The sequence below is a fragment of the Parafrankia colletiae genome, assembly GCF_001854655.1.
Classification (GTDB): Bacteria; Actinomycetota; Actinomycetes; order Frankiales; family Frankiaceae; genus Parafrankia; species Parafrankia colletiae.
This window is the reverse complement of the sequence record NZ_MBLM01000112.1, coordinates 1-102,290: the sequence shown is the minus strand read 5'-3', so window position 1 is coordinate 102,290 and position 102,290 is coordinate 1. Positions and strand designations below refer to the sequence as shown.

Genomic DNA, 102,290 nt, shown 5'->3' with positions numbered 1-102,290 from the left:
ACCGGCACCGCCGAAGCGGCTCTCGATCTCGCAGCCGGTCTCTACCTACCCGACGCCACCGATCACCGACGAACTAACACCGAAGACCACTAGCATCCGGGTGAGCTCGTGAGACCGCTCGAGGGCGCGACTCATAGCATTGACGAGACGGCTTTCAGAGGCCGGGTTTTCCGGCGTGCTGACGAAATCCGCCAACCGTAAGGCGATCCTCGGCTCGGCTCGGAGAATCGACTCCACGGCGATCACCGAATGAGTGAGTCGGTACCGGAGATGATTGGTCTGGCGATTCCCATCCCCGATGACCACACCGCGGGATCCCCGGACCCGGACCCGGACCGCGCACGCGCGTACCCGCGCCCGTCCGGAAAGGGCCGTCCGGCTGTCGGCGAAGACGACCCGACCTCGCCGGTTTGCTGGGGGAGCGGCAACCGCCCGGCGAAACTGCTCCCGACGTAACCAGCTGGTCGGCTGCTCCAGCAGCGCCTCGAACCGGCGGGTGAAAGTGGCGCCGCGGACCGCCGGGTCGAATGACACGGTCGGATGATCAACGTGGTAGTAGCAATAATTCTTCTGGACGTTGCGCTCGCCGACCATGACGCCGTCGGCCTGTACCTCTACCGACAGGTCGACCTCATCGTGCCGCCCGGTCGTCAGGACGCGGAGGTCGTCAGCGGCTCCGCTGTGCGCGATCTTGATCAGTTCGTCGTCCCGGTCGGTATCCACCGTCGCCCCCGCCGTCCGCCTGGTTGCCACTATTTCATCTCAACGGCCTCGGCGCGGCGGATTGGCGTTGAGAATGAATGGAACGGGCCGCGCGCGGCGCGGGCAACTCTAGGACCCAGAGGGCGGGCAGATGATCGAGCGGCTCACGGACGGCGAGGTCCAGGCGTTGGCGGATGCCTTCACGACTCCCCTCTCGGCACGCCAGGTCCTGGATGCCGCGGGTCTTACCGTCGCGCGGCAGCCCAGTTGGGGCGACACGACACCTCTACAGTTCTGGCGCGAGATCAACTCGAAGCTCGGCGCCGGGATCCTGCTGGACGGCCGCCGCCGGGTGCTCGCCGCGGCGGCGGCCGAGCTCCCCGCGAATCCGGTCTTCGCCCGGCCGAATGCGGATGGTCCCGCTGATGCGTGTGCGCCAGGCGGCCAGGACCGGCCTCGTCGCCCGGCCGGCGAGACTCGGACCGGTGCGCCCGGTTCGCCGACGTACTCGGTCAGCGTCACAGACTCGACCGGCGTCATGGTTGGGACCGGTCACACCCAGACTCTGAACTTCGGTCTGATGCCGGACGATACGGACCGTCTCTGACGACGACGCGGGGCGGTCGTCAATCCCATGGATTCTCGTCGGTGCGGCGGCCGGCACTGTTGTGGATCAGCGTAGGGCTGCGGTGATGTCGCGGTGGGCCCGGGCCAGGGCCTCCTCCGGGGTGACCTCCCCGCCCAAGGCGAGGTTGACATGCGTGTAGACCGCGCGGCTGATCTGCTGGTATCGAGGGGTGCTGGCCGGGCGGGCGACGGATCGGGCGTCGCGGGTGACCGCCAGTACCGGACTGTCGTTGACGAGTGTCCGGTCGGCGAGCACCGAGCGGTTCGCTGGCATCTGGCCGTAGCGTGACAGCGTTCGCTGCGCCGGCACGCTGGTCATCCACTCGATGAAGGTGCGGACCGCGGCGATCTTGCTGGTGTGCGGATTGACGAACATGCTCCAGCCGCCGACCGCGGAGAACCCGGGCGCCGGCGCACCGGCGAAGGTCGGCAAGGATGTCGCCGCGTAGCCTTCCGGATTGGTGCCGATGGCCGTGTCGGCGGTGTTCCACCCCCGCATGAACGCCACCTTGCCGTCGTTGAAGAGCTTCGTGGCCAGCGGTTCCCGCAACATCGTCAGATCGGGGTGGGTGATTCCCCGCTCCACGAGCCCGCGCATGAGACGCAGCGCCCGCACACAGGCCGGACTGTCGATTGTCGACCGGGTGCCGGTCTCGTCGAGCGTCCGGCCGCCGGCGCTCGCGGCGAACTCCGTCCACACACAGGTCAGTCCCTCGTAGGCGGCACCCTGCCAGGCGAGCCGGTACTCCGTGCGGCCGACATCCCGCAGCATGGTGGCGGTCTCCTCGAGTTCCTCCCAGGTGGTGGGTGGCCTGCGGCCGACCTGCGCGAGCAGGTCCGGCCGGTAGTAGAGAACTCCGCGGTTGGCGAAGTAGGGCGCCGCGTAGATGCGTCCGCGGTAGGTGGACGCGGCGAGTGCCACCGGATCGAAACGGTCCCAGAAATTCTGGTCGAACTCGTCGTCGAGCGGCATGGCGAGTTGTTCCGCGGCGAACTCGGCGGGCCAGATCACGTCGCCGAGGTACACGTCCGGTTCTCCGGTGCCGGCACGTACCGCCTGGATCAGCGCCTGCCGTGTCGCGTCGGTGCTGAACGGCACCAGGCGCAGGTCCACGGTGATGTCGGGATGAGCCTTCTGAAAGGCGCTGATGAGCACCTGGCGTGAATCGGTCAGGTTCTGGTCGTTCGAGTTGGCCGCCCACCGGATACGGCGGCGGTCCGGATCATCCACGGGGTCGTCGCCGTCGCCGAGCACCTGGGAGAGTGCCAGGCCGCCCGGGATGCCGACCACGACGGCCACGGCCGCCGCTCGTATCGCCCGGCGACGGTTCAGCCCTGTCCGCTCGTCTCCACCGTCGCCCGCGCGATCCGTGGGATCCGTGGGATCCGTGGGATCCGCGCCGGGGGGCGGTACCGGGGAGGCGCTCATCGGCAGGTCCGCCGGTAGTCGTCGCCGGGCATGTACCGCGACCATTCCTCTTCGCTCAGGGCCGGGGCGACCGCGCAGATCTCGTTGGCGACCCGGTCCGGGTCGGTCAGCCAGGTCACCAGGTTCCCGTCGTGGTCCGTCGTGATCAGCGTCGAGCCGTCCGCGCTGAAGACGACCGCGCTGGCGTCCCGCCCGGTCAGCAGGGCGTACAGATCACCGGTGCGGGTGTCCCAGACCCGGACGGACCCGTCCGTGTACGCGCCGGCGAGCAGGGTGGCGTCGGGGCTGAAGGCGACGGAGACCACCGCCTGGTCCGTGCCTGTCAGCGTTCTGCCCGTGCCCTCCTGGCGGTAGGGCTGGCCCGGGGCCGGCCGGCTCACCGTCCACAGCCGGACCGTCCCGTCATCCGACCCGCCTGCCAGCATGGTTCCGTCGGTGCTGATCGCCAGCGACTTCATCGGGCCAGGGCCACGCAGGTCGACCCGCTCCGGATCCGACGTGCCGAGGTCCCACAGGCCGACCCAGCCGTCGTCGCTCGCGCTGGCGACGGTGCGCCCGTCGGGCATGAACCGGACCGCGTTGACCACGTTCTCGTGCCGGTACAGGGGTGGGCCCAGCTGCCCGGTGTCCGCGTTCCCGAGGCGAACCGTGTTGTCGGTTCCGCCAATGACGACGCGCTGCTCCTGCGGATGGAAGTCCACCGCGTTGACGACGGACACGTCCGCGTCGCGGTCGCTGCGCGGCATGTCGTCGGTCAGCTCCGTCGGCGGGGTCCGCCCAGTCGGATCGAAGATCCCCGTTGCTGCCCCCCGCGAAGCCGCGAGCCGTGACCCGTCGCTGTTGAAGGCCAGCGCGTTCGCGGCCCACGGGCCCTCCGCGGTGGTGACGTCGGCCGGGTCAGCGGGCGGCTCGATCGAGGAGAGGTACACCGGTGGGTCGGTCCCCCACAGTTCGATCGTGCGATCCGTCCCGGCGGTCGCGACGGTGGGAGAACCGGCGTCCACCGACCCCGTCCGGGGAGCTGCCATGCGGCGGGTCAGGGCGACCGATCCGACGGCCGGCGGCCGGTCCCGCGGTGCCGGCCGGGAGAGGTGCCACAGACCGGTCACCCCGTCGGCGCCGGAGCCGCTCAACGTGTGAGCGTCGGGACTGAAGGCCAGGCTCAGGACGGCCTCCGATGGCCCGGACAGGGCCGTCAGAACGGTCCGGGAAGCGACGTCCCAGATCCGGACCGAGCTGTCGTCGTCGCCGCTGGCCAGCACCTCCCCGCCCGGCGAGAACGCGACCGCGCCGACGGCGCCGGTGTGCCCGGGGAACGTCGCGAAGAGGGCCGGCCGCCCGGGATCGGACATCCGCCACACGCGCACCGTCCGGTCGTCGCTGCCGACCGCGAGCAGGTCCTCGACCGGTGAGAACGTCACCGCGCGGGCGGTGGCGGCGTGCCCCGGCAGCACGGAGAGCGGGGCCCGCGGCGAGCGTGTGCCCGGCGCGGTCGCCGGCCGCGCGGTCGCGGCGGGCCCAGGAGTCGCGGCGGTCCCCGGGGGCCCCGTGGGCCCAGCGGTGACGGCGGGGGGTCCGGCGGCGAGAAGAGTCCGCGTGTCGAAGATCGAGACTGTCGCGTCCGTGCCGGCTGCCGCGAGCAGTGCCCCGGTCCGGTTGAAGGCCACGGTGCCCACCGGGCCGGGACCGACCCTGGCCAGGCCCACCTCGTGCAGATCCGTCGTGGCCAGCAGGTACACGTTCCCGTTGGCGGACGCGACGGCCAGCACCTCCGCGTCCGGATGGAACGCGACCTCGTTCGCGGCCTCGCCGGTGGGGCGGTTCCGCTGGAGCAGCCGCTGGCTCTCGACGTCCCAGAGACTGACCGTGCCGTCCTGCTCTCCGGCAGCGAGCAGCCTGCCGTCGGCGCTGAACGTGATCGAGTAGACCGGCGATCCGTGCTCCAGGGTCATCAGCGGCGGACGCCGTGTCGACGTCGTGCTCCACACCCGCACCACACCGGTGTGCTCGGCGGTCGCCATCCGATGGGTGCGCAGGGGTGCGTAGGCGACCGCGTGCACAGGTCCGCCGGCGCGGGGGAGCGTGTCGGCGTAGTAGGACGCCTGAACGCTGAGCAGATTGCCGCGGGCCTGCACGGTCGGCGCGATCCGGTAGGCCTCGATGCTCAGCAGCAGAGACACCCGCGGATCACTCTGGCGCAGCGCGACCGCCTCCTGGATGAGCCCCCGGCTGACCGCCAGCCGCCGCTCACGCAGCGCCGAGCGGCTCATCGCCGTGGCGACCGTGGCGCCGATGAGGGCCGCGACCAGCAGCAGGGCCAGAACACTGATGGCGCGGGCCCGCAGGCGGCGGTCCCGGCGGACGCTCGCGCGCAGGAACTCGACTGCGTCCGCGCTCAGATCCGAGGTGGCCGCCACGGGCTGGTTCACCCGCCGCTGCCCACCGCCGTGGGACGGCCCCCGACCCCGCACGAGAATCCGCCTCCTCGCCGGCGTCCGGCCCGTCGGTTCGTCAGAGGCGCTGTCGGCGGGATCCGGCGGGGGACTGGCTGCCAGGAAGGCCCGCAGCTGCGGGCGGGTCCACAGCAGCGACGCGGGCCGCCCCGCCTCCCGCCAGTGCGTCGCGTCGCGTTCGATCTCGTGCCGTTGGCGCAGCGTCGCAGCCTCGGCAGCGATGCGCTCCGCCAGCGGAGGCCAGGCCGTCAGAAACGCCTCATGGGCGACACTGAGCACAGTCCGGTCGCCCACGACCTGGGTCGTCACCAGGCGCTGCACGACGAACGGCTCGAGATGGGTCCGCTGGACCGGGGTAAGCGTGGCCCGGTCGACCCCGACCCGGATCGACTGGCCGCGGTTGTCGATGCTCACCAGCCGCAGCAGGGTGGTGAGCACCTGCTCCTCGGTCGTGACCGCCGGCCGGGCGGCCTGGGCCAGCGCCAGGTCCGCCTGGTGGATGATCGTCCCGCGGACCCCGCCGAGCTGGTGGTACGCACCGGTGGTGATCCGGCCGCCGCGCTCCAGATCCGTGGCGAGCTTCCAGAGGGTGAAGGCCAGCAGCGGCAGCGCCGTGCCGATCGCGGTGTCGGTGACCATGCGGGCCAGCAGGTCGTTGTCGAAATGCAGGCCGGCCTCCCGCGCTGGCTCCTCGATCACCATCCGCAGCGCGTCGCGGGACAGCGGCTCCAAGAAATGCCAGGTCACCGGAACGTCCCGTAAGGCCGCGTCGGCTCGGAGCAGGCCCTCGTACTCGGACCGGAAGGTGCCGACGATCTGCAGGCGTCGGCTGGAGGCACCCCCCACCAGATCCGCAAACCGGGCCCGCCGCCCGGCCGAGGTCGTGACCAGCAGTTCCTCGAACTGGTCGATGACCAGGAGCAGATGCTCGCAGGGTGGCCGCGCGGCGAGAATCTCGTCGACCAGGCCGAGGAACGAACGCCGGTCGCCCAGCCGCGCGCCGATATCCTCCCGCCGCCACCCGAGGCCGAGCCGGTTCGACGCAAGGAGAAAAGCATTCGCCAACGCACCGACCGGGTCTTCCCCCGGAGTCAGCACGGGCAATGCCCGCCAACCCTGACGATCCAGGACCGTGGGCCGGATTCCGGCTTTGAGCAGGGACGACTTTCCCACTCCCGACGGCCCCGAGATGAGCAGAATCCCACCGTCCGGAACCTTGTCGTCCCCGTCGATCGCCGCGGTAATCCTGGCGAGTACCTGCTGCGTGTCCCCGTCGCGGCCGAAGAAGACCGACCGCCGGTCATCCGTGAACGCCTCCAGGCCCGGATACGGGTTCCGGCCCTCGGCCCAGCCACGGCCACTTCCCAGATCGACCCGGACCAGTTCGTCGAGCACCGCCTGCGCGGCCCGATCCGGATCCGCGACGTAGTCGAGATAGTGCAGAGAACTCAGCAGCGGGAGTGCGACGCCCTGTTCCGCGAGCAGCGGCAGCAGAACCGCGCTGCGCGAGCGGGCGACGGCGAGCTCCGCGAGGCACCAGCTTGACACCACATAGCGGGAAGTGACCACCGCCACGAGGGCGTCGGCCGCCCGCAGTTCCCGGTACAGGCGCTGTTCCCAGTCCTCACCGATCCGCACTCCCCGGTCCGGATCGGTGTCGAGGAACACGTGATGCCCGGCCTCGGTTATCCGTTCGCGTAACAGCCCGCCGACGGCTGCGTCCCCACGCGCGTAACTGATGAACACTCTCGCCATCAGGCCCCCTCGGCCGGGGCTGTGGCCCCCGGCCTCAGGGAACGGTAGCGCGATCACGGAGCAACCAGAACACCGGGAGGCGGTCCGGCCAGACCGGAAAGACAGGGAGAATCAGGATGACAACGCCGTGCTCATCCAGCCGCCTCGTCACGTGACCACCGACCGGGGCCGAGCAGCCCCGCTCACCGAAACCGCCCACCGACACAGCTGCGGAGTCGGTGGGCGGCGGGGTACGCCGGGGCGGGGCGGGCTCCGCACAGTGGCCCCAGGCCTCCGCGAGCACCCCGGCCGCGGATGACCCACTTCAGTCCGGACTTCGGTATCAGGCCGACGCAATGCGGTATCAGGCCGACGCAATGTCGCTCCGCCGCGCTCGCCATCTTGTGCGACGGCGCGATGCACCCCGTGATCCCAGATGTCAGAACTGGACGTCCGGGGCGTCGGGGAGGCCGAGGGCGGCCAGGAACGTGAAAAGCGCCTCTTCGGCGAAATCGGAGGCGGTGTCCAGGGCGGCGGCCACGGCCGCGGGGTCGGGGATGAGGCCGGCTTCGATCGCCCACGCGACGGCGGAGGGGGCGGATCGGGCCCCGGGCGGACCAGCGGTCGCGTAGAGGTGGTCGAGAGCGAGCCGCTCGCGTCGCCTGTAGTCAGCCGTGCTCTCGGTGTGCCGGATGCCGTTCTCGTCCCAGTGCTGGCGCGGCCCGTCCTCGGGCAGGAGACGCCAGGTGATGTTGTCTGCCATGATCCAGCCACCCCAGCGGCCGGTGCGGGGGCTGTGGCCGAGGAGCTGCGCGCCCTCGCTGTGTTTGATGACGGCGACCAGCACAGGGTGCCCGGACTGCTTGGTCAGCCCTTGGAGCAGGCCGTCCCAGGCGCGGGGGAGATCTGGCGAGTTCCAGCCGTCGGGGCCGTGCTCGATCTGGACGACCTGCCATCCGCCCGTCCCGTGCCAGTGCCAGCTCGCCTTCGCTGCCGACGGTCGCAGCGCGGGGAGCTCGGTCAGCGGCCGGCCCGCACGCCCCACGACGTAGGTGCCCCAGAAACCCACATTCCCTCCAGGTCGGCGCCGGTGCTTCAGACCGGCCTACCGCCACTGATCGTAGGCAGCGGAGATCATGAAACGGCCCCGGGACGTGTGGTCTCTTGCTGGGCGTCAAAAGGGGCTGTGGTGCTCGCGGTGATGCCGGCCAACCGGGTGCGGGGCCGGAAGAAGCGGGATGCGCCCGCCGCCGATGCCGAGCTGCGGCATGTCGCGACGGCTGGGTCACTCGACCGCCGAGGCACGGCGGAGCTACTCCACCCTGCGATGCGCCGGCCGCCCGCGGTCACACCCCGATGGTTCTGCCGGTGCCGCAGTACTCCGTCATGTCCTGCGAGGGGCATGCCCTGCGGGCGGATTCGATAGTCTGTTCAGGTTATGACGCACGCCCTTGTGGTAGACGCCACCTCGGTCGGGCGGCCCAGGATGGCGGCATACCCGGCCTGGCTGGCGGCTGATCGGTGAGTGTCGAGGTCGACTGTTGATGAGTGACGCTGCGCAGGCTCGACCAGAGGTCGCACCGAGTCCGCCGGAGGCGGGACGGGCCCGCCGCGCCGATGCCGCGCGCAACGAGCGGCGACTGCTCGAGGTGGCGGTCGCGACGTTCGAGAGCGAAGGCGTCGACGTGCCTCCGGAGAACATCGCCAAACTGGCCGGGGTCGGCGTCGGCACGTTGTATCGGCACTTCCCCACCCGTCGCGCCCTGCTGGCCGCCGTTGTCGCGGAACGGTTCGCCGAGCTCGCGGTACATGCCGACGAGCTGCTCGCGGAGCCGGGCGCGGAGCCCGGCGGCGCCGTGCGTGGCTGGCTGCTGGAGCTGGTCGCCGCAGTGGGCAGGTTCAGGGGCCTCGCCGCGCAGTCTGCCGGGATCATGGCCCACGAGGAGCGGGTGGCGGCTCCCTGTGCAGCCATGCACGAGTCCTTCGGCCGGCTGGTCTACCGCGCGAAGCGGGCGGGTGTCCTGCGGCACGACGTGTCGATCGAGGATCTGCTGTTGCTGTCGTGCTCCGTCGCGTGGGCGRCCGAGCAGGTCCAGGGCGGCGGTGCGTACGCCGAACGGTTGCTTGTCCTGGCTTTGGAAGGCGTTGAAAAGGCAAAGCGATAGCCTGTTCCGTATGCAGCTCGCCCCCCGTGCACTCTCCTCCACCGACGTCGAGGCCATCAGGCAGACGATCGCGCTCGCGAACCACATCGTCGACAACATGCGGGGCGACCTGTTCGGCAGGGTCTTCACGGCCGATCTGCAGTTCGTGATCACGACCGACGGTGGCGACCAGGTGCTCACGCTGGACGAGTTCCACCAGCAGCTGCGCCAGCTTCCCACCGATTATCCGCGTCCCGACCACCACACCCAGGACCTCGTCCTGTTCGAGAACGCGGACGGGTCGGTGCGGGCCCGTAGCCGCTACCTCGCGGTGCGGCCGGATGCGACGGTCACCTCCGGTGACTGCCTCGACATCCTGGTCTGCACGGAGGAGGGCTGGCGGCTGCGGTACCGCCGGCTGGTCAAGCGGATCCCGCAGCCTGAGGGCGGCCCCTACCCGGCGTCGCTGTCGGATGACTGGTGGCCCGCCACCATCTGACTGGGCCAGTACTGCCTGGATGGGCTCTGGGCTGGGTCTGGGAGGCTGCCGTCCCGCCGTCCCGGACCTGGTCCCTTTCCTGCTTGTGGTCCCGGCCGCTGCCCTGGGTGCTGTCCGGCCGACGTGACAGGAGTTGCCTGAAAGCGGTCCCCGCTGTTTGTTGGCCGGGCGGGTGGACGCTGCGGCTGTCGGCCCGGGACGGTGCCCGGGCGCGGGTGGTTCGCCCCCCGGACGCTGTGGGTGTGGGTGTGGGTGTGTGGTGGTGATGGCTGCCGGCGCGGGGCTCCATCGTCTCTTGCGGGCCTCGGGACGTCCTCAGGTCGCTGACCTGCGGTTCTCCTGTCCCCGTAGGAGGCGGAGAGTTCCGGAAGCCGCCTAAAGGGTCAGCAGTGTCAAGTCGGATCGCACACCACGCGGGTCGATGCGTTCCGTGGCAGCCGATTCCGTCGTTTCTTCGGTGGTCACAACCGGCCGGTACGCGCGATCACCTGGCTGGCGAAGTCGAGCATCTGGTCAAGGCTGGTGAACACCGCGAAGGCATCGAAGAACGCCTCATCAACACCGGACTCGGCGTACCGCTGCAACTTGTCCGCGAGCGAGCCGACGGACGTGCCCGGTTCGAGGTTGATCCGCATGGCCGTCTTCAGCGCGTCGGGATCGCGGCCGGCGTCCTGCGCCGCTCGGCGCGCGATCGACCACAGGCGGTCGGCGCCCTCGTCCCGACCGTTGATCGACGCGGCGGCCGGCAGCCCGTCGAACCCGAGCCAGCCGACCCCGCTGCGGCCGACCCGGCGCATCGCGGCCTCGCTGGCACCGCCGATCCAGATGGGTGGCCCGCCCGCCTGGACCGGACGCAGGTCGGCGTGGACCGGTGGCAAGGTGAGGAACTCGCTGTCCCAGGACACGGGATTGGTCGTCCACCACGCGTGCAGGAACGCCAGCATGTCATCGAGCATCCTGCCGCGCCGGTGCCAGTCCGCGTTGCGGGCGATGTCGTACTCCTGCTTCATCCACCCCAGCCCCACACCAACGCCAAGGCGGCCGTCGCTGAGCACGTCGAGCGTGGTCAGCAGCCGGGCCAGGTGCGGCGACTGGTAGTAGAACGTGCTGAGCGTGCTGGCGTTCAGGCGCATCCGGCTGGTCGCCGCCGCGGCGACGGTCCAACAGCAGCACCGGATCGAGGGAGCGGGTCATCTGCGGCCCGTGGGCCAGATAGCTGCTGTCCACATCAACCGGCGTGACCAGGYGATCGCCGACCCACAGGGTGTCGTAGCCAAGGTCCTCGAGTCCGCGGCAGAACGCGCTCAGGCCGGGGGCGCCGCTGACGGCGGGCCCGACAATGGGAATCACGAAACCGAGCTTCATCGCGAGATTCTCCTCGGGCAGGATCGTTCGCCAACATTGATATCCGACATCGGCGAGTCGGTGATCCGTCAACCATTGTCAGGGCGCACGGCGCCCTGTTCGCCGACTGCTCGGCCCCGACTGCTCGGCCCCGGGGGCTCAGCCGGTGAATTCGTTGACGCCGAGGGCGAAGTCCCAGTGGCCAACCCCGTTGCCGGCGAGGCCCACCGTGACCACGCCCACTCCTTCCAGCCAGTGCGCCATTTTCAGGCCGCCGACGTCCAGCGGGCGCAGCCCGAGGCTCTCGATGAATGCCGCCACGCCCGCCTTGGCCTGCGCATTGTCGCCAGCGATGAAGACGTTGGGCCGGCCCTTCTCCAGGACATTACGGAAGATGGTGTTGAATGCCTTCACCACGCTGGCGCTGGCCGGGGCCACCTTGGCGACTTCCTGCGCGATCGAGGTCTCCTCGCTGTGGGCCAGTCCGTCGAACGTGGCGTTGAAGGGGTTGCTGATGTCGACGATGACCTTGCCCGCGAGGGCGTCTCCGTACTCGGCGACGACCGGAACGACACCGTCGTACAACAGGGCCGTGATGATGATGTCCCCGGCCGGGACGGCGCCCCACCTGCCCGTCGTCGCGCCGCCGCCCAGAGCCTTGGCCAGGTCATCGGCCTTGGACTGATCGCGTCCCATGACCTCGACGGTGTTGCCGCCCGCCACCGCGAGCGTGCCGATGGTACGGGCCATGTTCCCCGTACCGATGAGGGTGATGCTGCTCATGAGGTGTGCTCTCTTCCTTTTCTCGAGGTGTCGCTCTGTCTCGTTCGCGCCGGGTCAGGGGCAGGGCGTCGGTCGCGACGTTTCTGGGCCGTGTATGAGACCCGGTCGGCGCGCCGACCCGCAGGTCCGGGTCGGCGTGCCAGATCATCAGGGCAATGAACTCCCGAACTGAGAACTGATCTCGTTCACGGCTTGTGGTCGGCCATCCCGACGATGCGGTCCAGCAGGGACGCGTCCGGCGGGACGGGCACCGCCGCACCCCAGGAGGCCCGGCGCTGGGGTCCTGCCACGCCGTGGCCAGCGCGCGCACGTGCTGGCCGATCAGCTCGCGGGACGAGTCGCCCGGCTCCTCGGCGGCCTCGCGGCGAGCCAGTGCGCCGAGCCGAATGGCCGAGGTTTTCACATGGCCGAGCAGATCGGCGACGGTGAAGTCGTCGCACGGGGTGGCGCCGGCCAGTCGGTCGGTAGACACCGACCGGTGTCCACGAATCATCGACAGCACGCGAATCCGGCGCCCGCGCAACACTTCGGCGTGTTGCGGATGTCCGCGTTCGAGATCAGTTCGTTGTGGCGACTGGGTTGTTGTGGGGTGTGCCCGCGGAATTCCTGGTGTGTGGTTCAGATGGCTGTGGTGCCGCCGTCGGTGACCAGTTCCAGGCCGTTGACGTAGCTGGAGTCGTCGGAGGCGAGGAACAGGGCGACGGTGGCGATTTCTTCGGGGCGGCCCATCTTTCCGCGGGGGATGAGGGACTCGAATGCGGCCTTGGTTGCCTCGTCGAACAGTTCTTCCTGTTTGGCGGTGGCGACCTGGCCGGGGGTCAGGACGTTGACCCGGATCTTGCGGTCGCGCAGTTCGTTGAGCCAGACGCGGGCCCAGGCCTGCTGGACGGCTTTGCTTCCCGCGTAGAGGCTCCAGCCGGGGAAGGCGCCGAGGGAGGCGTTGGATCCGGTCATGAAGATCGAGCCGTTGTCGTTGATCAGCGGCAGTGCCTTCTGTACGGTGAACAGGGTGCCGCGCGCGTTGAGCCAGAAGGCGCGGTGGAACTGTTCCTCGGTGATCTCGCCGAGGACGGCGGATTCGCCCATCCCGGCGCTGGCCCACAGCACGTCGATCGAGCCCTTTTCCCGCTTGACGGTGTCGTACAAGCGGTCCAGGTCGTCCAGTTCGGCCGCGTCACCCTGGACGGCGGTGACGTTGCGGCCGATCAGCTTGACGGCGTCGTCCAGTGCTTCCTGCCGCCGGGCCTGGATGAAGACGTGCGCTCCTTCCTCGACGAACAGCTTGGCGCCGGCCAGTGCCATGCCGGTGGATCCGCCGGTGATCACCGCTACCTTGCCGTCGAGCTTTCCCACGATCGCTCCGTTGAATTGATGGGTATCCGAAACAGCTCGGTTCTTATATACACCAGACTGTGTACGTAACGTACCCGATGGCTGGTCGGAGCGCAAGCTACATACACCGGTCGGTACCGACCTCGCCGTGGGACGCCCGGTGCGCCATGGCGCACCGACGATCATCGGGACCGCTCTCGCCGTGCGAAATCTCCGTCATCGCGATGGGCGCACGGTCCAGGAATATGTACACCGTACTGTATGCTTAACGTAACGGATGATCAGCCCGAACGCAAGCTATGTAGACCGGTCTGTACCGAACGGTCTATGCTGGAGGCATGACGGAGTTGGAGAAAGGCCCCCTGGGCCGGCGCCGCGGCAGGGGTGCACGCGAGCGCATCCTCAGCGCGTCACAGCAGCTGTTCCGCGATCAGGGCATCAACCGCACCGGCATGGACCAACTCTGCGCCGTGGCCCAGGTGTCCAAGCGCACGGCCTACCAGCACTTCACCAGCAAGGACGAACTCGTCGCCGAATACCTGCGCCGATTCGATCCCGACGTCATGCCCGGAGTGTTCGACCGCACCGACCTCACACCCCGCGAACGACTCCTCGCCGCCTTCGAGATACCCGCCTCCACGCCCCTGTGCCCCTACCTCGCGGCGGCCGTCGAACTCCACGACCCCCAACACCCCGCATCCCAGTACGCACGCGACTACAAGACCACCATCGCCGCGCGGCTCACCGAAACCGCCCGCGAAGCCGGCGCCACCAACCCCGAACAACTCGGCGAACAACTGGCACTGCTCATCGACGGCGCCTCGGCCCGCACCCGAGTCCTCAACAGCGAATCCTTCCCCACCGCCGCCGCCATCGCCGCCGTCCTCATCGACAACGCCATCCCCGCGTCATCTCCTCGGCAGCCCAGCGATGACCGCGGAACTACCGGGTCTGCTCCCGTTCCGGTGGGAGGCCAATGACGGCCCGATCACGCCTCGTCGGCCGGAAGACGACGTCGAGTTCGGCGCGGCCGGAGCGGTAGCTGCCGGGACTCGGGCTGGAGAGCGGGTCGCGAGATCTGGCCGCGGCCATCCGTACGTGTCGTCGAACTGTGTCAGATTGCGGAGGGCGGGCCGACCGTCGAACCCTGACGGCCGGGCTCCGGGTTGACGGCCACCGACCGTCTGACAGCGGGCCGGTCACCCCGAGGCTGGCCGGCGTCAGGGACCCGCCGGCGGGTCCCTGACGCCCGGAGTGCTGCTGACGTCAGGGAGCTGCCGCCAGCAGCGCCAGAGCTTCCTCGCGGGACGGGCCCATCGTGACCGCGCCCGCCTGGGTCTGCGCCCGCGCGGCCTCCGCCTTGGCCCGCACCACCGGGTCGTCGAACAGGGTCTCCACCGGTTCGAGCAGGGCCATCCTGCGCATGAGCGCACGGAGCAGGTCGGGATCCTTCGTCGCCGCGGGGATCAGGCCGCGGGTGATGAGGTCCTCCTCCTCGGCCGCGTCGACGTCGGCGTCGGGCACGGTCTCGCCGCGCCACCGGTAGGACCGCAGCCGGTCCATCGTCGAGGCGGACCGGTACAGCGACGCCGCCTCGGCTTCGACGCTGTCGTAGTAGGCCGCGGTCAGGGCCGGGATGTCTTCGCCGCGGCGGGCGAGCGTGTCGGCGGCCGCGGCGGCGTGGGTCAGCGCGATCGACGCGCCCCAGCCGAAGAACGGGTTCGTCGTGCACAGGGCGTCGCCCAGGACGAGCAGCCCCGCCGTCAGCGGGACGCCGTCGACCACGAAGTGCCGGCGCTGGTTGGTGAGTCCGGCCATCACCTGGACGTCCTGGACGGGAACGCCTCCCGTGACGGGATCAACCCAGCCGGCGATGGCCGGCACGGCGCCCGCGAGCCGCTCCCAGGCCCAGTTGTGCCGAAGGACCTTGAACTCCTTGTCCCAGGGCGGGCCGCCGATCGCGACGCCGTAGGTGCCGTGGTCGCCCGGAAACGTCCAGCAGATCACGTAGCCGAGGTCGGCTCGGGGAAAGCCGCTCGTCACCGGCCCGTCGCCGGTCGCGCGCAGGTAGCGGGAGTAGTAGGTGAACTCGCACGCCTGGCGGTCCGCCGGCACGTCGACGCCGGCGCTCGCGAGCCACCCGGTGACCGGGGACCGGCGGCCACCGCAGTCCAGGACGATGTCGGCGGCCAGCGTCGCGCCACCGGTCAGCCGCACGCCTTCGACCCGCGGGCGGCCCTCGCTCGACAGCAGCAGTCCCTCGGCCCGCGCCGGAGTGACCAGCCGGATGCGGGAATCGGCCTCGACACTGCGGCGCAGCGCGAGTTCGAACGCCGGCCGCCGGGAGAGAACCGCGGTGAACGCGGCGTCCTCGGGACGTTGCGCCTCCGCGGGCAGGAACGACGTCAGCGCGTTGAACATCTCGATGCCGTCGGCCTTCAGGTGCGCGAGAACCTGGGGTGCGCGGGCTTCCAGAATTCCGCGCGAGCGCGCCGAGAAACTGTGCGCGAACCTCCACTGCGGGACGGAGCGTCGTTCCCAGGCGGTGAACGCCTCGTCGCCGTCACCGATCCCGGGCATCACGTCCTGCTCCACGACGGTGACCTCGTGCCCGCCGTCGGCGAGGAACAGTGCCGCACCCAGCCCGGCGACGCCGGCGCCGATCACGGCAACCCGGCGGCCGCTCACGTCCACACCCCTCCGGGGGTGAGCCGCTCGCGCAGGTGGTAGACGAGGTCGTCGGGATGGTTGCGGCTCTGGCTGTCCGGGTGGAACGAGGCGCTCGCCGGGGRGGGCGCGGCCGGCTCGTACCGTTCGAAACCGCTGTGCAGGATCACCCGGTGGGCGATCTTCCAGCTGCCCCGGCGCTCGAAGCGGTCGAGCCAGCGAATGCCGCGCCAGTGGGTGACCTCACCCTCCGGCGTGGCGAAGACGTTGAGGGCGAGAGCGTGCGACTCGGCGAACGCGACATCCCCCTCCAGCTCGATCAGGGTGCTGGGCGCGGTGAGGAACTTCGCCGTGAGCGGGGATTTCCGCGCGAGCTCGACGATCAGCTCCGCCAGCTCGCGTGCGTTGGAGTACGGCGGGGACGGTGCCCCGATGTGATGCTCGTAGATGACGTCGTCGTGAAAGACGGTCGCCAGGGTCTCGGCGTCGAGACGTTCGATGCCGCGTGCGTAGCGCAGGACGACCTCCCGGATGTCCTGCTTGTCGAGCAGCTCCCGCAGCCGGTCCTCCGTGGACGGTGCATGCGTCGACGGTGCCAGCGTTGACGGTGACTCGTTGCCCGTCGGTYCGGCGGCCGGCGATCCAACCGTCATGTTTCCTCCACTCCGAGGTGTTTCAGTAGATCTCGGCGCAGCGCCTCGTAGGGAGTGCTGCCGCGGTGGCTCCTGCCGGCCTCCGAGGTGTCGACCTCGTACGTGAACGCACCGCCGTCCATCACGAGGACGCGGTGCCCGAGCAGGATCGCCTCGTCGACGTCATGCGTCACCAGGACGGCGGCGGCACCGTGGCGCTCGGCCAGATCCCGGATCAGGCCCTGCATCGTGATGCGCGTGAGGGCGTCGAGCGACGCGAAGGGCTCGTCGAGCAGGAGCAGCTGCGGCTCGCGTACCAGCGCCCGCGCCAGCGCCACCCGTTGCGCCTGGCCACCGGAGAGGCTCTTGGGCCAGGCGTCGGCGTGTGTGTCGAGCCCGACCTCGGCCAGCGCCGCCTGCGCGCGGGCCGCCGACTCACGGTTGTTCGGCAGACCGTAGCGGACGTTGAAACCGACGCGTTTCCATGGCAGCAGACGTGGCTCCTGGAAGACCACGGCCACCCGGTCGGGGACGTCGACCACGCCGACGTCGGCCTTGTCCAGACCGGCCAGCGTGCGCAGCAGCGTGGTCTTTCCGCAGCCGCTGCGGCCCAGCAGACACACGAACTCGCCGTCGGCGACGGTGAGGTCGAGATTGTCGAGAACGACAGTGGAGCCGTAGGAACGCCGCAGCCCGGACACCCGGACCGCGGGCGCGGGCGCAGGCGCGGGCGTGGGTGCGACTGTCGTCTTGGACAGGGATGTCGGCTCGGACGTGGACGGCGGCGTGAGCTCGGGCGTGGTCATCGTGCCTCCACCCCCGAGCGCCAGCCGAGGAGTACCCGTTCGAGCACCCGCACGATGACGTCCGACACGACACCGAGCACGCCGTAGAGCAGCACGCAGGTGAAGATGATGTCGGTCTGCAGATACTGCTGGGCGCTGCTGAGCAGGTACCCGATGCCGTTCCGGGAGTTGATGGTCTCAGCGATCACCAGCGCCAGCACGGAATAGGCGAGCGCGAAGCGCAGCCCCACCAGTGCCGACGGCAGGGCACCCGGCAGYAGCACATGGCGCATCGCCGTCAGCGATCCCACTTCCATCGAGTCGGACATCTCGAGCAGCTTGCGGTCGACGCCCCGTACCCCGCTGTAGACATTGAGGTACATGGGAAAGAAGCAGGCGCTGGCGATGAGCACGATCCTGGGCGTCTCCCCGATACCGAACCAGACAATGAAGAGGCCCGTCAGTGCGAACACCGGGACAGTACGCACGATCTGGATCGTGAGGTCGACCGACTCCTCCGCGAGCCGCCACAACCCTGCCGCCAGGCCGACCAGCAGCCCCAGGCCGGCGCCCAGGGCCAACCCGGCGAGCGCACGCAGGAGCGAGACTCCGACATTGTCCTGCAGCGTCCCGTCGCGGGTCAGCTCGACGAAGGTGTCAGCGATCCGTTCCGGCGAGGAGTAGAGCCGTTCGTCGATCACGTCGGTGCTGGCCAGCACCTGCCAGAGCACCAGCAGCAGAACCGGGACGCAGGCCCGGCGCAGGGTTGTGGCAATTCTCATCGGGCCCGGCTCAGCCGTTGTCGATACGTGCGTTGTACCTGTCGGTGACGTAGGTCGAGAAATCCTTCTTGCTCGGCTTGATGTTGCCGAGCTCCACCTCGAGGTCGTAGGTCTGCGTGAGCCCGTCGATGACATCCTTGCTGATGGGAACACCCTTGATCTGCCCGACGGCGTAGAGCGCCTTGAGGATCGGGGCGGGAGCACCCACCAGCTTGGACTGGGCCTCGGCGAGCTGGTCGACGTTGTTCTGGCCCCACTCGTAGCCGGCCTCGGCCCGGTGGAGGAAGTCGACGATCGCGGCCTCCCGGGCCGGGTCGCCCAGCGCCGCGGTCGACCCCGCCCAGAGGTTGTTCCCGCGCCACGGACCGGAGCTGCCGTCGACGACGAAGCGCGCCGCGCCACTGCTGACGAAGGAGTACACCGGTGCGCTGCACCCAGCCCAGGCGTCGACCTGACCGCTGCGGTAGGCGGCCACCACGTCCCCGACGGTGGCGAAGTTCACGACCTCGGCGTCGTCGAAGTAGTTGAGCCCCTCCTTCTCGAAGGCGTTGATCGCCACGATCTCCGAGCCGGCGCTCTTGAGGTTGGCGATCTTCTTGCCGACCAGGTCGCGGACGGTGCGGATCGGGGAGTCCTTCGGGACGACGATGCCGCACCAGGCCCGCGGGATCTCGACCGCGCGGATGGCGGTGATCGGCAGGTCGGCGGCGGCGAAGGCCGAGAACCCCACGTCCCCGGCGAGGACGAGGTCGGCCTTGCCGGAGGCGAGCGTGGCCGACGTCTCCGCGGCACTCGCCACCGTGATGTAGTTGATCTTATACGGAGTGTCTGCCACGCCTGCCGGTTCGAGCTCTGCTTCCGAGAGGCGCAGAGGATCAATCACATTGAGCGTCACTTTGCTCAGATCCACCGCCCCTCCGGCTGCCGGTGCCGGTGCCGGCGAGGCGTCGGCGTCACTTCCCCCCGACCCACATGCGACTGTCAGCAGCGTCACCAGCCCCAGCCCGATCGCTGCCCGCGTCGCCCATTTCGTGCGTCCCATTTCCGACGTCCCCGCCCAACTGTTTCGGATTTCCTGGTATCTCGACCGACTAGGTGGACTCCAGACGGCATCGCGGACTATATGAGAGTCGATTCCGTTTCGGCAACACTGTGGCCAGGCGTCATGATTCCTGTGCGGACGGTTGGCGCCCGGTCGGGAAATGTCCCTGTTTCGCCCGCCCTTCAGTGCGCCGGCCACGGGCCACTCAGGAGACCAGGCCGCTCAGGACACCGGGCCGCTCAGGACACCGGGCCGCCGTCCCCGGCGCCGAACCAGGCGGCGAGCGCGGCGGACAGGCCCTTCACGTCCGTTGGCTCCCCGGGGCCGGCGGCGTCGACCCAGGCGACGTGCCCGTCCGGTCGCACCAGCACCGCCCGGGCGGCCGGCGCGGCGGCCGGCGCGGTGACGACGTCGACGCGGGCCTTCCAGTCGACTGCCACCGACAGGTCGGCCGCGCCGCCGGACCGGTCCAGCAGGGCGCCCCGGCCCGCCCGCAACGGCGCCGCGACGGCGGCCAGGTCGTCCACCCGGCCGCCGAGCAGGGCCGGATCCGCAGCCTCCCCGAACGCCTCCAGCCGGTAGCGGACGTCGGTGATGGGCCGGACGAGCCGGCGCACCACCTCCGGGATGTCGGTGAGCTCCCCGAACAGGGACCGCAGCGGGCGGACAGTCTCGTACGGGTGCAGAAGCGTGAGCTGCGCGAGCATGACCTCGGCCGCGCGCGCACCGACCGGGCGGCGCTCCTGGTCATAGCTGTCGAGGAGGTCCGGCGGCGCCCACCCGGACAGCTGGGCGGCCAGCTTCCAGCCGAGGTTCACCGCGTCGTTCAGACCGGTGTTGAGCCCGTGGCCGACCGCGTGGAAGTGGACGTGGGCGGCGTCGCCGGCGAGGAACACCCGGCCGTTGCGGTAGGCCGACGGGATCCGCGTGACGTTGCCGTAGCGGGCGAGCCAGCGCGGCCGGCCCTGCTCGATGTCCGCGCCGGTCACCCGGCGGACGCTCGCGCGCACCTCGTCGAAGGTGACCGGCTCGTCGTGCCCCGGCATCGGCCGGTCGAACTCGGTGGTCATCACGACGTGGAAAGCGGCGTCCGGGAGCGCGCCGAACATCCCGCCCGGCCCGGTCGTCCCGCTGGGCGGCCCCTGGAAGTCCTCGACGTGGGCGACGGTGCCGTACCAGGACGGGCCCACCGCGGGGGCCTCGAACCCGGAGAGCTCGCGGACGGTGCTGTTCTGGCCGTCGGCCCCGACCAGGTAGGCGCCGCGGATCTCGGTTCCGCCCCCGCCCCCGGCATCCTCGCCGGCCGGCGACCCGGACGCCGACGACCCGGGGGAGTACGGCCGGACGCTGACCGTAACCCCGTCCGCGTCCTGGGCGACCCCGACGACCTCGGTGCCGGTGCGCAGGTCGGCGCCGAGCGYGACCGCCCTGTCGGCGAGCAGCTGCTCGACCCGGCTCTGCGGCACGATCAGCCAGTACTCGCTCGGGTCGGCGAGGGTGAGGTCCAGCGGGAAGTGCGCGAAGTGCACGAAGGGCCAGCGGGGCAGCTCGCCGAGCTCGTCGAGCAGGCCGCGCTGGGCGAGCAGGTCGACCGAGCGGCCATGCAGCAGCCGGGAGAAGGACTCGGTGTCCCGCTCGGGCCGTCGCTCCAGCACGACCGTGGGCACGCCGGCCAGGCGCAGCTCGATGGCGAGCAGGAGACCGACCGGTCCGCCGCCGGCAATGATGACCGTCTGTGTCATGGTGGTTCTGGCTCCTCAGTACGTCGATTCCTCGGTGGCGCAACGGTCGTGTGGCGCAGTGCGCAGTGCTCAGGGCTCAGTGCTCAGCTGCCCCGCGCCGCGCACCCTCAGGCAGTGGCCGGGATGGTCGGGGCGGCCAGGAACCGGGCGAGCGAGGTCGGGGTCGGGTAGTCGAAGATCGCGGTCGGGGGTAGCGCGAGGCCGGCGAGATCCTGGAAGCGCTGGTTGAGCTCCAGCGCCGTCATCGAGGTGAAGCCGATCGCGAGGAACTCGGCGTCGGCTTCGACGTCCTCCGCGGCGGCGAACCCCAGCAGCGCCGCGGCCTGGTCGCGGACCAGGTCGAGCAGCACCCGCTCCCGCTCCGGGCCGGTGCTCGTCGCCAGCCGGGCCGTCCACTCCCGGGCCGGCGCCCTCCCGCCACCGCCACCGCCACCGCCGCCGTCGACGTCCTCGGACCAGGCGCCGCGGGCTGCCGGGATCTCGCGGAACAGTCCGACCGGCCGGGGCCGCGCGGCGTGCAGCGCGGCCCAGTCGACGTCGGCGAGGACCAGCCGCCCGCGGTCGGGCGCCGGTACCCCGGACCGGTCGTCGAGGACCTCCGCCAGCGCCTCACCCAGCACGTCGAGCGCGAGGTCGACGGGGACCGGCCGCAGCCCGCGCGTGCCGGCGGGGGCGGCCGGGGCCGCCGCGTCGCCGTCCCGCCAGGGCCCCCAGGCGACGGACGCCCACGGGAGCCCGTCGGCCCGAGCACCCGCGACGAACGCATCCGCCCACGCCTCGAACTCCGCGTGCTCGGGCGGCCCGTCGAGGTCGACCACGGCGGAGGTCGGCGTGAGCACCAGTACCGCCGGCGATGTCGCACCGACGGTGGCGCTGCCGGCGGTGGCCTCGCGCAGCGCGCGCAACGACGCGGTGGCCGCCTCGGCGGGCAGGTCGGGCAGTGCGTGCACGACCGCGACCAGCGGGTAACCGGCCGGGGTCGCGGCGACCAGCGCGGCGAGCGCCTTCGTGTCCCCGGGCTCCCAGTCGACCACCGCGGTGCGGGAGCCGGCAGCGGCGAGCTCCACGAGCAGCACGTCCTCCGGGCTGCCCGGGCTGACCGGGGCACCCGTCGGTTCCCGGGTGAGCACCAGCCGCTGGGCGCCGCCGCGGGCGAGCCGGCGCGCCGCGTGCGCGCCGAGGCCGGTTGTTCCACCGATCACCAGGACGGTGCCCGGCGGCAGCCCGTCATCGCGCCGCCGTCCGTTCGACGCGCCGGCCGGCCGCGCGACTGCGGGCGGCGCTGGCACCGGCCGCAGCCGGCGGGCGAACAGGCCCTCCGCCCGCAGGGCGACCTGCTCCTCGGCGCCGTCGGCCAGCGCCCGGACCAGCTGACGCACCCCTGCGATGCCACCGCTGGTGGCCCCGTCCACGCCGGTCCCGCCGGCGGCGGGCAGGTCGGCGGCGGGCAGGTCGGCGGCGGGCAGGTCGGCCAGACCACCCGGACGGGCCGGCCGGTCGGCCGTGAGCCGGGCCACCAGGCCCCAGACCCGGGCCTGGGACGGATCCGGCGGCGGGTCGGCCGCGGCCGCGGCGACGGCGCCCCGCGTCACCGTCCACACCGGGACGTCGGGCCAGGCCTCGCCGAGGGGATCGAGGATTGCGGCGGCGACGGGCGGATGCCCTGCCGCGCCGCCCGGCCCGGGCAGGGCGCGCAGGTCCAGCACGCCCGCCGGCGGGAGCGGGTCGCCCGTGCCGTCGTCGCCCGTGCCGTCGTCGACCGTCGCGCCGTGCCGGCGCAGTTCGGCGTCGATCGCGGCGAGCAGGGGCTCGCCGGCCTGGTCCGGGCGGGTCAGCAGCACCCAGCGGCCGTCGAGCCGGCCAGCGGCGGCGGTGTCACCCACCCGGTTCCACGCCAGCCGGTACCGCCACTGCGCGGAGCGGCGCCAGGCCGCCAGCGACGGCAGCACGGAACGCAGCGGGGCGTCCGGATCGACCCGCAGTGTCGCGGCGAGCGCGGCCGTGTCCGCTGCGTCGACGAGGTCCCAGAACCGGCGTTCGCCCGGCCGTGCCGGTTCGCCGGCCCGGCCTGTCTCACCTGGGTCGGCGGCCCGTCCGGTCAGGGGGACGTCCAGCCAGAAGCGGCGGCGGTCGAAGGCGTAGGTAGGCAGAGTCACCCGGCGCGGGGCGTGGCGGGCGTACAGCGGAGCGAAGTCCACCGCGTGGCCGTGCGCCTGCAGCGTTCCGAGCGCGAGCAGCAGCGCCTCGTCGTCGCCGCGGTCCGGGCGCGCGGTTGCCACGACGGTCCGCCTCGCGCCCCCGCGGCCCGACGACGCACCCCCGTCCGGCGCCGGGCCCGAGTCGGACGGCCCTGCGGCGAGGACACGTTCGGTCAGGGTGGTGAGGGTGGCGTCCGGGCCGATCTCGACGAACGTGTCGACGCCGAGGTCCGCGAGCGCCGCGACGCCGTCCGCGAACCGGACGGTGGCCCGCAGGTGACGGGTCCAGTACTCGGGTGTGGTGATCTCGTCCGGGCTGGCTGGCCGGCCGGTGACGTTGGAGATGATCCCGATGGTCGGTGGACGGAAGGTGACCGTCGCCGCCACCTCGCGGAAGGCGGGCAGCAGCGCGTCGGTGTGCGGGGAGTGGAACGCCCCGGAGACGGTGAGGCGGCGGACACGGCCGCCGCGGTCGCGCCAGCTCTCCTCCACCTCCGCCAGCGCCGCCGGATCGCCGGAGACCACCAGCGAGCGGGGAGCGTTGACGGCCGCGACCGAGAGCCGGTCGGCGCGGTCGACGAGCAGGTCGGCGATCTCCTCCTCGGTGGCGTCGAAGCCGCTCATCGCCCCCGGCGGCAGGTTGGCCATCAGCCGCGCCCGGGCGGCGACGAGCACCGCCGCGTCCGCCAGCGTGAGGACGCCGGCGACGTGCGCGGCGACCAGCTCGCCGACCGAGTGGCCCGCCACCTGGGCGGGATGGACACCGAAGCTCTCCACCAGCCGGAACAGCGCCACCTCGTGGGCGAACAGCGCCGGCTGGGTGTAGCGGGTCTGGTGGATCAGCGCGGCGGTCTCCGGATCGCTGCGCGGATCGGCGTGCACGACGTCGCGCAGAGGGCGGTCGAGATGCGGGTCGAGAGCGGCGAGGACCTCGTCGAAGGCGTCGGCGTAGACCGGGTGGCGCTCATACAGCGCCAGGCCCATACCCGGCCGCTGGCTGCCCTGGCCGGTGAACAGGAACGCCGTCGGCCCGGTGGGCCTGCGCCGCCCGCGGGCCACGGAGACGTCCGGGCTGCCGGTCTCCAGCGCCCGCAGGCCGCGCAGCAGCCCGGCCCGGTCGGCGGCGACCAGAACAGCGCGTTCGTCGAACCGCGTCCGCAAGGTGGCCAGAGAGTGGGCGACGTCGACGGCACGCAGGCCGGGGTCGTCGACAAGGTGGGCGCGCAGCCGGGCGGCCTGCCCGGCCAGCGCCGCCCCGGTCCGCGCGGACAGCGTCCACGGCAGCAGCCCGGAGGCCCACCCGTCGGCGTCGCCCGCGGGCCCGGTCGGCGAGCCGGGCGCGGCCTCACCGGGCGCGGCCTCGGGAGCGCCGGCTGCTGGCTCGCCGACCGTGGGGTCGACGGCCTGCTCCAGGATGACGTGGGCGTTGGTGCCGCTGATCCCGAACGACGAGACGGCGGCGCGGCGCGGGCGGTCGACGTCCGGCCAGGGCTGTGGGTCGGTGAGCAGGCTGACCGCGCCCGCCGACCAGTCCACGTGGGAGCTGGGCTGGTCGACGTGCAGCGTCGCCGGCAGCCGGCCCTGCCGGATGGCCTGGACCATCTTGATGATGCCGGCGACACCCGCCGCGGCCTGGGTGTGCCCGATGTTCGACTTGATCGACCCGATGTGCAGCGGGCGGTCGGCCGGGCGGTCCTGGCCGTAGGTGGCGAGCACGGCCTGCGCCTCGATCGGGTCGCCGAGTGTCGTGCCGGTGCCATGCGCCTCCAGGGCGTCCACCTCGGCGCCGGACAGCCGGGCGGCGGCCAGGGCGTCGCGGATGAGCCGTTCCTGCGACGGCCCGTTGGGCGCGGTGAGGCCGTTGCTCGCCCCGTCCGAGTTCACCGCCGTTCCCCGGACGACCGCGAGCACCGGGCGCCCGGCGCGTTGCGCGTCGGAGAGCCGTTCCAACAGCAGGAGCCCGGCGCCCTCGCCCCAGCCGGTGCCGTCGGCGGCGTCCGCGAAGGCCTTGCAGCGCCCGTCCGGCGCGAGCCCACGCTGCCGGCTGAACTCGATGAACACCGACGGGGTCGCCATCAGCGTCACCCCGCCGGCGAGCGCCAGCGAGCACTCACCGGCCCGCAGCGCCTGCGCGGCCAGGTGCACGGCGACCAGCGACGAGGAGCAGGCGGTGTCGATGGTGAGGGTCGGCCCCTCCAGGCCGAAGGTGTAGGCCACCCGCCCGGAGGCGACGCTGCCGGCGCTGCCGCTGCCGATCTGCCCCTCCAGCTCGGCCGGCGGGTGCCCGAACAGGCGGGCACCGTAGTCGGCGTACATGACACCGGCGAACACGCCGGTCCGGCTGCCGCGCAGCGACTCCGGTGCGATACCGGCGCGCTCGAACGCCTCCCACGCCGTCTCCAGGAGGAGCCGCTGCTGCGGGTCGACGGCGAGTGCGTCCCGCGGGGAGATGCCGAAGAAGGCGGGGTCGAAGTGGTCGGCGTCGGCGACGAACCCGCCGGCGCGGGTGTAGAAGGTGCCGACCCGGTCCGGGTCGGGGTCATAGAGCGAGGTGAGGTCCCAGCCACGGTCGGCGGGGATCTCACCGATCGCGTCGACGCCGTCGTCGACCAGCCGCCACAGCTGCTCCGGGGTGGTGACGCCGCCGGGGTAGCGGCAGGCCATGCCGACGATGGCGATCGGCTCGGTCGCCCGGGCCTCCAGGTCGCGGACCCGCCGGCGGGTCCGCTCCAGTTCGGCGGTCACCCGCTTCAGGTACTCGACGAGCTTGTCCTCGCTCACCATCGGAGATCTGCTCCCGGGGTCGGTACTGGCAGGGGTGGTCGGGCCCGCGCAGACACGGGCACTGCGGCGGTCAGAGGCGCTGCGGCGGTCAGAGGCGCTGCGGCGGTCAGAGGCGCTGCGGCAGTCAGGGTCGTCGGCGTCAAAGGACGCCCAGCTCGTTGTCGATCAGGTCGAGGATCTCGTCGGCGGTCGCCGTGCTGATCCGGTCGGCGTCGTCTGCCGGTGCACCGGCGTCGCCGGACGGATCAGCGGCCGGCAGGGAGCCCGGGCGCTCGCCGGCCTCCAGCGACCACAGCAGCGCCCGCAGCCGGCTGGTCGCCTTCGCCCGCACGTCCCCCTCGCCGGCGAGGGAGGCGAGGGTGGCGGAGAGTCGGTCGAGCTCGTCGAGCACCGACCCGCCGTCGCCGGCGCCCGCCGCGTCCGGGCGCAGGCGGTCCAGCAGGAAGGCGGCGAGCGCGCGGGCCGTCGGGTAGTCGAAGACCAGCGTGGCGGGCAGCCTGGCCCCGGTCGCCTGGCTCAGCCGGTTGCGCAGCTCCACCCCGGTGAGCGAGTCGAAGCCCAGCTCCTTGAAGGACGTCTCCTCGTCCACGGCGTCCGGGTCCGGGTGGCCGAGCACGGTCGCCACCGTCGCCCGCACCAGGGCGGTCACCGCGGCCGATGCCTCGGCCGCCGGCAGCCGGGCCAGCCGCTCGGCCCAGCCGCCATCGGTCGCGGCCCCGCCTGCAGCCGCCCCGGCCCCGCCGGCGGCCGGGGCGGCCCGCCGCGGCCGCAGCAGCGCCCGCAGCAGGGCGGGCACCTCGTTGCCGGCCCCCGCGGTACCGGCCGTGGCGGCACGCAGGGCCGCGGTGTCCAGCGGCGCGGCGACCAGCGACGGCCGGTCCACGGCCAGTGTGGTGTCCAGCAGGGCCAGGCCGTGCTCGTTGCTCAGCGGCCTGATCCCGGTGCGCCGGATCCGGGCCAGCTCGGCGTCGCCGAGGTGGCCGGTCATCCCGCTCGCCTCTCCCCACAGCCCCCAGGCCAGGGACGATGCCGGCCGGCCGGCGGCCCGGCGCTGGTGGGCGAGCGCGTCGACGAAGGTGTTCCCGGCGGCGTAGCTGGCCTGTCCGGGGGTGCCGATGGTGCCGCTGGTCGAGGAGAAAAGGACGAAGGCGGCGAGCTCCGGCGCCTCCAGCGTGGCGAGGTGCAGGTTCCAGGCCGCGTCGATCTTCGGCCGCAGCACCGCGTCCAGCCGCGCGGGTGTCAGCGCGCTGAGGATGCCGTCGTCGAGCACACCCGCGGTGTGCACGACGGCGGTCAGCGGCTCCTGCTCCGTCGTGGCGGCGGCGATCAGCGCCCGGGTGGTGGCCAGGTCGGTCAGGTCGTCGGCGACCACGTCGACGTGCGCACCGAGCCCGGTCAGCTCGGCCACCAGCTCCGCCGCACCCGGGGCCGCGGGGCCGCGCCGGCTGACGAGCACCAGCCGCCGAGCCCCGTGCGCGACCACCAGATGCCGGGCGACGAGCGCGCCCAGCGTGCCGGTGCCCCCCGAGATCAGCACCGTCCCGGCGGCAAGACGCCGTGGCGGGCTGCCTGCCGCCGGCTCCGCTGTTCCGGCACCGGTGGGCGAATCAGCCGGGGTGTGGACGAGACGTGGCGCCAGCGCGGTGCCGGCGCGCAGGGCGACCTGCGTCTCGCCGTCCGCCAGCGCCGCGGCGACGGCCGCCGCGAGCACGGATCCGTCCACACCGGCCCCGTCCGGCGCGGCGGGGTCGACGTCGAGGAGCAGGAACCGGTCCGGGTTCTCGGTCTGGGCGCTGCGCAGCAGGCCCCACAGCGGGGCGCCGACCAGGTCGGTGAGGGTGTGGTCGCCGGCCGCCGGCACCGCACCTGCTGTCACGACGACCAGGCGGCTGGCCGGCGCACCGTCGTCGCCGTCGCCGTCGCCGTCGCCGTCGTCGTCGTCGGTGGCGGCGTTGCAGGCGCCGACGCCCCCGGCGTCACGGGTCGGTTCGGAGCTGTCGGAGAGCCAGTCCTGTAGCAGCGCGAGTGTCCGCTCGGTGGCGGCCTTCGCCCGCACCGCCAGCTCGGCGCCCGCCTCCTGGCCGGCGGAGCCGGCATCGCCATCCCGGCTCGGCGGGGACACCGCCGGGGTGACGAGAACGATGTCGGGGGCTGGTGCGGCGGACGTCCGGAGCGCTCCGAGGTCGGCTGCGGCTTCGGCGGAAAGGCCGGCCCGGGTGAGCGCGCCGAGCAGGTCCAAGGGGTCGGGGCCGAGCACGGCCCACCGCCGCGGGACGGCGCCGGTGGCCGCGGGCACCGCCGGTCGCGGCGTCCATTCGACGTGGTGCAGCGCGTCGTGGAAGCGGCGGGCACCGAGGCGGGACGTCTCGATCGGGCGCAGGGCCAGTGAACCGACCGTGACCAGCGGGGCGCCGGTCGGGTCGGCGATCTCCACCCGTACCGCGTCCGGGCTGTCCGGGACGGGGGAGACGCGGACACGGGCCGCGGAGCCACCGGTCCGGTGCAGCGTCACCTCACTCCAGGCGAACGGCAGCCGCACAGCACCGTCACCGCCGCTGTCGCCGTGACCGTGGCCGCTGGCGGTGCCGTCCGCGGATCCGGCCGGGCCGCCGCCGGCCAGGGCGAGGGCGTGCAGCGCGGCGTCGAACGGCGCCGGGTGCAGGCCGTACCGGGAACCGTCCGCCGTGGCACCGTCCCCGTCCACCGCCTGCGGGACCAGCTCGGCCCACACGGCGTCGCCGTCGGTCCAGGCGGCACGCAGGCCCTGGAACGCGGGGCCGTAGTCATAGCCGCGGTCGGCCATGCCGTCGTAGAAGGCCGAGACCTCGATGGCCTCCGCGCCCGGCGGCGGCCACGCCCCGGCGAGGCCGGCGCCCGCCGCCCGTGCGGAGCCGTCGGCGGCCTGGTCGGTGAGCGTGGCGCTGGCGTGCAGCGCCCACTCCGTGTCGTCGTCCTCGGCGGTCGGCGCCGCCGGGCGGGAGTACACCGACAGTGTGCTGCCGCCCGTACCGCCGTCGGTGACCACGACCTGGATGTCGACGGCGCCGCCGTCAGGCAGCACGAGCGGTTCGCGCAGGGTCAGATCGTCGACCACCGGCCGGCCGACCTGTCCGCCGGCGTGCAGTGCGAGATCCACGAACGCGGTGCCCGGCAGCAGGACTGCGCCGGCGACCCGGTGGTCGGCGACCCACGGGTGCGACCGGGCCGAGATCCGTCCGGTGAACAGTGTCACCGTGCCGCCCGCCACCGGTGTGGCCGCGCCGAGCAGCGGGTGCCCGGCCTCGGCGAGGCCCGCCGCCTCGACCCCTGCCCGGGCGTCCGCGGACTCGAGCCAGTAGCGGTCGCGCTGGAACGGGTAGCTCGGCAGCCCGATGAGGCGGCCCGGGGCCTGGAGCGCCGCGTCCCAGCGCACCGGCCGGCCGGCCACGTGCAGCTCGGCGAGGCTGGCCAGGAAGCGGTCGAGATCGCCCTCGTCGCGGCGCAGGGTGCCGGTGACCAGCACCGGCCCGGTGCCGGGGGCCTGCCTCCGGGCCGGCTCGCCGCCGGCCGGCAGGTCTTCGCCCGGCAGGACGCCGGGAGCGCTGTCGGCCGGGAAAAGGTCGGCCGAGGGGATGTCGTCGGGGCGGGTGCTGTCGCCGAGAGCGGTGCCGTGGGCGTCGGCGGCGTGGGCGTCGGCGGTCTCGGAGATCGGCACGGTGAGCACCGGATGCGGGCTGACCTCGACGAAGGTGTCGTGGCCGGCGTCCAGCAGCGCCGTCACCGCGTCCGCGAGGCGGACGGTGCCGCGCAGGTTGGCGTACCAGTATTCGGCGTCCAGCCCGGTCGTGTCGTACCACCCGGCGGTGACGGTGGAGAAGAACGGCACGGCCGCGGCGCGGGGCGTGATCGGGCCGAGCAGGTCGAGCAGTCGGTCCCGCAGCGGTTCGATCTGCGCGGAGTGGGAGGCGTAGTCGACCGGGATCACCCGTGCCCGCACCCCCTCGTCCTGGTAGCGACGGACCAGCTCGTGCAGGGCCGCCGCGTCGCCCGCGACCACCGTCGACGCCGGCCCGTTCACCGCCGCCACCGACAGCGCACCGGCCCTGCCGTCGGTGCCGTCGAGGCGGGCCCGCACCGCGTCGGCCGGCAGCGGCACGCTGGCCATGCCGCCCTGCCCGGCGATGTCGCGGATCGCCTGGCTGCGCAGTGCGACCACCCGGGCGCCGTCATCGAGGCTCAGTGCGCCCGCCACACAGGCGGCCGCGATCTCGCCCTGGGAGTGGCCGATGACCGCGTCCGGCTCGACGCCGTGCGACCGCCACAGCGCGGCGAGCGAGACCATCACCGCCCACAGCGCCGGCTGGACGACGTCCACCCGGTCGAGGTCCGTCCGGTCGCGCAGGACCTGACGCAGCGACCAGTCGACGTGGGGGGCGAGGGCGTCCTCGCAGGCGGCGAGGTGCTCGGCGAAGACCGGGGACCGTTCGAGCAGCGGTACCGCCATGCCGGCCCACTGCGACCCCTGGCCGGGAAAGACGAAGACGGTCCGGCCCGGCTCCGCTGCCTGCCCGCGCACCAGCGTCGGATGCGGCTGGTCGGCGGCCAGCGCGGCGAGCCCGGCGAGCGGGCCGGCCGGGCTCGCCGCGCCGGAGTCGGAGCTGGAGCCGGAGTCGCCGCCGGGAGGGCCGATGACGACCGCCCGGTGCTCGAAGGAGGCCCGTCCGGTGGCGAGCGTGCGCGCGACGTCCGCCGCCGCGGGAGCGGTGCTGGTCAGGTGGGCATGGAGGCGGCGGGCGGCGGCCCGCAGCGCGTCCGGAGTGCGGGCCGAGAGCACCCACGGCAGAGGGTCCGGCGCCGGGTGTGACGCCGTGTCGGACGCTGTGTCGCCGGGCTCCGTGTCACCGGGTGCCGCGCTGGCGGGCGCTGGGCGGGCAGCGGGCGCGACGGCGGGTGCGGCTTCCAGGATGACGTGAGCGTTGGTGCCGCTCATCCCGAACGACGACACCGCGGCACGGCGCGCCCGGCCGGCGTCCGACCAGCCGACTGCCTCGGTGAGCAGCCGCACCGTGCCCGCCGACCAGTCGACGTGCGGGGTCGGGGCGTCCACGTGCAGCGTGGCGGGCAGCAGGCCGTGGCGCAGCGCCTGCACCATCTTGATGACGCCGCCGACGCCGGCGGCGGCCTGGGTGTGCCCGATGTTCGACTTGATGGACCCGAGGTACAGCGGCCGGTCGGCCGGTCGGTCCCGGCCGTAGGTCGCGACGATCGCCTGGGCCTCGATCGGGTCGCCGAGCGTCGTCCCGGTGCCGTGTGCCTCGACCGCGTCGACGTCGCCGGCGCGCAGGCCGGCGTCCGCGAGCGCGGCCTCGATGACGCGGCGCTGGGCCGGGCCGCTCGGCGCGGTCAGCCCGTTGCTCGCGCCGTCCTGGTTGACGGCGCTGCCGCTGATCACGGCGAGGACCGGGTAGCCGGAACGGCGCGCGTCGTCGAGCCGGGCCAGTGCCAGAACGCCGACGCCCTCGGCGAAGCCGGTGCCGTCCGCCGCCGCCGCGAACGCGCGGCACCGGCCGTCCGGGGACAGCCCACGCTGCCGGCTGAACTCGGTGAACAGGCTCGGCGTCGCCATCACGGTGGCCCCGCCGGACAGCGCCAGGTCGACCTCGCCGCGGCGCAGCGCCTGCACGGCGAGGTGCAGTGCCACCAGCGACGACGAGCAGGCGGTGTCGATGCTGACCGCCGGGCCCTGAAGGCCGAGCAGGTAGGAGATGYGGCCGGAGGCGACCGAGGGGGAGTTCCCGGAGGCCAGGTAGCCCTCGACGCCGGGTGGGGCGGTGCGCAGCCGGGAGGCGTACTCCTGCGCGAGCACACCGACGTACACGCCGGTGCGGCTGCCGTGCAGCGACGTCGGGTCGATGCCGGCCTGCTCGAACGCCTCCCAGGCGGTCTCCAGCAGCAGGCGCTGCTGCGGGTCGGCGGCCAGTGCCTCCCGCGGGTTGATCCCGAAGAACGCCGCGTCGAAGTCACCGGCCCGCTCCAGGAACCCGCCGTGCCGGGCGTAGGTGGTGCCGTCGCGGGTGAGGTCGGGGTCGTAGAGCGCGTCCAGGTCCCAGCCTCGGTCGGCGGGAAACTCGCTGATCGCGTCGGTGCCGGAGACGACGAGGCGCCACAGCTCGTCCGGGTCGCTCACCCCGCCCGGGTAGCGGCAGGCCATGCCGAGCACGGCGATCGGTTCGGAGTGGCCGTCGGGCCGGGCGCTCGCGCGGGCGCGGTCCACCCCCGCCAGGCCGGCGAGGCCGTCTGCGGCCGCGGTGTCGCCTGGCTGCCCGGCGACGAGGGCGAGGAGCTCGGCGCGCAGATGGGCGGCGAGGGCGGCCGGGGTGGGGTGGTCGAACACGAGGGTGGACGGCAGCTGCAGGCCGGTGGCCGTCGCGAGGCGGCCGCGCACCTCCACGGCGGTCAGCGAGTCCAGGCCGAGGTCGCGGAAGCTGCGCTCCGGCGGGACGGCCGCGACGTCGTCGTGCCCGAGCGCGGCGGCCACCTGCGAACGGACCAGGTCACGCAGCGTCCGCTCGCCCTCGGCGGCGGCCTGGCCGGCCAGCGCCGCGGCGAGAGCCGCCGCGGCGCCACCCGCTGCCGGGCCACCCGCCGCGGGATCGGTACCGTCGCTCCGGGCCGGCTCGCCCGCGCCCGGCGTGGCCCGCGTCTGCGGGATCTCGTCCAGCAGCGGGCTTGGCCGTCCCGACAGGTCGCTGGCGGCGAGCCGGGACCAGTCCACGTCCGCCACCAGCAGGTTCGTTTCGCCGTCGCCGACCGCCCGGCCCAGCGCCCGCAGGGCCAGGCGGGGGCGCATCGCACGGACCCCGTGGTACCGCAGGTTCTCCTCGACGCCGACCAGGTCGATCATCCCGCCGTCCGCCCAGGCACCCCAGGCGATGGACGTGGCCGTCCGCCCGGCTGTGCGGCGGCGGCGGGCCAGCGCGTCCAGATGGGCGTTGCCGGCGGCATAGGCGGCCTGGCCGGTGCTGCCCCGCACGGCCGCGGTGGACGAGAACAGGACGAAGGCGTCCAGGTCGGTGTCGGCCAGCAGATCGTCCAGGAGCTCCGCACCGGAGATCTTGCCGGTGACCACCCGGGCGTGCTCGGCGAGGGTGACCTCGGCGGCCGGCGCGTAGTCCTGGGCCAGGCCGGCGGTGTGCACGACGGCGGTCAGTGGTGCCGGGTCGGCCGCGAGTCCCTCCAGGAGGGTCGAGACCGCGCTGCGCTCGGCGATGTCGACGGCAGTGACGGTCACGCGGGCGCCGAGCGCCGTGAGTTCGGCGACGAGCTCGCGGGTGCCGGGTGCGTCCGGGCCACGCCGGCTGGCCAGGACGAGGTGCTCGGCGCCCTGTTCGGCGAGCCAGCGGGAGACGTGCCGCCCGATGCCGCCGGTGCCGCCGGTGACCAGCACGGTGCCGCGCGGCTGCCAGCTACCGCCCGGGCCCGGGCCCGGGGCCGGGGCTGTGGCTGTGGCTGCGCGGACCAGCCGACGCGCGAACAGTCCGCCCGCACGGAGTGCGACCTGATCCTCGTGCCGGACCTGATCCTCGTGCCCGATCTGGCCCTCGCGTGTGGTGGGCCCGGCGGCCGCGGTCTGTCCGCTGGCCGCGGATCCACCGGTGAGCAGCGCCGCGAGAGCCGCTGCGGCCGCCCCGCCACCGGCCCCGGCGTCCGGCCCGCTCGCGGGCAGGTCGACCAGGCCGCCCCACAGCCAGGGGCGCTCCAGGCCGATGACCTGACCGAGCCCCCACAGATGACCCGCGGCCGGCGACGGCGCGTCGTCGTCCGGCGCGCCGGTGTCCGCGGCCCCGCGGGTCACCGCCCACAGCCGGGGCGTGCCGGCCGGCCCGGCCCCGTTCCCGTCCCCGGCGGCTGGTACGGCGTCGACCAGGCCCTGGAACAGTGCGAGCGTGGCGGCGACCCCGACCGGCACCGCGGTCTCGACCGGGTGGGGGTCGGTGGCGAGCCCGAGCAGTGAGAGCACCCCGGACCGGCCCGCGCCGCCGCCGTCCGACGCCGGCCCGGAGACCTCCGGCGTGGCTGCCGGCAGATGGGCACGCAGCTGGTCGGCGAACCAGCCGCGGTCCGCCTGAACCGGGTCTGCGAGCACGGTGATGACGTCGTGACGACTGGCGAGGGCCGACCGGGCGAGGGTGACCGCCTCGTCGTCCGCGTGGCCTGTCGGCACCACCACCAGCCAGGTGCCGTCGCGCGTGCCGTCCGTGGGTGAGGCCTCCTCCGCCGGGGCCTCCTCCGCCGGCGGGAGCTCGACCCGACGCCAGACGACGCGGTAGCGCCAGCCGTCCACGGTGTCGTCGGCGCCCACGCTCCTGCCGTGCCCGGCGGCATGGTGCCCGCCCAGCCAGAAGGTCCGGCGCTGGAAGGGGTAGGTGGGCAGCTCGGCCAACAGTTCCGCCCGGGCCTCGGGGGGAAGCGGCGCCCACAGCCCGTCCCAGCCGACCGCGTGCCCATGGACGTGCAGCTGGGCGAGCGCGGCCAGCAACGCCTCCGTCTCGGCCCGGTCCCGGCGCAGGGCGGGGACGGCGATCGCCGCTCGTGTCGCACCGTCACTGTCAGCGACGGAGTCGGCATCGGTATCGGCGTCGGTATCGGCGTCGAGGGCGGCCAGCGTGGCGTGGGCGAGGGCGGCGAGGGTGGTGTCCGGCCCGATCTCCAGGAACGTGTCGACCCCGAGACTGCGCAGGGTCTGCACGCCCTGGTGGAAGCGGACGGTGCCGCGGATGTGCCGCACCCAGTACCCCGGGCTGGTGATGTCGTCGGGGTCGGCCGGGGCGCCGGTGAGGTTCGAGACGAGGGGGATRGTCGGCCGGGCGTAGMGCAGCGTGGCGGCGACGGCGGCGAAGTCGTCGAGGATGTCGTCCATCCGCGGGGAGTGGAAGGCGTGGCTGACGGTGAGCCGGCGGGTGCGTATCCCGCGTGCCGCGGCCTCCTGCTCGATCCGGTCGATCCGGGCGGCCGACCCGGACAGGACGGTGGCCTCCGGGGTGTTGGTCGCCGCGACGGAGACCTCGTCCTCGTGCCCGGTGAGCAGCTCGCGGGCCTGCTCCTCGGTGGTGCGCAGGGAGAGCATGGCGCCGTCGGTGGGGAGTTTCTGCATGAGGGTGGCGCGGGCGGTGACGAGTCGGGCGGCGTCGTCGAGGGTGAGGACGCCGGCGAGGTGGGCGGCGGTGAGTTCGCCGAGGGAGTGGCCGGTGAGGTGGTCGGGGTGGATGCCGAGGGAGGTGACGAGGCGGTACAGCGCCACTTCCAGGGCGAACAAGGCGGGCTGGGTGTAGCGGGTCTGGTGGACGAGGGCGGCGAGGTCGGGGTGGGTGTCGGGGTCGGCGGTGAGGACGTCGCGCAGGCTGGGCGGGCTGTCAGCGTCCTGGCGCGCGGAGGTGGGGCTCGCGGCGGTCACGGCGGTCGCGGCGGTCGCGGCGGTCGCGGGGGTGAGGTGGGTGTCGAGGGCGGTGATCGTCTCGTCGTAGGCGGTGGCGAAGGTGGGGAAGGCGGCGGCGAGTTCACGGCCCATGCCGGGGCGCTGGCTGCCCTGCCCGCTGAACAGGAAGGCCAGCCGGCCCGGGCGGCCCGCGGTGCCGGTCACCGTGCCCGCGCCGGGTGTGCCGCCGGCCAGGGCACGCAGCCGGTCGATGACCTCGCCGTGCCCGGCGCCGACGACGACCGCCCGGTGCTCGAGGCGCGCCCGTCCGGTCGCCAACGTCGCCGCCACGGCGTCCAGTTCCGCGTCGGGATGCTCGCTCAGGTAGGTCGCGAGGCCGGTGGCCTGCGCGGCCCGTGCCGCCGGTGACCGCGCGGACAACAGGAACGCGGGTGCCAGCGCGCCAGGGGCCGGCGCACCGGCCGTCTGCTCCGTCTGCTCCGCCGGACCGGTCTGCCCGGTCGGCTCGTCGGCGTCGGCGCGGCTCGGAGCCTCCTCCAGGATCACGTGGGCGTTCGTGCCGCTGATGCCGAAAGCGGAGACACCGGCCCGGCGCGGCCGGTCGAGCTCCGGCCAGGGGCGTGCCTCGGTCAGCAGCCGGACGGCGCCGGCGGTCCAGTCCACATGCGACGTGGGCGCGTCGACGTGCAGTGTTGCCGGCAGCTCGCCGTGCCGCAGGGCCTCGATCATCTTGATCACACCCGCGATGCCGGCGGCAGCCTGGGTGTGCCCGATGTTCGACTTGACCGCGCCCAGGTAGAGCGGCCGGTCCGCGGGGCGCGCCGCGCCGTAGGTGGCGAGCAGGGCGTCCGCCTCGATCGGGTCGCCGAGCCGGGTGCCGGTGCCGTGCGCCTCCACGACGTCCACGTCGGCGGCGGAGAGCCGGGCGTCGGCGAGCGCGGCTCGGATGACGCCCTGCTGGGCGACGCCGTTGGGAGCGGTGAGCCCGTTGCTCGCCCCGTCCGAGTTGATCGCCGACCCGCGCAGGACGGCCAGCACCGGATGGTCGTTCGCGAGCGCGTCGGAGAGCCGTTCCAGGACCACCAGCCCCACGCCCTCGGCGAAGTTGGTGCCGTCGGCCGCCGCCGCGAACGCCTTCGCCCGGCCGTCCGGGGCGAGCCCGCGCTGCCGGCTGAACTCGATCAGCGCGTCCGGGGTGGCCATCACCGTCACGCCGCCGGCCAGCGCGAGCGCGCACTCGCCGCGGCGCAGTGCGTTCGCGGCCAGGTGCAGCGCCACCAGTGACGACGAGCAGGCGGTGTCCAGCGTGATCGCCGGTCCCTGCAGACCGAGGCTGTAGGCGACCCGGCCGGAGGCGACGGACGTCGTCGTGCCGGTGAGCAGGTAGCCCTCGAGGCCGTCCGCGTCGGCGAACGACCGGGGGTGGTAGCCCTGCGAGATCACCCCGGCGAAGACTCCGGTGCTGCTGCCGCGCAGCGACGTCGGGTCGAGCCCGGCGCGTTCGAGCGCCTCCCACGCGGTCTCCAGCAGCAGCCGCTGCTGCGGGTCGGTCGCGAGCGCCTCACGCGGCGGGACGGAGAAGAAGTCGGCGTCGAAGTCGCCGGCGTCGTACAGGAACGCCCCCTGACGGGCGTAGCAGGTGCCGATCGTGTCCGGGTCGGGATCGTAGAGGCCTTCCAGGTCCCAGCCGCGGTCGGTCGGGAAGTCGGCGACCGCGTCGGTTCCGGTCCGGACCAGCTCCCACAGGTCGGCCGCCGACCGGACGTCACCCGGGTAGCGGCAGGCCGCCGAGACGATCGCGATCGGCTCCCGGACCCGCGCCTCGGCCTCCGACAGCCGGCGACGGGTGTGGCGCAGGTCGGTGGTCGCCCGGAGGAGATAGTCACGGAGCTTGTCCTCGTTGGACATCAGCTGCCCACCTCTGTCGCTCGTCGTCGGATGTCGCTCGTCGTCGGATGTGGCTCGGTTCACCGGCCGACCCCGTCCTCGTCCAGTTCTCGGTCGAGCACGGCGAACAGCTCGTCGTCGCTCGTCACGTCGAAGGCGTCGGCGGGTTCCGGACGCCCGTCCGGCCGGCCTCGCTGACCCTCGCGGCGTTCGGTCCAGCTCCACAGCAGGGCCTGCAGCCGGTCGACGGCCGCGTGCGCGGTGGGATCGTCGGTGGGCAGCGCGGCGAGCACCCGCTCCAGCTCGTCGACCCGCCGCTGCACCGGGACCGCGGCCAGGGCGCCGCCGCCGTCCGCGTCGCCGGGCCCACCGGCCTCCGCCCCGGTCGGGAAGGCGATCTCGGTGCGCAGGCGTTCCACCACGGCGAGCGGGGTCGGGTGGTCGAAGACGAGCACCGTCGGCAGGCGCAGGCCGGTCGCGGCGTTCAGCCGGTTGCGGACCTCCACCGCGGTGAGCGAGTCGAGCCCCAGGTCCTTGAACGGGACGTCCGCGTCGAGCTGGGCCGGGTCGGCATGCCCCAGGGACGCCGCGACCGCTGCCCGGACCACGTCGAGCAGAACCGAGTCGCGGTCGGCGGGTGTCGGGGCCGCTGCCAGCCGGGCCCGCAGTCGTGCCGGGGCGTCGTCGGCCGGCCCGCCGGTCCCGGTGCTGTCCGGGCTGTCCGCGGGGCCGGTCCCGCCCGGGCGATCGGCGCCGAGCGCGGCGCGGACGTCCTCGATCGCGCTGAGCAGTGGGCTCGGCCGGCGGGCGGTGAACGCCGGCGCGAACCGGCTCCAGTCCATGTCGGTGACGCTGAGCGTGGTCTCGTCCGCCGCGATCGCGGCGGCGAGGGCGCGCAGTGCCAACCGTGGTGCCATCAGCCGCAGCCCGCGTCGCTGGAGGTTGTCCGCCGCCTCCGGCCGGGCGAGCATGCCGCCGTCGGCCCAGGCCCCCCAGGCCACCGACAGCGCCGGGCGGCCCTGCCCACGCAGCCGGTGGGCAAGCAGGTCGAGGTGGGCGTTCCCGGCGGCATAGGCCCCCTGCCCGCCGGAACCCCACACACCGGCGTTCGACGAGAACAGGACGAACGCCTCGACGGGGTGGTCGGCGACGGCCGCGGCGATCAGTTCCGCGCCGGTGGTCTTCGCCGCGACGACCTCGGCGTAGTCGGCCACCGTCATCGTCGCCACCGGGGCGGCCTCCTGGGCCAGCCCGGCGGCGTGGAAGACGGCCGTCAGCGGCGGGCCGGCCGCGTCGAGCGCGGTGCGCAGGACGTCCACCGACGCCGGGTCGGCCGTGTCGGCGGCCAGCACCGTCACGGCCACTTTGGAGGCCGCGGCGGTGCTGGTGTCGACCGGCTCGCCGTCGGCAGCCTCGGTGGCCGCGGCCGTGACGTCCCGGGCGGTGAGCTCGGCGACCAGCTCGGCGGCGCCCGGGGCGGCGGCACCGCGGCGGCTCGTCAGGATCAGGTGCTCGGCGCCGTTGTCGGCGAGCCAGCGGGCCAGGTGGGCGCCGATGCCCCCGGTCCCGCCGGTGACGAGCACGGTGCCGTGCGGGCGCCAGCTACCGGCGGCGGCCGGCAGGTGACCGGCCCGCACCAGCCGGCGGGCGAACCCGCCCGCGGAGCGCAGCGCCACCTGGTCTTCGGCCTCCTCTCCGGCCTCGGCGAGGTCGTCGGCGTCGGCGGCACGCCTGGTGCTGCCGGCCAGCAGCCGGGCGAACAGCTCGGCCGGCTCGGAGGCAACGGGTCCGGCTCGCTCCAGGTCGTCCGCGGCGTCCCCGGCGGTCTCGGCGGTCTCGGCGGTCTCGGCGGCGAGACGGGGCAGGTCGATCAGACCGGCCCAGAGCTCCGGATGCTCCAGCGCGACGGTGCGGCCGAGCCCCCACAGCTGCGCCTGCTCCGGCGACGACGTCGGGTCGTCCGGCTGGCCGGTGCGCACCGCGCCGCTGGTGACCGCCCACAGCCGTGCACCGAGCGGGCGGTCCGCCAGCGCCCGGACAAGTTCGAGGGTGCCGGCGATGCCCGCGGGCACCGCCGGGTGCGCGGGGTGGTGGCCGGGTGCGAGACCCAGCAGCGAGATCACTCCGCGTGGGTCCTCTGCCTCGCCAGCTTCGAGCCGGTCGGCGAACCAGGCCGCGTCGCCGTCGCCGGCCGACAGGTCGACGGGCAGCAGGTGGGTCTGACCGCCGTGCACCGCGAGGGCCGCGGTGACGAACCGGGCGTGCGGTCCGTCCGCGAGCGCCGTCGGTGCGACCAACAGCCAGGAGCCGGTCAGGTCGACCGGTCGCGCCGCGGCCGGCGGCGCCGGTGGGCGGGGCGTCGGCCCGGCGAGCAGGCGCCACACCTCGCGGTAGCGCCACCGGTCGAGCGGGTCGCCGCCGGCGGTGACGGGTCGGTCGAGCCAGAAGCGCCGTCGTTCGAACGGGTAGGTGGGCAGCTCCACGGTCACGGGACGCGGTGCCGTGCCGGGACGCGCCGCCACCCAGGCGACCGCGACGCCGTGGGTGTGCAGCTCCGCCGCGCTGGCCAGGAACCGGGGCCACCCACCGTCGTCCCGACGCAGCGTCCCGACTGCCACCGCGCTGCCCGGCCCGGCGTCACCGCGTCCCGTGCCGGCGGCGGCCGGGCGGCCGGCTTCGGCTTCGGCCTCGATCGTCTCGGTGATGCCGACCRTCACCACCGGGTGCGGGCTGACCTCCAGGAACACCTGATGGCCGGCGCGCAGCAGCCCCTGCACGGTCCTGTGGAAGCGGACCGGCTCGCGGATGTTGCGGTACCAGTAGTCGGCGTCCAGCTCGGTGGTGTCGACCGGCCCGGCGGTGACGGTCGAGTGGAACGGCACCGACGCCGGCTGTGGGGTGGTGCCGCCGGCCGCTGCCCGCAACTCGTCCGCGATCGCCTCGACCTGCGGCGAGTGCGACGCGTAGTCGACCGGGACACGCCTGCTCCGGATGCCGTCCCGAGTGAGATCGGCGGCCAGCGCGTCGAGCGCCGCCGTGGTCCCCGAGACGACTGTGGACGTCGGGCTGTTGACCGCCGCCACGTGCGCCGCGTCGCCGTACGGTGCCAGGCGCTCGCCGGTCTGTTCGGCGGGCAGGGCGACCGAGAGCATCCCGCCCTGCCCGGCCAGGCTGGTGAGTGCCCGGGCCCGCAGGGCGCTCAGACGCGCGGCGTCGGCGAGGCTCAGCGCCCCCGCGACATGGGCCGCGGCGATCTCTCCCTGGCTGTGGCCGAGCACCGCGTCCGGTTCGACGCCGAGGTGCCGCCACAGCCCGGCAAGTGCGACCATGACCGCGAACAGCGCCGGCTGGACGACCTCCACCCGCTCCAACGTGGCCCCATCCGCCGTTCCCGCGGCCTCCCCGGAACCGGTGAGCAGGGCGAACAGGTCGACGTCAAGGTGTGGACGCAGCGCATCGGTGGCGGCGCGCAGGTGCTCGGCGAAGACCGGGCTGGTCGCGGCCAGCTCGCGGGCCATGCCCGGCCACTGCGCGCCCTGCCCGGGGAACACCAGGACGACTCGCGGGCGGGCGGTGCCGACCCCGCTCTGCGGCCCGCGGACCAGGCCTTCGGCGTCCTCGTCGGCGGCCAGCGCGCGCAGCGCCGCCAGCCGGGCGTCCGGCCCGGTAACGGTGGCCGCACCCGTGGCGGTGACCGCGGCCCGGTGGGCGAAGACGGCCCTGCCGGTGGCGAGAACCTGGCCGACGGCGTCCGGGTCGGTGGCGCCCGCGTCGAGCGCGGTGACGAGGCGGGCCGCCTGTGCGCGCAGCGCCGGCCGCGACCGGGCCGACAGCAGCCACGGCAGGCTCGGCGGCTTCGGCGTGCCGGGCCGGTCGGCGACAGCCTGTTCCCCGGGCAGCTCCGGTACGGCCGGCGCCAGCTCCTCGCCCGGCTGGTCGGGGGCCTGTTCGAGGATGACGTGGGCGTTGGTGCCGCTGATGCCGAAGGAGGAGATGGCGGCGCGGCGGGGGCGGTCGACGTCGGGCCAGGGTGTGGGTTCGGTGAGGAGTTGGACGTGGCCGGTGGTCCAGTCGACGTGGTGGCTGGGCTGGTCGACGTGCAGGGTGGCGGGCAGGATGCCGTGCTGGATGGCCTGGGCCATTTTGATGATGCCGGCGGCGCCGGCGGCGGCCTGGGTGTGGCCGATGTTCGATTTGACGGAGCCGAGGTAGAGGGGGCGGTCCTCGGGTCGGTTCTGGCCGTAGGTGGCGAGGAGTGCCTGGGCCTCGATGGGATCACCGAGTGTGGTGCCGGTGCCGTGCGCCTCCACCGCGTCGACGTCCACCACCGACAGTCGGGCGTCCGCCAGCGCGGCCCGGATGACCCGCTGCTGGGCCGGTCCGTTCGGCGCGGTGAGCTGGCTGGAGGCACCGTCCTGGTTGACCGCGGAGCCCCGTACCACGGCGAGCACCCGGTGGCCGTTCGCCTGGGCGTCGGAGAGTTTCTCCAGGAGCAGCAGGCCGGCGCCCTCACCCCAGCCGGTGCCGTCGGCGGCGTCGGCGAAGGCCTTGCAGCGGCCGTCGGGTGACAGCCCGCGCTGCCGGCTGAACTCCACGAAGGTGCCCGGCGTCGCCATCACCGTCACCCCGCCGGCCAGCGCCAGCGTGCACTCACCGCGGCGCAGGGCCTGGGCGGCGAGGTGCACGGCGACCAGCGACGACGAGCAGGCGGTGTCCACGGTGACGGCGGGGCCCTCGAGGCCGAACGTGTACGCCACCCGGCCCGAGGCGACACTGCCCGCGCTGCCGGCGCCCAGGTAGGGCTCGAACTCCGGCGGGATGCCGCCGAGCAGCCGTCCCGCGTAGTCGTCGTACATGACGCCGGCGAACACGCCGGTGCGGCTGCCGCGCAGCGACGTCGGGTCGAGCCCGGCCCGTTCGAAGGCCTCCCAGGCGATCTCCAGCAGGAGTCGCTGCTGCGGGTCGACGGCCAGCGCCTCCCGCGGGCTGATCCCGAAGAACGCCGGGTCGAACGCGGCGGCGTCGTAGAGGAAGCCGCCGTCGCGGGCGTAGGAGGTGCCCGCGTGCTCCGGGTCCGGGTGGTAGAGCGTGTCGACATCCCACCCGCGGTCGGCCGGGAACGGGCCGATGGCGTCCGTCCCTTCGGCTACCAGCCGCCACAGGTCGGCCGGGGACTCCGCCCCGCCCGGATACCGGCAGGCCATCCCGACGATGGCGATCGGTTCGAGCGCGGCGGACTCCACCTCGCGCAGCCGCGCGCGTGTCTGCGCCAGCTCGGCGACCACGCGGGTCAGGTAGTCCCGCAGCTTGTCCTCGTCCGCCATGACAGCGTTGCTCCCTTGGAAGGTGACCCGGGCTGGTCAGGCGATCCCGAGATCGTTGTCGATCAGGTTGAAGAGGTCGTCGTTGCTTGCCGCGCGCAGCTCCGCCACGCTCAGCGCGGCGTCGGCCCCGTCGCCGCCACGAGCCCGGTCCGACCCGGCGGCGTCGGCCGCGGTCACCGTGCCCAGCAGCACGGTGAGGCGTGCGGTGATGTCCCGGCGCCACTGGTCGTCGGGTGCGCGGCCGGCCAGCGTCGCCTCCAGCCGGTCCAGGTCGGCGAGCGAGGTGAGCCCGCCGCCGGAGCCGCCCGCGGCCGGCGCGGTCTGCGCCCACAGGTGCTCGACGAGCGCCCGTGGGGTCGGGTAGTCGAAGATCAGCGTTGCCGGTAGCCGTAGCCCGGTGCCGGCGTCGAGCCGGTTGCGCAGCTCGACGGCGGTGAGCGAGTCGAACCCGAGCTCGGAGAAACCCCGGTCGACCTCGACGGCGAGGTGCTCGGCGTGCCCGAGCACGCCCGCGACAGCCTGGCGCACCAGCACCTCCAGCCGGGCGCGACGCTCGTCGTCGGTCAGGCCGGCCAGCGGGGCGTCGGCGGTGGAACCGGCCGTGCCCGCCGCCGGGGCCGCACCCCGCCTGCGCGCCGGTACCCGGACGAGGCCGCGCAGCAGCGCGGGCAGCGCCGCCGTGCCCTCGGGCGCCTGCTGGTACAGCCCGCGCAGCGTGGCCAGGTCGAGCCGAGCCGGCACCACGGCCGGCGTGTCGAGCGTGAGCGCGACGTCCAGCAGGGCCAGCCCCTGCTCCGGGGCGAGGGCGGCGAGCCCGGTGCGGGCTATCCGGGACCGTTCGGCCGCGGTGAGAGTCGTGTCCATGCCGTCGCCGGTGGCCCACAGACCCCAGGCCAGGCTGGTGGCGGGACGTCCGGCCGCGCGGCGGTGGTGCGCCAGGGCGTCGAGGTAGGCGTTGGCGGCGGCGTAGTTCGCCTGACCGGCGGTGCCGACGGTGCCGGCCAGCGACGAGTACAGGACGAACGCGGCCAGTGGCTGCTCTCGGGTGGCCTGGTGCAGGTTCCAGGCGGTGTCGATCTTCGCCTTCAGGACGGTGTCGAGCTGGTCCGGGGTCAGGGCGGCCAGCGTGGCGTCCTGCAGCACACCCGCCGTGTGGACGACGGCGGTCAGCGGACGCTCGGCCGGAACGGCGTCGACGAGGGCTCGGGTGGCGACGGGGTCGGTCAGATCAGTGGCGGCGACGTGTGGCTCGGCGCCGAGGCCGGTGAGCTCGGCGATGAGCTCGGCGGCCCCGGGGGCGGCGGCCCCGCGTCGGCTGACCAGCAGCACATGGCGGACGCCGTGGTGGGTGACGAGGTGGCGGGCGGCCAGGGCGCCGAGGGTGCCGGTGCCGCCGGTGACGAGCACCGTCCCCGCGGGGTCCACCGTGCCGGTCGGGTCGGCTGGGCATGTCCCGGCGAGATCACCGGTCGCGCTGGTGGGAGCCGGACCGTCCGCCACGGGCACCCGGGCCAGCCTCGGCACGAGAACCGCGCCATCACGGACAGCGAGCGCGGGCTCGTCGGCGGCCAGAGCCCACCTGACGGCGGCGGCGACGGCGCGCCGTGAGGCGTCCTCGCCGTCGACATCCACCAGCAGGAACCTGCCGGGGTACTCCGCCTGCGCCGAGCGGACCAGCCCCCACAGCGCAGCGTGCGTGAGGTCGACGCCCCCGCCCGCCGGAGCGCCGGCCGGGACGTCCACCGGGACGCCGGTCGAGGCGTCCGCCGGGGCCTCGGTGGCGACCGCGCCGCGGGTGAGCAGGACCAGCCGCGTGGAGGCGAGGCGCTCGTCCTCCAGCCACGCGGTAAGCAGAACCAGAGCGCGGGCGGTCGCCTGCCGTGCGTCCGCCGGGCCGGGGTCGGCCGGCTGGCCGGTGAACGCGGTCAGCACCACCCCGGGTGCCTGCCCGGCGGCACCGAGCGCGGGCAGGTCGGCGTACCGGACGACCTCGGCGCCGGCGGCGCGCACCGCGGCGATCTCGCCCGGCGCGTCCTCGAACGGGGCGTCGCCCGGCCCGACCCAGCCCCATCGCCCGTCGGCCGGGCCTGCCGCGGGGCTGGTCGCCGCGGCCGGCGCCGGCTCCCAGCGCACCTGGTAGAGGTCCTCGTGATGGCGGCGCGCGGCGCCGCCGACCTGCTCGGGGCTGATCGGGCGCAGCCGCAGCGCCTCGACCGCGGCGACGGGCACACCCGCGCCGTCGTACAGCCGGAGCGCCACCGTGACCGTGCCCCCGTCGGCGCCGTCCGCGGCCGCGGCCGCGGCGGTGTCCGGCCGCGGGGTCACCCGGACGCGCAGGACGCCCGATGCCGCCCCGCCCGTCCCGAGCCCCGACACCCCGCCCGTGGCGAGGATCCGCACGCCCTCCCAGGCGAACGGCAGGAAGATCCCGCCGGCACCGGCACCGGCACCTGGCAGCAGGCTGATCGCGTGCAGCGCCGCGTCGAGCAGCGCCGGGTGCAGGACGTGCCCCGAAGCGCCCGGGGCCGTTGCGTCTGTGGTGTACCCGGCCTGCTCGGCTGCCTCGGGAGCCACCTCGGCGACGATGTCGTCGCCGTCCCGCCAGGCGGCCCGCAGGCCCTGGAAGGCCGGGCCGTACTCGTACCCGGCCTCGGCCAGCCGGTCGTAGTGACCGCTGACGTCGATCGCCTCGGCACCGGCCGGCGGCCACGGCCCATGAGCCGGGTCCACGCCGTCCACGCCGTCCACGCCGTCCACGCCGTCGGCGCCGTCTGGACCGGCGGTGATGACGGTGCCGGTGGCGTGCCGGACCCAGCCCGGGTCCTCGCCGGGCTCCGCACCGTCCGGCGCCGTGTGGACGGTGAGCGGCCGGCGGCCGGCCTCGTCCTGTCCGCCCAGGGTCACCTGGATCGTCCGTGTGCCCGGGTGGTGGATGGTGACCGGGGCCGCGAGGGTCAGCTCCGCCAGGACGGAGCCACCCACGTGCGCCGCGGCGTGCAGCGCGAGGTCGACGAGCGCGGCACCGGGCAGCAGGATCGTGCCGGCGATCGCGTGGTCGGCCAGCCACGGTGTCTCGTCGACGGACAGGCGGCCGGTGAAGACGCTCGCGCCGGTCTCGGCGACGTCCACCGTCGCCGCCAGCAGGGGGTGCGCCCCCGGGAGCAGCCCGAGGCCGGTGGCGTCCGTGTCCGCGGCCGGCGGCCCGATCCAGAAGCGCCGGCGCTGGAAGGGGTAGGTCGGCAGGTCGACCGGCCGGTCCGCCGCCTCGGCCACCGGTGGCGTCAGCGCCCGCCAGTCGACCGGATGGCCCTCGACGTGGACCTCGGCGAGCGCGGTGAGCAGGGCAAGCTGCTCGCTGCGGCCCCGGCGCAGCGCCGCGGCCACCCGGGACCGGCGCTCGGCGCCGTCGAGGATCTCCTCGGTGAGGGTCGCGAGTGTCGCGTCCGGCCCGATTTCCAGGAACGTGTCGACGCCGAGGGTGTGGAGGGTCTGGATGCCCTGGTGGAAGCGGACGGTGCCGCGCAGGTGTCGGACCCAGTAGTCGGGGGTGGTGATGTCTGTGGGGTCGGCGAGGGCGCCGGTGAGGTTGGAGACGACGGGGATTTTCGGGGTCTCGTACTGGATGGTCCTGGCGATGGTGGCGAAGTCGTCGAGGAGTGCGTCGGTGTGGGGGGAGTGGAAGGCGCCGGAGACGGTGAGCCGGCGGGTGCGGATGCCCGCCTCGCGGGCGGCCTGCTCGATCTGGTCGATGGCGGCGGCGGAGCCGGACAGGACGGTTGCCCGTGAGCTGTTGGTCGCGGCGACGGAGACCTCGTCCTCGTGCCCGGCGAGGAGCTCCCGGGCCTGTTCCTCGGTGGTGCGCAGGGAGAGCATGGCGCCGTCGGTGGGGAGTTTCTGCATGAGGCTGGCGCGGGCGGTGACGAGTCGGGCGGCGTCGTCGAGGGTGAGGACGCCGGCGAGGTGGGCGGCGGTGAGTTCGCCGAGGGAGTGGCCGGTGAGGTGGTGGGGGTGGACGCCGAGGGAGGTGAGGAGGTGGTGGAGGGCGACTTCGAAGGCGAAGAGGGCGGGTTGGGTGTAGCGGGTCTGGTGGATGAGGGTGGCGAGGTCGGGGTGGGTGTCGGGGCTGGCGGTGAGGACGTCGCGCAGGCTGGGTGGGGTGTCGGTGGCCTGGGGGGTTGTGGTGGGGGTGAGGTGGGTGTCGAGGGCGGTGATCGTCTCGTCGTAGGCGGTGGCGAAGGTGGGGAAGGCGGCGGCGAGTTCACGGCCCATGCCGGGGCGCTGGCTGCCCTGACCGCTGAACAGGAACGCCACCTTTCCCGGAACCGCCCCGGCGGCGTCGGCTCGTTCGCCGACGAGACCGGGCGCCGGCGCGCCCGCGGCGAGCGCCGCCAGGCCGCCGACCAGCTCGTCCCGGTCAGCGCCGACCACCACCGCCCGGTGGTCGAACAGGGCGCGGGCGTGGGTGAGGGCATGAGCGACAGCCGCCGCGGGCGGCCCGTCCACGCCGGCGAGCCGCTGGTGCAGCCGGGCGGCCAGCGCCCGCAGTGCTGCCGGGGTGCGCGCGGAGAGGATCCACGGCGGCGGCACCTCGACCTGCGGCGCGGGGCCAGGAACCTCCGCGCCCGCCGAGGCCGTACCCGCCGCGTCGGCACCTGACGGGTCGGCGCCCGGCTCGGCGTCCGTGCGCGCGGCCGGTGTCGTCCTCGGCTGGTCGGGGGCTTGTTCGAGGATGACGTGGGCGTTGGTGCCGCTGATGCCGAAGGAGGAGATGGCGGCGCGGCGGGGGCGGTCGACGTCGGGCCAGGGTGTGGGTTCGGTGAGGAGTTGGACGTGGCCGGTGGTCCAGTCGACGTGGTGGCTGGGCTGGTCGATGTGCAGGGTGGCGGGCAGGATGCCGTGCTGGATGGCCTGGGCCATTTTGATGATGCCGGCGGCGCCGGCGGCGGCCTGGGTGTGGCCGATGTTCGATTTGACGGAGCCGAGGTAGAGGGGGCGGTCTTCGGGTCGGTTCTGGCCGTAGGTGGCGAGGAGTGCCTGGGCCTCGATGGGATCACCGAGGGTGGTGCCGGTGCCGTGGGCCTCGACGGCGTCGACGTCGGCGGGGTTCAGCCGGGCGTTGGTGAGGGCGGTGCGGATGACGCGTTGCTGGGAGGGCCCGTTGGGGGCGGTGAGGCCGTTGGAGGCACCGTCCTGGTTGACGGCGGAACCGCGGATCACGGCGAGGATCTGGTGGCCGTTGGTGCGGGCGTCGGAGAGTTTCTCCAGGAGCAGCAGGCCGGCGCCTTCGCCCCAGCCGGTGCCGTCGGCGGCGTCGGCGAAGGCCTTGCAGCGGCCGTCGGGCGACAGGCCCCGCTGCCGGCTGAACTCGACGAACACGGCGGGGCTGGCCATGACGGTCACGCCGCCGGCGAGGGCGAGGGTGCACTCGCCGCTGCGCAGGGCCTGGGCGGCGAGGTGCACGGCGACCAGCGACGACGAGCAGGCGGTGTCCACGGTGACGGCGGGGCCCTCGAGGCCGAACGTGTACGCCACCCGGCCCGAGGCGACACTGCCCGCGCTGCCGTTGCCGAGGTACGGCTCGAACTCGGCGGGCACCCGGTTGATCAGCCGAGCGGCGTAGTCGCTGTACATGACGCCGGCGAACACCCCGGTGCGGCTGCCGCGCAGCGATGTCGGGTCGAGCCCGGCCCGTTCGAAGGCCTCCCAGGCGACCTCCAGCAGCAGCCGCTGCTGCGGGTCGGTGGCGGCCGCCTCGCGCGGCGAGATCCCGAAGAACTCGGCGTCGAAGTCGGGCGCGTGGTGCAGGAACCCGCCGTGGCGGGCGTACGACTTCCCGGCAGCCTCCGGGTCCGGGTCGTACAGCCGGTCGACGTTCCAGCCGCGGTCGGTGGGGAAGTCGCTGACGGCGTCGACGCCGCCGGCGACCAGCTGCCACAGCTCCTCCGGGGTGGTGACGTCGCCGGGGTAGCGGCAGGCCATCGCCACGATCGCGATCGGCTCGTCGACGTCGCCGGCCGGCCGGGTGGACGCCGGCGGCGCGTCGGCGTCCTGACCGGGCGCCCCGGCCGGCCCGGCGAGCCGGAGCAGCTCGTCGCGCAGGAACGCGGCCAGCGCCGCGGGGGTGGGGTGGTCGAAGACGAGGGTGGCCGGCAGCCGCAGGCCGGTGCGGGCGCCGAGCTGGTTGCGCAGCTCCACGGAGGCCAGTGAGTCGAACCCGCTCGCCGAGAAGGCCCGGTCAGCCTGCACCGCGCTCGGATCCGGGTGGCCGAGCACCGTGGCGACCGTCGTCCGGACCAGGTCGAGGACGGGTGCCGTGCGCTCCTGCGCCGGCAGCGCGAGCAGCCGCCGGACGAGCTCGTTCGCCGGTCCGTCATCCACCGCGGCCCGCCGGCGCCGCACCGGCGCGGGCGCGATACCCCGCAGCACCGGAACCGGCACCGGCGGCGCCGCTGTGCCGGTCGTCGCCCCGCCGCGCAGCGCGGCCAGGTCGAAGCGGGCGGGTACGAGGAGCGGTTCCGCCCGGGTGAGCGCGGCGTCGAGCAGTGCCAGCCCCAGCGGCGCCGTCAGCGGGAGCAGCCCCGCGCGGCGGATGCGGGTGCGGTCGGTGGCCGTCAGCTCGGCGGTGATGGTGCTGGTGGCCTCCCACAGTCCCCAGGCGAGGCTGGTCGCGGGGCGGCCGAGGGCGTGGCGGTGGTGGGCGAGGGCGTCCAGGTAGGTGTTGGCGGCGGCGTAGTTGGCCTGACCGGGTGTGCCGACGGTGCCGGCCAGGGACGAGTAGAGGACGAAGGCGGCGAGCGGCTGGTCGAGGGTGGCCTGGTGCAGGTTCCAGCTGGTGTCGATCTTGGATGTCAGGACGGTGTCGAGCTGGTCCGCGGTGAGGTTGGCCAGGGTGGCGTCGTGCAGGACGCCGGCGGTGTGCAGGACGGCTGTGAGCGGCCGGTGGGTCGGAATGGTGTCGATGAGTGCCGCGGCCGCGGCCGCGTCGGTCAGGTCGGCCGCCACGATCTGGACGTCGGCGCCGAGCGCGGTGAGGTCGGTGGCGAGGCCGCCCGCGCCGGGGGCGTCGGGGCCGCGGCGGCTGACCAGGAGCAGGTGGCGGATGCCGTGGTGGGTGACGAGGTGGCGGGCGGCGAGGGCGCCGAGGGTGCCGGTGYCGCCGGTGACGAGCACCGTCCCCGCCGGGTCCAGGTGGCGTCCGGGCCGCTCGCCGGCGGGCGCCCGGACCAGTCGGGGCACCAGGACGGCGCCGTCGCGGACCGCGAACTGGTTCTCGCCAGCGGTGACGGCAGCGCCGGTGATCCGCCGCAGCGCGTCGCCCAGCTCCGGGTGGTCCCGCTCCGCGTCATCTTCCGGGGCGGCCTCATCCGAGGTGTTCACCAGGGCCGCGCGCGCTGGCAGGTCGAGCAGCACGAACCGGCCCGGGTACTCGCTCTGGGCGGTGCGCACCAGCCCCCAGCTCGGTGCCTGTGCCGGATCGGCGAGGTCCCCCGCGGCCGCCGCGAGAGCGCCCTCGGTGACGACCAGGACGCGTGTCCCGTCCGGGTCGTCCTCGGCGGCGAGAACGTCCTGGAGCGCCGCCAGCGTCTCCGCGACGCCCGCGCGCACGGCAGCCGGTTCGAGACCGGCGGTCGCCCGCCCGGCGGGCGTCTCGGGATCGGCACCGAACGCCGGGGACGGGCCGATCCCGCCGTGGGCACCTGCGTCGAGGCCGATACCGGCCAGCAGCCCGGCGAGGCGCGTGCTCTGCCGGCCGATGACCAGCCAGCGTCCGGTGCCTGCGTCACTGCCAGCCGCACCGACCCCGGCAGCGGTGGGGCCGTCGGCGGTGAGCTCGTCCCATCGCAGGGTGAACAGCGTCTCCGCGGTGGACGTCGACGAGTCGGCCGCCGCGAGGGCGTCCGGGTGGACCGTCCGTACGGCCAGCGCCCGGACGGAGACGACCGGTGCGCCGGTGCCGTCCGCGACGAGCAGGCTCACCGCGCCACGGCCGGCGTCCGCCGGCGCGGGCGAGAGCCGCACGCGCAGCGCCCGCGGCCCGGGCCCGTGCAGCGTGACCCCGCTCCAGGAGAACGGCAGCCGGAGGCCGTCCGCGGCCTGGGAGGGTTGTCCGGCGCCCGCCGGGCGGTCGACGTCCGGCCGGGATGCCAGCGGGTGCAGCGCCGCGTCGAGCAGCGCGGGATGGACACCGAACGACCCGGCGTCGGCCGGCTCCCCGTCCGGCAGGACGACCTCGGTGAACGTCTCGGCTCCGCGGCGCCAGGCGGCCCGCAGGCCCTGGAAGGCCGGGCCGTAGTCGAGCCCCGTGCCGGCCAGCGCGTCGTACAGGCCGTCCAGGTCCACCGGCTCGGCGGCGGCCGGCGGCCAGCTGCCCGCGAGCTCCGCGAAGCCCGGGTCGAGGGCACCCGCGCCGCCGTCCGTCACCTGGTCGTGCCCCCCGGACTCGGCCGCGGTGAGGACGGCGGTGGCGTGCAGGCGCCACCCCGGCCGGTCGGTCCCGTCCCCGCCGGCGGCACCGGCACCGGCACCGGCACCGGCCGCCGGGCGGCTGTGCACGGTGAGCGCCCGCGCCCCCGCCGGGTCGGCGCCGCCGATCTCGATCTGGACGTCCAGGGTGCCCTCGCCGTGCAGCGCCAGCGGCTCGCGCAGCGTCAGCTCCTCCACCCGAGGGGTGTCCGTATGGCCGGCGGCGTGCAGGACGAGGTCGAGCAGGCCGGTGCCCGGCATCAGCACCCTGCCGGCGACGACGTGGTCGGCCAGCCAGGGGTGGGCGGCCGTGGACAGCCGGCCGGTGAGGACCACCCGGTCGCCGTCCGCGAGCGGTACCACCGCGCCGAGCAGCGGGTGCGCCACCGGCGTGAGCCCGAGCTCGGACGCCCCCGCCGCGGCGCCGGCACCGGCGGGCAGCCAGTAGGTCCGGCGCTGGAACGGGTAGGTCGGCAGGGCGGCGGCGACCCTGGCGGCCTCGCGAGCGGTGGGTCCGGTGCGTCCGGTGCCCGGGTCGGGCAGTACGGCGCGCCAGTCCACGGCGTGGCCGTGCACGTGGAGCGCGGCCAGCGCGGCCAGCAGTGTCTCGGCACCGTCGCGGCCGCGGCGCAGCGCCGGCACGGCGAGGGGCGCGGYGGCCGCGACAGGCTCCGTGTCCCCGCCCCCGGCACCATCCGGGCGACCCTGCGCGCTCGCCGCGTCGTCGGCGAGGCTGGCCTGGGCGAGTCCGGTGAGGGTGCTGTCCGGCCCCAGCTCCAGCCAGGTCGTGACACCGAGGTCGCGCAGCGCGCGGACGCCCTGGTGGAAGCGGACGGCGTCGCGGACATGCCGGACCCAGTACCCGGGTGTGCTGATCTCGGCCGGGTCGGCCGGAGCGCCGGTCAGGTTCGAGATGACCGGGATGGCCGGCTCGGCGTAGCTCAGGGTGGCGGCGAACGCGGCGAAGTCGTCGAGCATGCCGTCCATGTGCGGTGAGTGGAAGGCGTGGCTGACCGTCAGCTCGCGGGTGCGCCGCCCCTGCTCGGCGAGCCGGGCGGCGACCCGCCGGGTGGCCTCCGCGTCCCCGGAGATCACGGTGGCGGACGGGCCGTTGACCGCCGCGACGCCCACGTCCGCGCCGGGGGCGAGGTCGGCGAGAACCGCCAGCACCTCGGGCTCCGGTGCGGCTACGGAGATCATCGCTCCGCCGGCCGGGAGGTCCTGCATCAGGCGGGCGCGGGCGGCGACCAGCCGGGCCGCGTCGTCGAGGGTGAGCACTCCGGCGACATGCGCCGCGGTCAGCTCGCCGATCGAGTGGCCGATCAGATGGTCCGCGACGATCCCGGCGGAGCGCACCAGCTCGTGCAGCGCCACCTCGAAGGCGAACAGGCCGGTCTGCGCGAAGACGGTCTGGTGGATCAGGGCGGCCGTCTCCGGCTCGGCCTGCGGGTCGGCATGCAGGACGTCCCGCAGCGCCGGCCAGACCGCGCCGGCCGCCGCGCCGGTCCCGCCTGGCGGGGCTGACGGGGTGCCTGGCGGAGTACTCCGTGCGGGGATGGCCGCGAGCGCGTCGTCGAGACGCGCGGTGACCGTGTCCAGCGCCGTCGCGAACCGGGGATACGCCGCGTACAGCTCGCGGATCATCCCCGGCCGCTGGCTGCCCTGGCCGGTGAACAGGAACGCCGTCCGGCCGGTGCCGGCGGCGGGGACGGTTCCGCGTGCCAGCGCTGTGTCCGTGTCTCCCCGGGCCAGCGCGTCCAGCGCGCGCCGCAGGGTGGTCTCGTCCGAGCCGAGGAGCACCGCCCGCTCCTCGAGGGTGGCCCGGGCGGTCGCCAGCGCAGATCCGATGGCCGTCAGGTCGACGCCGCCACGGCCGTCGAGGAAGGCCTGGAGGCGACGCGCCTGCTCTGCGAGCGCCTGCGCCGAGCGTGCCGACAGCAGCCACGCGAGCGGCCCGCCGGTCACGCCGGCTGCCGGCGGTGCCGCGGGGTCGGATCGCTCCGCGGCGCGGGGCTCGACGGCGGCCGGCATCGGCGCCCCGGCCGCCGCCGGCTCCTCGCCCGGCTGGTCGGGGGCCTGTTCGAGGATGACGTGGGCGTTGGTGCCGCTGATGCCGAAGGAGGAGACGGCAGCGCGGCGGGCTCGGTGGACGTCGGGCCAGGGTGTGGTTCCGGTGAGGAGCTGGACGTGGCCGCTGGTCCAGTCGACGTGGTGGCTGGGCTGGTCGACGTGCAGGGTTGCCGGCAGGACGCCGTGGTGCAGCGCGCCGATCATCTTGATGAGGCCGGCGGCGCCGGCGGCGGCCTGGGTGTGGCCGATGTTCGACTTGACGGAGCCCAGGTAGAGCGGCCGGTCGTCCGGTCGGTTCTGGCCGTAGGTCCGCAGCAGTGCCTGGGCCTCGATGGGGTCGCCGAGGGTGGTGCCGGTGCCGTGGGCCTCCACGGCATCCACGTCGGACGGGCTCAGCCCGGCGTTGGTGAGGGCGGTGCGGATCAGGCGCTGCTGGGAGGGGCCGTTGGGCGCGGTGAGGCCGTTGGAGGCGCCGTCCTGGTTGACGGCGGAGCCGCGCACCACCGCGAGGATCTGGTGGCCGTTCGCGCGGGCGTCGGAGAGTTTCTCCAGGAGCAGCAGGCCGGCGCCCTCACCCCAGCCGGTGCCGTCGGCGGCGTCGGCGAAGGCCTTGCAGCGGCCGTCGGGCGACAGACCCCGCTGCCGGCTGAACTCCGTGAAGATCCCCGGACTGCCGATCACGGTGACGCCGCCGGCCAGCGCCAGTGTGCACTCGCCGTTGCGCAGGGYCTGGGCGGCGAGGTGCACGGCGACCAGCGACGACGAGCAGGCGGTGTCGATCGTGACCGCCGGGCCCTCCAGCCCGAACGTGTAGGAGACCCGGCCCGAGGCGACGCTCGTCGTGCTGCCGGCGAGGAAGTAGCCCTCGTAGCCGGCGGGCATGGCGAGAGCGCGCGGGCCGTAGTCCTGCGAGATGACGCCGGCGAACACGCCGGTGCGGCTGCCGCGCAGCGACGTCGGGTCGATCCCGGCGCGTTCGAAGGTCTCCCAGGCGACCTCCAGCAGCAGCCGCTGCTGCGGGTCGGTGGCGGCCGCCTCGCGCGGCGAGATGCCGAAGAACTCGGCGTCGAAGTCACCGGCGTCGTGCAGGAACCCGCCCTCCCGGGCGTAGGTCCGCAGCGGCAGGCCGGGCTCCGGGTCGTACAGGCCGTCGAGGTCCCAGCCGCGGTTGGTCGGGAACCCGGTGATCGCGTCCCGGCCGGAGACCAGCAGGTCCCACAGGTCCTCGGGCGAAGCCACCCCGCCCGGGAACCGGCAGCCGATGGCGACGACGGCGATCGGCTCGTCCGCGTCGCCGGCGGCACGGGACGTCGTCCGTGCCCCGGCGGCCGCTCCCGGCTCCGACCCGGCCCGGCTGGCCAGTCCGTCCAGCTCGGACCGCAGGAAACCGGCGAGGGCGGCGGGAGTCGGGTAGTCGAAGACCAGGGTCGCCGGCAGTGCCAGCGAGGTCTGCGCACCGAGCCGGTTGCGCAGCTCCACCGCGGCGAGCGAGTCGAACCCGAGACTGCTGAACGCCCGGTCCGGCGCGACCGCGTCCCCGCTCGCGTGGTTGAGGATCGCCGCGACCGCGACCCGGACCAGATCGAGCAGGATGCGGTCGCGCTCCGCGTCGTTCGCCGCGGCGAGCCGGCGGGCCAGTGCGCCGTCCCGGCGGCGGGAGCCGCGGCGCGCGGCGGCGGCCGGGACGAGGGAGCGCAGGATCGCCGGGAACGGCTCGCCCGACGCCTCGCCGCCGCGGGCCCGGGCGGCCAGCGCCGGCAGGTCGAGCCCGGCCGGGACAAGTGTGGCGTGGCCGCTGGCGAGCGCGGCGTCGAGGAGCGCCAGGCCCTCGTCGACACTGATCGGCACCACGCCGTAGCGGCTGATCCTCGACCGGTCCACCGTGCTCAGCGCGGCGTCCATCCCGTCGCCGGTGTCCCACAGGCCCCAGGCGAGGCTGGTGGCGGGGCGGCCGAGGGCGTGGCGGTGGTGGGCGAGCGCGTCGAGGTAGGTGTTGGCGGCGGCGTAGTTGGCCTGGCCGGCGGTGCCGAGCGTCCCGGCGAGGGACGAGTACAGGACGAACGCGGCCAGCGGCTGGTCGAGGGTGGCCTGGTGCAGGTTCCAGGCCGCGTCGATCTTCGGCTGGAGGACGGTGTGCAGCTGGGCCGGTGTCAGGGCCACCAGCGTGGCGTCGTCCAGCACGCCCGCGGTGTGGACGACCGCGGTGAGCGGGTGCGCGGCGGGAACGTCCGCGACCAGCTGCCGGGCGGCGTCCTGGTCGGTGAGGTCCGCGGCGATGATCCGGACGTCGGCGCCCAGCGCGGTGAGCTCTGCGGCGAGGTCGTCCGCACCGGGCGCGGCCGGGCCGCGGCGGCTGACGAGCACGAGGCGGCGGGCCCCGTGGTGGGTGACGAGGTGGCGGGCCGTGAGGGCGCCGAGGGTGCCGGTGCCGCCGGTGATCAGCACCGTCCCCGCCGGGTCCAGCCCGGCTCCGGCCGGATCGCTCGGCACCGGGCCGGCCGCGGCCGTGACCGTGACCAGCCGGGGCACGAGCACGCCGCCGCCGCGGATCGCGAGCTGCGGCTCGCCCGCGCCGAGCCCGTGTGCCAGGGCTGCGTACACGGAGTCGTCGGAGATGGCGGCTTCCGCTGCGGCGTCGTCCGCGGCCGTCGGTGAGCCGTCCAGGTCCAGCAGGACGAACCGGCCGGGATGTTCCGCCTGCGCCGAGCGGACCAGCCCCCACAGCGGCGCGTGTGTCAGATCGGCCCCGGCAGCCGGAACGGCGCCAGGCGCGGCCTGGCGGGTGACGACGACCAGCCGAGCGGCGGTGAGCCGCTCGTCGGCCAGCCACTCCTGCACCAGCTCCAGCGCGCGCTCGGCCGCCAGGCGCGCCGCCTGCGGGCCGTCGTCGGCCGCGTCGTCGGCAGGGCCGTCGACGAAGCCGGCGACCACCTGGCCGGGTGCCGCCGCGCCATCCGTGAGCGCCTCCCGCAGCGCGGCGAGGTCCCGGTAGCCGGTGACGGGGTGGCGCCAGGCACCCGCGCCGGCGGTCAGCCCCAGCACGTCGGCGCCGAGCACCGCCCACGGCCCGGTCTCGGTGGACGTCCGCTCCGCCTCGCCCGGGGTGGGCAGGGAGACCCAGTCCGTCCGGAACAGCGGGCGGCTGCCGGCCGCGGGGGCCCGCAGCGCGTCCGCGGCGAACGGCGCGACCGTCAGCCTGTCGGCTGCGGCGACCGGCGAGCCGGCGGCGTCCTGGATCGTCAGCGCGTAGCTCCGCGCGCCGATGGCAGACGCAGGGGTCGTCGTGGTGGTCGTCGTGGTGGACGTCGTGGAGCCGGTGGGCGCCGCGTCCGCCGGGGTCCCGGCCTCGTCGGAGTCCTCAAGGCGGCGCAGCCGGACCCGCAGGGTGTCCGCTCCGGACGCGACCAGGCGCACGCCGGTCAGCGCCACGAGATCACCCGCCCGGTCGAGGCCGGTCAGCAGTGGGTGGAGCACGGTGTCCAGCAGCGTGGGGTGCAGGCCGTACCCGGCCGTCGGATCACCGTCGGGAGCATCGGTCTCCGTCTCCTGGACGGTGCCGATCTCCGCGTACCAGGTGTCCGCGTTCGCCCACGCCGCCCGCAGGCCGCCGAACGAGGCCCCCAGGCCGTAGCCGAGGGCGGCGAGCCGCTCGTACAGCTCGTCCACGTCGACGGCGGCAGCGTCGGACGGCGGCCAGACCAGCGCGTCGCCGGCCTCCCCGGTGGTGTCGCCGGCCGCGGAGACGGTGACCGCCGTCGCGTGGGTCCGCCAGCCCGGCGTGGCGATGTCCTCGCTCCCCTCCGGGGTCGCCGGGCGGCTGTGCAGGCGGACCACGCGCCGGCCGGACTCGTCCGGATGGGCGAGGCTCACCTGAAGGTCCACCGACCCGTCGGGCGGCAGCACGAGCGGCGCCTCGGCGGCGAACGACTCCAGCCGGGCCGCGGCGGCGGTGCCGGCGCCCGTGACGTGCAGGGCCAGGTCGACCAGGGCCGCCGCCGGCACCGTGACGACCCCGCCCACCACGTGGTCGGCGAGCCAGGGCTGCTCGCCGGCGGAGAGCCGGCCGGTGAACAGGACACCGTCGGTGTCGGCGAGCGTCGTGGTCGCGCCGAGCAGCGGATGGCCGGCGGCCCGCAGGCCGAGCCGGGCCACGTCGCCGCCGTCCGCCGGAGCGTCCAGCCAGTAGCGGCGGTGCTGGAAGGCGTAGGTCGGCAGCTCGAACTCGGCCCCGGCGCGGCCGGCGAACAACGGTGTCAGATCCACCCGGTCGCCACGGACGTGCAACTGCGCCAGCGCGGTGACCACGCCCGTCGCCTCGTCCCGGCCGCGGCGTGCGGTCGCGACAAGGTGCGGATCGGCACCGATGCTGCCTGCCGGTGCGGTGCTGCCTGCCGGTGCGACGCCGCCGCCCGCTGCCGTGCTCTCTGCCGGGGTGGCGGTGCGCCCCAGGACGCCGCGGTGCTCCAGGGTGGCGCGGGTCAGGCTCGTGAGCGTGGCGTCCGGCCCGAGCTCGAGGAAGGTCGTGACGCCGAGGCCGTGGAGTGTCTCGATGCCCTGGTGGAACCGCACGGCCTGGCGGATGTGGCGCACCCAGTACGCCGGGGTCGCGATCTCCGCCGGCACCGCGAGCACACCCGTCAGGTTGGAGACGACGGGAGTGGTCGGCGCCGTGTAGTCGACCGTCGCCGCGATGGCCGCGAAGGCGTCCAGGACGGCATCGGTGTGCGGGGAGTGGAACGCGCCGGAGACCGTCAGCCGGCGGGTCCGCCCGCCGCGGTCCCGCCACGCCTGCTCGACGGCGGCCAGGGCGTCGGCGTCACCGGAGACGACGGTGGACGTCGGTGTGTTCGTCGCGGCGATCGCGAGCCGGTCGGCGTGGCCGGTCAGCAACGCGGCGACGTCGGGCTCGGCGCCGTCGAACGAGGCCATCGCGCCGCCGGCGGGCAGCGTCTGCATGAGCCGGGCGCGGGCGGCGACCAGGCGCGCGGCGTCGTCGAGGGTGAACACGCCGGCCAGATGGGCGGCGGTGATCTCTCCCAGGGAGTGGCCGGCGAGGTAGTCGGCCCGCACGCCGTGCGCGGTCACCAGCCGGTACAGGGCCACCTCGAACGCGAACAGCGCCGGTTGCGTGTAGAGCGTCTGGTGGACGAGCGCGGCGGTGTCGCCGTCAGGGGCGGCGGTCAGCACCTCGCTCAGCGAGGGCTGGGCCGCGTCGGCCCGGCCCGGCCCCTGCCCCAGGTGTGCGTCGAGGGCGGCGATCGCGGCGCCGAACGCCTCGGCGAAGACGGGGAACGCGGCGGCCAGCTGGCGGCCCATCCCCGGGCGCTGGCTGCCCTGGCCGGTGAACAGCAGCGCTGTCTTTCCCGGCCGGCGGACGGTTCCCGCCACAGCGCCGGGGCCGCCCACAGCGCCGGGGCCACCCACCGCGGCGGCCTGTGCACCGTCGGCGGGTTGGTCCGCATCGCCGGCGAAGGCGCGCAGCCGGTCGAGAGCCGCGCCGAGGTCGTCCGCGACGATCACGGCCCGGTGGTCCAGCTGGGCACGTGAGGTGGCCAGCGCGAACCCCACATCCCGGGCATCCACCACGTCCCCGGCCGCTCCGAGGTCGGCGAGGCGGGTGGCCAGCGCGGCGGCCTGCGCGCCGAGCGCCTGCGGGGTGCGGGCGGACAGCGGCCACACCACGGGGCCGGCGCTGCCGGCGCCGCCGTGCACGCTGTGCGCGCCGGCGCCTCCGCTCACGTCGGTGGCGCCGTCCTCCTCCACCGGCGCGGGGGCCTGCTCGACGATGACATGGGCGTTGGTGCCGCTGATGCCGAAGGCGGAGACGGCGGCGCGGCGGGGCCGGTCGACGTCGGGCCAGGGCCGGGCGTCGGTGAGCAGGCGGACGTGGCCGGCGGTCCAGTCGACGTGGCTGCTGGGCTGGTCGACGTGCAGGGTGGCGGGCAGGACTCCGTGCTCGAGGGCCTGGACCATCTTGATGATGCCCGCGACGCCCGCCGCCGCCTGCGAGTGGCCGATGTTCGACTTGACCGAGCCGAGGTAGAGCGGCCGGTCGTCCGGTCGCTCCTGCCCGTAGGCGGCGAGCAGGGCATGCGCCTCGATCGGGTCGCCGAGGGTGGTGCCGGTGCCGTGCGCCTCCACCGCGTCGACGTCCGCCGGGCCGAGCCGGGCGGAGGCGAGCGCGGCCCGGATGACCCGCTGCTGGGACGGGCCGTTCGGGGCGGTGAGCTGGCTGGAGGCGCCGTCCTGGTTGACCGCGGAGCCGCGCAGGACGCCGAGGATGCGGTGGCCGTTCGCACGGGCGTCGGAGAGCTTCTCCAGGAGCAGCAGGCCGGCGCCCTCACCCCAGCCGGTGCCGTCGGCGGAGTCCGCGAAGGCCTTGCAGCGGCCGTCGGGGGACAGGCCGCGCTGGCGGCTGAACTCGACGAACACGGCCGGGCTCGCGAGAACCGTCACCCCGCCGGCGAGCGCCAGCGAGCACTCCCCGGCCCGCAGTGCCTGCATGGCCAGGTGGACGGCGACCAGCGACGACGAGCACGCGGTGTCGACGGTGACCGCGGGTCCTTCCAGGCCGAGGCTGTAGGAGACCCGGCCGGAGGCGACGCTGCCCGCGCTCCCGCTGCCGATGTACCCCTCGAACCCGCTGGGAGCGCGGTGCAGCAGCCGGCCGCCGTAGTCGCCGTACATGACTCCGGCGAACACCCCGGTGCGGCTGCCGCGTAGCGCGACCGGGTCGATGCCGGCGCGTTCGAGGGTCTCCCAGGCGATCTCCAGCAGCAGCCGCTGCTGCGGGTCGGTGGCGGCGGCCTCGCGCGGCGACATTCCGAAGAACTCGGCGTCGAAGTCCGCCGCACTCTCCAGGAAGCCACCGGTCCGCGCGTAGGACGTCCCGGTGTGGTCGGGGTCCGGGTGGTAAAGCGTGTCGACGTCCCAGCCACGGTCGGTCGGGAACGGGCTGATCGCATCGGTTCCGGTCGTCACCAGCCGCCACAGGTCCTCGGGTGAGCGCACCCCGCCCGGGTAGCGGCAGGCCATCCCGACGATCGCCACGGGCTCGACCTGCCCGGCCTCGACCTCCTGAAGGCGCTGCCGGGTGCGGGCGAGGTCCGCGGTGACCTTCTTCAGGAAGTCCCGCAGTTTCGCTTCGTTCGCCACGTCAACAGATCCCTTCAGGAGATGCCGAGATCGGACTCGATGAAGTCGAAGATCTCGTCATCGGTCGCCTCGTCGAGCCGGTCGGTGAAGGACGCCGGGTCGGCGGCGGAGGAGTGGTCGGTCGTGAGGTGGTCGTCGGCGCCGCCGACCCGGGCGAGCAGCGCCTGCAGCCGGCCCGCCAGTCGGGCCCGGGCCTCGGGATCGGCCGAGATCACCGGGATCACGGCCTCCAGCCGGGTCAGTTCGGCCGCGTAGAGACCGTCGCCGGGGGATCCGACGTCCGCCGCCAGCGCCTCGTACAGATGGGTGGCGAGGGACAGCGGGGTCGGGTGGTCGAAGATCACGGTGGTGGGCAGCCGCAGACCGGTGCGCTGGCCGAGCTGGTTGCGCAGCTCGAGAGCGGTGAGCGAGTCCAGGCCGAGGATGGAGAAGCCCCGGTCGACCGGGACGGCATCCACGCCGGGGTGCCCGAGCACCGCGGCGGTCAGCTCCCGCACCACGGTGAGCACCCGCTCCTCGCGGTCGTCGACCGCCAGCGCGGCGAGTTCGTCCACCAGCCTCGCCGACGGTCGCAGGCCCGCGTCATCCCCGGCCGCCGCGCGGCTCCGCGGCACGGCCGGCACGAGGCCGCGCAGGACGGCCGGCAGCGCTCCGGAGGTCGTGCCGCCGGGGGCCATGCCGCCGGCGGCACGCGCTCTGAGCGCGGCGAGGTCGAAACGCGCCGGGACGAGCACCGGTTGCGGCGACCGTAGCGCCGCGTCGAGCAGTGCGAGCCCTTCGTCGACGCCGATGGGGTGCACTCCGAGCCGCGAGATGCGGGACCGGTCGGCGGCGCTCAGGGCTGCGTCCATGCCGTCGTCGGTGGCCCAGAGTCCCCAGGCGAGGCTGGTGGCGGGGCGGCCGAGGGTGTGGCGGTGGTGGGCGAGGGTGTCGAGGTAGGTGTTGGCGGCGGCGTAGTTGGCCTGGCCGGCGGTGCCGAGGGTGCCGGCGAGGGAGGAGTAGAGGACGAAGGCGGCGAGGGGCTGGTCGAGGGTTGCCTGGTGCAGGTTCCAGGCGGCGTCGATCTTCGGCCGGAGGACGGCGTCGAGCTGGTCGGCGGTGAGGCCGGTCAGAGTGGCGTCCCGCAGGACGCCGGCCGTGTGGATGACGGCGGTGAGGGGCCGCTCGGCGGGGATCGCGCCGACGAGCGCCCGGGTCGCCGCCGGGTCGGTCAGGTCCGCCGCGACGATCTGGGCGTGCGCGCCGAGTGCGGTCAGGTCGGCGGCGAGCTCGGCGGCGCCGGGGGCGTCGGGTCCGCGCCGGCTGACCAGCAGCAGATTGCGGACACCATGCCCGGTCACGAGGTGGCGGGCGGTCAGCGCGCCGAGGGTGCCGGTGCCGCCGGTGACGAGCACCGTCCCCGCCGGGTCCAACGCCCGGAGCTGTGGCGCCCCGGGCACCACGGCGTCCGAGGGGAACCCTGCGCCGGCAGCCGGCGCGGAGCCGGCAGACAGTGCGGAGCCGGCAGACAGTGCGGTGCCGGCGGGCAGTGCGGTGCCGGCGGGCAGTGTGGAGCCGGCGGGCAGTGTGGAGCCGGCGGGGGTGACGCGGACCAACCGGGGGAGGTAGCCCCGGCCGTGGCGCAGCACGACCTGGGGCTCGTCCGTCTRCAGCGCGCGCAGCACCACGGCGGGCACGGCCAGGTGCGATGCCAGCGGCCGGTCGCAGTCCACCAACAGGAAGCGGCCCGGGTACTCGGCCTGCGCCGACCGCACCAGCCCCCACACACCGGACCGGTTCAGGTCGTCGGGGCCGGCGTCGCCGGGCAGGTCCGTCCCGACCGCACCCTGGGTGATCAGCACCAGCGAGGAGGAGGCCAGCCGCTCGTCGGCGAGCCAGCCGCGCAGCAGCTCCAGTGTCTCCCGCACGGCCGTGTGCGCCGCCGCGGCGGCGTCGGGCTCCTCCGCGCCCTCGGCCGCGATCACCGGTACCAGGGCGATGTCGGGTACACCGTCACCGTCACCCAGCCCGCCCTGCAGCGCGGCGAGATCCGGGTACAGCCGCACGTCGGCCCGGGACGCGCCGGCCGGTGTCCGGCCCGCGGCGTCGGACGTCACGTCGGCACCGGTGTCGTGGGCGGCGGCCGGGTCCGTCGCCGGGGCCGTGTCGGCGGGTGCGTCGACCCGCAGCGGCTCGGTGCCGACGAAGACCCACGACCGGGCCTCGGGCGGCCCGCCGTCAGGCAGTTCCTGCCAGGTTGTCCGGAACAGGGACCGGCTCACGTCCCCGGCGGTCCCGACCAGGGCGTGCGGGTCGACCGAACGGACGGTGAGGGCCTCGACGGTCGCCACCGGCCGGCCCGCCTCGTCGAGGATGTCGACGGCGACCGTGCGCGGGTCGGCGTCGGTGGTCGTGAGGACCACCCGCAGCGGCCCGGCCGGCACGGGGGCGTGCGAGGTCACCCCGCTCCAGCCGACCGGCACGGTGACCGTGCTGTCGCCGCTCGCGTCGAGCGCGATGGTGTGCAGCGCCGCGTCCAGCAGCGCCGGATGCAGCAGGAAGCCGGCCGGGGCGGTGGCCAGCTGCTCGGGCGGAGCGATCTCGGCGAAGACGGTGTCGCCGGCCTGCCACGCGGCCTGTAGGCCGCCGAACGCCGGGCCGTAGCCGTAACCGGCGTCCGCGAGCCGGGCGTAGAGGTCGTCCAGGTCGATCGGCTCGGCGCCGGCCGGCCGCCAGCCCGGCAGGCCGGCGGACGGCTCCGCGTCCGGGCCCGTGGCGGGTGTGCTGGTGGACGTCACCGTGCCCGAGGCATGGCGCCGCCAGCCGCCGTCCGCGCTGCCCGCGCCCGCGGTGTCGCCGTCGGCGTCGTCGCGCCGGGTGTGGATCGTCAGTGTGCGGCGGTCGGACTCCTCCTCGCCGGTCAGCGCGACCTGCACCCGCACCGTCCCGGTCGGGGGCACGACAATCGGCGCCTCCAGAGTCAGGTGCTCGACCTGTGGGTAGCCGGTGATCGCGCCGGCGCCGCGGGCCAGCTCCAGCAGTGCCGTCCCGGGCACCAGCACCGTCCCGGCGATCGCGTGGTCGGCCAGCCACGGCTGCGCCCGTAGGGAGAGGCTCCCGGTGAACAGCGTGGAGACGCCGTCCGGCAGCGACACCGCGGCGGCCAGCAGCGGATGCCCGGTGGCTGTGAGGCCCGCCGCGGCCAGGTCGCCGGCGCCAGCAGGGACGTCCAGCCAGTACCGCCGGCGCTGGAACGGGTAGGTCGGCAGGGTGAGGCGCGGAGCCGTCGGCAGGACCTCCGTCCAGCGCACCACCTGGCCGGACACGTGCAGCTGGGCGAGGGCGGCGAGCAGGGCGGCGGCTTCGTCCCGGCCGCGGCGCTGCGTCCCGACGGCCCTGCCCGTCCCGACGGCCCTGCCCGTCCCGACGGCCCTGCCCGTCCCGACGGCCCTGCCCGTCCCGGTGGCCGCGCCCGTACTCGTGCCTGCCGCGTGCTCGAGGGTGGCGACGGCGAGGGCGGTGAGGGTGCTGTCGGGCCCGATCTCGAGGAAGGTGTCGACGCCGAGGGTGTGGAGCGTGTGGATGCCCTGGTGGAAGCGGACGGTGCCGCGCAGGTGTCGGACCCAGTAGTCGGGGGTGGTGATGTCTGTGGGGTCGGCGAGGGCGCCGGTGAGGTTGGAGACGATCGGGATGGTGGGTGGGGTGTAGGTGATGGTGGTGGCGATGGTGGCGAAGTCGTCGAGGAGTGCGTCGGTGTGGGGGGAGTGGAAGGCGCCGGAGACGGTGAGCCGGCGGGTGCGGATCCCCGCCTCGCGGGCGGCCTGCTCGACGGTTTCCACGGTGTCCGTCGAGCCCGAGATGACGGTCGCGGCCGGCGCGTTCGTCGCGGCGATCGACACGGTTGCCTCGTGCCCCGCGATCAGCGCGGCGGCCGTCGCCTCGTCGGTGGCGAGGGAGAGCATGGCGCCATCGGTGGGGAGTTTCTGCATGAGGGTGGCGCGGGCGGTGACGAGTCGGGCGGCGTCGTCGAGGGTGAGGACGCCGGCGAGGTGGGCGGCGGTGAGTTCGCCGAGGGAGTGGCCGGTGAGGTGGTCGGGGTGGATGCCGAGGGAGGTGACGAGGCGGTACAGCGCCACTTCCAGGGCGAACAAGGCGGGCTGGGTGTAGCGGGTCTGGTGGACGAGGGCGGCGAGGTCGGGGTGGGTGTCGGGGTCGGCGGTGAGGACGTCGCGCAGGCTGGGCGGGTTGTCGGTGTCGTGGTCCGCGGGGGTGGGGCCGCCGGCGGTCGCGGGGGTGAGGTGGGTGTCGAGGGCGGTGATCGTCTCGTCGTAGGCGGTGGCGAAGGTGGGGAAGGCGGCGGCGAGTTCACGGCCCATGCCGGGGCGCTGGCTGCCCTGCCCGGTGAACAGGAAGGCCACGCGGCCGGGATGTTCCACGGTGCCCGTGACCGGATCCGACAGGCCGGCCCGCAGTGTGTCGAGGTCGTGCCCGAGGACCACCCGCCGGTGGTCGAGGTGCGCGCGGCCGGTCGCCAGGGTCACCGCGACCGCGGCCGGGTCGATGTCGGGGTTGGCCGTCAGGAAGTCCCACAGCTGTTCGGTCTGCGCGTCGAGCGCTGAGGCCGAGCGAGCCGACAGCAGCCAGGCGAGTGGCCGGTGGGTTTCGGTGGGCGGTGCGCTGGCGTCGGACGGCTCCGCGGTGCCGCGCTCGGCCGGGTGCGGCACCGGCGGCACCGGCTGCTGGCCGCTGTCGTCCGCGGCCCGGCCGGTGCCGCCGGTCCCGTCCTCTGCCGGCCCCGGGTGCGCCTGGATGTCGTCCGTGGGGGGTTGTTCGAGGATGACGTGGGCGTTGGTGCCGCTGATGCCGAAGGAGGAGACGGCGGCACGGCGGGGCCGGTCGACGTCGGGCCAGGGCCGGGCGCCGGTGAGGAGCTGCACGTCACCGCTGGTCCAGTCGACGTGGCGGCTGGGTTGGTCGACGTGCAGGGTGGCGGGCAGGACGCCGTGGTGCAGCGCGCTGATCATTTTGATGATGCCGGCGGCGCCGGCGGCGGCCTGGGTGTGGCCGATGTTGGACTTGACGGAGCCGAGGTAGAGGGGGCGGTCCTCGGGTCGGTTCTGGCCGTAGGTGGCGAGGAGTGCCTGGGCTTCGATGGGGTCGCCGAGGGTGGTGCCGGTGCCGTGCGCCTCGACCGCGTCGACGTCCACCACCGACAGCCCGGCGTTGGTGAGGGCGGTGCGGATGACGCGCTGCTGGGAGGGGCCGTTGGGGGCGGTGAGGCCGTTGGAGGCRCCGTCCTGGTTGACGGCGGAGCCGCGTACCACGGCGAGGATCTGGTGCCCGTTCGCGCGGGCGTCGGAGAGGCGTTCGAGCAGGAGCAGGCCGGCGCCCTCGCCCCAGCCGGTGCCGTCGGCGGCGTCGGCGAAGGCCTTGCACCGGCCGTCGGGGGACAGGCCGCGCTGCCGGCTGAACTCGATGAAGGTGTTCGGCGTGGCCATGACCGTGACCCCGCCGGCGAGGGCGAGGGTGCACTCGCCGCTGCGCAGGGCCTGGGCGGCGAGGTGCACGGCGACCAGCGACGACGAGCAGGCGGTGTCGATCGTGACCGCGGGGCCTTCGAGGCCGAAGGTGTAGGAGACCCGACCGGAGGCGACGCTCGTCGTGCTGCCGATCAGCACGTAGCCCTCGACGTCCGTCGACACCTGGCCCACCCGGGTGCCGTAGTCGTCGTACATGACGCCGGCGAACACGCCGGTGCGGCTGCCGCGCAGTGATGTCGGGTCGATCCCGGCCCGCTCGAAGGCCTCCCACGCCAGCTCCAGCAGCAGCCGCTGCTGCGGGTCGGTGGCGGTGGCCTCGCGCGGCGGGACCCCGAAGAACTCGGCGTCGAAGTCGCCCGCGTCGTGCAGGAAGCCGCCGTGGCGGGCATAGGACCGGCCCGAGGCGTCCGGGTCCGGGTCGTAGAGCCGCTCGACGTCCCAGCCTCGGTCGGCCGGGAACGCACTGACCGCGTCGGCACCCCCGGCGACCAGGTCCCACAGCTGCTCGGGGCTCGTGACCCCGCCCGGGTACCGGCAGCTCGCCGCGACGATGACGATCGGGTCGTCGTCGGCACCGCTGCCAACCGGCGCGGCCGGTGCGCCGGTGGGGACGTCGGACCGGCCGACGAGCTCGGCCCGCAGCTGCCCGGCGACCTCGGCCGGGGTCGGGTAGTCGAACAGCAGCGTCGCCGGCAGGACGAGCCCCGTCCGCCGTCCGAGGTGGTTGCGCAGCTCGACGGCCGCCAGCGAGTCGAACCCGAGATCCCGGAAGGCCCGGCTGACGTCCACCGACTCCGGTGCCTCATACCCGACGACCGCGGCGACCTCCTCGCGGACCAGGTCGAGCAGGAGCCGGTCCTGCTCCTCCGCTGACAGGGAGGCCAGCACCTCGGCCAGGCCGCCGTCGCCGGCCCGGGCGCCGGCCGGCCCGCGGGTGGCGGCTGCCCGCCGCCGGGCCGGCACGGCGGACCGGTCACCCGGCCCGCCGTTGACGACACCCAGGTCGATGCGCCCGGCCACGAGCACCACGTCACCGGCCTCGGACCCGGCCTCGGACCCGGCCTCGGACCCGGCCTCGGACCCGGCGTCGGGTCCGGAGTCCACGCCGGCGTGGGGGAGGGACGCCGTCCTGGCGAGGGCGGCATCGAGCAGCGCGAGCCCGTCCGCCACGCCGAACGGTGTCACTCCGGCCCGGGCCCACCGCGCGCGGTCGGCCGCGCCGAGCCCGGCCTCCATGCCCGAGCCGGTGTCCCACAGGCCCCAGGCGAGGCTGGTGGCGGGGCGGCCGAGGGCGTGGCGGTGGTGGGCGAGGGCGTCGAGGTAGGTGTTGGCGGCGGCGTAGTTGGCCTGGCCGGCGGTGCCCAGGGTGCCGGCGACGGAGGAGTACAGGACGAAGGCCGCGAGCGGCTGGTCGAGGGTGGCCTGGTGCAGGTTCCAGCTGGTGTCGATCTTGGATGTCAGGACGGTGTCGAGCTGGTCCGCGGTGAGGTTGGCCAGGGTGGCGTCGTGCAGGACGCCGGCGGTGTGCAGGACGGCTGTGAGCGGCCGGTGGGTCGGAATGGTGTCGATGAGTGCCGCGGCCGCGGCCGCGTCGGTCAGGTCGGCCGCCACGATCTGGACGTCGGCGCCGAGCGCGGTGAGGTCGGTGGCGAGGCCGCCCGCGCCGGGGGCGTCGGGGCCGCGGCGGCTGACCAGGAGCAGGTGGCGGATGCCGTGGTGGGTGACGAGGTGGCGGGCGGCGAGGGCGCCGAGGGTGCCGGTGCCGCCGGTGACGAGCACCGTCCCCGCCGGATCCAGCCGGTCCCCCGCGCCCGTGCCCGCCGCGAGCGGGTGGACCGGCTCGAGGCGCCGCACGCCGACCACACCGCCACGCAGCTCCACGGCCCCGGCGCCGGCCGACGAGGCGGCGGCGACGGCCGCGCGCACGGTGGCCTCGTCGGGCGTCTCACCGTCGGGTAGGTCGTGCTCCACCAGCACGAACCGGCCCGGGTACTCGGCCTGGGCGGATCGGACCAGGCCGAGTACCGGCGCGCTGGCGAGGTCGCTCGCCGGCACGACGAGCACCAGGCGGGCGCCGCCGGCCTGGTCCGACCGCAGGAACTCCCGCAGCCTCTCCAGGACGTCGGCGGCACGTCGGCCCGCTGCCGCCGGGCCAGTCTCGGACTCGGTCGGCAGGGTCAGCAGGGTGAGGTCGCCGGAGGCCGCCCCCGCCCGGCCGCCTGCTCCGGGTGCGGCAGCCGTCGTCGCCGCGGATGGGATTCCCGCGGCCGGCAGCGGCCCCCAGACAGGGCGGTAGAGGCCCAGGGCCGGGCCGGCGGTTCCGGCCGTTCCCGCCGTCAGCGCGGTGAGCCGGGCGCGGGCCGCCGGCCGCAGCGTGACCGACTCGATCGTCGCCACCGGCTGCCCGGCGCCGTCCGCGACGGCGAGCGCAACCCGGGCGCCGTCGTCGTCGTGGCGGCCGGCGTCGAGTGCGGTGATCCGGACGCGCAGCACGCGGGCACCGGTCGCGACGAGGCTTACGCCGCTGAACGAGAACGGAAGCAGCATCGACCCCGCGCCCGGGTCACCCGCGCCGTCGGCGTCGGGGGCCGCCCCGGCGCCCCGGGCGAACACCGCGAGCCCGCCGACCACTGGGTGCAGCGCCGCGTCGAGCAGCGCCGGGTGCAGCTCCAGACCGTCGTCCTGGCCCGGCACGGTCGACTCCGCCGAGTCCGGCAGGGCGATCTCGGCGTGCAGGGTCCGCCCGTCCGGGCCGCCGGTCCACAACGCCCGCAGCGGCTGAAAGGCGGGCCCGTAGTCGTAGCCGGACAGGGCGAGCCGCTCGTACAGGCCGTCGAGTGGCACCGGGACGGCCCCGGCAGGCGGCCACCCGACCGGTGTTCCGTCCGATCCGGACGTGCCCGGCTCGGCCGTCAGCACGCCGGACGCATGCCGGGTCCAGGGCACGCCGGCGGCATCCCGCCGCGCGTACACCCGTACGTCCCGGCGTCCCGCGTCATCGACGGCCCCGACGGTGACCTGCACCAGGACCGCACCGTCCGCTGGCAGCGGCAGCGGGCCCTCCAGCGTCAGCTCGGCCAGGTGCTGCTGGGCGGTGTACCCCGCGGCGTGCAGCGCCAGCTCGACGAGTCCGGTGCCGGGCAGCAGCACCGTCCCGGCGATCGTGTGGTCCGCCAGCCACGGCTGGGTGGCGGTGGACAGGCGGCCGGTCAGCACCAGCCCGTCGCGCCGTCCGGCAGGCTGGCCCACCGGGCGGTCGACCGCGTCCGCCAGGTCCGTGATGTCGGCGATCTCGACCGCCGCGCCGAGCAGCGGATGGCCGGTGCCGCGCAGTCCGGCATCCGCCAGGCCGCTCCCGGTCCCGGTCCCGGCGGCGGACAGCCAGAAGGTCCGGTGCTGGAACGGGTAGGTCGGGAGGTCGACCCGCACCGGCCGCGGGCCGGGGAAGGCCGCGTTCCAGTGGACGGTGTGCCCCGTGGTGTGCAGCCGGGCGAGGGTCTCCAGCACGGTCTCCGTGTCGTCCCGCTCGCGACGCAGCAGCGGCAGGACCAGTTCCCGGTCCCGGTCGTTGCCAGCCTCGCCGTCCGAACGGTCCCTGCCGCCGGCCGCGCCGGCGCCCGCAGCGGCCGTACCGGCGGGGTCGGCCCCACCGGTAGAGCTGGCCGGGCCGGCAGAGCTGGCCGGGTGCTCGAGCGTGCCGCGGGTGAGGGCGGCGAGCGTGCCGTCGGGCCCGAGCTCCAGATAGGTCGTGACGCCGAGCCGGCGCAGCGCCTGAATGCCCTGGTGGAAGCGGACGGTTCCGCGGACGTGCCGGACCCAGTAGCCGGCCGTGGTGATCTCCGTCGGGTCGGCGAGGTCGCCGGTGAGGTTCGAGACGAGGGGGATCCGCGGCGGTGCGTAACGGACGGCGGCGGCCACCGCGGCGAACTCGTCGAGGACACGGTCGGTGTGCGGGGAGTGGAACGCGCCGGAGACCGTGAGCCGGCGCACACGGATGCCCCGGGCGCGGGCGTCCTCCGCCACGGACTCCAGGACGTCCCCCGACCCGGAGACGACGGTCGCCGTCGGATGGTTGGTCGCGGCTACCGACGCCGCGGCCTCATGCCCGGCGAGCAGCGCGGCGGCGGTCGACTCGTCGGCGTCGAGGGCGAGCATCGCGCCGTCGGCGGGCAGGTCCTGCATCAGCGCGGCGCGGGCGACGACGAGGCGGGCGGCGTCCTCGAGGCCGAACACCCCGGCGAGGTGGGCGGCGGTCAGCTCGCCCAGCGAGTGGCCGGTCAGGTAGTCCGGCTCGATGCCGTGCGTGGTGACCAGCCGGTACAGGGCGACCTCGAAGGCGAAGAGCGCGGGCTGGGTGAAACGGGTCTGATGGACGAGCGCCGCGGCGTCGCTGTCGGGTTCGGCGTGCAGGACGCTCAGCAGGGGGCGGTCGAGGTGCCGGTCGAGGGCCGCGCAGACCTCGTCCAGGGCGTCGGCGAAGACCGGCTGGGCTGTGTACAGCGCCTGGCCCATCCCCGGCCGCTGGCTGCCCTGCCCGGAGAACAGGAACGCCACGGTCCGCCGGCTGCCGGCGACGCCGCGGGTCAGCCCGCGCGCCTGTGCTCCCGCCGCGAGCGCGTCGAGCAGGGCGGCGAAGTCCGCCGTGCTCCGCCCGACGAGTACCGCCCGGTGCGGGAGCGCGGCGCGCGTGGTCGCCAGCGCGTAACCCACGGCACGGGGATCGTCCAGTCGGCCAGCCCCCGGCTCCTCGGACGCCTGGTCGGTCTGGTCGGCTCGGTTCGTCTGCGCGGCCTGGTCGGTCGTCCCCTGGCCGGTCGGGGCGGTGAGCGTGTCCCGCAACCGGGCGGCCTGCGCGCGCAGGGCCGCCTCGCCCCGCGCCGACAGCGTCCACGGCACCACCGCCGGCGCGGTGGGCACCGCCGGCAGGGCAGGAACCGCTGAGGCGGCCACACCGGCCACACCGGCCACGCCGGCCGCACGGGTGGCGGTGCCGACGAGACCGGCCGGTTGCTCGGCCGCCGGCTGCTCCAGAATGACGTGCGCGTTGGTGCCGCTGATCCCGAAGGACGAGACGGCGGCCCGGCGAGGGCGCTCCAACGGCGGCCACGGCGTCGGCTCGGTGAGCAGGGCTGCCGCGCCGGCCGTCCAGTCGACGTGCGGGGACGGCGCGTCGACGTGCAGCGACGCGGGCAGCACCCCGTGCTCGAGCGCCTGCACCATCTTGATCACGCCGGCGACGCCGGCCGCCGCCTGGGTGTGCCCGATGTTCGACTTGACCGACCCCAGGTACACGGGACGGTCCGCGGGCCGGTCCTGGCCATAGGTGGCCAGCAGTGCCTCGGCCTCGATCGGGTCGCCGAGCCGGGTGCCGGTGCCGTGCGCCTCCACCGCGTCGACGTCCGCCGGTTCCAGCCCGGCGCCGCGCAGCGCCGTCCGGATAAGCCGCTGCTGGGACGGGCCGTTCGGCGCGGTCAGCCCGTTGCTCGCGCCGTCCGAGTTGACCGCTGAGCCACGGATCACCGCGAGTACGCGGTGGCCGCGGGCCCGTGCCTCCGAGAGCCGTTCCACGATCAGTATTCCGACGCCCTCGGCCCAGCCCGTGCCGTCGGCGGCGGCGGCGAACGGCTTGCACCGGCCGTCCGGAGCCAGCCCGCGCTGGCGGCTGAACTCGACGAAGATGCCCGGGCTGGTGAGCACCGTGACGCCGCCGACCAGGGCCAGCGAGCACTCGCCGCCGCGCAGCGCGCTCGCGGCCAGGTGCAGCGCCACCAGCGAGGACGAGCAGGCGGTGTCGACGGTGACCGCCGGCCCCTCCAGCCCGAGGGTGTAGGCCAGGCGCCCGGAGGCGACGCTGGTCGTGCTGCCGGTGAGCAGGTAGCCGTCCAGGCCGCCGGCCGGCTCGTGCAGGCGCGGGCCGTAGTCCTGCGGCATGACGCCGACGAACACGCCGGTGCGACTGCCGCGCAGCGCTGTCGGGTCGAGCCCGGCCCGCTCGATCGCCTCCCAGCCGACCTCCAGCAGGAGCCGTTGCTGGGGGTCCATCGCGAGTGCCTCCCGCGGCGAGACGCCGAAGAAGTCCGCGTCGAACCCGCCCGCGGCGGTGAGGAACCCGCCGGTCCGCACGTAGCTGGCGCCGGGGGTGGCCGGGTCGGGGTCGTACAGGCGGGTCAGGTCCCAGCCGCGGTCGGTCGGGAAGTCGGTGACGACGTCCGCGCCGGTGACCGCCACCCGCCAGAGGTCCTCCGGCGACCCGATCCCGCCGGGGAAGCGGCAGGCCATCCCGACGATCGCGATCGGGTCGTCGTCGGTCGCCGCGATGTCCGCGGCGGGGCTGTCCGCCTGCCGGCCGGTGCCCGCCCGCTGGAGCGCCACCTCGTCCAGATGCCGGACCAGCGCGGCGATCGTCGGGTGGTTGAACAGCAGGCTCGGTGCCAGCGGGAGGCCGGTCGCCCCCGCGAGGCGGTCGCGCAGTTCGACGGCGGACACCGACTCGAAGCCGAGGTCCTTGAACGCCCGGTCCGGGTCGATCGCGTCCGGGGTGACATGGCCGAGGACGATCGCCACGTGCGTCCGGACCAGCTCGACCAGTGTCCGTCCCCGCTCGGGCGCGTCGAGCGCCGCGATCCGGCGTGCCCAGGACGAGCCGAGCGAGGCCGCGCCCCTGGACCCCGCGCCGTTGGACGTCGCGCCGGCGGCCGGGATGGCCGGCCGGGCGGCGGGGATGTCACCGAGGGCGGCCGGCACCTGGTGGGAGTCGCCCAGCCAGTGGCGTTCGCGCTGGAACGGGTACGTCGGCAGCGGGACCCGACGGACGGCGGCGACGGCGGGCTGGCCGCGCAGGGCCGCGGCCCAGTCGACGCCGGCGCCCCGCGTGAACGCCTGCGCGGCCGAGGCGAGCAGCCGCGCCCAGCCACCCTCGTCGCGCCGCAGGGTCCCGACCACGGCCGCCGTGTCGCCGAACGGAGCCGACGCCGCCGGCAGCCCGGATTCCGCGAGTGCCGCCGAAGTCGCGAATTCCTCCGGGGCCGCCTCGGTGAACGTCTCCTGCAGGCTGCCGGTCAGCACCGGGTGCGGGCTGACTTCGATGAACAGTCGGTGCCCGGCAGCGAGCGCGGCTTCGGTGGCCGGCTGCAGCTGCACGGTGTGGCGCAGGTTGCGGTACCAGTAGTCGGCGTCCAGCCCGGCGGTGTCGAGCGCGCCGCCGGTCACCGTGGAGTAGAAGGTCACCGTGGACGACGTCGGGCGGATGTCGGCCAGCGCCGCACGCAGGCCGGCACCGACCGTCTCCACCTGCGGCGAGTGCGAGGCGTAGTCCACCGGGATCAGCCGGGCCCGCACACCGCGCTGGTCGTGCTCGGCGACCAGCGCGGCGACGGCCGCCGGGTCGCCCGAGACGACGGTGGACGCCGGCCCGTTCACGGCGGCGACCGAGACGCGCGCCGGGTCGGCGAGCGGATGGGCGCGCACCTGTTCGGCGGGGACGGCGATCTGGGCCATCGCGCCGCGGCCGGCGAGCGCGACGAGCGCTCTGCTGCGCAGCGCCACGATCCGGGCCGCGTCGGAAAGGGTCAGCGCGCCGGCGACATGCGCGGCGGCGATCTCGCCCTGCGAGTGGCCGATCACCGCGTCCGCCCGCACGCCGAGCGACTCCCACAGCCGGGCGAGCGAGACCATCACAGCGAACAGGGCCGGCTGGACGACGTCGACGCGGTCCAGGGAGGCGGCACCGGGGGCACCGCCGAGCACGTCATGCAGGGACCAGTCGATGTGCGGGGCCAGTGCCCGCGCGCAGTCGTCCACCGCCGCGGCGAACACCGGTGACTGCCCGAGCAGCGCGCCGGCCATGCCGACCCACTGCGAGCCCTGCCCGGGAAAGACGAAGACGACCCGGCCCGCCTGGGCCGCGCGTCCGTCGTGCAGCCCGGCCGCCGGGAGCCCCGCGGCGAGCGCCCCGAGCCCGGCCCGCAGTTCCGCCTCGGTGGACCCCAGGACGACGGCCCGGTTCTCGAACGTCGCCCGGGTGGTGGCCAGGGACCAGGCGACGTCGGCGGGCCGCGCCCCGTGGCCGGTCTCGTGCGCGTCGAGGTGGGCGAGCAGCCGGGTGGCCATTGCCGCCAGCGCCGCGTCACCGCGCGCAGAGAGCACCCACGGCAGCACCGCGGTGCCGGCGCCCGCCCCGGTCCCGCCCGGCCCGCCTGGCCCGCCCGGCCCGGCCGACCCGTCGTCCGTGCGTCCGTCGGATCGCTCGCCGCCTACCGCAGCTGCGGCCGGCGCCGCGGCGACGACCAGGTGGCAGTTGGTGCCACCCATGCCGAACGAGCTGACACCCGCGACAGGCGTGCCGGCACCGGCAGGCCACGCTCCGAGCCGGTCCTGGACGGCGAGGCCCAGGTCGGCCAGCGGGATCGCCGGATTCGGGCTGGTGTGGTTCAGGGTCGCCGGAAGCTGGCGGTGGTGCAGGGCGAGCACGACCTTGAGCAGCCCGACGATGCCGGCCGCTCCCTCCAGGTGCCCGACGTTCGTCTTCACCGAGCCGACCCGCAGCAGGCGGTCACCGGAGCGGCCGGTGCCGAGCACCGTGCCCAGCGCCGCCGCCTCGACCGGGTCACCGACCTTCGTGCCCGTCCCGTGCAGCTCGACGTAGCGGACGTCGGCAGGGTCCACACCTGCGTCCGCGTAGGCCGCCCGCAGGACGGCGGCCTGCGCGGCCCCGTCGGGAACGGTGAGACCGGCGCCGCCGCCGTCGTTGTTCACCGCGCCGCCCAGGATCACCCCGTAGGCGTGCCGGCCCTCGGCGACCGCCCGCGACAGCGGCATGAGCAGGACGGTCGCCCCACCCTCCCCGCGCACGTAGCCGTTGGCGCGGGCGTCGAAGGTGTAGCTGCGGCCGTCCGGGGACAGCCCGCCGAACCGTGCCGCCGCGACGCTGGTCTCGGTGAGCAGGTTCAGGTTGACGCCGCCGGCGATCGCCAGCGTCGTCTCGCCCCRCCACAGGCTTTCGCAGGCCAGGTGGACCGCGACCAGACCGGAGGACTGGGCGGCGTCGACGGCGAGGCTCGGCCCGCGCAGCCCGAGCAGGTAGGAGACCCGGTTGGCGATCAGGCCGCGGGCCTGGCCGGTCAGGGTGTGCCGGTCGATCGCCGCCGGCCCGTACCGCCCGGCGAGGCTCGCGTACTCCGAGCCGATCGCCCCGACGAACACGCCGGTCCGGCTGCCGCGCAGTGCTTCCGGGATGACACCGGCGTCCTCCAGCACCTCCCAGGCCAGCTCCAGCACGAGACGCTGCTGCGGGTCCATGGCAGCGGCCTCGCGCGGGGAGATCCCGAAGAAGGCCGGGTCGAAACGGTCGACGGCGTCGAGGAACCCGCCCCGGGCGTACCCGGACAGCCCGAGCTCGGCGAGCAGCCCGGAGTCCCAGCGGTCGGCCGGCGCGTCGGTCACCGCGTCCACGCCGTCGCGCAGCAGCCGCCAGAACTCGGCGGGGCCCGCGGCCTGGGGCAGCCGGCAGGACAGGCCGACCACCGCGATCGGCTCGCGGGCGCCGCCGCCGTGGGGCGTCACCTGAATGGTCGCGTCGGTGGTCGCGCGGTGTTCCTCGGATCCCATTGCGGGGTCAGTGCTCCTTAGTACGGGCCGCCTCGAGCGCGGCGGTCAGCCCGTCGACGACGGGACCGGTGACGCCCCGGAACCGCAGCAGGGTGAGAACCGTCCAGAGACGGACCTCGTCCACATGCCGCGGGGATCCGTGCACGTCGTCCTTCTCCAGCACCTCCAGCCGCCGCAGCAGGCGGCGGAGCCGGGCGACGTCACCGGGCGGGATGATCTCGTCGCGCAGGCTCGCGGCGTAGGCGACGGGGATACCGAGGCCGGCCAGCAGTTCGTCCGTGATGGCCCAGCCGCGCAGGTGGTGGGGCAGGTCGGCGACCTTGGCCCCGGTCAGGTGGGCGAGGGTGTCCAGGGTGATCCGCGGGACCTGGGCCAGCCAGTCGGCGTCGGTGAAGAAGTCGTGCACGGGCGCGCCCGTCGTCACCACGCCGCGGATGCGAGGGTCGGCGGCGGCCGCGCGCAGGGCCAGGTGGCCGCTGAAGCTCAGCGTCAGCGCGTAGGTGTCGGTCACGTCGGCCCGGTCCGCGACGGCGTCCAGCAGATCGGGCAGCATCCGCCAGCTCTCCGGGCCGTAGGCCAGGCCGTTCTCGCCGATCCCGGGGATCTCGGTCGCGATCGCGGCCACCCCGAGCACGTCCGCGTCGGTGAGCGCCGGCGCGTGGCTCTCCTTGGTGCTGACGATGCCGCCCATCAGGATCACCAGTGGCCGGCGCTCGGTGGCGGACAGCCCGGCGCTCCACGCCCGGATGCGTCCGCCGGGCAGGTCCAGCTCCAGGGACTGGATGTCGGTGGTGGCCTGGCGCCAGGCGTCGAACGCCGCGACCGCCCGGGCGTGCGCCTCCTGGCGCACCGGGCCGTCCACATAGGGGAACCGGGCCAGGTTGTAGAGCCGGACGGCGTCGAGCAGCTCGCCGCGGCGCTCGGCGTCGGCGGCGACCCGGCTCCACGCGAGCGCCCACGAGCCCTCGGCGCCGTCCACGTCGTTGTCGATGCTGTCGAGCACCGGTCCGTAGACGTCCGCGCCGATCCCCTGGCTCCGGGCGTGGACCAGCGCGTACTCCCGCAGCTGCGCCACGTCGCTCATCGGGGCAGTCCTTCCAGCGCGTCGTCCGGCACGCCGTTGCTCGCGCCGGTCGCGTCCGTGTCGCCGTCCTCCGCCGCGCCGAAGGTCTCCAGGGCTGTGCGCAGGTCGGCCAGCACGTCGGCGGCCTCCGCGCCGTCGATCACCCGATGGTCGAAGGTCAGGCTGAGGCGCAGCAGCGGGGCGGTCGTCACCGCGCCACCGCGAACCACCGGGCGCTCGGCGATCTGACCGACGCCGAGGGTGATCGTGGTGCCGCCGACGGAGTGGAACCCGTCCACCGGGCGGTGCCCGAGCGAGGTCACGGAGAAGGTCCCGCGCACCGCCGCGCGCCGGGCCAGCGGGCTGGATGCACGCCGGTAGGCGGCACGGGCCACGGGTGCGGGCAGCCGGTGCAGGGCCCGGGTGCCGGCGAACTGCGGCATCGTCTCCGGGTCACCGTCCCGGTACTGGTCGACCACCGCCTGGATCTCGTCGAGCGTCGCCTGCTCCAGGCCCGGGAGCACGGCGGCCAGCACGACCCGCTGCCCGGACAGGGTCCGGTCCAGGGTCAGCTTTCCGCTGACCGAGGTGAATCTCGCGATCTTCTGTCGAAGCCGGCCACCGATCGCCGCGTTCGCCTCCGGGTGTGCCGCCAGCGTCCGGCCGCCGGCGTGCAGGACGTAGCTGACGACCGAGTACCGCCGGCCCGCGTGTGCCGCGGTCGCCCGGTGTCGCAGCACCGCGCCCATGTCCACCTCGGTGTCGAGGTGGACGGCGGAGAACCGGCGCAGGTCGCCGAGGAAGTACAGGGTGTGCCGGCGTTCCCGGCGGATGAGGCGGACGTCCACAGCGGCTGCGGGGGACGTGGTGGCCGGCGCCCGACCGCGCGGGCTCATCGGCTCGCCGCGAGCTGGTACAGCTCCGCCAGGCTGGTGGTCTCCAGTACCTCGGGCAGCGACAGCCGCCGGCCGGTCTCCCGTTCCAGTGCGGTGGCCAGGGCAAGCAGGTGGACGGAGTCCCAGCCGGCGAGGTCGTCGAAGGCCGTGCCCGCCTCCGGCGTCGCCACCGGGATACCCAGCTCGTCACGGACGAGGTCCAGGAAGTCCTCGATGCTGTCCATACGTCGTCCTCCGTCGGGGTCGGTCGACCGCATGCTGCGTGCACCCGCTAAAGCGCGGCTAATTGCCTGGCCGCTGAACCGGTGACTGGCGTCACATTGCGGTCGGGCTCGGCGGCGACATGGCGGATGCCGGACGGCAGAAGTACGTAGTTTCTCGGATGTGGTGTGTTGGCCCATGTGTGACGATGGGCTCGCCTGCTTCGCGCGTCGGTCCGGCCACCGGACATCTTCACCTGCATYCCGGGATGTGCTGCCTGCCGTCCCGGGCGGTTCGTTTGCCTGTTTCATCGGTCGAAAGAGAGCCGGATCGTGAGATACGAGGTACTAGGACCCCTGCGGGTTCTCGGGAAGCCCGGAAGCCCGACGATCGGCGCTCGCAAGGTGAAGATCCTGCTGTCAGTCCTGCTCATCCGGGCTGACCAGCTCGTCACCGTCGACCGGCTGATGGAGGAGATCTGGGACTGCGAGCCGCCTCGGCGCGCCACGGCGGCAGTGCACGTGTACGTGTCGCAGCTGCGAAAATTTCTGCTCAGACCGAACGTGTCGGGCAACCCGATCGGTACCCGCCCCGGTGGCTACCAGCTGATGCGGGGGGACGACGAAATCGATCTCCACGATTTCCAGAGGTTCATGCAGCGTGGTCGCACCGACGCCCGTGCCGGTCGGCATGCCGAAGCCGTCGAGAACTTCGACGCCGCTCTGCGGATCGGCCGCGGGCCGGTGCTCGCGGATCTCCGGGACAGCGCAATGATCTCCGCGTTCGTCACCTGGATCGAGGAAATGCGCCTCGAATGCGTGGAGGCCCGAATCGATTCGGCGCTGTTGCTCGGGCGGCATCGCGAACTGGTCGGCCAACTTTATTCCCTGACGGCCGAGCATCCGCAGCGTGAATCATTTCACCGTCAGCTCATGCTAGCTCTCTACCGTTCCGAACGGCAGGCGGACGCCCTGCGCGCCTATGGTCGCGTGCGCGACATCCTGCGCGGTGACCTGGGCCTGGACCCGGGGCTGCCGCTGCGCGAGCTGCACGACGCCATCCTCGCCGCCGACGGTCGGCTGGACCTGCGGAGGGCTGGCTGAGCGTCAGGGTGCCGCCATGCTACGTGATTACCACCACGTCGATCGGGAAAGAGGTAAAATTCCAGCACATCACGCCGGGGGAAGGTAGCGTCACTGCCCATGGGCCGGTTCCGGATCCTGACCAAGCGTCATGACTGCTACGGAGTGCATGGCGCGTCTTCGCTCTGTTGTCAGATCGCCGCGTAGTTCGCGCGCACAGTCTGCTCCGCGCCGCACAGTCTGCTCGGTAGGCGATCGTACCGCCCGCTGYCGTGGTTCGTGCGCGGCCACATCTCGTCGTGGGGGACCAGCCACCACCGCACTGGCCCGCGAGCGCCGAGACGGACGACCAGCCGGGCGGTAACTTCGGCGAAGGGAGCGTTGTTCCGCTGTGAGCCGCGTCGACACGATCAGCCGAGCACCGTCCGACCGCTCACCCGGCGGCCGGGCGGCGAACCCCCACGCGACCGCGAGTCTCACCCGCGCTCGCGCCGGCAACGAGGAGGCGAGCCCGGCGGACCGGCCGGACCGTCCCGACCGGCCGGGCCCGGTGGCCGCCGGCGCGGTCACCGGGCGAGCGGCTGACCGGGAGCGGGTCGTGCGGGAGGTCGACCGGCTTCGCCGGCCCGTCCCCGGCGCGGCCGGCCGGATCCTGGAGATCTCCGGTGAGCCGGGCATCGGCAAGACGTTCCTGCTCGCCGAGATCGAGCGGCACGCACGCGGCCAGGGTGTCACCGTGCTCTCCGAGCAGTGCACCGAGTTCGAGCGCGACGTCCCGTTCGGCGCGTTCGCGGGCATGCTCGCGGAACGACTCACCCCCGAGATGCTCGCCGCGCTGCCGCCGCTGACCGCCGACGTGCTGGCCCGCAACCTCGGCCCGCAGGGCGCGCCGGGCGTCGCCGAGGTCCCGCTGATCACCGCGGACTCGGCCAGGTTCTCCCTGTACCGGGCCGCTCGGACGATGCTGGAGCGGATGGCCGCCGGCGGGCTGCTGCTCGTCCTCGACGACGTCCACTGCGCCGACGAGAGCTCGGTGGAGTTCCTCGACTACCTGATCCGGCGCCCGGTCGAGGCGCCGTTGCTGGTGGTCGTCGCGCACCGCAGCCGACAGGCATCCGCCCGGCTGCGCAGCAGCCTGGCCCGCGGCGTGGCGCTCGGCACGGTCGAACGCCTGGAACTGCGGGGCCTCTCGCTGGCCGAGGCGGCCGCGGTCGCCGGGCTGCCGGCGCGCAGCCAGCGGCTGCGTGACCTGCACCGCGACAGCAGCGGCAACCCGCTCTACCTGCTCGCGCTGGCACGGGCCGGTGCGCACACCGGGTCGGCGTTGCGGCTGCCGGTCGGTGACGCCGTCTTCGACCGGTACATGGCGCTGGTCCTCGGCGACCCGCCCCTTCAGGGCGGTGTCCAGGGCGGAGTCATCGACGCCGCGGCCGTGCTCGGAGACCGGTTCGACCTGCCGGGCCTCGCCGCCGTCGCGGATCTCGACGTCGACACCACCTGCGCGGCGCTCACCGAGCTCGTCCGGCGGGATGCTCTGCGCCCGGTCGAGGGCACCCCGCTGTACTGCTTCCGCCATGCGTTCCTGCGGATGGTCGTCTACGCGAACATCGACCCGTGCTGGCGGGTGCTGGCGCACCGGCGGGCCCGGACGCTGCTGGTCGGACAGGGCGCGCCGGCCGGTGAGGTCGCGGTGCACATCGAGCGGTCGCTCGCCGGCCCCGACGCCGACGACCTCGCCGTGCTCACCCGGGCGGCGCAGGACGCGGTGAAGTCCGACCCGCGGCTGGCGGCGCGGTGGCTGCGGGTCGCGCTGCGGGTGCTGCCGCGGAACGCCCGGGGCAACGTCGCCGACCCCGGGCGTGAGCTGGAGCTGCGGCTGCTGCTCGCGCAGGCGCTCGGCGTGTCGGGACGGCTGGCGGAGAGCCGGGAGATCCTGCACGAGGTCCTGCGGGCGTCCCCGGCGGAGTCACCGGGGACGCGGGTCGCGGCGGTGACCTTCTGCGCCCTGATGGAATGCCTGCTCGGCCGGTACGAGGAGGCTCGCGCGCTGGTCGCCGCGGAGCTCGATCTCGGCGCGCGCGACCGCCCGGCGCACGCACTGCGGCTCATCACCGCCCAGGGGATCGTCGGAGTCTTCGACGGCAGGCTGACCTGCGAGGCCGACGTCGCCTCCGCCGTCGCCACGGCGCGGGCCCTGGGCGACCGGACCGCGCTGGTCGGCGCGCTGGCGCTGGCGGGCCTCAACGCGAGCCTGAGTGGCGACAAGGCGGGCGCGCTGCGCACCGTGACGTCCTGCGCGCCACTGGTGGACGGGCTGCCCGACACGGAACTCGCGCGTCACCCCGAGTACATCGCCGCCCTGGCCTGGACGGAGACCTACCTGGGCCGCACCGTCGGCGCCGAACGGCACTTCCGGCGTGGGATGGCGCTGTCCGTGCGCGGCGGCCAGCGGCACATCCGGCCGTTGCTGCTGGTCGGGCTCAGCGTGACGTGCTACCGGGTGGGACGGCTCACCGAGGCGCAGCAGGCCGCGGGAGAGGCCCGGGACGTCGCCCGGGAGATCGACGCACACCACATTCGCGGGCTGGCGCTGGCGCTGGCCTCCCTGTGCAGCTCCTGGACGGAGCCGCGGGCCGCCCGCGCGGTGTCGCTCGCCGAGCAGGCGGTCGACACTCTGYGGGGCAGCGGCTCCTGGTGGAGCTACATCGCCACGATCTCGCTGGCGAACGCGGCCACCATCGCCGGGGACCCGGAGCGCTGCGTCGGGCTGCTGGTCACCGCCGGCGGCGGGCCGGACCTTCCGTCAGTGCCCCCGTTCCTGCGCTCGGCCTTCCAGGAACTGCTGATGACCGGCCTGGAACACATCCAGAGCAGCCGGCCGGCGCCGGGCTGGGTCGAGCAGCTCGACGAGCGGCCGGACGCCGACGCCCTGGGGGTGTCCTGCGAGCACGGCTACGCGCGCACGGTGCACGCGCATGTCGTGCGCGCCCAGCTGGGGCCAGCGGCCGCAGCCGAGCTGTACGAGGCAGCGGCGTCGTCGTTCGCCGCCGCCGGGATGATCTACCTCGAGGCGTGGGCGCTCACCCTGGCGGCCCGGTGCGCCGCCGCGACCGGCCGGGGCGAGGACGCGGCCATGATGCTCCAGCGGGCCCGCGAGCTGGCCCGGCAGTGCGGGGCGACGAGCATCTACGAGGAGGCCGACAAGGAGCAGCGCCGCCTCGCGCAGGTCGCCGCCGACCAGGCCGGCGCCGAGCGCGGGACCGGCACCCGCGCCGGGCGGGCCGCCGAGTCCCCGCTGTCCGTCCTCACCGAGCGGGAGCGGGAGATCGCCGGGATCGCGGGGACGGGTAAGAAGACCCGGGACATCGCGGCGGAGCTCCACCTCAGCCCGCGCACCGTTGACGTGCACCTGACCCGGATCTACCGGAAGCTGAACGTTCCGTCCCGCGCCGCGCTGGCCCGGCTGATGAGCGAACTCGGCTGAGCCGGGCCGGCCGGGCCCCTCAACCGCGGCAGGGGACCGCCGCGGGGGCCCGGGAGAGATCCTGGTGCCGCGCCGTCCGGCGCGATCCAGCCGTCGGGGCAGGGACGGGTGACCTCGCCGCGGTGGGGCCGGTGCCACGATCTCCCCCGGACCGGGTCAGCCGGCGCCGAGTGCGGCGGCCGGCTGGCTCGACACGGCGGCGGGCCCGCCCGCGAGCGCCTGCGCGAGCAGCTCGTAGGAGCGGACCCGGGCGGTGTGGTCGTGCACGATCGTCAGGGCCATCAGCTCGTCCGCGCCGGAGGCCGCGAGCAACTCCAGCGCACGGCGGCGGACGGTCTCGGGACCACCGATGAGCTGCGGTGCGAACGACTCCCGGGCGATCTGGCGCTGCTGGGGGGAGTACGGCGCCCGGTCGGCCTCCTCGGGGCTCAGGTAGGGGCCGAGATTGCCGGTGAACAGCTCCAGATGGGCGATCTCCACCGAGCTGGCGAGCCGGAGCGCCTGCGCGTCGTCCTCTCCGACGATCACGACGGCGGCGACGACCGCGTACGGCGCGGCGAGGTTGCCGGTCGACCGGAACGAGCGGCGATAGGCGGTCACCGCGTTCACGGTGTTCTGCGGGCTGAAATGGTGCGCGGTGGCGAACGGCAGGCCGAGCTCGGCGGCGAGCCGCGCGCCGTTCGGGCTGGACCCCAGCACCCACACCGGTGGCGGGGTCTCCGCCTGTGGGTAGGCGGCCACCGGCCCCCGCCTGCCGCCGCCAGGGGCGCCGAGGAAGCCCAGCACCTCGCTGATCTGCGCGCCGAAGGTGTCCCCGCGCGGCTGCCCGCCGCCACGCTGGAGAGCCTGGGCGGTCAGCGGGTCGGTGCCCGCCGCCCGGCCGAGGCCGAGATCGATCCGGCCGGGGTGGAACGCGGCCAACGTGCCGAACTGCTCGGCGACGACGAGGGGCTGGTGGTTGGGCAGCATGACCCCGCCGGCACCGACCCGCAGCGTCGACGTCGCGGCGGCGATCTGGCCGATGAGGACGGCGGGCGACGAGCTCGCGATACTCGGCGTGTTGTGGTGCTCGGCGAGCCAGTAGCGGTGGTAGCCGAGGGCCTCTGTCCGCCGGGCCAGGTCGAGCGTGTTGCTCAGCGTCGTGGACGGAGACGTGCCGCTCATCACCGGCGCGATGTCCAGCACGGACAACGTCGGTCGGCGGGCAGGGGACGGTGCGTCGGGCAAGGTCGTGGTTCCCTTCAGATCGTCGGTCGCGCGTTCCCGGCCGGGCGGCAGGCGGGCCCGCGAGGGGCGGGCCGGAGAGGCTGGCCCGGCCGCCGGCCGGCTAGGCGCTCGGTGTCGCGGCGTCCGTCGCCGCGGTGCGCGCAACACCGCTGGTCGCTCCGGTGCCGCTGGTCGCGCCGGCGGGGGTGGCCCCCGGGCCCGGCACGGCCTGCTCCGGCAGGTTCGTGTCCGGCAGGTCCGTGTCCGGCGTGGTCGCGTCGGCCGCTCCGACGGCGAGTGCGTGCGGGTCCGCCGAGCTGAGCTCGGACGCCTTCGCGTTGATCACGACGATCGCCACCACCGTCGCGACCACCAGGAAGATCGCGGCGAGCCGGAACGCGCCGACGATGCCCTCGGACAGCACGTAGTGGGCCTGGTCGGTAGGCGTGTCGCCGACCGGGGACCGCGCCGCGTCACGGCTCGCGGTCCCGAACGCCGTGACCAGGATCGCGAGGCCCAGGGTGCCGCCGACCTGGGTGGTGACGTTGAGCAGGCTGGAACCGGCGCCGGCCTGCTCCGGGCGGATGCCGTAGACGGCCACCGCCGTCAGCGGCACCATCATCAGCCCGATGCCCAGGCCGATGAGCAGCAGCGGGCCGAGAATGGTGTCGACGTAACCGCTGTCCGGTGAGATGCCCTGGACCAGCCAGATCGCGGCCCCGGCGGCGACCAGGGCACCGGCGGACACCACGGGGCGTGGGCCGACCCGCATCATCAGCTGTGCCGCGAGCTGGGTCGCCGGCAGCATCACCAGCGTCATCGGGAGGAAGGCCAGGCCGGTGCGCAGCGGGCTGAACCCGAGCACCTCCTGGAAGAACTGGGTCTGGAAGAACAGCATCCCGAGCATGCTGGCGATCATCAGCAGGTTCACGGCGTAGGCGCCGGAGCGGTTGCGGTTCAGGAACAGGTACAGCGGGGTCAGGGCTTCCCGCGTGCGGGGCTCGATGATGAGGAAGGCCGCCAGCAGCACGACGGCGACGGCGAAGGCGATCAGCRCCTGGCCGTCGCTCCAGCCGTCCGAGGCGGCCCGGACGAGCCCGTACACCAGGGCACCGACGCCGAGCGTCGAGGTGAAGGCCCCCGGCAGGTCGAGGCGGTGCGGGGTGCGCGCGGCCTCGCTGAGGAACCGCGGTGCGAGCACCAGCACCAGGATGCCGATGGGCACGTTGATGAAGAAGACCCACGGCCAGGACGCCCAGGTGCTGATCATGCCGCCGCCGATCATGCCGATCACGGCGCCGGAACCGGTCACCGCCGCGTACACGCCGACTGCGCGGTCGCGCTCCGGCCCCGCCCGGAAGTTCGTGGCGATCAGCGCGAGCGCGTTCGGTGCGGTGAGCGCGGCGCCGGCCCCCTGCAGCGCCCGCGCGGCCAGCAGCCAGCCCGCGTCGGGAGCGAGGCCGGCCAGGACCGAGGTGAGGGTGAACACGGCGACGCCGGTGAGGAAGACCCGGCGGCGGCCGTAGATGTCGCCGATCCGGCCGCCGAGGAGCAGCAGACCGCCGGCCGCGAGCGTGTAGGCGTTCGGCACCCAGGACAGATCGGTGGCGGAGAAGCCCATGTCCTTCTGGATGTTCGGCAGCGAGACGTTCACGATCGTCGCGTCCAGGGCGACCATCAGCTCGGAGATGGCGATCACGACCAGTGCGATCCCCGGTCGGCGGGTGAACCCGCCGCCAGGCGCGCGTACCTCCGCGCCCGGTGTCGTTGACGTGGACACTGGTACCTCCAAGCAGCGGCCACCCTCGGGTAGCGCGTTTAAGGAACGATCACGTCTACTATAGAGGCAGTGGATCGCCGACGGCAACGACCTGGTGACCAGGTAGGGGGAGGTGTGTGGTGTGACGGCCGCTCCGTCGCCTGCGGCGACCAACGGGGCACTGTCGCCACGGGCGACCAACGGGGCACTGTCGCCTTCGGCGACCAGCGGAGCGCCGGTGCCGACCCGCCGCCGTGGCTCGGCGCTCGAGGCGGCGATCTTCGAGGCGGTGCTCGACCAGCTCGCCTCGGTCGGCTACGCCCGCCTGACAATGGACGGCGTCGCGGCCGCGGCGCACACCGGCAAGGCGGCTCTCTACCGCCGGTGGCCGAGCAAGGAGGACCTGGTGCTCGCCACCGTCCGCCATGTGCTGCCGACGCCCGACGCCATCGTGCTCACCGGTGACCTGCGGCTGGACCTGCTGGCCGTGCTCGGCTGCGTGCAGCGGACGGTCAACTCGACCCACGGTTCGGTGCTGCAGATGGCGGCTGTGGACTCTGGTGCCGACTGCCAGTCACTGATCGGCGATCTGGTGATGGGGCCGTGCGAGCGCCGCATCCTCGAGGTCCTGGAGGCGGGTGCCGCACACGGTGAGGTCCGGCCGGCGGCCGTGTCGCCGCTGGTGGCGGAGATAGGCCCGGCCATGGTGCTGCGCCGGTCGATGGTGGACGGCTCACCTGTCCCCGACCCGTACCTGGTCTCGGTCGTGGACGACGTCCTGCTCGCCCTGTGCAGGGTCGGGCGGTAGGCCAAGGTCACCCGGGGCGGGGTGGCCCGGGGCGGCAGCCGCCGCCTGCGTGGTCGCGCCGGGCAGGGTGACGGTGTCGTGCAGGGTGAGGTGGTCCGGCACGGCCGGCAGCCGGGCGAGGTCGTGCGTGAAGGTCTGCTCGCCGCCGGGCCCGCCCGGGCCGGCGAAGCCGTGCCGCGGGTAGAGGTCGGCGACGATGACGTTCTTCGCGGTCGCCCGGTAGCGGGCGAGGAGCGTCGCGGCGCCGGCCTCGCGGGCGTGGCGCAGCACGGCGGCCAGCACCGCCTGTTCGATGCCGCGGGAGAACACCCGGCAGCTCAGCAGGAAGTTCTCCAGCACGACGGTGTCGGCCTCGGTCGCCGTGCCGGCCTGCCGGCGCAGGAAGACGGCTCCCACCAGCCCGTTCTCCCCGAACCGGTCCCGTGACCGGACGGCGAGCACGGCGTTGCCGGGGGTGTCGGCGTACGCGCGCAGCTCGGCCTGCTGCAGCCGGCGCGTCGCGGTGTGGAACTGGTTCGTGCGCAGCGTCAGCTGGCTGACCCGCGGCACCTCGTCGTCGCGCACCGGCCCGAGCCACACCTCGACGGCGAGCCCGCGCAGGTAGTCCTCCAGCGAGGAGGCCGACGCGGTGAACTCCCGCCGGGCCGCCTCCGCCCGGTAGGAGCCGGGCCGGGCCCGGTCCTCCGCGGTCAGCTCGCGGGTGTCGAACCAGCCGTCGCGCAGCAGCGCGTCCACGTGGCCGGCCGGGTCCTCGTCCACCGCCACCACGGCGACACCGGGCAGCGTCTCGCGGACCAGCCCACGCTCGTAGGCGCTGTCGTCCACGAACACGAAGCTGTCCACCCCGAGGTTCAGGCCGGCGGCCAGTTCCCGCAGGTTGTCGTGCTTCGGCTCCCAGTTCGCGATGACCCGCACGAAGTCGTCCGCGCGCAGGGTCATGCCCGCATGGTCGGCGAGCGCGGCGCGCACGTTCGCCGCCTCGTTCTTGCTGACCGCGGCGACCAGCACCCCCTGCGAGCCGATCTGGCGGACGACGCGCTGGAACGCCCGGAACGCCTCGCCGCGGAAGCTGTCGGCCACCTCGATGCCCTCGATGCCGTCGTCGCCGAGGATGCCGCCCCACACCGTGCCGTCCAGGTCGAGGACGAGGCACTTGCTGGTCCGTCCGGCCACACCGCGGRCCAGGTGGCCGACCTCCCGGGCGTAGCCGGCCAGCAGCTCGCCGGAGAGGTAGGCCTTCGCGTAGGTGGCGAGCCGCGGGTCGACGGCCCGGACGCCCTCGGCCAGCAGCGGGTCGAGGTCCAGCACGACCACGGCGGGCTCACGCTCGGCGAGGCCGAGCAGCCGGGCGTTGGCCGCCCGCCACACGGCTCCGAGCCGGGCCCGCGACCGGTGGTCGACCAGCTGGGCGGCGTACCGGCGCGGCAGCGGGAGGGTGTTGAGTACCAGCGTGCCGCGGCCGGCCGCGGCGAAGCCCGCAACCAGCCGCTCGATCAGCTCGAGCTTCTCCTCGATCACCCGCGCGACGTCGTCCGGCCCCCACGGCAGCCCGACCTCGTCGAACACGACCGCCGGGTCGAGCACGGCGAGGGTCAGGTCCGGCTTGTGCTGGTACAGGGCGCTCCCGGGATCGCTCAGCTCGAAGACCCAGGAGTCGAAGTCGCCGAGCCGGGGGATCGCCAGCAGGCCGTGCCGGGCCAGCTCCCCGGTGAGCGCCGGTACCAGCGGGGCGAGCGTGCCGTGCCCGGTGACGGCGATGCGGACGGTGGGCGTCGCCGGATGCGCGGCCAGCACGTCGGCCGGGTCGAGCCGGGCCAGCAGCCGACCGGCGCGGGCCAACTCGTTCTCGGTCGCGTCCGCCAGCAGCCCGGCGAGCCGCGGGAACGCGGGTGCCAGCTCGCCCGCCCGCGCCAGCGCGGTCAGTTCGTCGGCAGTCGTGCGCCCGGCGGGCACGGCGGGCGCGGGGGTCACGGCGCCGCCGCCTTCTCCAGCGCGAACGCGGACCTGATCCACTTGCTCGACTCGATCGCCACCGCCACCGCCCGCTCGCCGGCGGCGAGCCGCGGCAGCAGCCGCTCGAGCTGGAAGAACGGCAGCGCGTTGCCGGTGTTGGCGGTGTCGGGCACCACGGTGACCTCCTCCGCCCCCTCGACTGCCAACTGCTCGACGATCTTCGCGGTCATCCGCCCGGACAGCTGCGGCGGCAGCAGGTAGTCGATCTCGGAGCGCTTCCAGCCGACGTCGTCGAGCAGCTCGCCGAGCACCTGCTCGGCCAGGCCCGGAACGAGCTCCTCGATAGCCTTGTAGTCCTCGGCGACACCGCCGTGCAGCCGGTCCCGGTCGGCGATGCCGAACCACTCGACGACATGCCCGGACGGCCGGCCCAGACCGCCGAGGCGCACCCGCACCTCCCGCAGCACCACCGCACCGGGCGTGGCCTCGGCACCGACACCCAGCACGGCCGCGCCGATGCCGTCCCCGAACATCGCGGCGCTGACGAGATCGCCCTGCGACACCGAGCGCGGGTCGATCGTGAGGTCCCACTGCTTGGCCGACACGTCGCCGCCGAGCACCAGCGCCGTCCGGTGCCGGCCGCCCAGCAGCAGCTGGCGGGCGAGGTCGAGCGCCTGCAGCGCCCCCGAGCAGCCGGACTGGAGCTGGAAGGTCGGGATTCCGTCGATGCCCAGCCGGTCGGCGATGACGTTCACCGTGGCAGGCATCAGCTGGTCGGGGGAGGAGGTGGCGAGCACGAGCAGGTCGACGTCGCCGGCGGCGACCCCCGCCGCGGCCAGCGCCCGCTGCCCCGCCAGCGTGCCGAGGTCGGCCAGCCACCCGTCGACCTCGCCGGTGTTGAGGTCGACGGAGAGGTGACGGGTGCGCGTGCCGAGGAACGTCTCGACCCACTGCTCCCACACGTCGCCGAGCCCGAAGCGCCGCGCGAGCGCGGCGTTGTCGATCGCGGGCCCGGGCAGCGCGGTGCCGACCGAGCGCAGGTGAACCTCAAGGCCGGTCATCGGGTCAGACCTCGGGGAAGAACACGAACCGCACGTCGACGTAGAGCTTGGGGTTGAGCACGCGCGCCTCGCGGACACCCAGCAGGCCCTCGTACCGGCCGCCGGTACCGATGATCGGGAACCGCAGCAGGACGGAGGACTGCGCCGCGGTGACGTCGAGCGGCCCCTCGTACGTGGCTGTGCCGTCGGGCAGCGTGATGTCCTCGACGTACCAGCTGAAGAGGTGACCGTCGGACGGACGCTGGTACACGCCCTCGGCGCGCCCGAACACCTCGCCGATCTTCTTGTCGTCCGCGTCGATGAGATCGTCCTGGTAGGTGCCGTAGTCACCGACCTTCGGCGCGCCGAGGACCCCGTCGCCAAGCTTGAGCTCGGTGGTCACCTCGGTGAGGGGGCCGATGATGATGAGACCGCTGGGCTGCTGTGACATGGCCCCAGGATGGAAGGCGCCGCTAAAGGCGAGCTAAGCGCACGATGCCAGCCGGCCGTAGGTCTGCCGGATGATGGCCAGCCACAGATCCAACCCCGCGAGGAGGTYGGCGGGCAGGGTCACCCCGGTCGGGATCAGGTGGCGTTCCCCGCAGAGTGCGTGGCGCAGCTTTCGGGCGTCGACGTCGTGGCCGGTGGCGTCGAGACGCACCCCGCCGGCGAGGATCGCTGCGGTGCGCCGGGCGCCTCGCGGTCCCATGTGGATGGGGCGGATCGACTGCGAGATCAGCCGACCGTGGTCACAGACGAAGCTGACCGTGCGGTCCAGGCCGCGTAGCCGCAGCGGGATGACAATCCGCCCACCCTCGGAGACTTCATCGATCAACGCCGGTCGCAGGTTCACCCCGGCATGGGCGAGGACCCGGCTGAAGGGTGCATGTGGCCGGGCCTGTAGATCGGCGGCCACCACGATGGAGCGGTCGCCGCAGTACCCGCGCAACGACACCGGCTCGACATCCGTGGACACGACCACGCCCGACGGGCCGGTCAGCTCGGCTATCAGGGCCGTGCTGTACCCGTCCGCGGCACCGACCTCCAGAACCCGGTCGCCGGGCAGGACACCCAGCTGATCCAGCATCGTCGCGAGCGTGGACGGCGACGGTGCCCACCGGCCGGCGCCCCGCCCGGCCGTGGCCCGGTCCGCGTACGCCTCCTCAACGGGGAGGTCGGGGAGGAACCGGTGCCGTGGTACCGCGCGCAGCGCTGCCTCAACCGGCGCGGACACCGGCCCAGCGGCGAGGATCTCCTCGACCATCGCCGCGCGCAGCGCTGCGGTTGACGTGCGTGGCGCGCCGCCGGACATCACGGCGCCGTAGGCAGCAGGTTGTCGTACTCGCAGGTCTTCGCCGCACGCATGCGGTCCGCGCACGCGTCGGGTGAGGTGCGCACCGCGGGACTGACCTGAGAGGGGCGCCGCCATTCCAACGCGGAAAGGACGGATGTGGTGGTGGGGGGTTTGTACGTCGGCGATCGGCTCGACAATGACATCCGCCCCGCGCAGGCCGTCGGCCTGGCGACTGCCTTTATTCGCCGGGGTCCGTGGGGCCACATCCTCGAGGACACCACGGTCGCCGATCGCTGCCTGTTTCACCTCGACTCGTTGACCGAGCTACCGGCGTCACGGCCGCCGCGATGTCGCTGGGTTCGAGCACCACCGGGCGCGCCGTGCGGCCGGCGTGCCCGGTGTCCCGGACCGCTTCCCGGCTCGATCCTGTTTCGTACCAGTCAAAAGCGCAGCGAGGAGGCGTGGCGGAGGCACCCGCGCACAGGCTCGCCACCGTGGTGCTCGTTCTCACCGACATCGACTCGCCGGATCTTGGCCTGATGCTCATCGCTGGCAGCAGTTGGTGCTCGTTGTGACCGACATAGCCCCGGCGGACGAGTTCGGGTCGTGGCCGTACCGAACCGACAGCGTTCTCGATGTCGATCAGTRGGACGCGGTCATCCGCCTGCACCCGCTCATGATCGCTRCCCCGCCGGCTCTCCGTGCGGAACTGGGCGTCGGCCTGCTGCCGAGCCGCGCTGCGCTGGCCAATTCCGCCGGCCGGCACCATCGCGGGCGCCACCCCCTCAGGGTCACCGGGGCCTGATGAGCGCGGACGGACAAGGTCCCGGACACGCCGATGCCTGCGCTGCGAGAGGGGATCGACGGTGACCTATGCTGATGTCTCGGTTCGACCGCAATATCTGGTAGTTACTGTAGTGTCGCGACGCTACCTGTTGTGGTCGCATGGTGTGTGGGTGCGCGGGTCGACGTGATGGGGAGGAACGTGTCGTGGTTGACGCAGCACCGGCGAGGGAGACCCGAGCATCGAGTGGCGTGGCGTGGCGCCGCGGCGTCGCGAGTCCGTGACGAGGTCGTTCACGGTCGGCGGTGCCTACGGCTTCCTCATCGCGTCCCTGCACGCGGACGGGTCGCTCGCGGACGTTAATCTGATCATGGCGAGCAGGGGTCGACTCTGCGTGGGATGACCGAGACCGTCTCGTTGGCGATCTCGACGGGACTGGCCTACGGAGTGTCGCTGGTGACGTTCGTTCGGCAGTTCGCCGACCTGCGGTTCGAACCGGCGGGATTGACCGATGACCCGGAGATCCCACGGGCCGCATCGATCATCGATTATGTGGTGCGACGCTTGGCCTTGGATTTCCTGCCGTTGCAGGATCGCGTGACGTTGGGTGTGCTCACCCCGGTGGAACGCGCCACGACGGTAACCGGCTCGACACCGATGGTGCCGGCGTGGTCGGACACACCAGGGATCCCGCTGTTCGCGCCGCTCGCAGTCCCGGTCCAGACCGCGTACTGAGGGGCCGGCGCTGCCGGAGGCGGGCGCACGTGGCGGTGTGGCGAGGGCGTGACCCGCCCCGGTGGGTGCTGGCGATGCGGTCACTGATCGATACCTCGGGGGTGCGGATAGGGGCCGTTCCCACGTTGGGGCGTGTTAGGCACGGTAGAGCGCCCAGGCGCCTGCGGCTGACGCCACGCGGGACGTCCACTCATCCGGGCTGGCCTGCGCGATCTTGGCCCACAAGCGTGCGTTGGCCCTGGCGAATGCGGCGATGGCGCCGGCGGGTGCGGCCTGCACGACGGATCTGTTCCGCCCAGCGGACCCGCGCCGCCGGTACCGCTGGGAGTTCTGGGACCGGCCGACCAGGCGTGCGCCGTCGGCAGCACCCTGGCCGGCCGGGTGGAACAGGTGGACGGGCGCGCCGGCTCAGGCCAGCGGGTGCCAGCCGCCGTTGTCAGGATAGAACAGGTTGCTCGACCGGTTGAAGTTYCCCCAACGCCCCTGCGAGCCAGAGTATTGGACGCCATAGACGACCTGGCCGTACGGGCTGCTCAAGATGACATATCCGCAGAACACCGCGTTGACCCCGTCACTGGAGGCCACCGACCAGTTCTGCCCCCAGGAAGCGTTGACGACGGCGAGGTTGCTCCCGGTCGGGTTGAATCCGCCTGTGAGGGGACTGTACAAGCCCGGCCGCGCGGCGCCCCACGCGCCCGAGCTGGCTTGGACCCCATGCGCGATCGGGCCGTACGCGGTACTGAGGTAGGGCGTTGCGGCGACGACGTCGCCTGCTGTGACGGGGCCACAACTGGCGGCGTAGGCAGCGGGGGTGGGGGCGACGAAGAACGCCGCGAGAGCAAACGGAACGAGGGAGGCGACGGACCTGATCCTGAGGCGAGAGCCTAACCTGAAACGCACTGCAGTCCTTCCAGATGACTGAGAAACGCATGGGCAAGTCGCGGTCGATGGTGAAGAACTGGACTGAGCCGCCGTCCCGCGCTCGTGTCGCGCGCCGTGCGCGCGGACAACCAGCGACCTCGGGGCATGTCGGTCACCGGCGCGGGAAGCGGCGAGCGATCTCCCTACTCGTCCGCCGTTCCGCTCCGCTGGATGCCTGGGTGGTTATTCGCATCGCGGCGCCAGGGAAGTAAATTGCTCTACAGAACGGGGCCCGTACGGCCAAGGTAACGATGCTGATTTCGGCCGGCGCCTTCCTCGCCGGATCAGGCCGTATCCGCCAGTCGCGGAACGCGTATCGGTGATGGAACCTGATGCCGTTGGAGCGGACCGAAGCGATCCCGAGAAGTCGCCGGAAAATACCACAATACATGGGCCACCCGCCCACGTGGAATCACCCGCGTCATAGTGCGGCAGAATACGGAAGTCAGGAGCGCGCTATGCTGATGAGATTAACACCGGATCATCGACGTTCGCAACCGCATGGCCGATTCCGGCACCCGGTTTACGTCGTCGTTGTTGGTCTGGCCGGCCAGCGGGAGTCCCGTGGCCTCGGCTAAGTTGTCGCTTAGCAAGTCGTCATCCCAGGTGGGGTCGTCGTAGCCCTCGTTCTTGTCCCCCCGCGTCTCGTGCCCGTCCGTCCCAGCCACTTTGCGCGGTAGGGGAGTTTGGGTTGTTCCAGGCTGCCCGGCTGATCCGGTCAGCGGCCTCGCCGTCCATCGGAGTCGGCTTACCCATGGCAGAACTCCCTGCGATCGTGAATCGGGGCCCCGGTATCGCCACGAGGCAGGCGAGCCGGGCCCTTTCGGTCAACTGTGTCGGATGTGGGCCTGCGATCAACGGTAGGCGGGGACTCTCTGCCTGAATCAGCAGCTCCAGCAGGTCGGTGACCCGCCAAGGTTTCCTGATGCGGGCTACGACAGTTGGCTGACGGCGTCGGCGGCGTCAAGGTATTTGGCCCTGACCGTGACTGCCATCAGCGTGCGCACCTCGGGGCATCTCCCATGAGGCGATCTTCGCTGTCACCGTCCTGCTGGTAGCCGCTCGGCCGGTCTCGGACTGCGGTCTAACACGAGGGAGGACAGCGGGCCGGTCGGCAGGGCTATCCACCCTTCCCGTTCCGCGGCAAAGGCGTCGTCCGGTCCGGGCAGGGCGGTGTGGCCCAGCGCCACGGCACGGGCGGTCAGTGCCGCGATCATGGCGTCGAACGCGTCGTCGGATCGGCGGCAGAGATCCGCGTGGGCGCCGAGGTCAAGCCACGACGCCGCATCGAGGAGAGTGTCGACCAGCGTTGCGAGGACGGCGATGTTGTCCTTGCTCTTGTAGCCGAGGTGCGGCAGCCCCCATCCGGCGAGGGAGGCGGCCGGGTATACCTCGACGACCACGCCACCACCGGTGCGGTCCACGGGTATGTCATCGTCTGCGAGTGTTGCCAGGAGTCCCGCGCAGCGCATCGCCGTGTGCGCGATCCGGTCGGCAGCGACGCTGAGTGGCCGTAGCCCTGTCTCTGCYTGGACCCGCTGGTCGGTGACCCGGTACGCCAGGGCACGTCGCCACTGCAGACCCGTGACCCCCTGCGGGACGGCCACGTTCCCGCTCTGGTGGGCCGTGATGAAGGCGACGAAGGCTTCGGGCCAGCCGAACGGGCAGTCGATACCGACCTTGTCCGTGTTCTTGACCGCCTCGACGATCGTGCTGTCGGTCGTATCGAGTCGGACATCCCGTACCGTCGCTGAACCCGACGACCAGTCGATCCGGGCGAGTGCGGTCTTCTTCGGCTCCGCCGCCAGGTCCACGCCGATCGTCATCATCCGATCAGGGTACGCAGCAGGGCGTTGAGGTCCATCCGAGGAATGAATGACTCGTCCACGAAAAACCAGCCTGTGAGTCCCGAGGCCGGCCCGCGTTCATGCTGCGCCGGCCCACAGCAGGGAGGCACTGTTGCGTCGGCGAGGTCCGCCATGGCGGCTACGGATCATTCCGTGGAAAGCCCCCTGACACTGACGTACTGAGGCGCTGAACGGCCCCGTACCGCCCGCCTGGACCGGTACGGGGGAGACGCCTGACCGCCGAGTAGATCGGACAGCCGATGACCGGCGGCCCCTGGCAGGACGCCGCATTCGTTGGCCGGGCAACGAGAACCGCGGGCACTCACGGAGCGCCCTTTTTGATCGTGCCATGCTCGCCCGGTGGATCAAGCGAAGGTCGCGGTGTCCAGACGCGGGACGGCGGCGAGCAGCGCCCGGGTGTAGTCGTGCTCCGGTGCCCGCAGCACCTGCTCGACGTCGCCCTGTTCCACCAGCTCGCCGTCCCGCATCACCAGGACCCGGTCACAGGCGTGGTAGATGACCCCCAGGTCGTGCGAGATGAACAGCATCGCCACGCCGAGGGCGTCCTGGACGTCGGCGAACACGTCGAGGATCTGTGCCTGGATGGAGACGTCCAGCGCGGATACCGGTTCGTCGCAGACCAGCACCTCCGGCTCGGGGGCCAGTGCCCGGGCGATGGCGACCCGCTGCCGCTGACCGCCGGAGAGCTGGGCGGCGCGCCGCGGGAGCACCCCGGCGTCGAGCCCGACGAGGCCGAGCAGCTCGGCGATCCGGTCCCGTCGGCGCTTCGCCGCGCGGCGGCCCGGTGCGCCCAACGCCTCCCCGACGATCCGTTCGACGGTGTAGCGGGGGTCGAAGGCACCGAGCGGGTCCTGCGGGACGAGCTGGATGCGGTGCCGGTCCGGCCGCCGGGCCGACTCCGACAGCCGCGACCAGGGCCTTCCGTGCAGTTTCACCGTGCCGTCGTCCGGCTCCATCAGACCTAGGACGATCTCCGCCGTGGTGCTCTTGCCGGAGCCGGACTCGCCGAGCAGCCCGACCGTCTCGCCGACGCGCAGCGCGAACGAGACGCCGCGCACGGCCGGYCGGCGCGAGCCGTCCGGCCCGCGAAAGCTCTTCCAGACCTCGTCGACCTCGATCACCGTGTCGTCGGCGTGCCGCACCCGGCCGCGGGCCGGGCCCGCCTGTGGGGCCGGCCACGGCTCGTCCGTCCGCCAGCACCAGGCGCGGTGCGCGGCCCCGACGGCGACCGCCGGCGGATCCGCTGACCGGCAGCGTGCCTCGGCCAGTGGGCAGCGGGCGGCGTACCGGCAGCCGACCGCGTCCGGCGCGGCGACGGCCGGCCCCGTCGTCGCGTCCCGGCGGATCGCGAGTCGGGTGCCGCGGGCATGCGCGGACGGGACGGCGGCGAGCAGCTCCCGGGTATAGGGGTGACGCGGAGAGCGGAGCAGGTCCTCGACGCTGCCCTCCTCGACGAGCGCACCCGCGTACATCACCGCGACCCGGTCGGCCAGCCGGCTGACGACGGCGAGGTCGTGACTGATCAGCAGCACGCCGACCCCGTCCGCCTTGCGGGCCGCGAGCAGGTCGAGGATCTGGGCCTGCACGGAGACGTCCAGCGCGGTGGTCGGCTCGTCCGCAAGTAGCACGGTGGGCTGCCCGGCGAGCGCCGAGGCGATCAGTGCCCGCTGGCGCAGCCCGCCGGACAGCTCGAACGGACGCTGCCGGGCGCGTACCTCGGGCTCCGGCACGCTGGCCTCCGCCAGCAGCTCCACCGCCCGGGCGGCGCGGGCGGCCCGGGGGACCAGTCGGTGGTTGCCCAGGGTCTCGGCGATCTCGGCGCCGACCGTCCGCACCGGGTCGAGGGAGGACAGGGCGTCCTGGAGCACCAGCCCGACCCGCCGGCCGCGGATCCGGCGCCAGTCCCGTTCGCGCAGGTCACGCAGGTCCTGTCCGGCGAGTTCGAGCCGGTCCGCCGACACCGACCCGCCGGCGCCCACCAGACCGACCAGCGCCCGGGCGGTGACGCTCTTGCCCGAGCCCGACTCGCCGACGATCGCCAGGCATTCGCCCGGCGACAGCGTGAAGCTCACCCCGCGGACAGCCGCGAGCGGGCCCCCTCGGGTGGCGAACGTGACCCGCAGATCCTCCACGGCGATCAGCGGCCCCGCGCCGGCCGTGGGCTGCGTGCCACCGGTCGTGGGTTCCACGCCGCTGGCCGTGGGCAGCGGGCTCGCCGTGGCGGTCCCTTCAGAACGTGCCACTGGGATGTCTCCCCTCGGAGCGCCGCTGCAGATCACGGCCGACGATGTTGATGGCGATCACGGTCACGGTGATCGCGAGCCCGGGGAAGACCGCCATCGCCCAGGAGATGGTCAGGAAGTCCTTGCCCTGGGCGAGCATCGAGCCCCACTCGGCGGTGGGCACCCGCGGGCCGAGCCCGAGGAAGCTCAGCGACGAACCCGCGATGATGGCCGCGCCGACGCTCAGCAGCGCCAGGACCAGCAGCGGCGCGAACGCGTTGGGCAGCACATGGCGCAGGTGGACGCGGGCGCGCCCGGCGCCGAACGTCACCGCGGTGCGCACATAGCCGGCCTGGCGGATCACCAGCGCCTCGGCCCGCACCAGCCGTGCGAACCCGGGCGCGCCGGACAGGCCGATGGCAATGGCCGCGTTGGTGCTGCTCGGGCCCAGGACGGCGACGACGAGCAGGGACAGCAGCAGACCGGGAAACGACATCAGGACGTCGGTGATCCGCATCAGGATCTCGTCGACCAGCCGGCCGCAGGTGGCGGCCAGCATCCCGACCAGGCAGCCGAGGAACAACGCGATGCCGGTCGCACCGACACCGATGAACAGCGACACCCGGGCACCGTGCACCACCCGGCTGTAGACGTCCCGGCCGAGCTGGTCGGTGCCGAACCAGTGCGCACCGCTCGGCCCGAGCAGGGCGTCCACCGGCTCCACCGCGTTCGGGTCGGCCCGGGCGAGCAGGCCCGGCCAGATCGCGGCGAGGCATACCAGGGCCACCACGAGGGCGCTGATCGCCACGCCGGGACCGATCCGCCGGTTGTCGCGCCCGGAACGGCCCGCCCGGCGCCACGGCAGCCGGCGCGGCCGGCCCGGTGGACGGGACAGCCAGCGCCGAGCCGAGCCCGGCGGACGGCGCGTGGCCGGGCTCGGCTCGGCGTCGGCGGCCTCCGGGCGCGGGATGGCCAGCTTCGGCGTGGTCACCGGATGACCTCCTTCATCCGCGGGTCGATGACCCGGTAGAGCAGGTCCACCGCGATGTTGAGCAGCGTGAAGATCGTCGCCGCCACCACCGCGACGCCGGTGACGAGCGGGAGGTCGCGCCCGGCGATGGCCGTCGCGGTGATCCGCCCCAGCCCCTCCCGGCTGAAGATCGTCTCTACCAGCACGGCCCCGCCGAGCAGCGTGCCGACGATCCAGCCGGCGAGTGTGACCATCGGGATCAGCGCGTGCCGCAGCGCGTGCCGCAGCCGCACCGCAGTCTCACCGGAACCGCGCGCCCGGGCGCTGAGCACGAACGGCTGCTCCAGCGCCCGCTCCAGGCCCTCCCGCATGACCTGCGCGAACACGCCGATCAGGCCGAGGGCCAGCGTGACGGCGGGCAGCACGAGCCCGTCCAGGCTGTCGCCGCCCGCCACCGGGAACAGCTGCAGGCGGAACGAGAACGCCGTCAGCAGCAGCACGCCGACCCAGAAACCGGGCGTCGAGATCATCACCAGTTCGGCCGCGGACGACAGCCGCCGCCACCCGGACCGGCGCCCGGCCGTGGCGACGGCGAGCGCCGCCGCCACCACGAACGCGAGCCCGAACCCGGCCAGTGCGAGCTGGACCGTCGGCCACAGCTGGCTTCCGATCACCTCCGCCACCGGCCGGTGCAGCTGGTAGGACCGACCGAGATCACCGCGCAGCAGCTGGCCGAGGAACCTGCCGTAACGGACGGGCAGCGGCCGGTCGTACCCGAGCTCGTGGCGGGTCTGCTGGTAGACCTCCGGGCTGGGGGCCGCGCCGCCCATCATCACGTGCACCGGGTCACCGGGCACGACCTGCAGGGCACCGAAGGCCACCGTCGCCGCTCCGACGACGACGAGGACCGACAGCGCCAGCCGGCGGGCCAGCCACCGCGCGGTGGACGTCACTTCGTCGGGTCCAGCCAGGTGTCGAAGAACGCCAGGTTCGAGGACTGCTCGAAGCGCAGGCCGTGCACCTTCTCCGACGCACCGACCAGGTTCGCCCCGACGGTGAGCGGCACCGCCAGCGCGTTGTCGATGATGTACTGCTGGGCCTCGGCCCAGTTCTTCGTCCGCACCGCCGTGTCGGTGGTCGTCGACGCCTCGTTCAGCAGCCGGTCCAGAGTGGCGTCGTTCAGCCCGTACAGGTTGCCGCCGCCCTTGGTGATCCCCTGGTCCGACGCGAACGCGAAGCGCAGGATGTCGCCGTCCGGCCGCTGGTAGCTGCCGCCCCAGATGTCGAGGTCGGCGGCGAAGATGTGCTGGCTGAAGGTACCGACGTCCTCACTGATGTACTGCAGGTCGATGCCGACCTTCTTGGCGTCCGCCTGCACGCCCTGCGCCACCACGCCGCGGCTGTCGCGGTCCAGCTGCGCGCCGGTCCGCCAGACGACCGTGAGCCGCTTCCCGTCCTTCGTGCGGAAGCCGTCACCGTCCCGCTCCGTCCAGCCGGCCTCGTCGAGCAGCCGGTTCGCCAGCGCCTGGTCGACCTTCCAGGTCCCCTCCAGGGACTTGTCGTAGCCGATCGTGGTCGGGCTCAGCAGACTCCAGGCCCGCCGGTACTCGCCGAAGTACACCGAGGTGACCAGCTCGTCGAGGTTCACCGCCCGCAGCAGCGCCCGGCGGACCCGCACGTCCGACAGCGGCTCGCGGGTGGGGTTGAGGAGCAGCGAGAAGGTCAGACCGGGCGAGTCCGCGCGCAGGTACTGCAGCGAGTTGTTGGCCTTCAGCGTGCGGATGTTCGCCGCCGGCACGTTGTTGACGACCTGCACCTGGCCGGAGGTCAGCGCACCGAACCGGGCCGTGTCGTCGGAGATGAACTGGAAGGTGATCCCGTCCAGGTAGGCCGGGCCGTCGTGGCTCGCGGCGTCCGGCGCCCACTGGTAGGCGGTGTTCTTCGCCAGTACCAGGTCGCGGTTCTTCGTCCAGCTCACGAAGGTGAAGGCACCGGAGCCGACCGGCTTGGTGCACAGCTCCTCCGCGGAGCGCCGCAGCGACGCGGGCGACTGGATGCCGAGGGACGGCGTCCCGACGCTCTGCAGGAACGTCGCGTCCGGCCGCTCGAGCACCACCTCGGCCGTCCGCGGGTCGATCACCCGGGTCTCCTGGTAGGCGCTCAGCAGCGCACCGGCGTACAGCGACTTCGTCGCCGGGTCGACGGCATGGTCGAAGGTCGCCTTCACCGCGGTGGCGTCGAACGCCGACCCGTCGTGGAACCGCACGCCGTCACGCAGCGAGAACCGGTAGGTCTTCCCGTCCGGGGAGACCGTCCAGCTGGTCGCCAGCCACGGCTTCGTCTCGCCCGTGGCGGTCTGTGAGACCAGAGAATCGAAGATGTTGCGGTTGATGACGCCGGTGACCGTGCTCGGGTCGTAGCCCGGGTCGAGGCAGCCCGGCTCCTGAATGGTCGCGTAGGTGAGCTTCCCGCCGGCGACCGGCGTGGCGTCGGCGGCCGGGGTGCCGGAGGCGTCGTCCGAGCCGCCGCACGCGGCGGCGGTGACGCCTGCCAACGCCAGCACGGCGACGAGGCTGGTCGTTCGCCGGACGGCGCGCGTACGCCGCCCGCCCCCCTGGATCCTGGTATTCATGACGTCCTTATCAGTCGGTGCGGCGGTGCCGCTGATGCGGTGCCGCCGCGCGGGGCGGGCGGCCACGGCGCGCCACACCGCACTGCGTCGGCCCTCGGTGTCGGCGTGCCGGGCGCGGCGTGCTCGTGCAGGTCCGGGCCTGGACCTGGACCCGGCGAACCGCCACCCGGCCCGCGGAGGCAGGTGAGGGTGGTCCGGCCGTGCGCCGCGGACAAAGATTCGCAGACTGATCGGCTGCTCCACATCAGAAGAACTACGTACCTGAGAACTACGTACCGGTGACGAGAGCGCGGCTGGCGTGCACACTCGCCGGGCCGGACGACCGCGACGGCACGGATCCGCTCCGCGCGTGGGACACATCCGCTCCGCTCGCGGGACACCGTCGCCGCGGGCAACCCTCGGGGCGTACCGGCGCTCCGCTCCGCGCTGGTGAGGATCACGTTGTACGGTCAACCCGCACGAGCCGCGCCTGGACGGCGGCGATCCTGTCGGCTCTCGTCATGGTCGCTCTGCTGATTTTTCATTCCGGAGAACGGTCTGGCAGTGATCCCGCGTACCGGTTACGTTGTGGGCGCGGGGGCGCACTATTCCCCCATCAGGTTCCGGGGGGGATCTCATGTCACATACGATGCGATCGTCAGCCTGCAGGATTGTGCTGTCGATGCTCTTCGTTGTCATTCTGTTGGCGGGTGTCCTTGGCGGATGCGGCGCCGAGGATTCGGAAGACCCGGTCCGCGCGTCGGCGTCGACCGGCACCACGCGGACCTCGCCCGCCGCGTCAGCGGAATCCGAGGCGGCCCGGGAGTCCCGGGAGTCCCGGACATCCGCGAGCCCGGCCGGTGTCTCCGTCCCGCCGACGCGTTCGTCGTTGCCTCTGAGTCCGTCCGCGCTGGCGCGGTCATCGTCCTCGCGGTCGCCCTCGCCCGCCCGTTCCTCCGCGACGCCCCCGGCCGGCTCCGCGGTCCTTGGAACCTACGACGGCATCTCCACCATCACGCTGACGACCTATGATTTCTGCGGTCCGGGCTCCGCGCGCCGCCGGGCGGCTTCACAGACCTATCAACTGAGCTCCCAGCTGGTCATCGGCAGGCGGCAGACCGACGGCACGTCCTCCGAGCCCAGTCCGTTCTCGTTCACTCTCGCGGCCGGGAACCCAGGCGCGACGGGAGCGGTGTCGCTCGCCTCGGCCCGGGTCGCCGCCACCTCGGGGAGTGACCTGGCGGGAAATCCCCGCAGTCCCCGCCTGCTCCTGACCTACTGGCAGCTGGCCTGGTCCGACGGCAACCTCACCGGCCGGCTGGTGGATGACCACCGGGCCGAAGGGGCGGCGTACAACCTTTTCAACGGTGAGCAGCCCCTGATTCCCTGCCGAGCCAACAGCGGTGGTTCCATCCCGCAGGTCGCCCCGCTCAGCCCCGGGGCGACCCTGCGGGGTCGTCTTGGGGACGGGGGAGCGGATCTCACGCTGTCCGCCTCCACCTACAGTGGAATGTACGATCTCCAGCTTCGGTTCGTGTCATGAAACGGCTTCTCCTGGCCACCCGGCGCGGGCCCGCCGCCGGATCCCGGAACGGGGCGCCTTAGGTGAACGCAGGACCATCTCCGGTGCGGGAACGACCGGAGCGGGCCGGTGCCAGATTCCTCATCTCCTATGCCGCCGAGGACAAGGCATGGGCGGAATGGCTCGGATGGACGCTGGAAGAAGACGGCTTCCTGGTGTTCGTCGCCTGTTGGGACGACCTTCCGGGCACACGTTCCATCGGCCGTCTGGACAGCTATCTGCGCAGCGCGGACCGGACGATAGTGCTGTTGTCCGAGGCCTATCTGCGGGATGGCCGGCCGGCTGAATGGCAGACCGCCTGGGCGGCCGATCCCGACGGCCGGGAGCGGTCGCTCCTGGTGGTCCGGATCGACGGCTGTGAGGATGCCGGCCTGCTCGGGCAGATCGTGCCGGTCGATCTGTTCGATATCGATCGGGACGAGGCGCGACGCCGCCTCCGGGCCGCCGTCCACGGGCGACGGGGCAGGCCGGACCGGTCTCCGCCCTTTCCCGGCCGGGCCGCGCGGGTGGCAGCCGGCAACGGCGACCCGCTTCCGCCACCGGGAGGAGAGCCGATGTTTCCGGGGTCGCGCCACCGGGTGTGGAACGCCCCGCCGCGGGTCGCGCGGTTCGTCGGACGGGACGATCTCCTGACAGCTGTCGCGGCGACGTTCGGCGCTCCGGTGACCGGCGCTCCGGTGACCGGCGCTCCGG

At 74.0% G+C, this 102,290-nt stretch carries 41 protein-coding genes and 2 pseudogenes; 11 read left to right on the top strand and 32 right to left on the bottom strand.

Annotated features, from left to right (window positions below):
- Positions 1–45: 45 nt before the first annotated feature.
- Positions 46–753, bottom strand: coding sequence for a hypothetical protein (locus CC117_RS37455; protein WP_071084493.1), 708 nt, complete (start codon positions 751–753; stop codon positions 46–48).
- A 100-nt stretch (positions 754–853) separates the two neighbouring features.
- On the opposite strand from CC117_RS37455, the gene CC117_RS14750 reads away from it, so the two are divergent.
- Positions 854–1,309, top strand: coding sequence for an effector-associated domain EAD1-containing protein (locus tag CC117_RS14750; protein ID WP_071084491.1), 456 nt, complete (start codon positions 854–856; stop codon positions 1,307–1,309).
- A gap of 66 nt (positions 1,310–1,375) precedes the next feature.
- Here the strand turns inward: CC117_RS14750 and CC117_RS14745 are convergent, their stop codons facing one another.
- From CC117_RS14745 to CC117_RS14735, 3 genes are all read right to left on the bottom strand, one after another.
- Entirely contained in the window at positions 1,376–2,629 is a 1,254-nt protein-coding gene (locus tag CC117_RS14745; RefSeq protein ID WP_157905411.1) for an extracellular solute-binding protein, read from the bottom strand.
- A gap of 125 nt (positions 2,630–2,754) precedes the next feature.
- On the bottom strand, positions 2,755–6,966 hold the full coding sequence (locus CC117_RS14740; RefSeq protein ID WP_084132128.1) for an nSTAND1 domain-containing NTPase: 4,212 nt from the start codon (positions 6,964–6,966) through the stop codon (positions 2,755–2,757).
- A 418-nt stretch (positions 6,967–7,384) separates the two neighbouring features.
- Complete coding sequence (locus CC117_RS14735) at positions 7,385–8,014, bottom strand: hypothetical protein (protein ID WP_071084485.1); 630 nt, start codon at positions 8,012–8,014, stop codon at positions 7,385–7,387.
- A 475-nt stretch (positions 8,015–8,489) separates the two neighbouring features.
- On the opposite strand from CC117_RS14735, the gene CC117_RS14730 reads away from it, so the two are divergent.
- Together CC117_RS14730 and CC117_RS37450 are read left to right on the top strand one after the other, a co-directional pair.
- A complete protein-coding gene (locus CC117_RS14730) occupies positions 8,490–9,110 on the top strand; it encodes a TetR/AcrR family transcriptional regulator (protein ID WP_084132126.1) in 621 nt (206 codons plus the stop codon).
- A gap of 10 nt (positions 9,111–9,120) precedes the next feature.
- Positions 9,121–9,588 (top strand): nuclear transport factor 2 family protein, encoded by a 468-nt coding sequence (locus CC117_RS37450; RefSeq protein ID WP_071084483.1) that lies wholly within the window; start codon positions 9,121–9,123, stop codon positions 9,586–9,588.
- 461 nt (positions 9,589–10,049) lie between these two features.
- Here the strand turns inward: CC117_RS37450 and CC117_RS14720 are convergent.
- The 3 genes and pseudogenes from CC117_RS14720 to CC117_RS14710 all read right to left on the bottom strand — a co-directional run bounded on the left by CC117_RS14720 (position 10,050) and on the right by CC117_RS14710 (position 13,068).
- Positions 10,050–10,953: pseudogene (locus CC117_RS14720) on the bottom strand (TIGR03619 family F420-dependent LLM class oxidoreductase).
- 138 nt (positions 10,954–11,091) lie between these two features.
- Positions 11,092–11,715: an NADPH-dependent F420 reductase gene (locus CC117_RS14715; RefSeq protein WP_071084481.1), complete on the bottom strand. Its 624-nt coding sequence runs from the start codon at positions 11,713–11,715 to the stop codon at positions 11,092–11,094.
- A 618-nt stretch (positions 11,716–12,333) separates the two neighbouring features.
- Complete coding sequence (locus CC117_RS14710; protein ID WP_071084479.1) at positions 12,334–13,068, bottom strand: SDR family NAD(P)-dependent oxidoreductase; 735 nt, start codon at positions 13,066–13,068, stop codon at positions 12,334–12,336.
- 317 nt (positions 13,069–13,385) lie between these two features.
- Between CC117_RS14710 and CC117_RS14705 the strand changes: the two genes are divergently transcribed.
- Positions 13,386–14,027: a TetR/AcrR family transcriptional regulator gene (locus CC117_RS14705; protein ID WP_071084477.1), complete on the top strand. Its 642-nt coding sequence runs from the start codon at positions 13,386–13,388 to the stop codon at positions 14,025–14,027.
- 286 nt (positions 14,028–14,313) lie between these two features.
- On the opposite strand, the gene CC117_RS14700 is transcribed toward CC117_RS14705, so the two are convergent.
- The 14 genes from CC117_RS14700 to CC117_RS14635 form a co-directional block, all read right to left on the bottom strand.
- On the bottom strand, positions 14,314–15,735 hold the full coding sequence (locus CC117_RS14700) for an NAD(P)/FAD-dependent oxidoreductase (protein ID WP_131803073.1): 1,422 nt from the start codon (positions 15,733–15,735) through the stop codon (positions 14,314–14,316).
- Positions 15,732–16,367: a nuclear transport factor 2 family protein gene (locus CC117_RS14695; RefSeq protein WP_071084473.1), complete on the bottom strand. Its 636-nt coding sequence runs from the start codon at positions 16,365–16,367 to the stop codon at positions 15,732–15,734. The genes CC117_RS14700 and CC117_RS14695 overlap by 4 nt, the downstream gene beginning before the upstream one ends.
- Entirely contained in the window at positions 16,364–17,152 is a 789-nt protein-coding gene (locus CC117_RS14690) for an ABC transporter ATP-binding protein (protein WP_198541858.1), read from the bottom strand. The genes CC117_RS14695 and CC117_RS14690 overlap by 4 nt, the downstream gene beginning before the upstream one ends.
- Complete coding sequence (locus CC117_RS14685; RefSeq protein ID WP_084132125.1) at positions 17,149–17,913, bottom strand: ABC transporter permease; 765 nt, start codon at positions 17,911–17,913, stop codon at positions 17,149–17,151. Before CC117_RS14685 ends, CC117_RS14690 begins: the two co-directional genes overlap by 4 nt.
- 10 nt (positions 17,914–17,923) lie before the next feature.
- Positions 17,924–18,823, bottom strand: a complete 900-nt coding sequence (locus CC117_RS14680) for an ABC transporter substrate-binding protein (protein ID WP_198541857.1) — start codon at positions 18,821–18,823, stop codon at positions 17,924–17,926.
- Positions 18,824–19,194: 371 nt separating this feature from the next.
- Positions 19,195–20,697 carry an FAD-dependent monooxygenase gene (locus tag CC117_RS14675; protein WP_071084469.1) on the bottom strand — a complete coding sequence of 501 codons (1,503 nt, stop codon included), beginning with the start codon at positions 20,695–20,697 and terminating at the stop codon, positions 19,195–19,197.
- Positions 20,698–20,804: 107 nt separating this feature from the next.
- On the bottom strand, positions 20,805–25,679 hold the full coding sequence (locus tag CC117_RS14670) for a type I polyketide synthase (RefSeq protein ID WP_071084467.1): 4,875 nt from the start codon (positions 25,677–25,679) through the stop codon (positions 20,805–20,807).
- Between the two features lie 139 nt (positions 25,680–25,818).
- Positions 25,819–37,002, bottom strand: coding sequence for a type I polyketide synthase (locus CC117_RS39035; RefSeq protein ID WP_241830109.1), 11,184 nt, complete (start codon positions 37,000–37,002; stop codon positions 25,819–25,821).
- Positions 37,003–37,061: 59 nt separating this feature from the next.
- Complete coding sequence (locus tag CC117_RS14660) at positions 37,062–42,287, bottom strand: beta-ketoacyl synthase N-terminal-like domain-containing protein (protein WP_456320346.1); 5,226 nt, start codon at positions 42,285–42,287, stop codon at positions 37,062–37,064.
- Positions 42,288–42,341: 54 nt separating this feature from the next.
- A complete protein-coding gene (locus tag CC117_RS39030; protein ID WP_071084461.1) occupies positions 42,342–59,993 on the bottom strand; it encodes a type I polyketide synthase in 17,652 nt (5,883 codons plus the stop codon).
- A 14-nt stretch (positions 59,994–60,007) separates the two neighbouring features.
- Entirely contained in the window at positions 60,008–75,118 is a 15,111-nt protein-coding gene (locus CC117_RS40125; RefSeq protein ID WP_071084459.1) for a type I polyketide synthase, read from the bottom strand.
- Between the two features lie 7 nt (positions 75,119–75,125).
- Complete coding sequence (locus tag CC117_RS14645) at positions 75,126–76,202, bottom strand: alpha/beta hydrolase (protein WP_071084457.1); 1,077 nt, start codon at positions 76,200–76,202, stop codon at positions 75,126–75,128.
- Positions 76,199–77,077, bottom strand: a complete 879-nt coding sequence (locus CC117_RS14640; RefSeq protein ID WP_084132123.1) for a 2-oxo acid dehydrogenase subunit E2 — start codon at positions 77,075–77,077, stop codon at positions 76,199–76,201. The genes CC117_RS14645 and CC117_RS14640 overlap by 4 nt, the downstream gene beginning before the upstream one ends.
- Entirely contained in the window at positions 77,074–77,301 is a 228-nt protein-coding gene (locus tag CC117_RS14635; RefSeq protein WP_071084451.1) for an acyl carrier protein, read from the bottom strand. Before CC117_RS14635 ends, CC117_RS14640 begins: the two co-directional genes overlap by 4 nt.
- A 309-nt stretch (positions 77,302–77,610) precedes the next feature.
- On the opposite strand from CC117_RS14635, the gene CC117_RS14630 reads away from it, so the two are divergent.
- Both CC117_RS14630 and CC117_RS14625 read left to right on the top strand, forming a co-directional pair.
- A complete protein-coding gene (locus CC117_RS14630) occupies positions 77,611–78,381 on the top strand; it encodes an AfsR/SARP family transcriptional regulator (RefSeq protein ID WP_071084449.1) in 771 nt (256 codons plus the stop codon).
- Between the two features lie 370 nt (positions 78,382–78,751).
- Entirely contained in the window at positions 78,752–81,844 is a 3,093-nt protein-coding gene (locus tag CC117_RS14625; RefSeq protein WP_071084446.1) for a helix-turn-helix transcriptional regulator, read from the top strand.
- Between the two features lie 156 nt (positions 81,845–82,000).
- On the opposite strand, the gene CC117_RS14620 is transcribed toward CC117_RS14625, so the two are convergent.
- Positions 82,001–83,071 (bottom strand): LLM class flavin-dependent oxidoreductase, encoded by a 1,071-nt coding sequence (locus CC117_RS14620; protein ID WP_241830107.1) that lies wholly within the window; start codon positions 83,069–83,071, stop codon positions 82,001–82,003.
- Between the two features lie 100 nt (positions 83,072–83,171).
- A complete protein-coding gene (locus CC117_RS14615) occupies positions 83,172–84,830 on the bottom strand; it encodes an MFS transporter (protein WP_071084444.1) in 1,659 nt (552 codons plus the stop codon).
- A gap of 121 nt (positions 84,831–84,951) precedes the next feature.
- Between CC117_RS14615 and CC117_RS14610 the strand changes: the two genes are divergently transcribed.
- A complete protein-coding gene (locus CC117_RS14610; RefSeq protein ID WP_241830106.1) occupies positions 84,952–85,617 on the top strand; it encodes a TetR/AcrR family transcriptional regulator in 666 nt (221 codons plus the stop codon).
- On the opposite strand, the gene CC117_RS14605 is transcribed toward CC117_RS14610, so the two are convergent.
- From CC117_RS14605 to CC117_RS14590, 4 genes are read right to left on the bottom strand one after another with little or no spacing between them, the layout of a single operon-like run.
- A complete protein-coding gene (locus tag CC117_RS14605) occupies positions 85,543–87,588 on the bottom strand; it encodes an HAD-IIIC family phosphatase (RefSeq protein ID WP_071084442.1) in 2,046 nt (681 codons plus the stop codon). The two genes, CC117_RS14610 and CC117_RS14605, sit on opposite strands and share 75 nt — an antisense overlap.
- Positions 87,585–88,631, bottom strand: coding sequence for a 3-oxoacyl-ACP synthase III family protein (locus tag CC117_RS14600; protein ID WP_071084440.1), 1,047 nt, complete (start codon positions 88,629–88,631; stop codon positions 87,585–87,587). The genes CC117_RS14605 and CC117_RS14600 overlap by 4 nt, the downstream gene beginning before the upstream one ends.
- Before the next feature lie 4 nt (positions 88,632–88,635).
- Positions 88,636–89,061 (bottom strand): allene oxide cyclase barrel-like domain-containing protein, encoded by a 426-nt coding sequence (locus tag CC117_RS14595; RefSeq protein WP_071084438.1) that lies wholly within the window; start codon positions 89,059–89,061, stop codon positions 88,636–88,638.
- Between the two features lie 33 nt (positions 89,062–89,094).
- Positions 89,095–89,922: a class I SAM-dependent methyltransferase gene (locus CC117_RS14590; protein ID WP_157905409.1), complete on the bottom strand. Its 828-nt coding sequence runs from the start codon at positions 89,920–89,922 to the stop codon at positions 89,095–89,097.
- Between the two features lie 153 nt (positions 89,923–90,075).
- On the opposite strand from CC117_RS14590, the pseudogene CC117_RS40540 reads away from it, so the two are divergent.
- Together CC117_RS40540 and CC117_RS39015 are read left to right on the top strand one after the other, a co-directional pair.
- Positions 90,076–90,234, top strand: a pseudogene (locus tag CC117_RS40540) (HAD hydrolase-like protein); the annotation flags it as partial.
- A gap of 853 nt (positions 90,235–91,087) precedes the next feature.
- On the top strand, positions 91,088–91,423 hold the full coding sequence (locus CC117_RS39015) for a hypothetical protein (protein ID WP_241830105.1): 336 nt from the start codon (positions 91,088–91,090) through the stop codon (positions 91,421–91,423).
- A gap of 1,961 nt (positions 91,424–93,384) precedes the next feature.
- Here the strand turns inward: CC117_RS39015 and CC117_RS14565 are convergent.
- The 5 genes from CC117_RS14565 to CC117_RS14545 form a co-directional block, all read right to left on the bottom strand.
- Entirely contained in the window at positions 93,385–94,173 is a 789-nt protein-coding gene (locus CC117_RS14565) for a DUF429 domain-containing protein (protein WP_071084428.1), read from the bottom strand.
- A gap of 383 nt (positions 94,174–94,556) precedes the next feature.
- Positions 94,557–96,455 (bottom strand): dipeptide ABC transporter ATP-binding protein, encoded by a 1,899-nt coding sequence (locus CC117_RS14560; RefSeq protein WP_407673529.1) that lies wholly within the window; start codon positions 96,453–96,455, stop codon positions 94,557–94,559.
- The gene (locus tag CC117_RS14555) at positions 96,442–97,425 is read right to left on the bottom strand and encodes an ABC transporter permease (RefSeq protein WP_241830103.1); all 984 of its coding nucleotides are present in this window, start codon (positions 97,423–97,425) and stop codon (positions 96,442–96,444) included. The genes CC117_RS14560 and CC117_RS14555 overlap by 14 nt, the downstream gene beginning before the upstream one ends.
- Positions 97,422–98,357 carry an ABC transporter permease gene (locus tag CC117_RS14550; RefSeq protein ID WP_071084424.1) on the bottom strand — a complete coding sequence of 312 codons (936 nt, stop codon included), beginning with the start codon at positions 98,355–98,357 and terminating at the stop codon, positions 97,422–97,424. Before CC117_RS14550 ends, CC117_RS14555 begins: the two co-directional genes overlap by 4 nt.
- Positions 98,354–100,036, bottom strand: a complete 1,683-nt coding sequence (locus CC117_RS14545) for an ABC transporter substrate-binding protein (RefSeq protein ID WP_071084495.1) — start codon at positions 100,034–100,036, stop codon at positions 98,354–98,356. The genes CC117_RS14550 and CC117_RS14545 overlap by 4 nt, the downstream gene beginning before the upstream one ends.
- 661 nt (positions 100,037–100,697) lie before the next feature.
- Between CC117_RS14545 and CC117_RS14540 the strand changes: the two genes are divergently transcribed.
- Positions 100,698–101,558: a hypothetical protein gene (locus CC117_RS14540; RefSeq protein ID WP_131803072.1), complete on the top strand. Its 861-nt coding sequence runs from the start codon at positions 100,698–100,700 to the stop codon at positions 101,556–101,558.
- Between the two features lie 83 nt (positions 101,559–101,641).
- On the top strand, positions 101,642–102,290 hold a 649-nt coding region (locus CC117_RS14535), incomplete at its 3' end, for a toll/interleukin-1 receptor domain-containing protein (protein WP_198541855.1).

Bases quoted from the DNA above. Each gene is read 5' to 3' on its own strand.
- CC117_RS14750 (WP_071084491.1), top strand. From the start codon at position 854: ATGATCGAGCGGCTCACGGACGGCGAGGTCCAGGCGTTGGCGGATGCC.
- CC117_RS14740 (WP_084132128.1), bottom strand. From the start codon at position 6,966: ATGGCGAGAGTGTTCATCAGTTACGCGCGTGGGGACGCAGCCGTCGGC.
- CC117_RS37450 (WP_071084483.1), top strand. From the start codon at position 9,121: ATGCAGCTCGCCCCCCGTGCACTCTCCTCCACCGACGTCGAGGCCATC.
- CC117_RS14715 (WP_071084481.1), bottom strand. From the start codon at position 11,715: ATGAGCAGCATCACCCTCATCGGTACGGGGAACATGGCCCGTACCATC.
- CC117_RS14705 (WP_071084477.1), top strand. From the start codon at position 13,386: ATGACGGAGTTGGAGAAAGGCCCCCTGGGCCGGCGCCGCGGCAGGGGT.
- CC117_RS14690 (WP_198541858.1), bottom strand. From the start codon at position 17,152: ATGACCACGCCCGAGCTCACGCCGCCGTCCACGTCCGAGCCGACATCC.
- CC117_RS14670 (WP_071084467.1), bottom strand. From the start codon at position 25,679: ATGGTGAGCGAGGACAAGCTCGTCGAGTACCTGAAGCGGGTGACCGCC.
- CC117_RS14645 (WP_071084457.1), bottom strand. From the start codon at position 76,202: ATGAGCGACGTGGCGCAGCTGCGGGAGTACGCGCTGGTCCACGCCCGG.
- CC117_RS14640 (WP_084132123.1), bottom strand. From the start codon at position 77,077: ATGAGCCCGCGCGGTCGGGCGCCGGCCACCACGTCCCCCGCAGCCGCT.
- CC117_RS14635 (WP_071084451.1), bottom strand. From the start codon at position 77,301: ATGGACAGCATCGAGGACTTCCTGGACCTCGTCCGTGACGAGCTGGGT.
- CC117_RS14600 (WP_071084440.1), bottom strand. From the start codon at position 88,631: ATGACCGGCCTTGAGGTTCACCTGCGCTCGGTCGGCACCGCGCTGCCC.
- CC117_RS14595 (WP_071084438.1), bottom strand. From the start codon at position 89,061: ATGTCACAGCAGCCCAGCGGTCTCATCATCATCGGCCCCCTCACCGAG.
- CC117_RS39015 (WP_241830105.1), top strand. From the start codon at position 91,088: ATGACCGAGACCGTCTCGTTGGCGATCTCGACGGGACTGGCCTACGGA.
- CC117_RS14545 (WP_071084495.1), bottom strand. From the start codon at position 100,036: ATGAATACCAGGATCCAGGGGGGCGGGCGGCGTACGCGCGCCGTCCGG.
- CC117_RS14540 (WP_131803072.1), top strand. From the start codon at position 100,698: ATGCTCTTCGTTGTCATTCTGTTGGCGGGTGTCCTTGGCGGATGCGGC.